Source organism: Pseudomonas sp. W5-01 (assembly GCF_046540435.1).
In the GTDB taxonomy this organism is placed as follows: Bacteria; Pseudomonadota; Gammaproteobacteria; order Pseudomonadales; family Pseudomonadaceae; genus Aquipseudomonas; species Aquipseudomonas graminis_B.
The window spans coordinates 57672-173014 of record NZ_JAXCIP010000006.1; the positions used below are offsets into that span (position 1 = coordinate 57672).

Genomic DNA, 115343 nt, shown 5'->3' on the forward strand with positions numbered 1-115343 from the left:
GAGTAAGCGACACGTCGTACCAAAACCCCCGGCATTGCTGGGGGTTTTGCGTTTTAAGGAATAAATTTCCGGCAGAGTGCCACTGTTGTCCAGCCCGACTACACTCGGTTGATTCTCACCCATGAATCACCGAGGCTGCCATGATTTGGATGCCGGCCATTGCTCTCTTATGCGTGCTCGCCCCCGCTGCTGTCACCGCCCAGGCATCGCTTCACGACGGGGAAAACGGGCAAGGGATGCATCAGGAGTGGCTGCCCAGCGAGGATACTGAACCCGGGAATGCACCCGGGAATGCACCCGGTATAAGTCTTCATCTGCCCACTGACTTGATCAGCGACCGATTTGCGGGTATCGATCAAAGTCGCCAACCCGAACAATTCAGCGGACTGGACGATTCGCCCTCCGCCTCGCAGGCGGCCACTCACTCCAGTGAGCGCAGCAAGCTCTGGCACGAATTTCTGCTCATCGGACTGCCCGGATTGCTGTTTCTGACGACGGTACTGGCCATCGTGGTGCGGATCAACCGTCGTCTCAGTTCGGAGATCTCCCGCCGAATCGCCCTGGAACAAGAACTGCGCAGCAGCGAGTATCACTATCGCGGGATGATCGAGAGCCTCTCGGCCATCGCGTGGGAAGCCAATACCCACGACTATTCCTACAACTATGTCTCGCCCCACGCGCAGGATTTGTTGGGGTATCCGCTGCACCAATGGCGAAGGCCCGGATTCTGGCGGAGTATCGTTCATCCGGAGGACGTCGACTACGCCCAGGCCTATTGCGACCGGGAGGTGGCGGAAGGCAACGATCACAGCGTCGATTATCGAGTCCTGAGCGCCGACGGCAGGGTGGTCTGGATTCGAGACATCGTAAGCATGATCGGCTATGGCCGAGAGCCTGTGATGCGGGGGCTGATGATCGACATCAGCGAAGCCAAGCAAACCGAAGAGGCGCTGCGTCTTTCGGAAGGGAAGTTCGCCTCGGTGTTTGCGCAGTGTCCTGACATGCTGGTCATCGCGCGTCTTTCGGACGGCTGCTTTCTGGAGGCGAATCCAGCATTTCTGGAGCAGATCGGCGTCAGCCCTGCTGAAGTCGTTGGGCGCGTGCCTGCCGAGCTGAACATCTGGGGTATTCCCGACATCGGCCACAGCCTGCTGCAACGCCTTCAGAAGGGCAGCATCCGCAATCTGGAAATGCCGTTTCGGCGCAGTGATGGTCGGCTGTTCACCGGGCTTCTGTCAGCCGAGCCTTTTGATCTGGACTCCACGGCGGCAGTGGTTCTGGTGGTGAGGGACATCACGCCACTCAAGGAGGCCCAGCAACAGCTGCAGATGTCCGAAGAGAAATTTGCCAAAGCGTTCCACTCCTCCCCTGACGGCCTGCTGATTACGCGGCAAAACGACGGGCTGCTGGTGGAGGTGAACGACGGCTTCAGCCGCATCACCGGCTATCACAGCTCGTTGTCGCTGGACCGCACCACCCTTGACCTGGGCATCTGGGTAGATTTGAACGAGCGACAGCAACTGCTTGAGCGACTGAGACGTGACGGTTTCGTGAAGGACTTTACCAGCCACATCCGTCGCAGGGATGGTCAGATCCGTCTGTGCGAGATTTCCGCGCGACCGCTTCTGATTGCCGGTGAAGACTGCATGCTCACCATCGCGCGCGACATCACCGACCGCCACCAGATGCAGGAAAAGCTGCAACTGGCCGCAACGGTATTCGAGAGCACAGCGGAAGGCGTACTGATCACCGACACCCGGCAGCGAATCAATGCCGTGAACCGCGCCTTCAGCGAGATCACTGGCTACAGCGAACTCGAAGCGCTCGGTAACACGCCAAGCTTGTTGGCGTCCGGACTCCACGACAGCGCGTTCTACGCCGCCATGTGGTACCAACTGACGGCAGAGGGTCATTGGCAGGGCGAGATCAGCAACCGGCGCAAAAATGGCGAGATCTATCCGAGCTGGCTGACCATCAGTGCCGTGCGCAATCGCGATAAATTCATCACCCACTTCGTTGCAGTGTTCGCTGATATTTCCAGCCTGAAGCAGGCTCAGGCCCGGCTGGATTACCAGGCACACCACGACCCGCTGACCGGTCTGCCCAACCGCACGCTGTTCGAAAGCCGACTGCACGCCGCGCTGGCTCACTCCAGAGCGGCTTACAGCCTTGGCGCGGTGTTGTTTCTGGACCTGGACCGCTTCAAGCACATCAACGACAGCCTCGGCCACCCGGTCGGTGACCTGCTGCTGAAAAGCATAGCGGTACGCCTGAAGGAGAACCTGCGCGACATCGACACCGTCGCGCGACTCGGCGGTGATGAATTCATCATTCTGTTGCCCGGCCTGCAAAACCCGAGCGACGCCGAAGCGGTCGCCACCAAGCTGCTCAACAGTTTTTCGTCGCCGTTCCAGGCGGGCGAACACGAATTCTTCATGAGCACCAGCATCGGCAGCGCGCTGTTTCCCACCGATGGCGCAGATGTGGCCACGCTGATCAAGAATGCTGACGCAGCGATGTATCGCTCGAAGGCCAAGGGGCGCAACCGCGTAGAGCATTACACGCGCGATCTGACCGCTCAGGCCAGCGAGCGGATTGCCCTGGAGCACGAGCTGCGGCGCGCCATCGAGCGTAACGAGTTCACCCTGTCCTACCAGCCCAAGATCAGCTTGCTGACACAACGCCTGGTCGGGGCCGAGGCGCTGATACGCTGGTTCCACCCCACTTTCGGCCACATCCCACCCGAGCGGTTTATTCCGCTGGCAGAAGAAAACGGCATGATCCTGCAGATCGGCGAATGGGTGCTCGATACGGCCTGCCAGCAGTTGCACGAGTGGAACCAGCGCTACGACGTGTTTGGGCCCTTGTCAGTGAACCTTGCCGGTGCACAGCTGCGTCAGCCCAACCTGGTCAACAGGATCGAGCGTCTGCTGCTCCAGCACCAGTTACAGCCAGGCTGCCTGCAGCTGGAGATCACCGAGAACTTCATCATGTCGCAGACCGAAGAAGCGCTATCAGTGCTGCATCGCCTGAAGAAACTCGGCGTGCAGCTGGCGATCGACGACTTCGGCACCGGCTACTCCTCGCTCAGTTACCTCAAACGCCTGCCGCTGGACATCCTCAAGATCGATCAATCGTTTGTGCGCGGTTTGCCTGATGACCCCCACGATGCGGCGATTGTCCGCGCCATCATCGCGCTGGGCCGCAGCATGCAACTGACAGTCATCGCAGAAGGCGTCGAAACCCTCGAACAGCAGCAATTTCTGGCAGATGAAGGCTGCGAACAAATCCAGGGCTACCTCGTCAGCCTGCCCCTTCGCGCGGAGGAATTCTGCAAGACGTTTCTTCGTGCAACCGTTTCAGACGTTTCGGATAGCACAGCGCGTAAACCGTCGTTATAATCCGCGGCCTACTGAGGGCCTATAGCTCAGTTGGTTAGAGCAGGGGACTCATAATCCCTTGGTCCACGGTTCGAGTCCGTGTGGGCCCACCAAATAGAAAGCCGCGCATTGCGCGGCTTTTTTCGTTCTGGCGCGGCACCCACCGCCGGGCTCATCAAAACCTCAATCAATCACCACATGCGGCAAAAACCGGCTGCTGTCCTTGGTGATCAAACTGTCATCTTCACGAATCCCAATCCCCGAAGCCGTATCCCCCACCACCCACGATCCGATCAGCGTGTAGCTGTCGCCAAAACGAGGCAACGGCGCGAACGCCTGCAGGATGTAGGGGGCATCGTTGTAAGGGCCGTCTTCGAAAATGACCTGGTTTGTCGGGGTGCGGATTTCGATGTTGGCGCCTTCGCGGGAAAAGTACGGCTTGCGCACCCAGCCCTTCGGCACTGCGGATTGCGGGTTCTGGTCGACGAAAGACGGCAGCAGATTGGGGTGCCCTTCGTTGAATTCCCACAGCAAAGGCAGGATGCCTTTGTTCGAAATGATCGCCTTCCAGGCCGGCTCGATGAATTGCGTGTCGCACTGCGGGATGGCCTGGCCGTGGGGCTCATGGAAGACATGCTCCCAGGCATGCAGCTTGAAGATGCGCTCGATCCAGCGGCCTTCGAGATCGACGAATCGGCCGTGGGCATTCAGGCCGATGTCTTCGATGTCGATGTGGCGGGTTTCGATGCCGGCGTGCTCGGCCATTTTGCGCAGGAACTCAGTCGTGCCCCTGTCTTCGATGGAGCCTGACATGCAGGAAAAGTAGAAAGGCCCGCCCTCCCTGATCGACGCAAACGCCCGTACCAAGTCCTCCGCCATCGAGTTGAACTGCGAAGCGTGGGCTGGCAATACGCCGCGCTGGATCTGCTCTTCAAGCCAGATGAGCTGGAACGCGCCCGCTTCATACGCTGACGTAGGGGTGTCCATGTTGGCTTCCAGCAGTTTGGCCGGGTTTATGCCGTCATAGCTGAAGTCAAAACGGCCATATAGATGCGGGTGGCCTTCCTTCCACGAGGTGCGGACCAGATCGAAGAACGCCTGTGGAATGGCCAGCCGGGTCAGCAGCTCTTCACTCTCGACGACCTTTTCCACGACGTCCAGGCACATGGCATGAAGCTCCTGGGTCGGCGCTTCGATGTCGCGCGTGATCTGCGCTTCGGTGAACTGGTAATAGGCGCGCTCGTCCCAGTAGCGCTCGCCGTCGATGGTGTGAAAGTTAAACCCTTCACGCTCGGCTGTCTGGCGCCAGTCAGGACGTTCCTGGATGCTGATTCTTTTCATGGGTAACGTCCCTGTTATCCGCCGAAGCTTGAGCCGCTGCTTTTGCCACCCCAACCGCTGCGAGCAGTGGCCTGGCTGCCGAAACCGCCGCGGGAAACCGACGACGAGACGGAGGAGTTACGACCAAGGGTGCTTTTGCTGTAAGTCCCGGTCGAGCTGCTTCGCGCCTGGGTAGAGTTGCCGAAGGTTTTGCCCCGTTCGATCTGGCGCGACAGTGTGGAATACCCATATCCACCCCGCGAGTCACGCTCCTGATAGATGGGCTGGGCGTAGTAACGACCGCCACCGCCGGTGAATCCGTTAACCATGTTGCTGACCAGCATGCCCATCAGAAATCCGTTCACCCCGGAACCAAAGCCGCCACCGCCGCCACCACCGTACTGGTCGGCCTGTGCCTTCGCTGCGTCGACCTGAGACTTGGGAAGCTCCCCGGAAACTTCCAGCTGGAAACCGCCGAGCTTGGGCGTGAACTTGCCATCGGCATTCTGCTGGCAGTAATCAGGGACGAAATCTGCTTCGCAAGCCGTCTTGTCGTCGTAGGTCGGGGCTACGCGGCGATGCTCCGCCAGCGCGCTCATGTAGGCGTCCGAGCAGATGTCGACCGGGACTTTCTGATCTACGCAGGCTTGAACCGATGGATAGGTCTGCTGCGCGGAAACTTCGACGGTGTCGGATTTGCTGCACGCGCTGATCGCCAGCGGCAGGGTGCTGGCGAGGACCAGCTTGAGGGAACTACGTCTCATCGATAACTCCTTTCGATAACGGGCGATCAGGTCGACGGCGTCATGCAGGCCGAGTTGAGAAAACCGACACTGATCGAGACGCTGGCGGCATAGATGGCCGCGGCTAGCTCGCCTCGGGTAATGCGTGCGGAAAGATCCTTGAGCACCATGCTGGTGGCGGTGAAGGCCAGCAGCTGTACGACTGCTGCGATTACTGCCCAGATCACCACGTCCAGTACGCTGATGCTGTAGGTGATGACGTTGCTGGCAGGCAGAGCGAAACCGATCAGCGCACCGCCGAGGGCGACGGCCGCGGCAACATTACCCTCACGAATCAGGGCGAATTCCTTGTGCGGCGTCAGACGCGTGTAGGCCATCTGAAACAACGCGAACAACCCGCCGGCAACAATGATGTAGACCACAAAACTCAGCAACGACTGGACGCTGACGGACATACGAAGCGCTTCAAGCATTTTTTACTTCCTTTTAAATGACGGTGAAATCAGTGGACTGCAGGGTCACGCCGACCGAGGTGGTGAAGGAAACAACGCCCTCCTCGTCTTCCTCGACCGACAGCAGCAGAAACTCGCGACGATCCACCAATCCGGTGTCCCGCGCGTACAACATGCTCAAGTGCTTGATGCGGTAAGCACCGTCAGGACTGACAACCTGCTCGTCCATGGGCGTGAGCTCGGTCTGACCCTCTTCCGTGCCCCACTGACGCCCGTATTCCCAGCCGTCATGCTCGAATATCGGCAGACCGACTTTGGACGCAGGCCCCACCAGACGCTTGAGCTCCGCCTCGCTATTGATCGTGACGGCGCTGCTGTAGCCGAACAGGATGATGTCCTGGACGTCTTCAGCGGCAGGCCCGTTCATCATGACCTGCAGCCAGTAATCTTCGTCCTCGAAGTAGAAGCGCACCAGACGGACCGATTGCCCGAGGTCGACCTGCCCCACTGACCAGACCACTTCTTCGTTGGGGACCACCAGCTCAGAATGGCCGTCGAGCATCAGCTTGAGCGAGTCGTCGAGGTCCATCATCCGCCCGGTAGCCAGCCCGAACGGATTAGCCAAGGCCGAATTGCCGAGGGGATTGGAGCCGGCCGGTGGAATGGGCGACTCCAGGCCTAATGCGCGTTTGATCCAGCTCATGTTTCATCTCCTTGAATTCGCGCCGAGGCGATCTGAAAAAGTTCTGCCCTTCACTTCACGGGGCTTCGCTCAAGAAGCTGCCGTGAGTGCATTAACCAGGCCGTCACGATACCGGCAAGCGCGCCACACAGGTGTGACTCAATCGATACGCCCGGCACCGGAATGAAGCCGAAAATCAATCCGCTGTAGCCCAGCAGGGTCACCAGTGCGATCGCGAAACTCGCCAGACTGCGCTGATACCAGCCGCGGGCCAGCAAATACGCCCACAAGCCAAATATCAGGCCGCTGGCGCCCACATGGATGACAGGTCTGCCAATCACCCAAACCATCAGGCCTCCCAGCACAGTGATGAGCAGTGCAACGCGAATGTAACGCTGAAGCCCCTCGGTTGCGACCAGCCAGCTCAGCACCACAAAAGGCAGGAGATTGCTCAGCAGGTGACGGACCGAACCATGCAGAAACGGAGAAAACAGGATGCCTTGCAGTCCGGAAAACGTTCTAGGCACCAGGCCGTGGGACAGCAGGCTGTTGGCGGTCAGGGAGTTAACCATCTGCACAACGATCATCAAAGCGGCAAGGCAGAGTATCGTCCGTAGTCCGTTTCCGATATTCATCCGCACACCGCTGAAACCCGAAAAATCGAAACCGAAAAAAGGCAGCCGGATACCCGGCTGCCTTTGTTTAACGGTGCTTATTGCCCAGCGTTACCGCTCTGGCTTTGCGCTTTCAAGCGGGCCAAGACGTCCGCTGCGCCGCCTGTTTTAGCGCCGATCCCGGCATCCTGAAGACGACGCTCCAGATCGCCGCCATTGGCAGCCTCGGCCAGCTCATCGGCCGCTTCAAGTCTCGCGTCCTGTTCATCCTGACGCTGCTTGATACGTGCCAGCGAACCCACTGCGGTTTCGAGTCGGCCATTGGCACCGCCGGTCGCAGCCGCCGCGTTGATCTGTGCCTTTTGCACGCTGTCGCGGGCCTTGGCCATGTCGGTCTGCTGACGCAGGCCTTTGATCTGGCTTTCGGCTTTGATGACCTGTGCGGTCAGTTTCGCCACGTGGACGCCAAACTGATCGGCCGCCAGTTTCTCCTGATCGCGCAGAGCCGTCAGCTCGGCCACTTTCTCGGCACACTCGAGGGCAAGGGCTTCTTCACCTTTGTTCATCGCCGCGAGCGCTTTCTGCTCCCAGTTGGCGATGTTTTTGTCGTGCTCTTCGACGCGCTGGAGCGAGAGCTTGTGCTTGGCTTTGATTTGAATCAGTTGGTTGCGCGCCGCGAGCATGGAGGCATCGGCGTCACGGATTTCCTGATCGAGGATTCGCAGTGCCTGGGCATCGACGATGGCTTCACCCACCTCGGAAGCCCCACCGCGCAACGCTGTGACCATTTTTTTCCAAAGGCTCATTGATGTGTCTCCCGGTTACTGTGAATCAACTTTAAGAAAATCTTCGTAGGCGTCGGCCGCATGAATCACGTTTTCTGCCAGGGTGAGCACCTCGTGGACGACGACCGTCAACGAAGAGGCTGCGCTCAGTGCGCCAAACATGTTGTAGAAGGTTTCGCCGTTCGGCAGGGTCTCGATGCCGATCGACGACAGCGGGAACAGCTCCCGGCTGCGCAACACAGCGTCGTTAAAAGCCGCCGGGTCTTTCACCTCGGAGGCGTACACCAGCACGGAATCAACCAGGATCTGGTCGCCCGCAATGGCAATGATGATGGGCAAGCCGCCGAACTGGTTCATCACCAGGCTCAGACTTGGCTCGGCGCCTTGAATGAGGGTCAGCTCGATATCTTTGTCTTTCACAACGTCCAGCTCGGCGAACGCCGAGTGAAGTGTGTCGATCGTCCAATTGGTGTTCTCAGTCATGAATCCCTCCAGTTTGATCCGGTTACCCAAGTAGGGCTGGCGCAGCACTTTTTCGATGTCTCTCAATACTTCCGCGTTTTCGGGAAGCACGTACAGCTCTCGTTTCACGTACCCGGCAGCCGTCAGCCGAGCGCGCATCTCGCGCATGTAGTCGGTTGAAGTTTTCCGAGCCATTGAAGTTTCCCGAACATCACATGTGATAGCAACGCACCCTACGCGCAAGCATCCGGATACGCAACATCTCACATGTGATGACTTTGTGAATCAGTGCACACCGGAGGTGACGCGCAGCATTTGCCAGGCTTCGGATATATTCATCTTCTCCATGGTCTGTAACCCCATGAACTCAGCCTCCCTACCCTCCTGGCTTCGCCGCGCCCTGCGTCCGCTTCTGGATCCATACCGCCGCTATCGCCATGCGCGCTACATTCACGCCGGCCGAATCGTGGTCGGACTGCTGGTGTCGATTCTTCTGACGACAGGTTTTCATCTGCCCCACGGTGAGTGGGCGTCGGTGACCATGCTGATCGTGATTGGCGGGTTGCAGCACCACGGCAATATCGGCAAAAAATCGGTGGAGCGCGCGTACGGGACATTGATTGGCGCGGCGCTGGGCCTGGCGATGGTGGCGCAGGAAAGCTATCTGGGCATGCCGTTGCTGACGTACGTGGTTATGTCGCTGATCTGCGGCTTTTTTGCGTATCACGCCATCGGCAAGGGCGGTTACACGGCGCTGTTGTCGGCGATCACGCTGTTCATCGTGGCGGGCCACGGTGACAACCCGATCACGGACGGGTTGTGGCGAACAGTGGACATCCTGATCGGCATCGCCCTCGCCCTGGCGTTCTCGTTCGCACTCCCGCTGTACGCCGTGTATTCGTGGCGCTACAACCTGGCGAATGGATTGCGTGACTGTGCCTTGGCTTACGACCGGATCGCCAGCGGGCAATCCATGACCGCAGATGAGCATGTGAAGCTGACCGCGCGAATGGGCGCAACGCTGTTGCAGCTGCGTTCGCTGATGCCGTCGGTGTCCAAGGAAGTGAAAATTTCGATCGTTGAGTTGGACGCCATTCAGAGCCATTTCCGCATGTGCCTGAGCATCCTCGAGATTCTGTCGAATCTGCGTCCGGCAGATGCTGGCAGCACGGGCGTGACGGCGGAGCAACGGCGGATTCGTCGCATGTTGATCGGCATGGCCCGCGCGCTGCAGACCGGTGCGACCGAGCGTTTGCAGCGCCCGACCGAGAGCTTGACCGTCGGGCCCGACGTTCCAACCGCCTCTACCGAGGTGCTCGGTTATCAGCTGATGACCCGCCAGTTCACGCAGAATCTTGAAAGCCTGCAGCAACGACTGGCGAAAACTGCGCCGGCGTGGAAAATCTGAACCACGCCAGCACGGTGATCAAAAACCGGTGGAGGATCAATAAACCGGCGGAACAACCATCTCACGCGGTACTGGGGCGCGCAGGTAATTGGCGTTGTACTCGCGCTCCGGCAGCACCACTTGCGGTGTCTCGGTATCCCCGCGCGGGATCTGCTCCAGCAGGTGATGAATACAGTTCAGGCGGGCGCGTTTCTTGTCGTCGGCCTCGACGATCCACCATGGCGCGACGTCAGTGTGGGAACGGGTGAGCATTTCTTCTTTCGCGTTGGTGTAGTCCTCCCAGCGACGGCGGGACTCAAGGTCCATCGGCGAGAGCTTCCACTGTTTCAGCGGGTCATGAATGCGCATCAGAAAGCGCCGGTACTGCTCGTCGTCGGTGATGGAGAACCAGTACTTGATCAGGATGATGCCCGAGCGCACCAGCATCTTTTCGAACTCGGGGACGGTGCGGAAAAACTCTTCGTACTCCTCGTCATTGCAGAAGCCCATGACCCGCTCGACCCCGGCCCGGTTGTACCAACTGCGGTCGAACAGCACCATTTCGCCAGCGGCTGGGAGGTGCGCGACATAGCGCTGGAAGTACCACTGCGTGCGCTCGCGTTCACTTGGCGCGGTCAGTGCAGCCACGCGACAGACCCGCGGGTTGAGGCGCTGAGTGATGCGCTTGATCGCACCGCCCTTGCCTGCCGCATCCCGGCCTTCGAACAGCACGACCACCTTGAGCTTCTGGCTCACCACCCAATCCTGCAGTTTGACCAACTCGCCTTGCAGACGCAGCAGCTCGCGGAAGTACAGGCGGCGATCAATCCCTTTGGGCACCTCCTCACCCAAGTCAGCCAACAAGCCATCCAGGCGCGCGTCGTCGTACTCCATTTCCAGTTCTTCGTCGAAGCTGTCGAGGATATCGGCCTGGATGTAGCGGGCGGTTTCGGAGAAATCCAGAGTCATGACGAGGCTCCCGGCGTTGATTCAAAGGGATGGGGAGAGAATTTAGGCATGCCGGGGGTGACAGAAGAATGACAAAAGCCTTACAGCGCGGAAAAGTCCTACATGACCGACGCAGGTTCTCTGACGCCCATGCCCGATGGACGATCGACGCAGAATGCCTAGGGTTTCGCGTCGCTTTGGGATTCGAATATCACCCGCACCCCTACGGAATCTCCTAACATGCCCCGCTTGCCGAAGGAGATCCGCTTTGCCTGACACCCGCCCCCCAGCGCTCGATGACATCGATCGCAAACTGATCGCAGCGCTGCAAATCAATGCCCGGGAACCGGTCGCCAATCTGGCCCGGCAATTGGGCATCGCGCGCACGACCGTGACCTCGCGACTGGCGCGCCTGGAGAAAGCCAAAATCATCACCGGCTATGGCGTGCGTCTGGGTCAGCGGCTGGTGGATGGCGGGCTGCAGGCCTATGTCGGGATAACCGTGCAGCCTCGCTCTGGCAAGGAAGTGTTGCGGCGGCTGAGTGCGCTCGCGCAGGTGCAACAGTTGTGCGCCGTGAGTGGCGAGTTCGATTACGTCGCGTGGCTGCGCACGGACTCGCCGGAGCAGCTGGACCAGTTGCTCGATCTGATCGGGAGTGTCGATGGCGTCGAGAAGACCACCACATCGATCATCCTGAGCAGCAAGATCGATCGCGGGCAGCCATCCTGAATAGGCAACTTATAACAATGTGACGAGCGACCCCATCACTTTGACGGCATTCTCGACACAACGACGACACTCTGCGTCTTATTAACGTCCCAACTGTTATCTAGACTTGTCCACTTTCGCGCCCCAGTCGAACAAGGTCAGTCATGAAGAACAATCGCCACCCCGCCGACGGAAAAAAACCGATCACGATTTTCGGCCCGGACTTCCCGTTCGCCTTCGATGACTGGATTGAGCACCCGGCAGGCCTGGGCAGCATTCCGACGGAAAACCTCGGCAAAGAGGTGGCCATCGTCGGCGCCGGTATCGCGGGGCTGGTGGCGGCATATGAGCTGATGAAGCTGGGCCTCAAACCCGTCGTTTATGAAGCCTCCAAAATGGGCGGCCGTCTGCGCTCACAACAGTTCGAAGGCGCCGAAGGCATCATTGCCGAGCTGGGCGGCATGCGCTTCCCGGTGTCATCCACCGCTTTTTATCACTACGTCGACAAGCTCGGCCTGGAATCCAAACCCTTCCCCAACCCGCTCACGGCGGCGTCCGGCAGCACGGTGATTGACCTGGAAGGCAGCACTCACTACGCACAGAAACTGTCGGACTTGCCTGCGCTGTTTCAGGAAGTCGCCGACGCCTGGGCCGACGCGCTGGAGGACGGCTCGCAGTTCGCCGACATTCAGCAAGCCATCCGCGACCGCGACGTGCCTCGGCTCAAGGAGCTGTGGGACAAGCTGGTGCCGCTGTGGGACGACCGCACGTTCTATGATTTTGTCGCCACCTCCAAGGCCTTCGCCAAGCTGTCGTTCTATCACCGCGAAGTGTTTGGTCAGGTCGGCTTTGGCACCGGTGGCTGGGACTCGGACTTCCCGAACTCGATGCTGGAGATCTTCCGCGTGGTCATGACCAATTGCGACGATCACCAACACCTGATCGTCGGCGGCGTCGCGCAAGTCCCTATCGGCATCTGGCGCCATGCCCCTGAACGTTGCGCCCATTGGCCAGAAGGCACCAGCCTGTCGACGCTGCACCGGGGCGCCCCGCGCACGGGCGTCAAGGGCATCAGCCGCGCCGCCAACGGTCAGTTCGCGGTCACCGACAACTTGGGCGACGTCCGCCATTACGATGCGGTTCTGGCCACGTGCCAGAGCTGGCTGCTGACCACCCAGATCGAGTGCGAAGAGTCGCTGTTCTCACAGAAGATGTGGATGGCGCTGGACCGCACGCGCTACATGCAGTCGTCGAAAACCTTCGTCATGGTCGACCGGCCGTTCTGGAAGGACAAAGACCCTGAGACCGGCCGCGACCTCATGAGCATGACCCTGACGGATCGCCTGACCCGTGGCACTTATCTGTTCGACAACGGCACGTATTCCAACGGCGTCGAGAAGCCGGGGGTGATTTGCCTGTCGTACTCGTGGATGAGCGACGCACTGAAAATGCTGCCGCACCCCGTTGAAAAACGCGTCAGCCTGGCGCTCGGCGCGCTGAAAAAGATCTACCCGAAGGTCGATATCGCCGCGCGCGTCATCGGAGACCCGATCACCGTGTCGTGGGAATCCGACCCGCACTTCCTCGGAGCCTTCAAAGGCGCGCTGCCGGGCCACTATCGGTATAACCAGCGGATGTACGCGCACTTCATGCAGAAGGAAATGCCTGACGAGCAACGCGGCATTTTCATCGCCGGTGACGATGTGTCCTGGACACCCGCCTGGGTCGAAGGCGCAGTACAGACCTCGCTGAACGCGGTGTGGGGCATCATGACTCACTTCGGCGGTAAGACTCACGCCGAGAACCCGGGCCCCGGAGACGTGTTTCACGAGATCGGCCCGATCGTTTTGCCGGAATAAGGAAGCCACAAATGCGCGTCGCCCTCTACCAATGCCCGCCGCTGCCGCTGGACGTAAGCGCCAACCTCATGCGACTGGAAGCCCAAGCGATCGAGGCATCGGCGCAGGGGGCGGCGCTGCTGGTCTTGCCTGAGATGTTTCTCAGCGGCTACAACATCGGTGCCCAGGCGGCGCGGGAATTGGCGCAAGCGAGCGACGGCCCGGCTGCGCTGAAGATCGCCGAGATAGCCCAGGCGACGGGCGTCGCGATTCTGTACGGCTACTCGGAGTCAAGCGGCGACGATCAGGTTTACAACGCCGTGCAGTTGATCGACGCGCAAGGTGTTCGGCTCTGCAATTACCGTAAGACCCATCTGTATGGCGACCTGGACAACGCGATGTTCAGCGCGGGCGATGAGCACTTCCCGGTGGTGGAATTCGGCGGCTGGAGGCTCGGCTTTTTGATCTGCTACGACGTTGAGTTTCCCGAGAACACGCGGCGTCTGGCCCTGGCCGGTGCAGACCTGATTCTGGTACCGACAGCAAACATGGCGCCTTACGATTTCGTCGCGGAAGTCACCGTGCGGGCCCGCGCCTTCGAGAACCAGTGCTACCTGGTTTATGCCAATTACTGCGGCAGTGAGGACCAGATCCATTACTGCGGTTTGAGCAGCATCTGTGCGCCTGACGGTCGGCAAATCGGGCTTGCCGGTCGGGATGAGGCCCTGGTGATCGCGGACCTGGATCGTGAAGCGATGAGCGAATCGCAGGCGATCAATACGTATTTCAAGGATCGCCGGCCGGGGTTTTATGCCGGTCTGGGTAAACCGTAGGGTAATTGCCCAGCGTCGCCACTGCGCACGTCCCACACCTGAGCGCCCGTTATCCGCTAGCATGGCCGCTCAGTCAGCAAACATCACAAACGCCATGCCCAACCCCATCCGCCAGCGATCCCTCACCCTGCCCAATGGCTTGAACGTGGTGCTTGTTTCGGCACCACGCTTGAAGCGTTGCGCTGCGACATTGCGGGTGGCGGCAGGCAGTCATGATGTGTCGGCCCGCTGGCCGGGGTTGGCGCATTTTCTCGAGCACCTGTTCTTCCTCGGCACCGAGCGCTTTACGGCCGACGAAAAACTGATGGCGTTCGTGCAGCGTCATGGCGGGCAAGTGAACGCCAGCACACGCGAGCGCACCACCGACTTCTTCTTCGAACTGCCCCGCGCCGTGTTCCCCGACGGTCTTGAGAGGCTGTGCGGAATGCTCGCCCATCCACGCATGACGATTCCCGATCAGCTGCGAGAACGGGAGGTGCTGCATGCGGAATTCATCGCCTGGTCGCGGGACAATGCCTCCCGTGATCGGCTGAAACGCCTGCAGCCCTTGTCGGATTTGCATCCCCTGCGCGGGTTTCATGCAGGGAATCGCTTCAGTCTTCCGGTTCCGCGTCAGGCATTTCAGGATGCGCTGCAGGATTTCTATCGACGGTTTTATCAGGCCGGGCAGATGACGCTGAGCCTCGCAGGGCCTCAGTCGCTGGAGGAACTGGAGGAGCTGGCAACGCAGTCTGGCGCGTATTTCGCTCGAGGCAGCCGTATCGAACAGCAGCGTCCGCCTGCGCTGCTCACTGATGCACCGAAGCCAGTCGGCGAACCTGACCAGCGTCAGATGCATCTGACGTTCGCGTGCGAAGGCTTACCGCCAGGGCAGGAGCAGGCCGCGGCGTTCCTTTGTACCTGGATGAATGACGGGCAAGCGGGCGGTCTGGTGGCGGAGCTTCGTGAACGAAGATTGATTGAATCGCTGAAGGCCGAGGTGATGTATGAGTTTGCCGGCCAGGCATTAGTCGACGTCGCGTTCGTGTTGGCTGCAACGCCTCCCGACGCGTCATCGCATGTACCAGCACTGGTTTTCAACTGGCTCGCCTTCTTCAAATCCCATTACCGTCAGTTGATCGAAGAATACGCACGGCTGGAACAGCGGCGTCTGGCCGTCAGCGGTGCGCTGTCGCTGGCGCGGTATTACAGCGCTGAACCTGATGCGGCGGGTCTGTCGACAGAGGCGGTTGATGCGCTGCTCAGCCAGCTCACACCCGCAGCGCTGTTACGCACGCAAGTCGAGCCCTTGGCGTGTGGCTCATCCAGCGGTGAGTGGCGGCTGCCTGAGCCCAATCCATTTCTGAAACCCGCAACGGCATCCACTACGCCGACCTTGCCCTTGACCCAGCTGACATTCAGCGAGGCGCTGCCAGCACACGGCGAGGCGACCTTATGCCTGCGATGGACGCTCGCCGCTGCGCAACCGATGCTTGCCCGGATGCTGGAAGACAGCCTGAAACCGCTGATGGCCCAAGCCAGTCAAGCGGGGGTCACGCTGGCATTCAGTGCCTACGGCAGATTCTGGCAGCTAAAGATCTCCGGCTTGGCGGAGCCGTTGCCCATCGTGCTGGAACAGGCGCTGAGCCTGCTCGTCCAGCCGGATGCGCAAACCCTGGCGCGCTACGGTGAACCCGCTAATGATCCGGCCCTCATCCCGATACGTCAGCTGCTGAAGACCTTACCTGATCATTATTTGAACAACGCCGTCAACCAGCAGACTGACGATCTGCCGCAGGTTTGGGCAGAGGCGCTCTGGACGGGGTTTGCCACGGGCTTCACACCCTCAGCGCGAGACGTGTTGAGTCACGCCGCTCGGCGCATCCCCGGTCTCCCGGAGCTTTCAGCGCACGCAACACCTCTGGCTACGGGCACACGGTGGGAAATCGAGCCGTCGGAGTCTGCCGAAGTTGCGCTATTGATGTTCTATCCAACGCCCTCCCACTCTCTCGATGACGAAGCTAAGTGGCGACTGTTCGCACAGCTGATGCAGGCGCCTTTCTACCAGCGCCTACGGGTCGAAATGCAGTTGGGCTACGCCGTTTTCAGCGGTTTCAGACACGTCGCAGGCGCGGCCGGTCTTCTATTCGGTGTGCAATCGCCCAGTGCGAACGCGACACAGCTCGTGGCGCATATCGAGGCGTTCATCGAGGATCTGCCGACTCTCATCAACGCCGCAGACTTACCCGCGCAGGTAAAAAACCTGCAGGCGCAACTTGAAACGGCTGACATGGAACACTCACAAGCCGCCGAGCAGCTCTGGCAAGCGCATCTGGCAGGACACGGCAGCGACTACAGTGCACGCCTGCAACATTCGCTTGCACATCTTCAACACGTTGCTTTGCTCGAAGCCGCTCATCGGCTGGCACAACCAGACAGCGCCCGGCTCTGCCTCTCCAACCGCCCTGGCCCGTTCTAGCCCGCCCCGGCCGCGGGCTGCAAACAGTTGATCATTGCCTGCGGTGCAAGGATCTTTATCGGATATTTCATCATTGGCCTTCCGATAATTTTAGTAACATAGCCCCCTAAGCATTTGAACGTCTCCGCTCGCAGGAGCACTAAAGAATGTACTCACCCACCGCTGCACTAACCCAGAAGGAGTCAATTATGTGGACTAAACCTGCTTACACTGATCTGCGTATCGGCTTTGAAGTCACCATGTACTTCGCAAGCCGTTGATTGTTGCGCGGTGAGAAGCCTCGGTTCGCCGGGGCTTTTTTATTAATGCGATTCTGATTTCAGGGCCGACCTGGCCCGTCGCTACGGGGTTTACATGCACATCCAGATTCTCGGTTCCGCCGCCGGCGGTGGTTTCCCTCAGTGGAACTGCAACTGCGCCAATTGCGCTGGCTTTCGCGATGGCAGCTTGCGGGCCCACGCGCGCACCCAGTCGTCCATCGCGCTGTCGGACGACGGCGTGAACTGGATCTTGTGCAACGCCTCTCCCGACATCCGCGCCCAGCTCCAGGGGTTCGCGCCGATGCAGCCCAATCGCGGCCTGCGCGATACCGGGATCAGCGCGATCATTCTGATGGACAGCCAGATCGACCACACCACCGGTCTGCTGAGCCTGCGTGAAGGCTGCCCGCATCAGGTCTGGTGCACGGACATGGTCCACGAGGACCTGAGCACGGGTTTCCCACTGTTCAACATGCTCAAACACTGGAACGGCGGCCTGGCCTGGAATCGCATCGAGCTGGAAGGCAGCTTTGTGATTCCGGCCTGCCCGAATCTGCGCTTTACGCCATTTCCACTGCGCAGTGCGGCACCGCCCTACTCGCCTCACCGATTCGACCCACACCCGGGCGATAACATCGGCTTGATGGTCGAGGACCTGAGCACGGGCGGCAAACTGTTCTACGCGCCGGGCCTGGGCAAAGTCGATGATGCCCTCATGGAGAAAATGAGCGGCGCCGACTGCCTGTTGGTTGACGGCACAATGTGGGATGACGATGAAATGCAGCGTCGTGGCGTCGGCACCCGTACAGGCACGGAGATGGGTCATCTGGCGCAAAACGGCCCCGGCGGCATGCTCGAAGTGCTGGAAAAGCTGCCGCAACAGCGCAAGGTGCTTATCCACATCAACAACACCAACCCGATCCTCGACGAAGACTCGCCCGAGCGTGCTGAACTGGCGCGGCGGAACGTCGAAGTGGCGTTCGATGGGATGAGCATCGAGCTTTAAAACGCTAATTAGCCGACTGTGGGGCCAGGTTTACTCATGAAGGTGTCAGGTCAGCCAGCCTATCCGGCACAGGTAGATCGCACTCGTGAGCAAGCTCACTCCCACGGGATCTGCGGAAATTCTTGACGAGAACTGCCGACATGAACGATGCAACGCCGCTGTCCCCTGCTGAATTCGAACAGGCCCTGCGCGCCAAGGGCGCGTATTACCACATCTATCACCCTTTCCATGTGGCGATGTACGAAGGGCGCGCGACCCGCGAGCAGATTCAGGGCTGGGTCGCCAACCGGTTTTACTATCAGGTGAATATCCCGCTGAAGGACGCTGCGATCCTGGCCAACTGCCCGGACCGGGAAATCCGCCGCGAGTGGATTCAGCGCTTGCTCGACCATGACGGCGCACCCGGCGAAGACGGCGGCATCGAAGCCTGGTTGCGTCTGGGTCAAGCCGTGGGCCTGGATCCTGACCAGCTGCGCTCGCAGGAACTCGTTCTGCCCGGCGTACGATTTGCCGTCGATGCCTACGTCAACTTCGCCCGTCGCGCCAATTGGCAGGAAGCGGCGAGCAGTTCGCTGACCGAGCTGTTCGCGCCGCAGATCCATCAGTCGCGTTTGGACAGCTGGCCGCAGCACTACCCATGGATCGACCCGACCGGTTACGAATACTTCCGCACCCGCCTGGGTCAGGCGCGCCGCGACGTCGAGCATGGTCTGGCGATCACGCTGCAGCACTACACCACGCGGGAAGGCCAGGAGCGCATGCTGGAAATTCTGCAGTTCAAACTCGATATTTTGTGGAGCATGCTTGATGCCATGAGCATGGCCTACGAGCTGAACCGCCCGCCCTATCACAGCGTGACCGACCAACGCGTCTGGCACAAAGGAATCGCCCTATGAGCTTCAATCGTGAGCAGGTGCCCAGCTGGCGCCGCGGTTATCGTTTCCAGTTCGAGCCCGCGCAAAACGGTCACGTGCTGCTCTACCCCGAGGGCATGATCAAGCTCAACGACAGCGCAAGCGCGATTGGCGGCCTGATTGACGGTCAGCGCAGCGTCGGCGCCATCATTGCGCTGCTTGACGAAAAATTCCCTGGCGTTCCCGAGCTCGGCACTGACGTCGAGCAATTCATGGAGGTCGCCCGTGCAGAGCTCTGGATCGAATTTGCCTGACTCAGCGAACGCTCAGTCCGATGTCTACATCCCGCCCACGCCCCCGGTCGGGCTGCCGCTGTGGCTGCTCGCCGAGCTGACCTATCGCTGCCCATTGCAATGCCCGTATTGCTCCAACCCGCTGGATTTCGCCAAGCAGGGTCAGGAATTGAGCACCGAGCAGTGGTTCAAAGTCATGGCCGAAGCCCGGCAAATGGGCGCGGCGCAGATCGGCTTCTCGGGTGGCGAGCCATTGGTGCGTCAGGATCTGGCCGAGCTGATCGCCGAAGCGCGACGGCTGGGCTTCTACACCAACCTGATTACCTCCGGCATCGGCCTGACCGAGCAGAAGATTATCGACTTCAAGGAAGCCGGGCTGGACCACATCCAGATCAGTTTCCAGGCCAGCGACGAGCAAGTGAACAACATGCTCGCCGGCTCGAAAAAGGCCTTCGCGCAGAAGCTGGAAATGGCCCGCGCCGTGAAAAAGCATGGCTATCCAATGGTCCTCAACTTCGTGACCCACCGGCACAACATCGACAAGATCGACAAGATCATCGAGCTCTGCGTGGCACTGGAAGCGGATTTCGTGGAGCTGGCGACCTGTCAGTTTTACGGCTGGGCACACTTGAATCGGGTGGGCTTGCTGCCGACCAAAGACCAACTTGTGCGCGCCGAACGCATCACCAACGAGTATCGGGTCAAGCTCGCCGCTGAAAATCACCCGGTGAAGCTGATCTTCGTCACCCCCGATTACTACGAAGAGCGTCCAAAAGCCTGCATGAACGGCTGGGGCAATCTGTTCCTGACCGTGACGCCGGATGGCACTGCGCTGCCGTGCCATGGGGCGCGGCAGATGCCGATCCAGTTCCCCAATGTGCGCGATCACACGATGCAGCACATCTGGTATGAGTCGTTCGGCTTCAATCGCTTTCGCGGTTACGAGTGGATGCCAGAGCCTTGCCGCTCCTGCGACGAGAAGGAAAAAGACTTCGGGGGCTGCCGCTGCCAGGCGTTCATGCTCACCGGCGATGCGAGCAACACGGACCCGGTGTGCAGCAAGTCGCCGCAGCATCACTTGATCACCCAGGCCCGTGATGAAGCCGAGTATGCTAACCAGACTATCGAGCAACTGGCCTTCCGCAATGAACGAAACTCACGCCTCATCGCCAAGTCCTGACCTCCTTTCCGCCGCTCAGGCTGTGGCGGCAGGCACCGATTTCGCCGAACTCGCCGTGAGCCCTGCGGGGCTTTTCTGGAGTGAATTCCGCCCGCAGGATGCCGCGACGCGCGTCTGGCGCTGGCACGACGGCGCGGCCGCTTGCCTGACCCCCGAGGGTTTCAGCGTGCGCAGCCGGGTGTATGAATATGGCGGCGGTTCGTTCTGCCTGACTGACGATGCCGTGGTGTTCGTCAACGAAGCGGACCAGCAGATTTACCTCCAGTCCTTCGACTCCCAAACTCCTCACCCCCTGACCCAGGGCGACAAGCTCTTCGGAGATGTCCGTTATGCGCGTGGGCAGATTCTGGCGGTTGAGGAGGATAAGGACACTCACCGGCTGGTCGCGATCGACGTCGCCGACGGTCGCCGCCACGTACTGGCCGAAGGCGCGGATTTTTACGCCTCGCCGACCGTCAGCCCGGATGGCAATCGCCTTGTCTGGATAGAGTGGTGGCGGCCCCATCAGCCCTGGACGTCATCGCGACTGATGAGCGTCGAACGCCAGGCCGATCTCGCGTGGGGCCGGCCGCACTGTCTCGCGGGCGGGTTGGGACTGGAATCGTTGCAGCAACCCCGCTTCGATGACGCGGGCCGCTTGTATTGCCTGACTGACCGCGCCGGGTTCTGGCAGCCGTGGGTTGAGACGCCGGACGGTTTTGAAGCGCTGCCCGCCGCCGCTGCCGACCACGCTTCGGCGCCGTGGCAACTGGGCGCGTCGACCTGGGCGCCGCTGAGCGAGGGCGCGTACCTCGCCGCCTGGTTCGAGGACGGTAAAGGCCTGCTCGGCGTGCGTTCGGCACAGGGTTCAGTTGAAGATTTCAGCGGCGATTACAGCCGTTTCAGAAGCCTGGCGGTTGACGCGAACTATATCTATTGCATCGCGGCGTCGCCCGTCAGCCCTTCTGCTGTCATTGCCATCGGTCGTGCTGACAAGTGCGTTCAGGTGCTGGCCGGCGGGGTCAGCACCCTTCCCGTCGAGCGCATCAGCCAGCCGCAGACCTTGCGTTATCCAAGTGGGGCCGGCGAGGCGCACGGGTATTTCTACCCGGCCATGAATGGCGACGACAAGCCGCCGCTTGTGGTGTTTATACACGGCGGCCCGACCTCCGCCTGCTACCCCGCGCTGGACCCGCGCATTCAGTTCTGGACGCAACGGGGCTTCGCCGTCGCCGACCTCAACTATCGCGGCAGCACCGGTTACGGCCGCGCCTATCGTCAGGCGCTGTTTCTGGAATGGGGCGTTGTCGATGTCGAAGACGCTTGCGCAGTGGTTGAATACCTGGGCAATCAGGGCCTGATCGATCCGGCAAATGCGTTCATCCGGGGCGGCAGTGCAGGCGGCTATACAACGCTGTGCGCATTGGCATTCAAGGATGTGTTCCGCGCAGGGGCGAGCCTGTATGGGGTGAGCGACCCGCTGGCGCTGGCGCAAGCCACGCACAAGTTCGAAGCGGATTACCTGGACTGGCTGATCGGCGACCCCGACGTCGACATGGCGCGCTACCGGGAGCGCACGCCGCTGCTGCATGCAGACCAGATCAAAGTGCCGGTGATCTTCTTCCAGGGCGAACTCGACGCAGTCGTCGTCCCCGCCCAGACCCGCGACATGCTCAATGCGCTACTGGAAAACGGCATCCCGGCGGAAGGGCATTTCTACCCCGACGAACGCCACGGCTTCCGCAAAGCCGCCAACTTGGCCCATGCACTGGAAACCGAGTGGGCGTTTTACCGGAAGGTTATTGATGGGTGATTTGAGGTTGTTCAGCTCCCGCGGATTCCGGTAGGACGGGCTTTAGCCGGGAATTGGCCAGTGAGCTGATACGGGGACAGATTAATTTACGGTGAAGCGTTGTAAATAAATCAGTCCCCTCTTTGATCAGTCCCCTCTTTGATTGCGCGACCCCGTGATTGACTCATCCATAAACGTGCAGCGCCACGGCACCGATCAATACCAGCCCCACCCCGCAGACTTGAATGGCGCTGAGCCGCTCTTTGAAGAACAGGAAGCCAAGCACAGCGGCGATACCGCCTGACAGGGTGCTGATTAACGGTGACTACGGAAATCGATCCCACCATCGCGCCATACGAGAACGCAGAGAACCCACCCAGATTCAGCAGGCTCGCGGCTACAAGGGTTGCCCCGGTGCGTGCAGGCGGAAACTTGAGGGCGTCTTTCATTCGCAAAATCATCGGCGATAAAAATGCGAGGCCGACCAGATACCCCAGCCAGAGCATCGTGACGGGGCCCAGTGCTGGCAACGCGTAACGGCCTTGCATCCAGAAACTCGATCCGTACAACAAGGCGGCGCCCAGTGCGTAAACAATCGCTTGGCGGTTGTGCTTTTTCGCCGCGGAATCATCACCTGATGTGATGCTGGATAGAACGACTCCCAGCACGCACAAGGCAATCAACAGCAACTGCGTCATTGATATCTGCTCGCCGCTCGCCCACGACAACAACGTGGTGAAGACGCCGTACGACGTTACCAGTGGAGCCACAATTGAAGCTTTGCCGAGCGAGAACGCCTTGGATAACGCCAGGGCGCCACTCACCGTGAAAACCGAGGCGAGCACACCCAGAAGCCACGTGTGCCAGGGCGCAGAAAAAGATTTGGAGATGAAGGCCGGATAGCACAGCAAGAGTGTGCACATGATCAGAAAGCCGAGCGCCTGACCAAAATAAACCGCTCGCTTGACCCCTACCGCGCGGGCGTTGAGCCCTACCAGAAAATCTGTGCCGCCCCAGAACAGAGCGGCGAGCAATCCCAAAACAACGTCCATCCCTGAGCTTCCTGATCATAAAGTCCAACGTCGGACTCTATGTCAGCTGACCTGAGACAGGAAGCGTGGTGTTGGCCGGGGTCGGGTTACTTGCGACTGACAATGATGTAGATCGCGTGGATGATCCCCGGGATGTAGCCCAGCAGGGTCAGCAGAATGTTCAGCCAGAAGGCGCCGGCGAAGCCGACTTGCAGGAACACGCCCAGGGGTGGCAGCAGGATGGCGATGATGATGCGAATGATGTCCATGGGTGGAGCTCCTGATTAATGGCCCAATGGGGGCCGCACAGCTAATCGACCCTGGGTCGCTACAGGGGTTCCGCAGCGCCTATCATCAAGCCATGGCCTCCCCGCAGCCACATCAAGCGAAGCGGCGGACGGCGATGCACTTTTTCGGAACGCAGAAAAAAGAAAACCCCGCCTAAGCGAGGTTTTCCAGACTGTTTCCCAAGACTTCCATTTCTTCCCGCCATCCTGGCAGGCAATCCCTTACGTGTCCCTGTTATCTGTTTGCGCATCCTGCGCGACGTCCATGTGTGTAGATTAAACTTGGATCCACTGGAGCGATAGAGCCGATTGCCATCACGTCATGTAAGTAAATGCTTACATGAATTTCCGGGTGTCAGAACTGTGACGCCTCCAACAGGTACAGCGACTCGCTGCCCGCTCTAACCGAAGCCGAAAGGGACTGAATGCGTGGCAGCAGACGCGCGAAATAGAACCGCGCAGTGCCCAGCTTGCTGGCGTAGAAATCTTCCTGAGCCTCTTTACCCGATGCGGCGTTTGCCATCATCGCCCACATGTAGGCGTACGCCGTGTATCCGAACGCATGCAGATACTCGACGGACGCGGCACCGATTTCATTCGGATTGCTGCGAGCCCGGTCCAGTACCCAGTCGGTCAATTCGTCCAGTGTGGTCAGGGCTGCGGCCAACGGCTTGGTGAATTCTGCCTGCGAGCTGTCAGACGAAGCGATGAATTGACGGATTTCGTCGGAGAACAGCTTGTAATAAGCCCCTCCGCTGGCGACCACCTTACGGCCCATCAAGTCCAGTGCCTGAATGCCGTTGGTGCCTTCGTAGATCTGGGTGATGCGCACGTCACGCACCAGTTGTTCCTGGCCCCACTCGCGAATGTAGCCGTGACCGCCGAACACCTGCTGACCGTGCACGGTGGTGTCCAGGCCCATGTCGGTGAGGAAGGCCTTGGCGACTGGCGTCAGCAGCGCGACCAACGCATCGGCGCGCTGACGCACATCGGCGTCTTCGCTGTACTTGGCGGTGTCCAGCTGCATGGCCACGTACGTGGAGAATGCCCGACCGCCTTCGTTCAATGCCTTCATGGTCAGCAGCATGCGACGCACATCGGGGTGAACGATGATCCGGTCGGCAAGGGTGTCTTTGGACTGTGCGCCCGTCGGGGCACGGCTTTGCAAACGGTCGCGGGCGTACTCGATCGCGTTCTGATACGAACGCTCGCCGGACGCCAGGCCCTGAATGCCGACGCCCAGACGCTCGTAATTCATCATGGTAAACATCGCCGCGAGGCCTTTATTAGGCTCGCCGATCAGATAGCCTGCGGCTTGATCGAAATTCATCACGCAGGTGGCGGAGGCCTGAATGCCCATCTTGTGTTCAATGGAGCCGCAGAACACCGTGTTGCGCTCACCGAGGCTGCCATCGTCATTGACCATGATCTTCGGCACGAGGAACAGCGAAATACCCTTCGGCCCTGCCGGTGCGTCAGGCAGTTTGGCCAGCACGAGATGAATGATGTTCTCGGTGAGATCGTGCTCGCCGCCGGTGATAAAGATTTTCGTGCCGCTGACCTTGTAAGACCCGTCGGTCTGGGGCTCCGCCTTTGTGCGGATAATCCCGAGGTCCGTGCCGGCGTGGGCTTCGGTCAGGCACATCGAACCGGCCCATACCCCGGCGTACATGTTTGGCAGATATTTGGTCTTCAACGCCTCGCTGGCGTGGGTGTTGATCGAGACGCAGGCGCCGGACGTCAGCATCGGGTAAAGCCCGAACGCCAGGCTTGCGGAATTGACCATTTCCTCGACCTGAGCAGACACCGCTTTGGGCATGCCCATGCCGCCGAACTCCGGATTGCCACCGACGCCAACCCAGCCACCTTCAGCGTACGTTTTGTAAGCCTGAACGAAGCCTGCCGGGGTAGTGACGACGGTGTCGCTCCAGTGACAGCCTTCCTCATCAGCCGCGCGACTCAGGGGTGCAACGGACCGGCCAGTGACTTTGCCCGCTTCTTCGAGAATCGCCTCGACGGTCTCGGCGTCCACGGTTTCGGACAATTCGGGCAGCGTGGCCCAAAGTCGGGAGACTTCGAACACTTCATTGAGGACGAAGCGCATATCGCGCAAGGGCGCTTTGTAGTCAGCCATGGCAAACCTCGTTTCAGCGGCAAAGAACTCGGGGGAGGAGCGGCACAGCAGAGAAATTGCGGCGCCGATGTGTCAATGGAACGAGTGTACATGAACACCATTTGCGACACATAGGGTCAACACGTGACTATTATCAAAGATTTGGTCACACCCAGTAGACAGTCATGCTGATGCCCGCGCACAGCGGCGTGTGCGTTGGTCCTGGGGTGGAAAAGAGTCGGTTCTAGCCGGCGGCAGCCATGCGCACAGCGCCGCGCTTGCTGGTTTGCGCATGACTAATGACGCAGTTACGCCCGGCCCCTTTGGCGGCATAGAGCGCCTGATCGGCGGATTTGAGGACTTCTTCCGGGTTGCGGTGCTCCGGCAGACGCTCCGCCACGCCGATGCTGACCGTGACCGACACCGCTGAAGCCTGGGACCCCGCCCGACGCTGACGCCCTTGCAGATCATCATTCGGACGATTGTCCTGATTGCGCAGCTGAATCTGATAACTGGCAATGGTTTCGCGGATGACCTCAAGGTGCGGCATGCATTCTTCGAGGGTTTTGCCGGCAAACACGATGGCAAACTCTTCGCCACCATAACGATAGGCGCGCCCGCCGCCATTGGTGATCTTCGACAGCTTGCTCGCCACCAGACGCAGCACCTGATCGCCGACATCGTGGCCATGGGTGTCGTTGAATTTCTTGAAATGATCGACGTCGCTCATCGCCAGCACGTAATTGCGCCCCAATCGCTGCATCCGCTCATTGAGCGCGCGTCGGCCTGGCAGCCCGGTCAGCTCGTCGCGGAAAGCCATTTGATAGGCCTCGTGCGCGACCGCCGCCGCAATCATCAACATCACCTGGCTGCACATGATGTTCAGGGTGAAGGGCAGGATGAAGGTCTTCGGTAACGCCCAGAACATCCCGAGCAACCCCACCAGTTGAGCCGCATGCAGGGGCCGCGGCTTATAGAGGTACTGCGTGATGAGCACGGCGAACGCAATGAGAAAGGTCACGTAGGACAGCTGAATCAGGCTCATCCATTCACCGTGAAGCGCTGGCCAGCGGATGTCGGCGAGCCAGGCCAGCAGCCCGGCGGGAAAGCTCTGTTCGAGACCCAGGGCAACGCTGCCTACCGCGACCAGAACGGCCAACCGTGCAATCAAGTCCTGAAACAGATGGGTCCGCTCTTCCCAGGCCGCAAACAGACCAAACATGACCGGGAGCAAGAGGCAACACAGATGAAACACCACGGCGGCGTCTTCTCGGACCTTGCCGTAATCGCGGTAGTAGTCGGTCTGTGTGTCGAGGAGGAAATAGGCGATGTACACGGTGATCATCAGGAACAGCTCACGCTGTCGCTTGTACACCCCGCAGTACGCACCACCCAGCAACAGCACCAGGGTGGGCAGCACGTTGAAAAGTGAGGTGAAGAAGACGTTGAGGTCTTTCACATACGCGGCCGCCAGTCCGGCAACCAGCAAGGCCAGAGAGGGTAAAAAATGACTGAGCCGTGCGGCAGAGGGGCGCAGCAAAAGGACTATCTCCTCACCGAACGATGTGAGCGCTGATTAAATGGCATTGTGCCTGTATCGGCCGCGTCATGCATAGGATGAGAGAGAATGTGCGTGGCCCTGATACAAAAATCAGCCAGGCACAAAAAAGCCGCTTGCCCCTGGGGGCAAGCGGCTTGAGGGAAACGCTTGGGCTGACTTAGTAAGCCAGACCGAAGTGTTCTTCGTTCATGTCCATCAGGTTGCTCGCGCCCGACAGCATGGTTGCCACGTGAGTGCGAGTGCGCGGCAGGATGCGCTGGAAGTAGAAGCGCGCCGTCTGCAGCTTGGCGGTGTAAAAGGCTTCTTCGCCGGTGCCAGACGCGAGTTTCTCGGCTGCAACACGGGCCATGTCAGCCCAGAAATACGCCAGGCAGGCATAACCGGAATACATCAGGTAGTCCACCGATGCGGCGCCGACTTCTTCACGGTCTTTCATGGCCGCCATACCGACCTTCATGGTCAGCTCACCCCACTCCTTATTCAGCGCAGCGAGCGGCGCCACGAATTCGCTGATCGCTTCATTGCCTTCCTGCGACTGGCAGAACTTGTGGACGATCTTGGTGAAGCCCTTGAGCGCCTCGCCCTGAGTCATCAGCACTTTACGACCCAGCAGGTCGAGCGCCTGAATACCCGTGGTGCCTTCGTACAGCATGGCGATACGGGCGTCGCGAACGTTCTGCTCCATGCCCCACTCGGCGATGAAGCCGTGGCCGCCGTAGACCTGCACGCCGTGGTTGGCAGATTCAAAACCGACTTCGGTCATGAACGCCTTGGCGATCGGCGTCATGAAGGCCAGCAGGCCGTCAGCTTGCTTCTTGGCTTCGGCGTCGTCGCTGTACTTGGCGATGTCGACCTGCTTGGCGGTGAAGTACACCATCGCGCGAGTCCCCTCGGCGAAGGCCTTCATGGTCAGCAGCATGCGACGTACGTCAGGGTGAACGATGATCGGGTCAGCGGCTTTCTCCGGCGCTTTCGGGCCAGTCAGGGAACGCATCTGCAGACGCTCACGGGCGTATTTCAGGCCTCCCTGGAAACCGATCTCGGCGTGGGCCAGACCTTGCAGCGCCGTGCCCAGACGTGCGGTGTTCATGAACGTGAACATGCAGTTCAGGCCTTTGTTCGGCGGGCCGATCAGGAAACCGGTTGCCCCGTCGAAGTTCATCACGCAGGTGGCGTTGCCGTGAATGCCCATCTTGTGTTCGAGCGAGCCGCAGTTGACTGCGTTGCGCTCGCCGACGCTGCCATCAGCGGCCGGCACGAACTTCGGCACGATGAACAGGGAAATGCCTTTGGTGCCGGCAGGCGCATCGGGCAGGCGGGCCAGCACGATGTGGACGATGTTATCGGCCATGTCGTGTTCGCCAGCGGAAATGAAGATCTTGGTACCGGATACTTTGTACGAACCGTCAGCCTGAGGCTCGGCCTTGGTGCGCAGCATGCCCAGGTCGGTACCGCAGTGAGGTTCGGTCAGGCACATGGTGCCGGTCCACTCGCCGGAAACCAGTTTGGTCAGGTAAGCGTCCTGCTGCTCAGGGGTGCCGTGCTCGGAGATGGTGTTCATCGCACCGTGCGACAGGCCTGGGTACATGCCCCACGACCAGTTGGCTTCGCCGACCATTTCACTGACCGCCAGACCCAGCGACTCGGGCAGACCCTGACCGCCATGAGCGACGTCGTGGGCCAGGCTCGGCCAGCCGCCTTCGACGAACTGTTTGTAGGCTTCCTTGAAACCGGTCGGCGTTTTTACGCCGGACTCGCTCCAGGTACAGCCTTCGGTGTCACCCACACGGTTCAGCGGGGCCAGGACCTGCTCACAAAACTTGGCGCCTTCCTCGAGAATGGCGTCAACCATGTCAGGCGTGGCGTCCTGGCATGCTGGCAGACTCTGATAGTGCGCTTCGTAGCCGAGCAGCTCGTCACGGACGAAGCGAATATCACGCAAGGGGGCCTTGTAGTCAGGCATAGCGATAAACCTCTGCTGGTGAATCCTGGAATTGGATGACCGTGTGGTCACTGTGGGGCGTTGCCCCGGCGCCGGCATTTGGGATCACGCGGCGATCAAACAGGTGTTTGAAACATACGTTTACGCCTATACCTTGTCAAGCGACGCCCGGCACCTTTCATCACCTGACGCGGGCAAACCGCAGGCGCGCGGTTGCGACGCCAGGCGGTTGAGACCGCAGCGTTGAGTCTAGAAAACGTCGTGATAAAAAACGCGAAGGCGCCCGGAGAATGGGCACGTGAATGAGGTGTTATTCAGGAGAGGCGTAGCATCCAGCAACGTGCGCCGCAGCGCACGAAGCGAGGAGAATCAGGCGAAGGTGTCGATCAGCGTGCCGAGCATTTCATCGCTGGCTTTTTCAACTTTGACGCCTGCCTGGACTTGAATCCGGCCTTGGGTCAGTTCCACCACATTGGTGGCCATGTCGGAACGTTGCGGACGATCGACAGAGCGCAGACGCTCAAGCTGGAAATCCGAAGACTGACTGCGCCCTGACACCTCGGTCGCGGGGCTGGCCAGTTGCGTCGCAGCCTGATCGACACGGTTCTGCCCGACCTGCATGGCGCTGAGGCCCGGGTACAGCGTGTTGTTCAGTGAGATTTGCATGAGCACGATCCTCTGTTCATAGCGAACACAGCGATTAAAGCAGCAAAGCGCCTGGATTACTTCGCAAAGCGACTAGTGGCATTGCGCCTTGTTACGGGCCTCACACTCAGCGGCACCTCGCCCGCTAGTCCAGCAGTTCCAGATGCAGATGCTCGGCAATCATTTCCGCAGTTGCCTTCTTCATGAACGGCACGCGGCCCAAGCACGGCGCCGGCAGACGCTCTGCCAGCGTGGCGAGGTTCTCTTCAAGCCGTGACGTTTTGGGATCAATAATATTCGCCACCCAGCCCGCCAGTTGCAGACCGTCGTTGGCGATCGCTTCGGCTGACAGCAACGCATGGCTGATACAGCCCAGGCGCACGCCCACCACGAGAATCACCGGCAGCTTCAGCGCGATGGCCAGATCGGACAGATTGGCTTGATCGGCCAAGGGAACACGCCAGCCGCCGGCGCCTTCGATTAGCGTGAAATCAGCCTGCCTGGCGAGGATGTGCTGCATCGGCCCGAGCAGGGACTGCACAGTCAGGGCGACTCCCGCTTCCCGCGCGGCCAGATGGGGCGCGATTGCCGGCTCGAAGGCCACCGGATTGACCTCGTTGTAGGTCAGCTGGATAGAGCACTCGGCACGCAAGGCGACGGCGTCCGAGTTGCGCAACCCCTTGGGTTTAACGTCACAACCGGAAGCCACCGGCTTGCCCGCCGCCGTGCTCAACCCCGACTGCCGCGCCGCGTAAAGAAGCCCCGTGGCGATGGTGGTCTTGCCGACGTCGGTGTCGGTTCCCGTGATGAAATACGCAGCGCTCATCGTGGCGACCATCCGTTCAGATATTTCAAACTATTCCCTGCTTACTATAGCGTTCGTGTGAAAAACGCCGACTAAATGATCATTCTTTAATCAATGCCGGGTTTAGTCAGGATGGCGTACACCACCTGATACGTGGCGGGCAGGCCTTTTTCCTGACGAAACCTTTCGTACGCCTCCATCAAAGCCTGAATTCGCGCACGGCCGGTCAGGCCTCCCGGACGACCCGGATTGATGTTGTGCGCGCCCAGTGCTTTGAGTTCGTGGGTCAGGCTGCGCACGTCGGGATAGTGCAACACGTGGGGCAGGACTTCGAGGCTGCGCACGTTCAAACCACTGGCGGCGCAGAGGCGTTGATACTCTTCCCGCTCGCGGAAACGATTGACGTGGACCATGCCGTCCACCGCCTGCCAGCTGTCGCGCAGCTCAAACAGCGTCCCGACGCAGAGGCTGGCAAAAGCGAACACGCCGCCCGGTTTCAGCACCCGACCCGCTTCGCTCAGCACTGCAGAAAAATCCGGGCACCATTGCACTGCCAGGCTGGAGAACATCAGATCGACGCTCGCGTCACGCAGCGGCACGTTCTCCGCGTCGCCTGCCACATAATGCGCGGCACCCCCTGAAGGCCGTGCATAGCGCAGCATGCCTTCGGCAAGGTCGAGCGCAATGCCTTCGCTGTGCGGAAACGTCTGCGTCAGCGCGCGGCTGAAACAACCGGTGCCGCTGCCCAGATCCAGCCAGCGGGACGGTGCCAGATCAGGCAGTCGCGTCATCAGTTCGGTACCAACGGCGCGCTGCAAATCGGCCACGCTGTCGTAGCTGGTCGCCGCCCTGGAGAAGGACGCCGCCACTTGACGCTTGTCCGGCAGCGCCTGCTGCCCGGATGCCTGTTGCTGTTTCACGGCCTTCAGCACCGCGCAGTGGGAAAGATCAGTCATCACCGGACTCGTGTAAAAACGCATGAACTGCAGCGGCGACGCCGTGCGGGTTTTCCAGAATGAAGGCATGACTGGCCTGCTCAATCACGCCGACTTCGATGTCAGGCTGGAGGGTCAGCAGGTCCGCCGACGCTTCTGCCGGCACCAACGCATCCAGGCCACCGAACAGGTGCAATTGAGGGCCGCGAAACCCTTGCAGCGCTCTGCGCGTGTCCATTTGTTCCAGCAGCTTGAGGCCTTCGATCAAACCGGCGCTGGTGCCGTGGGGCGCGCAGGCTTTGAGCTGTCTCGACAGCGCGCGCGGCTCCTCGGCCCCTTGCACGCACAGCAGACTGAAGCGCTTGAGCGTTGCGTCCAGATCGGCTTTGCAACCGGCAATGAACGCATCGAAATCCGTTTGCGGCATCGCGTTGGGCCACTCGCTGCGGGCCACGAAGCAGGCGTTGCTGGCGAACGTCGCCAGTCCGCAGCAGCGCTCGCCCCGGCGCGCGGCCAGTTCGGCGGCCAGCATGCCGCCCAGCGACCAACCGCCCAGCCAGGCGTTGTCGGGCAACGTCGAATCCAGCTCATCGAGCCATTCGTCGAGGTTGTCGGTGTCCATGTCCGGCAAGGGTTCGATCACCACCCGCAAATGTTCGTCGAGCCCTCGCAGCGCTGCAGCCAGCGGTTCAAGGGGCGAGACGCCGAGGCCCCAGCCCGGCAACAGGATCAACTGATCACGCATGGCCCAGCTCCGAAGATTCGTCTACGCCCAGCAGCGGATAACACTGCTCCAGTGCCTGCAACAATAGCTGCACCTGTGCTTCGCTGTGGGCGGCAGACAATGTCACGCGTAGACGCGCGCTGCCCGCAGGCACCGTTGGTGGCCGAATGGCGGTGACCATCACGCCCCGTTCTCGCAGCAACTGCGACAGCCGCAACGCGCGCCCGCTGTCGCCAATCAGGATCGGCTGAATGGGCGTGAAACTGTCCATCAGCTCCAGGCCGAGGGCTTGAGCGCCGGCGCGAAACTGTTTGATGAGTGCCGCCAGGTGCTCACGCCGCCAGTGTTCGGTGCGCAGCAGTTCGAGGCTTTTCAGCGTCGCGCACGCCAGCGCCGGCGGCTGACTGGTGGTGTAGATGTAGGGGCGGGCAAACTGGATCAGCGTTTCGATCAGTTCTTCGCTGCCCGCAACGAACGCGCCAGCCGTGCCGAAGGATTTACCCAGCGTGCCGATCAGCACAGGGACCTCATCGATGCCGAGGCCGAAGTGCTCGACAATGCCTGCACCGTTCGCCCCCAGCGGGCCGAAGCCGTGGGCATCGTCGACCATTAGCCAGGCGTTTTTGGCTTTCGCCGCCTTGGCCAGCGCGGGCAGGTCAGCGACGTCGCCGTCCATGCTGAACACACCGTCGGTGACCACCAGCGTCTCTCCGACCGCCTTGTCCAATCGGCCGGCGAGGCTGTCGCAATTGTTGTGCAGGTAGCGGGAAAAACGCGCACCGCTGAGCAGGCCGGCGTCGAGCAACGAAGCGTGATTGAGACGATCTTCCAGCACCGTGTCGCCCTGCCCCACCAACGCGGTGACCGTTCCGAGATTGGCCATGTAGCCGTTGGAAAACAACAGCGCGCGGGGCCGTCCGGTGAACTCGGCGAGGGCTTCTTCGAGCGCGTGATGGGGCGTGCTGTGGCCAATCACCAAATGCGAAGCGCCACCGCCGACGCCCCAACGCTCGGCGCCGGCTTGCCACGCCGCGACGACCTCGGGATGACTCGCGAGCCCCATGTAATCGTTGTTGCAGAACGCCAGCAGCGGCTTGCCGTCGACAATCACTTCAGGCCCCTGCGGGCTTTGCAGCAGGGGCCGCTGACGATAAAGGTGCTCGGCACGACGGGCAGCGAGACGTGCGTTCAGATCAAAAGACATGCAGGCCTCGAGTCAAGCCACTATGGAAGCTCAAACCGCCGCGTCGTAAAACAGCTCGCTGCTTTTCTGCTCGATCAGCGCCTGCTCGATAGCGGCCTGATGCACCTCGTCCGAGTGCTCTTCGCGCGCTTCAGGCTGGATGCCCAGACGCGAGAACAGCTGCATGTCCTTGTCGGACTGCGGGTTGGCAGTGGTCAGCAGTTTGTCGCCGTAGAAGATCGAGTTGGCGCCAGCGAAGAACGCCAGGGCCTGCATCTGGTCATTCATGGCTTCGCGGCCGGCGGACAGGCGCACGTGGGACTGCGGCATCAGGATGCGCGCGACAGCCAGCATGCGGATGAAATCAAACGGATCGATATCCTCGGCGTTTTCCAGCGGCGTGCCGGCGACTTTCACCAGCATGTTGATCGGCACGGACTCCGGATGCTCCGGCAGATTGGCGAGCTGGATCAGCAGATTGGCGCGGTCGTCCAGGGATTCGCCCATGCCCAGAATGCCGCCGGAGCAGATCTTCATCCCTGAATCACGCACGTACGCCAAGGTCTGCAGACGATCGCTGTAGGTGCGGGTGGTGATGATGCTGGTGTAGAAATCCGGCGACGTGTCGAGGTTGTGGTTGTAGTAATCGAGGCCAGCGTCGGCCAGCGCCCGGGTCTGGTCCTGATCCAGCTTGCCGAGGGTCATGCAGGTTTCCAGGCCCATGGCCTTGACGCCTTTGACCATCTCCAGCACGTAGGGCATGTCTTTGGCCGACGGGTGCTTCCATGCCGCGCCCATGCAGAAACGGGTCGAACCAATGGCCTTGGCGCGTGCGGCTTCTTCCAGCACTTGCTGGACCTGCATCAGCTTTTCTTTTTCCAGACCGGTGTTGTAGTGGCCCGATTGCGGGCAGTACTTGCAGTCTTCCGGGCACGCGCCGGTTTTGATCGACAGCAGGGTCGAGACTTGCACGCGGTTGGCGTCAAAGTGAGCGCGGTGCACGGTTTGCGCCTGAAACAGCAGGTCATTGAATGGCTGTGTGAACAGCGCCTTGACCTCGGCTAGATTCCAGTCGTGACGCAGGTTGGCATTGATGCTGGCGCTCATGGGCGGCTCCTTGATGTTTTCTGGACGATGACCCGGGCGGCTTCGCCCAGCGGCAAAACCGGAAAGCCCACAGGCGCAACACGGATGTTCGGCATATTTAAGGAAGCAACATGCGCTGTCAACCATATAACGGGCACAAGGTTTACATCTGGTTAGAAAACGTACAGACGTGTTTGTTGTGCGATGAAACAACTGATTCAAGCACCCCGATCTGCGTGCCCTGTGAGCGCGAGCTCCCGTGGCTGATTGACCAGTGCGATCGCTGCGCACTGCCCATGCCGATGTCCGGCCTCACCTGCGGCGCCTGCAATCGCCACCCTCCCGCCTTTAATGAAGTCATCGCTCCGTGGCTGTACGACTTCCCGATCGACGCGCTGGTCACGCGCTTCAAGCATCAAGGGAAATGGCCACTTGGGCGACTGCTGGCGGAGCTGTTGGGCGAGACCCTGCAGCATCGCTTTAATGATGGCCTGCGCCGACCCGACTGTCTTATCCCGGTGCCACTCGCCAAAAAACGACTGCGTCAGCGCGGCTTCAATCAGGCAGCGATGTTGGCGAACTGGCTCGGTGCTCGACTGGGACTGCCTGTTGAAGAGCGCGTGATCCGCCGCGTGAAAGAAACACCTTCACAGCAGGGTCTGGATGCAAAAGCCAGAAAGCGCAATCTGGCGTCCGCGTTTGCACTGAAGGACGCCACGGCGATCATCGGCAAGCACCTCGCGCTGATTGATGACGTACTCACCACCGGCTCGACGGCCAACGCACTGGCAGAACTGTTGCTCAAAGCCGGCGCCCAATCGGTGGATGTGTATTGCCTGGCAAGAACGCCAAAACCTGGTGACTGATCGGCCGAGACGTTAAAACTTCGCAGCATTTGGGCGCGAGGCATTTTGGCTTACACTCCGGCGTCATCACTTTCAGTGCATCCGACTCTTATGTCCCTACCGCCCTCCCTCACCCAGCACATGGTTCGTCGCCCTCACCGCATCGCGCTGTTGCAGCACATTGCCGAGCAGGGTTCGATTACCCGCGCGGCGAAGAGCGCCGGGCTGAGTTACAAGGCGACATGGGACGCCATCGATGAGCTGAACAATCTGGCGCAAAAACCGCTGGTCGAGCGCAGCGTCGGCGGTCGAGGGGGTGGCGGCGCCAAATTGTCCGCCGAAGGCGAGCGCGTGCTGCGGCTTTATCAGCGCTTGCAAGCGTTGCAGACCCAACTGCTGGAAACGTCGGAGGAATCCGATGACCTCGCCTTGCTCAGCCGCCTGATGCTGCGCACCAGCGCGCGTAATCAGCTACATGGTCAGGTCAGCGGCGTCCGCTCCCAAGGCCGCAACGACATGATCATGTTGCAGCTCGCGGGCGGTTTGTCGATCGAGGCGCAGATCACCCACGACAGCACCTTGCGACTGGGGCTCGAAATCGGCACGGATGTGTTCGCCTTGATTAAGGCCGGCTGGCTGGAGCTACTGACGCCCGACCAATCTGAAACAACCGGACACAATTGCCTCACCGGTAAAATCGAGGAAATTCTCGCCGCCGATGACGGCCCGAGCGAGGTCAAAATCGTCCTCCCCAGCCATCAGATCCTTTGCGCAGTGGTCGACGCGGACCGGCTGCATGCCTTGCAGCTCAAGGCCGGCGGCGCTGTGAAGGTTCAGTTTGCGCCCTCCAATATTCTGCTCGGCACGCCGCTGTAAGCGCCGCTTGCACGAAACACCGAAGCCCGACTCGTCATCTGACCGACACAATAACGTCATCCGAACTGCATAGGGTTTTGCCCTAAACCGCAGGGAGCCCGTGATGACGCTATTAAAAGATAACCAATCCACCGACCTCGAAAACATGGTTGGCCTGACCCGACGCGGGTTCATCAGCGCGGGCGCCCTGTGCGGCGCGGCTATGTTCCTGGGCGGCAACCTGCTCAGCCGCAGCGTGATGGCCGCCAGTGTCAGCGCTGCCAACGGCACGCTGCTCGGCTTCGACAGCATCCCCTCCTCCACCGCCGACAGCATCAGTCTGCCGCCGGGTTATCGCTCCTCGGTCCTGATCAGTTGGGGCCATCCGCTGCAAACCAACGGCCCGGCGTTTGACCCCAGCGGCAAAGGCACCGCGAAGATGCAGGAACTGCAATTCGGCGACAACAATGACGGCATGAGCCTGTTCACCTTTCCCGGCGACACGCCGGAGACGGCCAGCCGCGCCCTGATGGCGATCAATAACGAATACACCAACTACCGCTACCTCTTCGATCACGGCAAAGACCCGCAGTCTGCCGAAGACGTGCACAAGGCTCAGGCCAGCGAAGGCGTTTCGGTGATTGAGGTCAAGCGCGAAGGTCAGCAGTGGGCGTTCGTGCAAGGCTCCAACTACAACCGGCGCATCCACGGCAACACGCCGATTCACCTGAGCGGCCCGGCTGCCGGCCATGAGTGGTTGAAGACCGCCGCCGACAAGACCGGCAAAAACGCACTCGGGACGTTCCAGAACTGCGCCAATGGCAAGACGCCGTGGGGCACCTACCTGACGTGCGAAGAGAACTTCACCGACTGTTTCGGCAGCAGCGATCCGGCACAGATTTTCGACGCCGCAACCAAACGCTATGGCGTCACGGCTGCCAGCAAGGAAGTGAACTGGCACCTGCACGACCCGCGCTTCGACGTCGCCAAAAACCCCAACGAACCCAATCGTCATGGCTGGGTGGTAGAGATCGACCCGTTCGACCCGAAATCCACGCCAGTCAAACGCACCGCGCTGGGCCGCTTCAAGCATGAAAACGCTGCGCTGACCGAAACCAAAGACGGCCGCGTCGTGGTGTACATGGGCGACGATGAGCGCGGCGAGTTCATCTACAAATTCATCAGCCGGGACAAGGTCGATCACAAGAACCTTAAGGCCAACCGCGACATCCTCGACCACGGCACGCTGTACGTGGCGCAGTTCGACGCGGGCGACAGCAACCCCGACCACCCGAAAGGCCAGGGCAAATGGATTGAGCTGAGCCATGGCAAAAACGGCATCGATGCGGCCAGCGGTTTTGCCAATCAGGCCGAAGTGCTGATTCATGCACGGCTGGCGGCAAGTCAGGTGAAAGCGACGCGCATGGACCGGCCCGAGTGGATCGTCGTCAGTCCCAAGGACGGCCAGGTCTATTGCACGCTGACCAACAACATCAAGCGCGGCGATGACGGGCAGCCAGTGGGCGGGCCGAATCCCCGCGCGAAAAATCAGTACGGGCAGATTCTGCGCTGGCAGGAAACAGGGTCGGACGCAGCAGCGATGGAGTTTGCGTGGGACTTGTTTGTCGTCGCTGGCAACCCGGGTGTGCATGCAGGAACGCCCCAAGGGGGATCAAGCAACATCAACCCGCAGAACATGTTCAACAGCCCGGATGGCCTGGGTTTCGACATGGCCGGGCGGCTGTGGATTCTGACGGATGGCGACTCCACCAATGCGGGCGACTTCGCGGGGATGGGCAATAACCAGATGCTGTGCGCTGACCCCGCCAGCGGCGAGATCCGTCGATTCATGGTCGGGCCGGTGGGGTGTGAAGTGACCGGCATCAGCTTCGCGCCCGACCAGAAAGCGCTGTTCGTCGGCATTCAGCACCCCGGCGAAAACGGCGGCTCGACCTTCCCCGAGCACCTGCCGAATGGCAAGCCGAGATCCTCGGTGATGGTGATCACGCGTGAGGATGGCGGCGTGATCGGCGCCTGACGCGAGCGCTTCCCCATCCCGGAAAGGGTGCAATCGGAGGGATGGGGAATCCAGTGAATCAGAGGCACCGGGCGTAACGCGCTGTGTCAGGTGTAACACGCCTGAGTTACCATGACTGGCCCGACGCGGCAGCCTGCTGCGCGCAGGAGTTAGCATGGCCCACCCGTTCGCAACACTTACACCTGACCTGGTGCTGGACGCCGTCGAGAGCATCGGCTTTGTCACCGACGCCCGTATTCTCGCCCTCAACAGCTACGAAAACCGCGTCTACCAGGTTGGCATCGATGAACAGCAGCCATTGATCGCCAAGTTCTATCGGCCTGATCGCTGGACCAACGACGCCATTCTCGAAGAACACAGCTTCACCGCTGAACTTGCCGACGTCGAAATTCCCGTCGTCGCGCCCCTCGTGCACAACGGCCAGACCCTGTTCGAGCATGCCGGCTTCCGTTTCACCCTCTTCCCCCGTCGTGGCGGCCGCGCGCCAGAGCCCGGCAATCTCGAGCAGCTCTACCGTCTTGGCCAGTTGCTGGGCCGCATCCATGCCGTAGGCGCCACGCGCCCGTTCCAGCACCGCGAAGCCCTTGGCGTGCAGAACTTCGGCCACAACTCGCTGAACTACCTGCTGGACAACAACGTGATTCCGCGCAGCCTGCTGCCGGCCTATGAGTCCGTTGCCAAGGACCTGCTCAAGCGCGTGGAAGATGTCTACGCCGCCACACCCCATCAGAACATCCGCATGCACGGCGATTGCCACCCCGGCAACATGATGACCCGCGACGACATCTTCCACATCGTCGATCTCGACGACTGCCGCATGGGCCCGGCGGTGCAGGATGTCTGGATGATGCTCGCGGGTGATCGTCAGGATTGTCTGAGTCAGTTGTCGGAATTGATGGACGGCTACAACGAGTTTCACGACTTCGATCCCCGTGAACTGGCGCTCATCGAACCGTTGCGTGCACTGCGCCTGCTGCACTACAGCGCATGGCTGGCGCGTCGTTGGGACGATCCGGCGTTCCCCCACAGCTTTTCCTGGTTCGGCACCGAACGCTATTGGGGCGATCAAGTGCTGGCGCTGCGCGAGCAGTTGTCCGCGCTGAACGAGGAACCGCTGAAGCTGTTCTGAGAACGCGAGAAAACTCTGTAGGAGCATGGCTTGTCCCGCGAACTGGCGCGAAGCGGCAGCAATCCGGACACTCGATGTACCAGACGAGGCTAAATCGTCCGGTTTACGACTGCTGCGCAGCCGATCGCGGGACAAGCCACGCTCCTACACGTCAGCCACACGTCCCACGCCTGCGCGACGTTCGGTTAACGAAAAAGATAGAACCATCACCACAACAAAAAACTTGCCGAAGGACCACTCATGCAAGCTGCCAACCCGTGTCGCGGGTACATTCTGGGCCTGAGCGCCTACATCATCTGGGGACTGTTTCCGATCTACTTCAAGGTGCTGGCCAGCGTTCCTTCACTGGAAATCATCGTCAATCGGGCGATCTGGTCGGCCATTTCCGGCTCGCTTCTCTTGCTGGTCTGGAAACACCCCGGCTGGTGGCAGGAGCTACGGGATAACCCCAAACGACTTGCCATTCTCGCCTCCAGCGGCACGCTGATCGCCGCCAACTGGCTGATCTACGTCTGGGCCGTGAACAACAACCACATGGTCGAAGCCAGCCTGGGCTACTTCATCAACCCGCTGATCAACGTGATGCTCGGCATGGTGCTGCTGCGTGAAAGACTGCGCCCCTTGCAATGGGTCGCGGTGATGCTGGCGTTGATCGGCGTGCTTCAGCAGGTCTGGCAAGTGGGCAGCCTGCCATGGGTGTCGCTCGCGCTGGCGTTCACCTTCGGCTTCTACGGCCTGATTCGTAAAAAAGCACCGGTGGCCGCACTGCCTGGCCTCGTGGTGGAGACCTGGATTCTGGTGCCGCTGGCCGTAGGCTGGTTGATGTTCAACCCGCTTGCCCACAGCGCACAGCCGGAATTCTGGACAACATCCGAGGCGCTCTGGCTGGCGGCGGCCGGTCCGGTAACACTCGTGCCGCTGGTGTGTTTCAACGCTGCAGCGAGGCATCTGCCCTACGCGACACTGGGCTTTCTGCAGTACATCGCGCCGACGCTCGTGCTCGCATTGGCGGTGGTGCTGTACGACGAGCACATGCCTTCGGCAACCTTGGTGACCTTCGCCTTCATCTGGGCCGGGCTGATCATTTACAGCGTCGACGCGTGGCGCTCGCTGCGCAAACGCGCCCAGGCCTGAGCAGGTAAGAGGGACCGCTGCAGGCCCGTCAAAAATCGGGACCTGCAGCGGTTACATCGATGACTCGTCGGTCGGCAGATGCAGTTCCACCATCAGGTCATCCGCCAGGGTTTCCAACCGCTGCTGCAGCACATCCAGTGAAAGGTCCATCGGCAATCCCAACTCGGCATGGGCGCGGAACAGCGTTTCGCTGCTCATGGGCGCGGGTTCGACGCTGGTCACCAAGTGCTCCAGGTTGACGCCTTGCTCGGTCAGCACGCGAGTGACGTCGCGCACGATCCCGGATCGATCATTGCCCACCAGGTCCATAGTGATGGGCCTCCACTCCGGCAAGGATTCCGGAAGGACTTCGGCGAACAGTACACGGATGCCTTTTACCGAGAGCCCTTCCAGCGCGCTGCGCAGGGGCTGATGCGCGTCGACCGGCGCGCTGACCCGCAGGATCCCGGCGAACTGCCCGGCCATGTGTGACATACGGCTTTCCAGCCAATTGCCACCGTGATCGGCAATGCATGCGGCGAGCTGCTCGACTACGCCTGGCTTGTCCGGTGCAGACACCGTGACGATAAGATGATCCACAAACGACTCCTTTTATGTGCAGCAACTGAGGCCTGTTTAATACCACGCCTCATGGGTTGCGAGGTGGTTGTGGGGAGTATAGGCAGGTCTGCACTGCCCGCAGCGGTGTAAGCGCGTCAGGAATTTCTGTGTACGATCCGAATAATTTTCTGGAACAATCTGATCGCTCTTTGAGAACATCTCACACCGGTGCCTGACCGACTGCCTAAATCCGGTCGATCGCTGCAAATCAAGTCTGGATTTTCACGCCGCGAACCGTCATGTAGTATCGCCTCGCGCGCACTACATAGATGTCAAATAGCTGAGCAGAGTGAGGCAAGCAATGACTGAACACGTTCAAGTCGGGGGCCTGCGGGTCGCCAATGTCCTGTTGGATTTCGTGAACAACGAAGCCATTCCCGGAACCGGCCTCGACGCCGCTTCATTCTGGGCCGGTGCCGATGCGCTCATCCACGAGCTCGCACCGAAGAACAAAGCCCTGCTCGCCAAACGCGACGAATTCCAAGCGCGTATCGACGCCTGGCATCAGTCCAATGCCGGCAACGCCCATGACGCGTCCGCCTACAAGGCGTTCCTGCTGGAAATCGGCTATCTGCTGCCAGAAGCGGCAGACTTCCAGATCACCACACAAAACGCTGACGAAGAAATTGCCCGCATGGCCGGCCCCCAGTTGGTGGTGCCGGTGATGAACGCACGTTTCGCGCTCAATGCATCGAATGCCCGCTGGGGCTCGCTGTATGACGCGCTGTACGGCACCGACGCCATCAGCGAAGCGGACGGCGCGGAAAAAGGCAAAGGCTACAACCGCGTCCGCGGCGACAAAGTCATCGCCTTCGCCCGCGCCTTTCTGGACGAAGCCGCCCCACTCGCGGCGGGCTCCCACGTTGACTCCACCGCCTACAAGCTGGTCGATGGCATGCTGATCGTCAGCCTCAAGGGCGGCAGCAACACCGGCCTGCACGACGATGCTCAGCTGATCGGCTTCCAGGGCGACGCGTCGGCGCCGACCGCGCTGCTGTTCAAGCACAACGGTCTGCACTTCGAACTCCAGATCGACGCCACGAGCCCGGTCGGCCAGACCGACCCGGCCGGTGTCAAAGACGTGCTGATGGAAGCGGCGCTGACCACCATCATGGATTGCGAAGACTCCATCGCTGCCGTCGACGCCGACGACAAGGTCGTGGTGTACCGCAACTGGCTGGGGCTGATGAAGGGCGATCTGTCCGAAGAAGTCGCCAAAGGCGGTACTAGCTTCACCCGTACCATGAACCCCGACCGCGTTTACACCTCACCCACCGGCGAACCCGTCACGCTGCATGGCCGCTCGCTGCTGTTCGTGCGCAACGTCGGTCACCTGATGACCATCGATGCGATCCTCGACAATCAGGGCAACGAAGTGCCGGAAGGCATTCTTGATGGCCTGCTGACCAGCCTCGCGGCGATTCACAACCTCAAGGGCAATACCTCCCGCGCCAACAGCCGCACGGGCTCGGTGTACATCGTCAAACCAAAGATGCACGGCCCTGAGGAAGTGGCGTTCACCAACGAGTTGTTCGGGCGTATAGAGGCGGTGCTGAACCTGCCGCGCAACACGCTGAAAGTCGGGATCATGGACGAAGAGCGTCGCACCACGATCAACCTCAAGGCCTGCATTCAGGCGGCGAGCGAGCGTGTGGTGTTCATCAACACAGGCTTCCTGGACCGCACCGGTGACGAGATTCACACGTCGATGGAAGCCGGCCCTGTCGTACGCAAGGCGCAGATGAAGGCGGAAAAGTGGATCGGCGCGTATGAAAATTCAAACGTCGATATCGGCTTGAAATGCGGCCTGCAAGGGCGCGCGCAGATCGGCAAGGGCATGTGGGCGATGCCTGACTTGATGGCCGCGATGCTTGAACAGAAAATCGCCCATCCACTGGCCGGCGCCAATACCGCGTGGGTTCCCTCGCCCACTGCCGCTGCACTGCACGCGCTGCATTACCACAAGGTCGATGTGTTCGCGCGTCAGGCCGAGCTTGCCCGGCGCGCGCCAGCCTCGGTCGACGATATCCTGGCCATTCCATTGGCGCCGAACACTGACTGGACAGCCGAGGAGATCCAGAACGAACTGGATAATAACTCCCAGGGCATTCTCGGTTATGTGGTGCGCTGGATCGATCAGGGCGTTGGCTGCTCGAAGGTGCCGGACATCAACGACATCGGCCTGATGGAGGACCGTGCCACGCTGCGCATTTCCAGCCAGCACATCGCCAACTGGCTACGCCATGGCGTGGTCAGCGAGCAGCAGGTAATGGAAAGTCTGAAGCGCATGGCACCGGTGGTGGACCGTCAGAACGCAGGTGATGCGCTGTATCGCCCCCTGGCACCGGATTTCGACAGCAACATCGCGTTTCAGGCAGCGGTTGAACTGGTGATCGAAGGCACACGGCAGCCGAACGGTTACACCGAGCCGGTGCTGCACCGTCGCCGTCGGGAGTTCAAGGCAAAACACGGGGCTTAATCAGCGCCCAGACAAAAGGCGGTGTCCACGCAAATGGACACCGCCTTTTTTATTGCCGCAACGCAGTCCAGAGACGGCATTATCAGGCCATTTCCAGCTCCCGCTTCACCAGTCGCAACAGCTGCTTGGTGTTGATCGGCTTGAGCAGGAAATCCACCACGCTCAGGTGCATGGCGTCGATGGCGTCACGTACGTTGGCGTCGCCAGACACGATAATGATCGGCAACTCCGCACGGTCCGATTCGCGCACCCTTCGAATCAGGTCCAGCCCGTCGCACGGCGCCATGCGCAGATCGGTGATCAGCAGCGCAATGGAGGGCCGGGTCTGCAGCAAGTGCATGGCGCTCGTGCCGCCGGCGGCGGTGATGCAGCTGATGTCATTGAGACTGAGAATTTCGGCCAGAACTTCCCTAGCATCCTTGTCGTCATCGACGATCAACACCCGATGTGGCGATTGGGACGCAGGCGCGAGCATTACCTCATTGAGGGCTTCGCGCTCTTCATCACTCAAAATACTGTGATCGAACATACCCGTCTCATCTTCCTGTCGACTCCAATTCTGACAGCGCAAGCGATTGATACGCTGCACATCCTGTCGGCTTCATGCCGGCCCTGGGGCCTCGCGCTAACTGCATCGCTGCGGTTTTACACCTTGGTTCGATGCGAGCCAATGCCTTTGCAGTCACCTAAGACTTACGTCCAATGGGCACTGCCCGATAAGCGGTCGACCATGGGGTCAATAAAAACAAGCGGTATCGGTCATGAGCAAAGCGGACGCTTTTACCCAGGCAGGCAAAACAGCCGTTCTGCAGAACATCCACGGCACGATGCAGTTCCTGCAAAAATTCCCGCCGTTCAACCAGATGGAAAATGCCCATCTGGCCTACCTTGTGGAACAGTGTCACCTGCGTTTCTACGCTACAGACGAGAGCATCATCAAGCCTAGCGATGGGCCAGTAGAACATTTTTACATCGTCAAGCAAGGCCGCGTCGTGGGTGAGCGCCCCCATTCCGCAAAACGCGGCACCGAGACCACGTTCGAAATAACCACGGGCGAGTGCTTTCCCCTCGCGGCACTACTCGGCGAACGCGCCACACGAACCGAGCATCTGGCGGCCGAAGACACTTTCTGTCTGCAGCTCAACAAGCAAGCCTTCATCAAGCTGTTTGCGCTCTCAAATGAGTTCCGCGACTTCGCCCTGCGCGGCGTCAGCAGCTTGCTTGACCAGGTCAATCAGCAAGTAAAGCAGAAGGCGGTGGAAACACTCGGCACGCAATACTCGCTGAACACGCGACTGGGTGAACTGGCGATGCGTCACCCGGTGACGTGCTCCCCCGACACGCCGCTGCGGGAGGCCGTGCGGCAGATGGACGAGCAGCAAGTCGGCAGTATCGTGATCGTGGACGAGGCCAAAGCGCCGCTGGGTATTTTCACGCTGCGCGATCTGCGCCAGGTCGTCGCCAACATCGACGCCGACTTCGGCGAGCCCATCGAACGCAGCATGATTCAGGCGCCGTTCTATCTGAGCCCGGACGCCAGCGCCTTCGATGCGGCCATTGCCATGACCCAGCGCCATATCGCCCACGTCTGTCTGGTGAAAGATCAGCGCTTGTGTGGCGTGGTCTCCGAGCGCGACCTGTTCTCCCTGCAGCGCGTGGATCTGGTGCATCTGGCGCGCACCATCCGCAGCGCGCCGCGTATCGATTCGCTGGCTAACCTGCGCGGCGACATCGTTCAACTGGTGGACCGAATGCTCGCCCACGGCGCCTCGTCCACCCAGATCACCCAGATCATCACGCTGCTCAACGATCACATGGTCTGCCGCGTCATCGAGCTGACGCTCGAAGAAAAAGGCGATCCTGGCATCGCTTTCAGCTGGCTGTGTTTCGGCAGCGAGGGCCGGCGCGAGCAGACGCTGTACACCGATCAGGACAACGGCATTCTGTTCGAAGCCAGGGACGCCGCCGAAGCCGCCGAGATTCGCGGACGGCTGTTGCCCATCGCCGAGCGGATCAACCAAAGCCTGGCGGTGTGCGGATTTGCCTTGTGCAAGGGCGGGATCATGGCGAGCAATCCGCAGCTGTGCCTGTCGCGGATCGAATGGGCGCGGCGATTCGGCTCGTTCATTCGCGAAGCCACGCCGGAGAACCTGCTGTCATCTTCGATCTATTTCGATCTGCGCGTGGTCTGGGGCGATGAAAGCGGCGGCGATCAATTGCGTCAGAGCATTCTTGCCCAGGTCGCAGACAACGCCTTGTTCCAGCGCATGATGGCCGACAACGCCCTGCGTCAACGCCCACCGGTGGGCCGCTTCAAGGATTTCGTGGTCGCCCGAAAAGGCAGCGAGAAGGACACCCTGGACCTTAAAACCCAAGGCCTGACGCCGTTCGTCGACGGAGCGCGCTTGCTCGCGCTGGCCAACGGCGTCGAGGCGAGCAACACGCTGGACAGGCTGCGTCAGTTGGTCGACAAAGAGGTGATCGACCCGCTGGACGGTGCGGCCTATGAAGAGGCTTATCACTTCATCCAGCAAACCCGCATGCAGCAACATCAGCAGCAGAACCGGCAAAACCTGCCCTACTCCAATCGCATCGACCCGGATGTGCTCAATCATCTGGACCGGCGCATCCTGCGTGAGTCGTTCCGGCAGGCGCAGCGGCTCCAGACCAGCCTCACCGTGCGCTACCAACTGTAAGCGACTGATCATGAATTTGTTCCGCTGGCTCAAACCACCCAAACGCGCCGTCGCCCCTGAGCTGACACCTGAACAGCAACAGCGCCTGCGCGCCTTGCCCGGCCCGGGCGTCCTGGATCAAAAGACACTGCGCCAACAACGGTGGGTCGTGGTTGATCTTGAGACCAGTGGGCTGAATCTGCAGCGGGACGACGTGCTGTCGATTGGCGCCGTGGTCATCGAAGATGGCGCGATCGATCTAGGGCAGCAGTTCGAGCGCACGCTGATGCGCACCGATCACAAACTCAGCCCGAGCGTATTGATTCACGGGCTGGGGCCCACCGCGATTGCGGGGGGCAGCGAGCCGGTAGAGGCGCTGCTGGACTTCATGGGGTTCGTGGGTGACAGCCCGCTGCTGGCGTTCCACGCGGCGTTCGACGAGCACATGTTGGGGCGGGCATTAAAGGAAAGCCTGGGCTATCGCCTGCTGCACCCTTTCATTGATGTCGCCCACATGGCGCCCTTCATTTGCCCGAACGCGAACTTGCGTCAGGCAGGCCTGGACGACTGGACGCGGTTCTTCGGGCTCCACGCCGAAGAGCGTCATCACGCCAGCGCCGATGCCCTGGTGACCGCCGAACTCGCGATGATCCTGTTCAGCCACGCCAGAAGACAGGGGATCGAAACCCCTGCACAGCTTGAGCAAGGCGTGGCGAAATGGCGACGGCAGCAACAATCGCATTCGTTTTAGCGTTCATCCTTCTGGGCCTGCCTCTGGATCCCGCCGCGCCTTACAAATCTAATGGCCGATTCGTACGTCAACCGTTCGGCTTCTTCCTACAAGGACCAATTGCCAGCATTGGGCGGCTCTGACACAATCGCGAACAATTCTCGTTAGCCCCTTTGTTCTCCTCGGTGCGCTTGTGTCGTCACTTCAAAGTCCCCAGCAGCTCGTCGGAACGCTCTATCGCGACCATCGCGGCTGGCTGCTGGGCTGGCTCCGACGCAATGTCGCTTGCCCCCACCGCGCCGAAGACCTCAGTCAAGACACGTTCATCCGCTTGCTCGGCCGCGAGCAATTGCTTGAACCCCGCGAACCCCGGGCCTTTCTGGTTTCGATCGCGAAAGGCTTGCTGTTCGACCACTTCCGTCGTGCCGCGCTGGAACAGGCGTATCTGGACGAGCTGATGCTGATTCCCGAGGGCGAACAACCTTCCCTGGAAGAGCAGCAGCTGATTCTCGAAGACCTCAAAGCCATCGACCGTCTGCTGGGCAAGCTGTCCAGCAAGGCGCGCGCCGCCTTTCTCTACAACCGCCTGGACGGCATGGCCCATGCAGAGATCGCCGCCAAACTCGGCGTCTCGGTGCCCCGCGTGCGTCAGTACCTGGCGCAGGGTTTGCGCCAGTGCTACATCGCACTCTATGGCGAGCCAACATGAGCCGTATTTCTACCCGACCTGTTTCATCCCACGTGCTGGACGCCGCCATCGCCTGGCAACTGTGCCTGGATTGCGGCCGGGGCAGCGAAGCCGAGCGTGAAGAGTTCGCCAAGTGGTACGCCGCCAGCGACGAGCACGCCCGGGCCTGGATGCAGTTGGGCATGGTCGATCAGCGTTTTGCCGGGACCACCGGCCCGGCACGTTCGGCGCTTTTGCGGTCCCGTGACGGGATGGGCTCGCGTTTGCGCAAGCTGGGACGCGGGTTTGCAGGGGTGGCGCTGGCGCTGGGATTGACGCTGTTTCTGGGTGATCGCCTGCTGCCGGTGGATTACTGGCTGGCGGATCTGCGCACCGCCACCGGCGAGCAGCGCACGATTCGCCTGTCGGATAACACCCTGATCCGCCTCAACACCCACAGTGCACTGGACGTGCGGTTCGATGACAAACAGCGGCGGGTCGTGCTTCAAGAAGGCGAGATCTTCGTGGAGACCGGGAGCCACAACGACGCGCGTCCGTTCATCGTCGAGACCCCTGAGGGGCAGATGCGCGCACTGGGCACGCAGTTCCTGGTCAAGCGGCAGGCCGACGGCACGCTGTTGAGCGTGCTGCAATCAGCCGTCGCCGTGCACCCGCAGGCTTCGAATCATGAAAAGGTGCTGAACGAGGGGCAGCAGATGTTGATTCATCGTAACAGCCTCGGGCCCATGCTCGCCCTGACGCCCGGCACCGGCGCCTGGATGCGCGGCATGCTGGTGGTCGATAACGCTCGTCTGGCAGATGTCGTTGCGGAGCTTGCCCGCTATCGTCCGGGCCATCTCGGCGTTGCGACAGACATTGCAGACCTGCGTATCACCGGCAGCTTTCCGTTGACCAACACCGACCTGGCGCTCAAGGCTCTGACGCCCACGCTGCCCGTGCAGATCGAAGCACGTACGCAGTGGTGGGTGACGGTGGTCGGCAGCGGGAAGAAGCCGGCGACTGCGCTTTAATTCGGGGTCTCTTGGGCAGGCTTGGGGCATCTGGATAACCGCAACCCCGTGGGAGTGAGCTTGCTCGCGAAGGGGCCGGTACATCCACTGGATCACCAGGGCTGAAAATTGTCTTCGCGAGCAAGCTCGCTCCCAAAGGGCCTTCGTACGCCTACTGACTAAATTCACAGATTATTTTCGCCCGGCCCTATCACTTTCCATATCTCGTTCGGCACATAGACATTGAGAACCATTTCCATCGAGGTGCCGTTCATGTCCCGCACGCTTCACACCCTTCTGCGACCGAGCCTGCTGGCTATCGCCGTCGCCATTGCCGCGCCGCTGCTCAGTGCGCCGCTGATGGCCGCTTCCCAGACTTCCAGCGTCCGTACCTACGATCTGCCGGCCGCGCCGCTGTCCACGACGCTGACGCAGATTGCCAGTCAGGCGGGCCTGGCCCTGTCGCTGGATCCGGCACTGGCAGCGGGGCGCACGTCGGCGCCGGTTCAGGGGCAGTTCGACGCGTCTGGGGCGATGGGCCAGGCGCTGCGCGGCACCGGCTTGCAACTGAACCTGACCACGGCAGGGACCTACACGCTGGTGGCTGCGCCTGAAGGCGCGATGGCATTGCCGGCCACCAGCATTCAAGGCAGTCAGGAAAGCTTCGAAAGCGCATGGGGCCCGGCGCAGGGATACGCCGCGAGTCGCACCGCAGCCGGCAGCAAAACCGACACCGCGCTGGTTGAAGCGCCGCGCTCGATCTCGGTCGCGACCCGTCAGCAGATGCAGGATCGGGCGGTGCAGAACATCGACGACGCCGTTCGCTACATGCCAGGCGTGGTTGCCAGCAGTTACGGCAGCGACAGCCGGTCCGAATGGCTGAAAGTCCGCGGCTTTGAACCCACCCAATTCCTCGACGGCCTGCCACTGCCGAAAGGGGCATACGTGATGCCGAAAATGGAGACCTGGGATCTGGAGCGCATTGCCCTCCTGCGTGGCCCGGCGTCTTCGGTTTATGGTCAGACCCCGCCAGGCGGCATGCTTGATATGGTCAGTCGTCGCCCCGAAGCCGACGCCAGCCACGAGGTGCAGGTTCAGGCCGGCACTTACAACCGCAAGCAGATCAGCTTCGACAGCACCGGCAAGATCGACGATGCCGACAATTTCGAGTACCGCGTCAGCGGCGTCGTGCGTGACAGCGGCACCTCGGTGGACCACATCGATGACAAGCGCTACAACATCGCGCCGAGCCTGACCTGGAACATCGACCCGGACACCAAACTGACCTTTCTCAGCCAGTTCAATCGTGACGATACCGGGATCACCAGCCAGTTCCTGCCGATTCAGGGCACCAAATACCCATCGGCCGTGGGCCGCGTGAAATATCACGAAAACCTGGGCGATCCGGACTGGGAGTTTTACGACAAGACTTACTACGCGCTGGGCTATGCCTTCGAGCATCGTCTCAACGATGTCTGGCAGTTCAAGCAGAACGTCCGCTATACCAAAAGCGACCTGTCCTTTCAGGGAATCACGGCAGGCGGCTATTTCGGCTCGGTGTCAGACGATGGCACCGTTGCTCGCGGCGCCAACGTCGTCAACGAGGACATTTCCCAGTTCGCGCTGGACAACAACCTGCAAGCCGACTTCGACACGGGCGAACTCAAGCACACCCTGTTGCTCGGGCTCGACTATCAGCGACTGAATCACAACTACAAATGGCAGTACGGCAACGCGCCGACCAGCAACATCGCCAAGCCGATTTACGGGCAGGACTTCAGCAACATCGATTACACCGCGTATCAGGATTACAACCAGAAAACCCGGGACGTCGGCGTTTATATTCAGGACCAACTGGCCCTGGATAACTGGCGTCTGACCCTGGGCGGGCGCCAGGATCTGCTTAAAACCGAATCGAAGTTTTACAACACCAATCAGTCCGACGACCGAACCGACAGCGCGTTCACCGGCAACGCCGCCCTCAGCTACGTCTTCGACTCCGGATTCACGCCTTACATTTCCTACGCCGAGTCGTTCCAGGCCGAGCAAGGCGGCGCCAACGGCGTGGCATTCCAGCCGGGGACGGGCAAGCAGTACGAAGTGGGCCTCAAATACCAGCCGCCTGGCAGCAACATCCTCTTCACCGCCGCGGCCTATGACCTGACCCGTCGTGACATCGTGCTCAGCGACATCCTGGGCGTGCAGCGACCCTTGGGCGAAGCGAAGGTGCGCGGCTTCGAGCTGGAAGCGGTAGGCGATGTCACTGACAACCTGAAAGTGACGGCGTCCTACACCTACGCCAACAGCAAGATGACCAAAGTCACCGACCCGCTGGACAAGAATCGTCCGCTGCCACTCACGCCTGAAAATCAGGCGGCGATCTGGGGTGATTACACCTGGCACAACGGGGTGCTCGACGGTTTCGGCCTGGGCTTTGGCGCACGGTACATTGGCGAGACCGACAATATTGCGATCGGCAGTTACGGCTTTGTCGCCGATTCCAACTACGGGCACAGCAATGCCTACACCGTCTACGACGCTGCCGTGCATTACGACCTCGGCCGCATGAACAACGCCCTCAAGGGCGTGAGCGTGTCGGTCAATGCCAACAACGTCTTCGACAAGGAATACATTTCCACCTGCGACGGCTTCTATTGCTACTACGGCGACCGTCGTACCGTGCTCGCGAGCGTAGACTACAAATGGTAATCGTTTAAACTCTCATTACCCGAAACAAGGGCCGCTCCCACACAGCGGCCTTTGTCGCTTTCGCTGACTCCGGATTTCCACATGAAAAGCCAAACCATTCGCCGCTGGTCTTTCATCCACACGTGGACCAGCCTGATCTGCACGGCATTCCTGCTGATGCTGGCGATCACTGGCTTGCCGCTGATCTTCAGTCACGAGATCGCTCACCTGACGGGCGATGCACCGGAATTCAAGGAAATGCCCGCCGGCACGCCGCATCTGGACCTCGAGCAACTGGTTCGCTCAGCCGAGGCCCATCGCCCCGGCGACGTGATGCAGTATTTCGGCTGGGATGATGATGACCCCAACGGCGTCTACGCCATCATGGGTAAAACCGCCGGCGGCGACCCCAATGAATCCCACAGTTTCATGCTCGACGCCCGCACCGGCGAAGCGATGGAAACGCCGAGCGCCAACGGCGGTTTCATGATGATCATGCTGCGCCTGCACGTGGACATGTATGCAGGGCTCCCGGGCAAGCTGCTGCTGGCATTCATGGGACTGCTGTTTGTCATGGCGATCGTGTCCGGCGTCGTGTTGTACGCGCCCTTTATGCGTCGGCTGGATTTCGCCACGGTGCGGCCGAACAAATCCACGCGGGTACGCTGGCTTGATCTGCACAACCTGATCGGGGTTGTCACGCTGACCTGGGCCATGGTCGTGGGCCTGACCGGTGTGCTCAACGCCTGCGCCGATTTAGTGATCGCCCAGTGGCGCACCGACGCGCTGATGACCATGATCGCGCCCTACAAGGACGCCCCACCCCTGGCCGAACGCGCACCGGCAACCCGATTGATCGACATCTCCAAAGCCACTGTCCCCGGCGCCGAGCCGAGCTTCATTGCCTTTCCCGGCTCCCGTTTTTCCAGCGAGCATCACTACGCCGTGTTCATGAAAGGTGACACGCACCTGACGTCTCACCTGCTCACCCCCGTACTGATTGACGCCCAGGACTTGCACGTGACCGCGACGCTGGGACGCCCGTGGTACATGGACGCCCTGCTGCTGTCGCAACCGCTGCACTTCGGCGACTACGGCGGCATGCCGATGAAAATCCTCTGGGCCGCGCTGGACGTCTTGACCATCATCGTCCTCGGCAGTGGCTTGTACCTGTGGTGGGTCCGTCGTCGCGCCACAGTCGCTGCGGCAAAAGCAGTCGCCGTAGAGGCGGAAGTGGCATGACCCGACACAAAAAGCACCCCGCGTTCTGGAAGACCTTCGGCACGCCCGGCTGGATCGCCCTGCTGACCGCAGTCGGCCTGTTCGCCGCGCTGCTGGGCGACGGTGCGTGGGATGTACTCGCCTGGGTCGGCATGGCCATTCCAACCTGGTACAGCTGCAAAGGATTGATGGCGCGCAAGCGGGTTTGATTCACCGAAGCCCCGCTTTTACAAGATTTACATCGAACCGTTCCCAATGAACCGGCTTGCTTTGACGATGGCAGAGGCGCGCGCATCCGCAGTAAAGCACCGCATCCTGCCTGGCGTCCCTTGGTTATAAGTCGAACAAGTCCGTAAGAAACTTCCCTCGCAACAACACTAAGCGTCCTACACGCTCCGACTCCCAGGCTGGCCTCCCCTGCGAGTCACCCTCCCGATAATCGATATTCCGCCCTGGCAGGGCATCCACACTATCCATCGGGAAGACCCACAATGGCGCTCGACGCATTTTTGAAGATTGAAGGCATTGCTGGCGAAGCACTGGATGAGCAGTGCAAAGACTGGATTGAAATCACCGGATATTCGTTCGGCACCTACCAGAGCGCGTCCGTCACAGCCAGCACGGCTGGCGGCGCGACTTCCGGGCGCACCACGCTCAGCAACCTGACGCTGACCAAGATGCTCGACAAGTCGAGCTGCAAACTGATGGCAGCCAACTGCGCCGGAGAGCACTTCAAGGAAGTGAAGCTTTCCGTACACCGTGCAGGGGGCGACAAAATGAAGTTCTACGAGATCATTCTCGAAGAAGTGATCATTGCCGAATACAACCAACTCGCCAACGACGGCATTCCCACCGAACTCATCCAGCTCAACTACGGCCGTATCCGCTCGACCTACACCCTGCAAAAAAGAAACGACGGGAGCGCGGCCGGCAGCGTAACGGGCGGATGGGACAGGATCGGCAATAAGCAATATTGCTGAGCGAGGGATATGTCATGGACTTCGAACGTACCCAACATGTCGGCCATTACGGTGTCGTGTTTACGCTTATTCACTTCACCGTGCAGCCGGACGATGCCGCATCGTTGAGAACGATCAACCTACCGGAAATAACCAGGAGCCATTTTGAGGTCACCCGGTTGATTGAGGAAACCTACGAGCGAATGCTTGCACAGGGGCGGCCTTGCCGGATGGTGCTTGCGGTGTCTAATCGCCTGAGCCGGAATACTGCCGATCTATTAAATGATCAACGAGTGAGAGTGGGTGGCGCCATATCCTCGCTGAGCGGCAAAGCTGTTACAGAGGTGTTCGGTCCGATAGTGGGAGGGATGGCGGGCATGTTCTCAGGAGGGAAGGCCAAACAAGGAATTCCGACCTACCACGTCGGTGATGTAATAGTCAGTATCGACGCTCAAGTCGCGGGAGGTATTGGCCCTCAGAGGTCCTCGTCAGCATTGCTGCTTAAAAACAACGGTGATGGCTAGATGGCGTTTTATATCTCGTTAATCATCGTCGCGGCTGCCATCTGGAGCGCCTGTCGAGTCACAAGACGCTGGCGCTATCAGTGGGTGCTTGGCCTCGCCATAATCGTCTTTTGGTTTACTTACGTTGTCCCTTGGGTCGTGAGAGCGGAAGCGATTGAAGATGAGCAGTTTCTTGATTATGAAATATTGCTCGAAGGCCTGCTCTACGTAGGGTTGGGATTACTGGGCGACAACTGGTGGCGTGACGACGAGCCAAAGTAGCGAACCGCATTGCCTCACCAGACGACTGGCTTGCCCCCCGCTCCTCAAGCGAGGGACAAGCATTTTCCGCCATTCCAGTCATCATACGACCGTCGGCAATTTACAAAGCCAGCCAGCCTGCGTTCTGCCCCCTCAATTCACGGCCCCCTAGGCACTCGATCGCCAAAAACCCAGCCCCGCCGGTGGCAATCCAGTTACATATAGAAATACAATGGCAATTTATGGGTATTCCCATTGACAACAAAACGTGCTTTTGACTAAATCGAGTCATACGACGACGTATAACGATCGCCGCCTAATAAAAACAATACCCAGAGTGGACTCGATGAAAATCAAAGGCATCCGTTGGTGGATGGTCGCGCTGATAACCGGCGGCCTGATCGTCAACTATCTCGCGCGCAATACCCTCTCCGTCGCCGCTCCCACCATGATGAGCGAGCTGAACATCTCCACCGAACAGTACTCGCACGTCGTCATCGCGTGGCAGATGGGCTATGCCTTCATGCAGCCGGTTGCCGGTTACGTGATCGACGCCATCGGCACCAAAATCGGCTTTGCAGTGTTCGCCATCGCCTGGTCTGTGGCGTGCGCATCGGCGGCTATGGCCACCGGCTGGCAGAGTCTGGCGTTCCTGCGCAGCTTGCTGGGCATCACTGAAGCGGCGGGGTTTCCTGCAGCGATCAAAGCAACCACCGAATGGTTTCCGGCCAAAGAGCGCTCGGTTGCCATCGGCTGGTTCAACATCGGTTCGTCGATCGGTGCCTTGCTGGCCCCTCCCCTCGTGGTCTGGGCGATTCTGCACAGCGGCTGGCAGATCGCGTTCATCATCGTCGGCGGGCTGGGCCTGCTGTGGAGCGCGGGCTGGTTATTCTTCTACAAACACCCGCGCAATCAGCGTCTGCTGGGTGACGAGGAGCGCGATTATATTCTTGCCGGTCAGGAGTCCCACCTGAAGGACGCGCCGACCAAGCACGCCAGCTGGAAGAAGATCGTCGGCACCCGCAATTTCTACGCAATCGCGTCAGCCCGCATGCTGTCAGAGCCGGCCTGGCAGACGTTCAACGCCTGGATTCCGCTGTACCTGATGACCGAGCGTCACATGAACATCAAGGAAATCGCGATGTTTGCCTGGCTGCCGTTTCTCGCAGCTGACATCGGCTGCGTGCTGGGCGGTTACCTGAGCCCGTTTTTCTACAAGCATTTCAACGTGTCCCTGCTCACGTCGCGCAAGATGGTGATGGTGCTGGGCTCGCTGTGCATGATCGGCCCTGGCTGCATCGGTCTGGTGGACAGCCCTTATGTCGCCATCGCGCTGCTGTGCGCCGGAGGTTTCGCGCACCAGACGCTGTCGGGCGCCCTGTACGCAATCACGTCGGACTCCTTCGGCAAGAACGAAGTGGGTACGGCAACAGGCCTCGGTGGCATGTTCGGGTTTCTCGGCGCGGCGTTGTTCACGCTGGTGCTCGGGATCATGGTGACTAAAGTCGGCTACAGCCCGCTGTTTGTGGCGCTGGCCGCCTTCGATCTTATCGCCGCCACAATCATCTGGTTTGTCGCCAAGCCGCTGCTGACCGGCACACCTGCGGCGCAATCCGGCAGACCATCGGCTGATTCGGCCGATGGGGTCCCGACGGTCTGACATCAATGTCCGGGCCGTCGCAAATCGGCCCGGCAATGCTTCAGGATATTGCGCAGCGTCCTGGCCCTGACTAGTCTGGAGGCCCAGGCCGATCAGAGGAATGTCCATGTCTGCGCCCAGCATGACGCTGTATTACAACGCCGCTTCGCCCTTCGCTCGCAAGGTGCTGATCTTGCTTCATGAGACCGGACAGGCGAGCCGGGTCAGTCTCAAGGCCGTTGCCCTCACCCCCGTGAGCCCCGACGTTGAACTCTGCCGCGGCAATCCGTGCGGAAAAATTCCGGCGCTGTGCCTGGCCGACGACAACGTGATCCATGACAGCCGGGTGATTCTCGAATACCTGGATCAACAACATGTCGGCAACCCCCTCATTCCCAAGGAAGGGTCGGCGCGCTGGCGGCGATTGACGCTTGCGTCACTGGCCGATGCCCTGCTGGACGCTGCACTGCTCATCCGCTACGAGACCTTTCTGCGGCCCGAGGAAAAACATTGGTCGGAATGGCTCGACGCCCAGCAGCAGAAAATCGATCGCACGCTGGCCTATTTCGAAGCCGAAGCCGTCACCGAATTGAGTACGCATTTCGACGTAGCGTCGATCAGCGTGGCATGCGCGGTGGGCTATCTGGATTTCCGCCAGCCCAATCTGGGCTGGCGCAGCAGCTACCCACGATTGGCGAACTGGTATTACGAAGTCAGTCAGCGGCCATCGATGGTAGAGACTCAGCCGCCTGTGTAGAAATCGGTCACGCAGCAATGAGTAGGCTTTAGATAAACGCTAACCTGCAGGTAGGTGGGCGCAAAAATCGCATACTAAAAGGCCGGATAACTCCGGCCTTTTTGCTTCGTCTTTAGCAGCGTTTCGCGGCTTTCAACAATGCATTACAGTTCTGCGGCTGCGCTGCTTCCTTCTGCGTCTGGGCAGACTGAACGGTGCCCTGTACAGGACCCGAGCAAATAGCATCCGAGTTCACTACGACTACAGAGGTAAAGTAACAATTGTAAATTCCCTTATCGCTCTTTACCTGAAAACGCACCGACTCCAAGGAAGCCGATTTTGACAAAATAGTGATTTTGTCGCTGCTGGTGTTCAGGGCAAAGGCGGCCTTTTCCTGCAAGTCCGAGTCACTCTGCGTACGTTGCGCAATGGAGCCACAACCAGAAATGCTGACGGCAACGACAGCGGTGATTACAAGTTTTTCAAACGTGATGCACTTCATGCTTTAGGGTCCATTCCATTAGTTTGCGTGTAATACAGGCCAGCGCTACCAGCCGACCGCCATCATGACATTTTTAAGCGTCGCGACTCGGCGTTTTGGCCTCTGAGTGAGTGAAGACCTCGGTTCCCCATAATGCTCAAGGTGGCCCGCGCGAGGTCGTAGCGCTTCATCTTGTTTCGTTCAGTCGTGACTTATTCCAATAAGTAGGCCATCAAATCGGATCATATGCCGCATGCCTGAAGCGTCCCGCGCAATCGCTCGGGGACGCAATCAAAACGGCCATCAGCACTCAGGCTTATCGGCCGTATAACGACGCGCCGGGTTAACCGCCGCGCCGAATTCACGCAGGGCCTTGGCGCCGATCAGCAACGGATAGTTGAAATGGCTGCGGTCGACGAGGTTGACCTCCACGGTGCGTTTCACGTTGCCCAGGCACAGCTCAAGATCGACAACCGGGCGCTTGGTGGGATCGGCCGGCTCTTCGTCATCGTCGCCTTCGGAACGGCCCTTGATCCGGCTGATGCGCGACACCTTGTGCTCGTAGACTTTGCTGTCGGCGTCCTTGGTCGCCAGACGGAAACGCACCCAGTCATCGCCATCGCGCTTGAACAGTTCGATGTCCTTGGCCGACAGCGATGCGGTCAACGCGCCGGTGTCCATCTTGGCTTTGAATGTCTCGCCGATCTCCGAGACCTGAATGTATTCGTAACGACCGTACAACGTCGGTTCGGCAGCCATGACAGGCAACGCCAGCAAAGACATAAGCGCCAGAAGGGATTTCACGGATCTGATTCCTCGTGATGAATGGGCGGGGCGTGTGCCCGGTTTAGACCGTCACTCTGCCGATGGTTCGCGGCAGGCTTCGCGCTCAGGGCCAAGCGAGCCAAGCATAGGGAGCCTACTGACAAAGGCGTGAAACATTCGTCGGTATCGCCAGGATTTTGCGCCAACCGCCCGGCCTGCTTATCATTGCGCGCCACCCTGTCGACCGCGAGTGCCTTATGCGTCACCTGCTCACCGGAATTGCCGTCACGCTGCTGCTTCTGCTCAATACGCTGGTGCTGATCGGCCCACTGATGGTCTTTGCGCTGCTCAAGTTGGTGTTCCAGAGCGAGATGCGCGACAACTGCTCGGTGGCAGTGATGTGGATCGCCGAGACCTGGTGTGAAATCAACAAGCTGATTTTCAAAATCTGCCTGCCAACCCAGTGGGAAATCCGCGGCGACCAAGGCCTGCGTGGCGATACCTCCTACCTGGTCATCGGTAACCATCAGTCGTGGGTAGACATCCCGGCGCTGGTGCAGGCGTTGAATCGACGTACACCCTTCTTCAAATTCTTCCTAAAGAAAGAACTGATCTGGGTGCCGTTTTTGGGGCTGGCATGGTGGGCACTCGATTACCCGTTCATGAAGCGCTACACGAAGGCGTTTCTGGCCAGGCATCCCGAGCTCAAGGGCAAGGATCTGGAAATCACCCGCGAGGCATGCGAGCTGTTCAAACGTCAGCCCGTGACCGTGGTGAATTACCTGGAAGGCACACGCGTCACCCCGGCCAAGAAAGCCCAACAGGCTTCGCCCTATCGTTACTTGCTAAAGCCCAAGGCAGGCGGCGTCGCATTCGTGCTGGCAGCGATGGGTGAGCAGCTGGACGCGGTGCTTGATGTGACGGTCGTTTATCCAAGCGAGCGCATCCCGGGGTTCTGGGACTTGCTATCAGGACGAGTGCCACGGGTGATTGTCGACATCAAGACCCGCGAACTCGACCCTGCGCTGTGGCAGGGCGATTACGAGAATGACCCGGTGTTCCGCGTGTATGTGCAGGACTGGGTCAACCGGCTGTGGCAAGAGAAGGATGCGCGGATCGCCGAGTTACGCGGCGCGATTGCTTAGCACATCCGTAGCAGCAGGCGCCCCGATTGCCGGGGCGCTGCAACTACATTACTTGGCGCCCCAGACGCCACTCAACGCCTGCAACGCTGAACCGCCCGCGCCTTGCTGACCGAGGTACTGCAGAATCACCGGCACGAACTGGCTGACCATGCTGCTGTTCATGCCCAGGGCGCTGAACGCCTTGTTCACGTCGCCCATGCTCTGCACATTACCCAGCGCGCTGTCCAAGGCAGAGTTGCTGCTCCCGGAATTACCCAACAATCCACCCAGACCACTCAGGCTGCCGAGGGCCGAGTTGCCGGCCAGTTGATCAAGGCCTGGCACTGATTTGCTCAGTTGCGAATAGTCGTTGCCGGCGAGCTTGTTCTTGGCCAGCCCCAACAAGGCGCCGGTCCCGCCCACCGCTTGCTCCGGCGTGACGTTCAACCGCGTGCCCAGCGTGTTCAATAGCCCGGCTGCCTCGGGCGCGGCGGTTGCCTTTTGCTGACCGCCGGTTGCATTGGAAACGGCATTGGCCGCGTCATTCAGATTGAAAGCGAAGACCGGCGTGACTGCGAGCGCCATCAGGCTCGCCAGCGCAGCACCACGTACATTTCTCAGTGAAACTTTCATCGCAACAACCTCGTTTGCCAGGAGACCGGCCATGACCGGGTAAACACGCGTTGGACCGCCCCTCGAAGGGAAGTTCCACCCAGGGCCTCAGGGTTTGCTGACATAGAACAAGCGCTGCGGCTCGAAGGTCCGCGCCAGCCGTTGATCCGCAGCCGTCGAGCCCGCCTGCAAGAGCCGGTGGCGAATGAACGCCTTATCGAAATGCTCACCGTTGTGAAGCTTCTCGCGCAGGCTGATCAAGCGCGTACCGCCCTGATGATCGGCACCGCGATATAGCGGTTCACTGAAGAGGCGCACATGAGGGTCGGCGCTACCTCCGGTGGATTTCACCTGAACCTGGGTGATGATCGCGAAACCGGACAGCCAGGGGGACCACAGCCGGGAAACGTCGGCAGCGAAACACTCACCCGGGGTGAAGTCAGCCTCGCAGTCCGCCAGCTCGCGGTAGGTTGGTGCGACGCGCACATGTTGACGGTAAGCCGCGCGGTATCCGGCCTCGCAGACTGGCGGCTCCACCCCGGCCCAAATACACGCGTTGGGGTTTTCAAAGAACATTTCCGACGATACCCAGCCCGATGTAACAGGCACCAGGTGAGCGCTGGTCAGCGTGGCAGGCAAGACAATGAGCGGCGTTGCGACGAGGAAATGAATCGAGGTTCTGACCCACCAGACAAACATGCATGACTCACCAGCTGAAAACGGGCAGGACAAATAGCACGGAGAAAACGCCGCTGAAACAAGCAGGAATGGAATTCAAACGCTCCCCAACCATTTTCAGAAACGCCCTACAAATGCCGGACTAGAGGCCTACGTCAGGCATAAAAAAAGCGACCCAAAGGTCGCCTTTTGAGAGCGTCAGAGAATCATGCGGCGCTGAACAGTTTGTGCGGGTCGATGACGAATTTCTTCGGCACACCGGCATCGAACTCGCCGTAACCGCGCGGCGCGTCGTCGAGGCTGATGACTTCCACGCCAACCACGTCGGCAATGTTGATGCGGTCCCACATGATCGCCTGCATCAGTTGACGGTTGTACTTCATGACCGGCGTCTGGCCGGTGTGGAAGCTGTGGGATTTTGCCCAGCCCAGACCGAAACGAATGCTCAGTGCGCCGACCTTGGCGGCAGCGTCCACGGCGCCCGGGTCTTCCGTCACGTAAAGGCCGGGAATGCCGATCTTGCCGGCGACGCGAACCACGCCCATCAGCGAGTTGAGTACGGTGGCCGGTGCCTCGGCCTTGGCGCCCGCGTGCCCATGGCCACGTGCTTCGAAGCCTACGGCATCGACGGCGCAGTCCACTTCAGGCTCGCCCAGCAGATCGGCGATCTGCTCGTGCAGCGGGGTGTCTTTGGAGAGGTCGGCGATCTCGAAACCCTGGGCCTTGGCGTGCGCCAGACGCACCGGATTGACGTCACCGACAATGACGACTGCCGCGCCAAGCAAGCGCGCTGAAGCGGCGGCGGCAAGCCCCACGGGACCGGCGCCGGCGATGTACACCGAGCTGCCCGGACCAACACCGGCAGTCACCGCGCCGTGGTAGCCGGTGGGCAGGATGTCGGAGAGGCAGGTCAGGTCGCGAATCTTCGACATCGCCTTGTCGCGATCAGGAAGTTTGAGCAGATTGAAGTCGGCATAGGGCACGAGCACATATTCGGCCTGGCCGCCGGTCCAGTCGCCCATGTCGACATAACCGTAGGCACCACCGGCGCGGGCCGGGTTGACGGTCAGGCAGACGCCGGTGTGTTGCTCTTTGCAGGAGCGGCAACGGCCGCAGGCGACGTTGAAGGGCACGGACACCAGGTCACCGATCTTCAGGTTTTCGACGTCGCTGCCTTTCTCGACCACCTCACCAGTGATTTCGTGACCCAGTACCAGGCCGACCTGGGCAGTCGTTCGGCCACGCACCATGTGTTGATCGGAGCCACAAATGTTGGTGGAAACCACGCGCAAGATCACCCCGTGCTCGATCTTCTTGCCGCGCGGGTCCTGCATCTTGGGATAGTCGATTTTCTGTACTTCGACCTTGCCCGCGCCGAGATACACCACACCACGGTTACCAGACATACATGTCACCTCTCTATTTGTTATTGATTGGGTGAATCAGTGAGCTTCAAGCCGCAAGCTTCAAGCAGCAAGCAAAAGCGCTGCTGCCACTACACGGGCCCGAAACGTGTTGCGAGTGACGCCGCTTTTACTCTTGCGGCTTGAAGCTTGAAGCTTGCAACTAGCCCCTACAGCACCACCGTCCTGTTGGCATTGAGAAACACACGTCGCTCGATGTGATAACCCACCGCTCGCGCCAGGGTCAGGCCTTCGATGTCGCGGCCCTTGGCGATCAGGTCTTCAGGATAGTGACTGTGGTCGACCACTTCGACGCCCTGGGCGATGATCGGCCCTTCGTCGAGGTCGTTGTTGATGTAATGCGCCGTCGCGCCGACCAGTTTCACGCCCTTGTTGTAGGCCTGGTGATACGGCTTGGCGCCTTTGAAGCCCGGCAGCAGCGAGTGATGAATGTTGATCGCCTTGCCATCGAGCTTGCGGCACAGCTCCGGCGACAGCACTTGCATGTAGCGGGCAAGCACCACCAGTTCGGCGCCGGTGTCTTCGATCACCTTCATCACCCTGGCTTCCTGCGCCGGTTTGTCATTGGGGTCGAGGGGGAAATGGTAGTAGGGAATGTCGTGCCAGCGCGCCAGCGGTTCGAGGTCCGGGTGATTGGAAACGACGGCGACCACGTCCATGGACAGCTGATTGATGCGCTGTCGGTAGAGCAGATCGTTGAGACAGTGATCGGCTTTGGACACCATGATCACCACTTTCGGGCGGTAGTTCGGGGCGGTGAGTTCGAAGATCATGCCGAAGGATTCGCCGCGCTCGGCGAGGCCTGCACGGAAAGACGCTTCGTCAAACCCGTCCGGTTGACGGAATTCGACGCGGATGAAGAATCGGCTGGACAGCCGGTCATCGAACGAATGGTGCTCGGTGACGTAACAGCCCTGCTCGAAGAGATAACGCGTCACCGCGTCCACCGTGCCCAGCACGCTGGGGCAGTCGGCGGTCAGAATCCAGGTATCGGGGGCGCGGCTCATAGGTATTCCTTGATCGTGTGGTCAATCCGGGATCAGGCAGCGACGCTCAAACCATACTCCGCACTCGCATCCTGCAGCCACATCCACCAGTAATCGGCAAAGCTTCGGCGGATGACCAGTTCCCAGGCCTCTTCGCCGGTACGGCGGATCACCAGTTGCGATTTGGCGAATACCGTGCCGATGGCCTTGCCGACCGGGAAATTGTTCGGGTGCACGTCGTAGCTGGTGGATTTCATTAGCACTTCGCGGACCTTCGGGCCGGTCAGTTCCAGCAGCGATTGCCCGCCGCTGACGTTGACGACAGCGATGTGTATACCGGCGAGCGCTTCGCGCAGCTTCTGCTCGACGGCGAACTCTTCACCGGTCGGGACGATCAGCAGCCACTCATCCGGGCCAAGCCACTGGATCGAGCTATCGCCGCTTGAGACCAGCGCCAGCGCGCCCGGCAGTTCCATGCCCAGCGCCTTGTGCACGCCGGCCGCGAACGCCGGATCGTGCCCATTGCCACGGATGGTCAGGTGGCCGAGCAGTTTTTTCTCCCGCAGCACGACGCCCGGATTGCTGCGGCCTTTGCCGATCAGGCTCTGAAGGTCAGCATGAAACAGCGGCGACTCGGCTTTGGCGTCGGTCGCTGGCCGCTGTTGGTAAACGTTGGCTGTGGTCATAGAGCACCTGTGTTGAATTCTGTTGTTTCAGTGAACACGTTCCCGTAGGAGTGAGCTTGCTCGCGATCGCGGTGTATCAGTCACCAGATGTATGCCTGATCTCACGCCATCGCGAGCAAGCTCACTCCCACAGGGATATAAGCAAGCCAAGACTTACTCCACGTTCTGTTGATCACCCTTCGGATCGAAGAACACCGAGGACACAATCTCCGCCTCGATCACCGACCCATCCGCCAAGGGCGCAAACACCCGCTCGCCCATGCGCTTCAGCCCGCCCTTCACCACACCCATGGCAAATGAGTAACCCAGCGAGTTCGCCGCATAACTCGACGTCACGTGGCCCACCATCTTCATCGGAATCGACTGCTTCGGATCGAACACCAGTTGCGCGCCTTCCGGCAGCCACTGGGTCGGATCAATCGGCTTCAGGCCGACGAGTTGCTTGCGATCTTCCCGCACGCAATCCTCACGGTTCATGCCGCGCTGGCCGATCCACGAGAACGGCTTGGTGCGGCCGACACACCAGCCCATGTTCAGATCGTCCGGGGTCATCGAACCGTCGGTGTCCTGGCCGACGATGATGAAGCCCTTTTCGGCGCGCAGGACGTGCATGGTTTCAGTGCCGTACGGGGTCAGGTTGTACTGTTTGCCGGCTTCGGCGATTTTTTCCAGAACGCCCATGGCGTAGTCGGCCTGGATGTTCACTTCGTAGGAAAGCTCACCGGTAAACGAAATCCGGAACACTCGCGCCGGCACACCGGCCACCAGCCCCTCTTTCCAGGTCATGAACGGAAACGCTTCACGGCCCAGGTCGATGTCGGTCACTTCGCTGAGCAGCTTGCGGCTGTTCGGCCCGGACAGGGTCAGGGTCGCGTAGTGATCGGTGACGGAGGTGAAGTACACCTTCAGGTCCGGCCATTCGGTCTGTTGATAGATTTCCAGCCACTGCAGCACGCGTGCGGCGCCACCGGTCGTGGTGGTCATGATGAAGTGGTTATCGGCGATGCAGGCGGTCACGCCATCGTCGAAGACCATGCCGTCTTCCTTGCACATCAGGCCGTAACGGGCCTTGCCCACGTCCAGTTTGGTCCAGGCGTTGGTGTAGATCCGGTTCAGAAATTCCCGCGCATCCGGGCCTTGAATGTCGATCTTGCCTAGCGTCGATGCGTCCAGCAGACCGACGCTGTCGCGCACAGCCTTGCATTCGCGGCGCACGGCGGCGTGGATGTCTTCACCGGCTTTCGGGAAATACCACGGACGTTTCCACTGACCGACGTCTTCGAATTCAGCGCCGTTCTTGACGTGCCAGGCGTGCAGCGCGGTGAAGCGCACAGGCTCGAAGACGTGACCGCAGTGACGGCCTGCGATGGCGCCGAAGGTCACCGGCGTGTAGTTCGGGCGGAACATGGTGGTGCCCATTTCCGGGATCGACACGTTCAGCGAACGGGCGGCAATCGCCAGGCCGTTGACGTTGCCGAGCTTGCCCTGGTCGGTACCGAAACCCAGCGCGGTGTAGCGTTTGACGTGCTCGACGGACTCGAAACCCTCGCGGGTCGCCAGCTCGATGGCCGCTGCAGTGACGTCGTTCTGCAGGTCGACGAATTGCTTCGGCGCACGGGCGGTGCCCTTCTCGTGCGGGACTTGAAACAGCGCCAGAGTCGGTTCTTCCACGCGGCTCAGCGCTTTGGGCAGTACGCCTTCGACCGGTTTGAAGCCGGCTTCACTGGCGGCACGAACACCGCCTTCAAAACCGTCGGCCAGCGAGTCGCCGAGCGCGTAAACGCCGTTCACACCGCCGACGCAGACGCGTTTCTGCGGCGCTTCGCCCGGCACGAAACCGAGGATGTCCTCGCGCCAGACCGGCTTGCCACCGAGGTGCGAAGCCAGGTGAACGATCGGGCTGTAACCCCCGGAGCTGGCGACCAGATCGCAGTCGAGCCATTCACCGGGGCTGGCGACCTTGTGGGCTTTGACGTCGATGGCGGCCACGCGGGCGGCACTGACGCGCTTGCTGCCACGGGCTTCCACCACGGCGCTGCCGGTCAGGATCCGAATGCCTTTGGCGCGGGCCTCTTCCACCAACGCACCGCGCGGGTTGTGACGCGCATCGGCGACGGCCACCACGTGCAGGCCAGCATCGAGCCAGTCCAGCGCCACGCGATAGGCGTAATCGTTGTTGGTCGACAGCACCAGTTTCTTGCCCGGCGCCACACCATAGCGGCGCACGTAAGTGGAGACCGCGCCGGCCAGCATGTTGCCCGGTACATCGTTGTTGCCGTAAACCAGCGGACGCTCGTGGGTGCCGCTCGCCAGCACCACGCGCTGGGCGCGAACCCGGTGCATGCGCTGACGTACCTGGCCGATTGGCGCGCGGTCGCCGAGGTGATCAGTCAGCCGCTCGTGAATGGTCAGGAAATTGTGGTCGTGATAGCCGTTCACCGTGGCGCGCGGCAGCAGGGTGACGTTGGGCAGGCCTTTGAGTTCGGCCACCACCGTCGCCACCCAGTCCGCCGCCGGTTTGCCGTCCAGACTTTCGCGGCTGTCCAACAGGCTGCCGCCAAATTCTTCCTGTTCGTCCGCCAGGATGACCCGAGCACCGCTGCGCGCAGCCGCCAGTGCAGCGGCCAGACCTGCAGGGCCGGCGCCGACCACCAGCACGTCGCAGTGCTGGTTCATGTTGTCGTAGGTGTCCGGATCCAGCTCGGTCGGCGAACGCCCGAGGCCCGCTGCCTTGCGGATGTACTTCTCGTAAGTCATCCAGAACGACTGCGGGTACATGAAGGTTTTGTAGTAGAAACCCGGCGGCATCAGCTTGCCGCCGACCTTGCCGAGAATGCCCATCATGTCGGTGTTCACGCTCGGCCAGCCATTGGTGCTGGTCGCGACAAGGCCCGAGTAAAGCGCCTGTTGCGTGGCGCGCACGTTGGGAATCTGCGTGGCTTCGGTGGCGCCGATCTGCAGCACGGCATTCGGCTCTTCGGAACCTGCCGCAAAGATGCCGCGGGGCCGCGAGTACTTGAAGCTCCGGCCGATGATGTCGACACCGTTGGCGAGCAAGGCGGCGGCCAGGGTGTCGCCTTCAAAACCCTGGTAGGTCTGGCCGTTGAAGTTGAAATTGAGAACCTTGCTGCGATCGATGCGGCCGCCGTTGGGCAGGCGATTGGACTGGCTCATACCTGTTCTCCCTTTCTGATCGCGGGCGCGGGATTGACGAACTGCGGCTGTGTGCCGATCGGATAGGTTTCGAGAATCTCGTAGGTCACGGTGTCACGCGTGGTGTTGAAGTACTGCCGGCAACCCGCCGCGTGAATCCACAACTCGTGGTGCAAACCGCGCGGGTTGTCGCGGAAAAACATGTAGTCGCCCCACTCTTCGTCGGTGCAGGCCGCCGGGTCCAGCGGACGCGGGATGTGGGCCTGACCGGAGACGTGGAATTCCTCTTCGGAGCGCAGTTCGCCACAGTGAGGACAGAAGATATGCAACATGGGAAAGTCCTCTGTTAGTGGGCTACGGCTGCAGCGCCGTGTTCATCAATCAATGCGCCGTTATGGAACCGGTCGATTGAGAAGGGTTTGGCCAGCGGGTGCATTTCGCCCTTAGCCAGGCTTGCAGCAAACACGTTGCCCGAGCCCGGCGTCGCCTTGAAGCCACCCGTGCCCCAACCGCAGTTGAAGAACATGTTCGGCACAGGCGTCTTGGAAATGATCGGGCAGGCGTCCGGCGTGGTGTCGACGATGCCGCCCCACTGGCGGTTCATGCGCACCCGCGACAGCACCGGGAACATCTCGACGATGGCCTGAATGGTGTGCTCGATCACCGGGTACGAGCCGCGCTGGCCGTAGCCGATCCAGCTGTCGATGCCGGCACCGATCACCAGATCGCCCTTGTCGGACTGGCTGATATAACCGTGTACGGCGTTGGACATGATCACGCTGTCGATGATGGGTTTGATCGGCTCCGATACGAGCGCTTGCAGCGGATGGGATTCCACCGGCAGACGGAAACCGGCGAGCTTGGCCATATGGCCGGAGTTGCCGGCCGTCACCACGCCGACGCGCTTGGCGCCGATGAAGCCTTTGTTGGTTTCAACGCCGATGCACACGCCGTTTTCTTTGCGGAAGCCGGTCACTTCGGTCTGTTGAATCAGGTCCACGCCCAACGCATCCGCGGCGCGGGCATAGCCCCAGGCCACGGCGTCATGACGCGCCACACCGCCGCGACGTTGCACGGTGGCGCCGATGATCGGGTAACGGGTGTTTTTCGAGCAGTCGAGGTACGGAATTTCTTCAGCCACTTGCTTGCCGTTGAGCAGCTCGCCATCGACGCCGTTCAAGCGGTTGGCGCTGACGCGGCGCTCGGAATCACGCATGTCCTGCAGGGTGTGGCACAGGTTGTACACGCCGCGCTGGGAGAACATGACGTTGTAATTGATGTCTTGGGAAAGGCCTTCCCACAGTTTCATCGCGTGTTCGTACAAGTGCGCGGATTCGTCCCACAGGTAGTTGGAACGCACGATGGTGGTGTTACGCGCGGTATTGCCGCCGCCCAACCAGCCTTTTTCGACCACGGCCACATTGGTGATGCCGTGTTCTTTGGCCAGGTAGTACGCCGTCGCCAGACCGTGCCCGCCGCCGCCGACAATCACGACGTCGTAGACCTTTTTCGGGGTCGGCGTGCGCCACATGCGCTGCCAGTTTTCGTGGTGGCTGAGGGAGTGTTTGAAGAGGCCGAAGCCCGAGTAATGCTGCATGGTGCGACTCCTGACTCAGCGGTAAACCGGGAAATCGGCGCACAGCGCGGAGACCTGCTCGGCAACGTTGGCCTCGACATCGGCGTCGCCGAGGTTGTCGAGGATGTCGCAGATCCAGCCGGCCAGCGTGATGCACTGAGTAACTTTGAAACCGCGCGTGGTCACGGCGGGAGTGCCGATGCGCAGGCCCGACGTCACGAACGGCGATTGCGGATCGTTCGGCACGGCGTTCTTGTTGACGGTGATGTGCGAGCGACCCAATGCTGCGTCAGCGTCCTTCCCGGTCAGGCCCTGACGGATCAGGCTGACGAGGAACAGGTGGTTATCGGTCCCGCCCGAAACAACGTCGTAACCGCGATCAATGAACACCTGCGCCATGGCCTGGGCGTTGTCGATCACTTGCTGTTGATAGGCTTTGAAACCGGGCTCCATGGCTTCTTTGAAGCAGATGGCCTTGCCGGCAATCACGTGCATCAATGGGCCACCCTGGGCACCCGGAAACACAGCGGAGTTGAGCTTTTTCTCAATCTCTTCGTTGGCTTTGGCCAGGATCAAACCGCCACGTGGACCGCGCAGGGTTTTGTGGGTGGTGGTGGTGACCACATCGGCGTACGGCAGCGGGTTCGGGTACAAACCGGCAGCGACCAGACCGGCGACGTGGGCCATGTCGACGAACAGCAGCGCGCCCACTTTGTCGGCGATCTGGCGGAAGCGCGGGAAATCCAGGGTTTTGGAGTAGGCCGAGAAACCGGCAACGATCATCTTCGGTTTGTGCTCGACGGCCAGTCGCTCGACTTCGTCGTAATCGATCAGGCCAGTGGCAACGTCGATGCCGTATTGAACGGCGTTGTACAGCTTGCCCGAGGACGACACTTTGGCGCCGTGGGTCAGGTGACCGCCATGGGCCAGACTCATGCCCAGCAAGGTGTCACCCGCTTGCAGCAGCGCCAGGTAAACCGCGCTGTTGGCCGACGAACCGGAATGCGGCTGGACGTTGGCGTAATCGGCGCCGAACAGGAGCTTGGCGCGATCGATCGCCAGTTGCTCGACCTTATCGACGTGCTCGCAGCCGCCGTAATAACGTTTGCCGGGATAACCCTCGGCGTATTTGTTGGTCAGGCCGCTGCCCTGAGCCTGCATCACGCGCTTGCTGGTGTAGTTCTCCGAGGCGATCAGCTCGATGTGGTCTTCCTGACGCTGCTCCTCGGCACTGATCGCGGCCAACAGTGCATCGTCATAACCCTGAATCTGGTCTTGCTTGCTGAACATCGCGGTTCTCCCAGCGGCGGCGCGGCGCCTGAATGATCGACAGGGCCTTGAACTGCCCTTTGGCCACGATGGTATGGCTGACGCTGACAGCCCAGATGCCTACGCACGCCACACAAAGGCGCGTTTACGACATGGGTTAGGCAGGAGCATTGGTTGCGCAGGATAGGTAATGCTCCTGCGAGGATGCGCAGTGCACGTGAAAGCCCCGGCTGAGCCGGGAAGTCTTGGTCGAACGATTTCACAGTTAGAAGCGGTTGTTGACTAGAAGCGGTTGCGCGACCGGGTGTTCAAATTTTCAACTTCAAGCCCACTCGACATCCGACGAACGGCCACAATACCTGTCATTTCTGACAGTAGACGCGCCTTACCCGCAGGCCTAAAGTCAAATTGCAGCTCAGGCGTAAGTCGTTGAATCGCGGCAAAGCTTCACGATAGCTATGAAGCAAACTAGATAAAGCACGGCTGGCTCATATTAGCCGTGCCCCAATCAACAACAGCACTCTGCGCCAAAATGCTTTCGAAAACTATCCCCTGACGCATACCTGTATCTGGGCATCACCACACTGTAAGAAGGATAACCACCATGGCTAATATCCCTGCGAAAATTTATGTAAATGATGTGTATAAAGGCGAAGCACCTTTGCAAGACTGGACCTTTGCGGCGCTCAGCCAAGGTGATCTCCTGACAGTTTCCTTTCTGAGCCCCGACGTGTACACGGTAATACGAAAAGGGTTGGCGCATATAGAAGGTGATAGCTCCATCACAACACAGTACTTCGTGTACTTGACTTCATCTCCTCAAGTTATTGCTCATCCGTAAAAGGCTGCGTGAGCCGAGCCGCCCTCCTGGCTCACTAGGCAATAAGAAACATAGTTAAAATTGGGCAACCTTCTGCGAACAAGCCCACTGCGATTACAATTACCACTCCTTAACTAAAGCAGTGAAATTATTAGCATTAAGTGACGGTCGTCGCAGACAAGCTCATCGTAGAATTTTGCATCTTGCGAACTCTCTCGCTTACTGTCGGGGGAGAGTTTTTCAGCTAATCAGGCCGGTTTTACAGACAACAACCCATCCGCCCGGAACATCCAGCGAATCATCAGCGCTCTAAAACACATCAGCCCAATGGGCACGGGGACTGTCAAAACTGACAGTATTCAAATAGCGATGACGGGCTTACTTTTGGGTAAACGGAATGCCAGCTACTCAATCAAGGGAATGATCATGGGCACAATCGCAAGGTCGCATACGCTAACTCCCCAGTTGTGGAAAAGCCTGAGGGGGAAACACGTCAGTCGGCAGGGGCCTGCTACTGAGCCGTTGCTCTTTCTGACTCAAGGCGTGTTTCATACGGTGGATATAGAAGGCTCGGTCAAGCTGAGGATTATTCGCGAACTGAACTCAGCTGAGGCGCTGATTGCCGTCTACGTCGAGGATTCGGACGAAGTTCTTTCGGCCACAGTCGCAGTGGGCGATGCCAGGCTTTATGCGACCCCCCCAAGACATCGTTCATCAGGACGGCGGGTACTATTCGGTCATTCTCAAGATCATTTCCTATCCGGACGCAGAAGTGGTCGCCGATATCTACTTATGGGAACTACCAACCATAGCGGCACCGCTGTCCATCGAATCCGACCTTGCGCTGTATCTTCCAAAAGGCTCGACTTTTTACGTAAGTCCCTCTGAAGAAGACATTGTGATGGACAGAACGTTGAGACTGTCTGCAGACCGCCAAGTATCGGTGAACATCCGTACTGTTGAGGGACGTAGTTACTCGAAAACAGTCACGGAAGCCGAAGCAACTCGATGTGCCGCGCCCGGTGATTACTATGCAGAGAACAGTTCCAATAAACTGTCGGTCATCTATGGCATCACCACACATCCCGAATTACCCTCATCGCCGATCCTCAAGCATATGCCGCTGCCGGATGTGCCGAGGTCCCGCCATGACCTCGGCAAATGAGTGACGACATGCCGTATTTAGGCGTAATCCATCCGCATCCCGGAACATGTGCGCCGAATGTCGCAATCAGACCGTTTTGGCAACGCTCGGCAATACTTCTGCGGCACCGCAAATTCACTCACGTTGCGCCCAGCGGCACTACCAGCGGCGGCATTACCTGTCATTTCTGACAGTAGACGTGCTTGGCGCATCGGCCTACGTTGGAAGTGCATCGATTTGGGATGACCCGCTTCAAAGCTGAAAATTACTGCTTGATCCACTAAGTTAAGTCTGAACAAAGCGCCAAACTTATTAACGCATGTAAATTTGATATTCATCTAAGCTCAAAAGGACTGACGACATGACTGACCCAAACAACGATAAAAAACAGTATATAGAGCTAACAGCGGGCCCCCTCTCGATCAATGAGGGCTTGTTTTATGTTTATCCTGGCGACTGGTACTCATGGATAGACCCTGAAGGTGGCGGAGGCGGAGAACAAGTAGTTTTATACAGAGTTTTCACCTACATCCCGTCAACAGGGGAAGTCGCTGTAGCCTATAACGCCACTACACCCGGAGGCCAAAAAAAGACAACCGAAAAACCAGAGGTTGATCGCATCACTGACGGCTTTTACTTTCAGGTTCAGGCCGAGGACTACATTCACATCGACTTTACGACCAAATATAAAGTCTACAATAAAACAGTTATTTTTGATGAACGCACAGACACGGCAGTCGTCAGGCTTCTCGTTGAGACCGTGGAGGATCCGGCCAAATCGTGACCGTCACTTCGCCACCCTCACAGGATCGACGAGTCACCGATTAATTGTAGACGCTTGCAAACCCTGAGCTCTCCCCTGCTACTGCAAGGGAGAGTTTGATAATTGAATCAGAGCAACTTCGCAGGCAGCAGTCCATCCGCCCTGAACATCCCGCGAATACCGCGTACAGCCTGACGGATGCGGTCCTGATTCTCGATAAGCGCAAAGCGCACATGGTCGTCGCCATATTCACCAAAACCGACGCCAGGCGACACGCAGACTTTGGCTACGGCCAGCAGTTTCTTCGCGAACTCAAGTGACCCGAGGTGCGCATAAGCCTCGGGAATCTTGGCCCAGACGTACATCGACGCTTTCGGGTTTTCGACCATCCAGCCCAGTTCGTGCAGGCCTTTGACCAGCACGTTACGACGCTGGCGGTACTGCTCGGCGATGTCGAGCACGCACTGTTGATCGCCTTCCAGCGCAGCGATGGCGGCGACTTGCAGCGGCGTGAACGTGCCGTAATCGTGGTAGCTCTTGATCCGCGCCAGTGCATTGACCAGCTCGGGATTGCCGACCATGAAGCCGATGCGCCAGCCGGCCATGTTGTAGCTCTTGGACAGGGTGAAAAACTCCACCGCAATGTCCTTGGCGCCTGGGACCTGCATGATCGACGGGGCTTTCCAGCCGTCATAAACGATGTCGGCGTAGGCCAGGTCGTGAACCACCAGCACGTCGTACTGTTTGGCAAGGGCAACGACGCGCTCGAAAAAATCCAGCTCGACGCATTGAGCGGTCGGATTGGATGGGAAACCCAGAATCATCATCTTCGGTTTGGGGATCGAGCCGCGAATGGCTTTCTCCAGCTCGGCGAAGAAGTCCACGCCCGGCACCAGCGGCACGGAGCGCACCTGGGCGCCGGCGATCACGGCGCCGTAGATGTGAATCGGATAACTGGGGTTCGGCACCAGGACGGTGTCGCCCTGATCCAGCGTGGCGAGCATCAAGTGCGCCAGGCCTTCCTTGGAGCCGATGGTGACGATGGCTTCATCTTCTGGGTCGATGTCGACGTCGTAGCGTTTTTTATACCAGCTGGAAATCGCCCGACGTAGACGCGGGATGCCACGCGAAGTCGAGTAGCCGTGAGTGTCTTCACGTTGGGCGACGGTGACCAGTTTCTCGACGATGTGCGGCGGCGTTGCCCCGTCGGGGTTGCCCATGCTCAGGTCGATGATGTCCTCACCACGACGACGCGCAGCCATTTTCAGCTCGGCGGTGATGTTGAACACGTAAGGGGGGAGTCGATCGATGCGCGCAAAGCGGCGCGGCGAACCTTGGTCTGCCATGGAAACCTCTGAAGACGTAAGCGCCCGGAACCGTCCGAGCGACGCTGGCCACTGCGGTGGCCTGAGGCGGAAGATACGGGCGGTGACGGCGGTTTGTCTAGAGCGACACCGAGAAACTGATGGTGCTCACACAGGCCTCTTCCCGGCTGAAGCCGGTCCCACTAACACACCGAGTTCGACAGTAGGACCGGCTTTAGCCGGGAAGGCGTCGGAGGTCAGAACATAAAGCCCAGGGCGCACACGCTGCGTAAATGTCCTCCAAACCACCGTCATTCGATGATCTGCCGCAGCCCGAAGAGCAGCAAAAAATGCACCGGATAAATCAGGTACGCCCACCGCCGCATCGGCCACACCCCGAATGCCGGGCGCCCGCGAACAATCGCTAACCCCAACAGCGGTGCCAGCAGACAGGCCGTCAGGGCGCCGATGGAAATCGGGTCGCCCCACAGCATGCCATCGATGATTTTCGGCCACTCGTTGCTCAACAAGCAGACAATCCCCGGCACAATCGCCAGCCATAACGAGGTCCGCAACACGAGCACAAACGCCAGCGGCAGCAACACCCCATACATGCCGAACATCAACTGCGGTCCAAACAGCGCACCGATAACCAGGGCAGCGATCCCCAGCAGCCGCGCAGGCCATGACCGACTCATCCCGCCCTGCGCAACCAGCAAACCCAGCGCCAGCGTCGGCGATACATTGAGCGTCGTGACCTCACCGGCCATGTAAATCCGATAGGGCAGCTCCGCGATCACAGAAAACACGGCCAGCCAGGCCAGATATTTCCACTTGATCGACGAATCCACTTCGCGCCGGCCAGTGCGCACGACGTTGACCGCGATCGCCAGGCAGAACCAAGGGAATGCCAGGCGCCCCGGTACGTACAGCCAATTGGCGTGCCAGCCGACATAGCGCAGGTGGTCCATCACCATGCTCAGCATCGCCAGCCACTTGAGCAGGTCCAGCGCGCGATCACGCGCGGGTAAGGTCACTGATTTCGTTTCGGTCATATTGCTTCGCTGCCTGGCTGAATTTTCCGACGCAAGAATGCATGACCAAACCGATCAACTTTGGTTACAGTCGCAGGCTTCGATTACAGGGAACCGGCCATGTCAGACCAAAGCCAGCAGTTTGCCAGCGACAACTATTCGGGAATCTGCCCGGAGGCGTGGGCGGCCATGGATCAAGCCAATCACGGGCACCAGCGTGCCTATGGCGACGACCAGTGGACAGCGCGCGCGGCCGATCAATTCCGTCAGTTGTTCGAAACAGACTGCGAGGTGTTCTTCGCCTTCAACGGCACAGCGGCCAACTCCCTGGCGCTGTCATCCCTCTGCCAGAGTTACCACAGCGTCATCTGCTCGGAAACGGCTCACGTCGAAACCGACGAATGCGGCGCGCCGGAGTTCTTCTCCAACGGCTCCAAACTGCTGACCGCACGCAGCGAGAACGGCAAGCTGACACCCGCGTCCATTCGTGAAGTCGCGCTCAAACGCGCCGACATCCATTATCCGAAACCCCGAGTGGTCACGCTGACCCAAGCCACGGAAGTGGGCAGCGTGTATCAGCCGCAAGAGCTCAAGGCCATCAGCGAGACCTGCAAGGAGCTGGGCCTGAACCTGCACATGGACGGCGCCCGCTTCGCCAATGCCTGCGCGTTCCTGGGTTGCTCGCCTGCGGAGCTGACCTGGAAAGCCGGCGTTGATGTGCTGTGCTTCGGCGGTACCAAAAACGGCATGGCAGTGGGCGAGGCGATCCTGTTCTTCAATCACAAGCTCGCCGAAGACTTCGACTACCGCTGCAAACAGGCCGGGCAACTCGCCTCGAAGATGCGTTTTCTGTCGGCACCGTGGGTAGGTTTGCTGGAAAACGACGCCTGGCTCAAGCACGCACGACACGCGAATAGCTGCGCGCAGTTGCTTGCGGATCTGGTCAAGGATATTCCCGGGGTGGAATTGATGTTCCCCGTGCAGGCCAACGGCGTTTTCCTGCAATTATCGGAAGCGGCCATTGCTGCGCTGACCGCACGAGGCTGGCGCTTCTACACCTTCATCGGCGTCGGTGGCGCGCGCTTCATGTGTTCGTGGGACACCGAAGAAGCCCGCGTAAGGGAGCTGGCAGCGGATATCCGGCTGGTGATGGGAAGCTGAAAACAGCTGGCCCGTCACCGGCAGGTCGCAGCCCATCAGCAGTCAGCGGATGGGCTGCACCGGCGCCTCACCCCTGAGCAATCACCTTCTCGATCACCTCGACCGTCGCGCTGACCTTGTCTTCATAACGGCTCAGCGCTTCGGCGTGTTGTTGCTTGAGTTCGATCTGCTTTGAACACAGGTTCAACGCCGCCAGCACCAGCAAGCGGTCGCCGATCAGCGTCGGGTAACTGCGCTTGGTTTCGAACAGTGCCGATTTCAGCATCGACACAGCGTCCATCAAAGTCTGCTCTTGGCCGGCAGGTGCCTTGATCGTGTAGTCGTTGCCAAGAATGGAAATAACCTTGGCGCCGTCCTGATCGGTGATCATGCGTCAACCGCGCTGACGCTGGTGGCGCGATCGACCAACGCCTGAATACGCGCAGCCGTTGCACCCTGTTTCTCTTCCTGCTCCATCAGGCTCAACTGCAGACTGTCGTTGTCATCCCTGGCTTGTTTCAACTCTTCGGCGAGTTGTGCGTTCGTGTTCTGCAGCTCCTGATTGTGCTGTACCAGGTCACTGACGAGCTTTTCCAACTGGCTTAGGGATGCTTCCAACATTTTGATATCTCAGGCAAATTTCAAAGGGCGCGTACGATAAAGAAAAGTCACTTTAGCTACCAGTGAAATCAGGGCATTCATGCCACTACACCGACCAACAAGCATCTCTACAACTCTATTCCGCAAACGCATAGCGGCCCTGATTGACTCCATTTTTGCGATCTTGTTCCTGCTGCTCGTCAGGTCATCGACTGCGACATAACCGCGCAGCGCAGAGCAACGGGATCAAGTCCCCGTAAAGACGACCGATAAGCCGTGCATCTCTGTCCCTTCTCACTTTCGCCTCGCATGGATCGCGGCCTCTCTGGAACCGTAATGTCCCTACGTAATTTGAATATAGCGCCCCGCGCTTTTCTCGGATTTGCCGTCATCGGCCTCCTGATGCTGATTCTGGGCGTGTTCGCTCTCTCGCAAATGAACAAAATCAACAACGCCAACGTCGCCATGGCCACCAAAAGCATGCCGAGCATCAAGGCGCTGGATAAATTGACGGAAGGCAGCATCCGCCTGCGTGTTCTGTCCTATCGCCTGATGCTGAACCGCGACCCCGACACGCTGCAGAAAACCACTGAATTGTTTGCCATGCGCAACAAGCAGATCGACGACGCCCGGACAATCTACGCCAAGATGATTTCCGCGCCCGAAGAGCAGTCGGCCTACGACCAGTACGTCAAGTTGCTCAACGACTACCGCCAGCTTGAAAGCCGTATGAAGACGCTGAGTCAGGCCAACGACATGACCGAGCTGACCCGTTTGCTCAGCGCCGATCTGCAGACCAACTCAGACCAGATGAACGTGGTGCTCGCCAAGCTGATTGAGATGAATACCCAACAGGTCAATGAAGCCAGTGCGACGGCCACTCAACAGTATTCGAGCGCGTTCACGATGGTCGTCACGCTGCTGATCATTGCCACTGTGCTGACCGTGTTGTTCGCCTGGTTGCTCACCAACAGCATCACCCGACCTATCGCTTCGGCACTGAACGCCGCTGAAGACATTGCCGAAGGCGATCTGACGCGCACCATCAACGTGGACGGAACGGACGAAGCAGGCCGTTTGCTGGCCGCGATGCTGAAGATGCAGTCCAAGCTGCGCGACACCCTGCAGCGTATTTCCGGTTCGGCAACCCAGCTCGCTTCGGCCGCCGAAGAGCTGAACGCTGTCACCGACGAAAGCGCGCTCGGCCTCTCCAAGCAAAACGACGAAATCGAACAGGCCGCCACTGCGGTCAACCAAATGACCAGCGCCGTGGAAGAAGTCGCACGCAACGCTGTGAGCACCTCGGAAGCGTCGAAGAACGCTACGACGTCCGCCAGCGATGGCCGTGATCTGGTGCAGGAAACCGTCACCGCCATCGAACGCATGAGCACTGATGTGCAGAGCACCTCCACGTTGATCGGTAACCTGGCGGACGAATCCCGTGACATCGGCAAAGTGCTGGATGTGATCCGCGGTCTGGCGGACCAGACCAACCTGTTGGCCCTCAATGCCGCCATTGAAGCGGCCCGTGCGGGTGAAGCGGGTCGCGGGTTTGCGGTAGTGGCCGATGAAGTCCGCGCCCTCGCCCACCGCACTCAGCAGTCGACCAGCGAAATCGAGCGCATGATCGGCAGCATCCAGGGCGGTACCGAGCAGGCTGTGAACTCCATGCGCAGCAGCACTGAACGCGCCGAGTCCACCCTGAACATCGCCAAAGGCGCAGGCCTTGCGCTGGACACTATCAACAGCGCCGTTGTGGAAATCAATGAACGCAACCTGGTGATCGCCAGCGCGGCGGAAGAGCAGGCCCAGGTCGCTCGGGAAGTGGACCGCAACCTGGTCAACATCCGCGACCTGTCGACTCAATCTGCGACAGGTGCCAACCAGACCAGCGCAGCGAGCAACGAGCTGTCGCGCCTGGCCGTGGATTTGAACGGGATGGTTGCGCGCTTCAAGGTTTAACCGACGTTAAAGCGCCGACTCCACACCGAGTCGGCTCTTTAGGCCGCGGAGAGCGTTTGAGGACGGCGTCAGGCCTCAATACTCAATCCGGACATCCCCCTTCGGCACGCTGCAGCACGCCAGGATGTAGCCTTCGTCCACGTCGTCATCGGTGATGCCGCCGTTGTGTTCCATCTCGACCTCCCCGCTTAGCTTCATCACCTTGCACGTACCGCAGATGCCCATGCCGCATGCCTTGGGAATCATCAGGCCAAGCTTGGCAGCCGCCGCATGGACGGTTTCGCCCGGCGCGACGCGGATACTCTTGCCGGTGTCGGTGAATTCAACCTGATTCAATTCAGCGACATCGAGATCCGGCGCATCGGCGGCCTGTTCGGCATGCTCCACGGCGTCGGCGCGGGCTTCCGGTGGCGTCGCGCCAAAGGATTCTTCGTGGTACTGCGCCATGTTGAAACCGTTGGCTTCAAGCAACCGCTTGACCGCACTCATGTACGGCGTCGGCCCGCAGCAGAACACCTCCCGCTCCATGAAATCCGGGGCCATCAGTTCGAGCATCTTCTGGTTCAGATAACCGCGATAACCTGCCCACGGCTCACCCAACCCGTGCTTTTCACAGACGATGTGCAGGGCGAAATTATTGATTCGCGACGCCATCTGCTCCAACTCGCGGTGGTAGATGATGTCTTTTGGCGAGCGCGAACTGTGCACGAAGACCATGTCGACGTTGGCGTTGGTGTCGTAGTACCAGCGTGCCATGGACATGACCGGCGTGATGCCGACGCCGCCGCTGAGGTAGAGGATTTTCGGGTTCGGGAAGTCGATGGCGTTGAACAGCCCCACCGGCCCGTGCACCGCCAGCTCCTGGCCTTCGTGCAGCGTGTCGTGCAGCCAGTTTGACACCTTGCCGCCGGGCACACGCTTGATGGTGATAGAAAAGCTATAGGGCACCGAAGGCGAACTGGAGATGGTGTACGAGCGCATGATTGGCACGCCGTCGATTTCCAGCTCCAGGGTGACGAACTGGCCGGGCTTGAAGAAGAACAGAATCGGCTGGTCGGCCATGAAGCAGAACGTGCGCACGTCCCAGGTTTCCTGGATCACTTTGACGACCCGCACCAGATGGCGGCCGTTGGCCCACGTCTGGGTGTTGACCGGGCAGAGGAAACTCTGGGACATACACACTCTCCACGGCCGACGGTCGGCCTCTCATGGTGGCGATTCTGCGTAACGCGCGAGCCGCCTATTTACCTATCAGCGACATTCACATACTTATGGCGACCAGCCCCGGTCTATAGGGGCCGGGCCGTCGGAAACGGATTCGGCCATGTCGCCCATGGATAAGGTTCAGGTCGCGCCCGGCTCCACACTCGCCATCAATTCATTACAGATTCTTTATCCATCGGCCTGGGCGTCAGAAATCACTGCCGCCTCGCGCGCTTCGCTACACACCCACCGTATCAGCCACATTCGTAGACTGCGCAAAGCGCGGCCTGAGGACTTGAAAGATGGACGTCACCGCAACTCTGAGCTTGGGCGATCCGCTGGAACCTGCGCGCAAGGCGACTGCCGAGATGCTGCACACCCGCGAGCGCACTTACTCGCTGCCGCAGCCTTTCTACAGCGATGAGCGGCTGTTTGAAATCGACATGCAGGAAATCTTTCAGAAAGAGTGGCTGATCGCAGGCATGAGCTGTGAAGTGCCGGCCAAAGGTAACTTCCTCACCCTGCAGATCGGCAAGAACCCGATCCTGGTCGTGCGCGGACCGGACGGCTCGATCAATGCGTTCCACAACGTCTGCCGCCACCGCGGTTCTCGCCTGTGCACCAAGGAAAAAGGCAAGGTCGCCAAGCTGGTTTGTCCATACCACCAGTGGACGTACGAACTCGACGGTCGCCTGCTGTACGCGGGCACCGAGATGGGTGCGGACTTCGACATGAAGGCGTTCGGCCTCAAGCCTGTGCACTGCAAAGTGGCGGGCGGTTACATTTTCATCAGCATGGCCAGCAACCCTCCCGCCATCGACGCGTTTCTGCAGACGCTGAATCACTACATGGAGCCGTACGATATGGAGAACACCAAGGTGGCGGTGCAAACCACCCTGGTCGAAAAAGCCAACTGGAAGCTGGTGCTGGAGAACAACCGCGAGTGCTACCACTGCAATGCGTCGCACCCCGAACTGCTAAACACCTTGCTGGAGTGGGACGACGTCACCGACCCGCGCGCCGACCAGGCCTTCAAGGACCACGTTGCAGCCTCCGCCGCCGCCTGGGAGGCCGAAAAAATCCCGTTCGCCCACGCCAGCTTTGGCCTGCGCAACCGCATCGTGCGCATGCCGCTGCTCAAAGGCACTGTTTCGATGACGATGGATGGCAAGCAAGGCAGCAAAAAGCTAATGGGGCGCATCCAGAACCCTGACCTGGGCTCGATGCGCATCCTGCACCTTCCCCACTCGTGGAACCACTGCATGGGCGACCACGTGATTGTGTTCACCGTGTGGCCGGTCAGCGCACAGGAAACCCTGGTCACCACCAAGTGGCTCGTCCACAAGGATGCTGTCGAGGGCGTGGACTACGATGTCGCTCGCCTGCGTGAAGTCTGGGACGCCACCAACGACCAGGACCGCCGTCTGGCCGAAGAAAACCAGCGCGGGATCAACTCCGTCGCTTACCAGCCGGGGCCGTATTCGAAAACGTACGAGTTCGGCGTGGTGAACTTCATCGACTGGTACAGCGCCAAATTGCTGGAAAACATGGGCGCCGAGCCTGCTTCTTATCTGAAGGGGGTGGCGGTAAATCACGAGTAGGTTCTTACCTGGCGGGTTTGAGCTGACACCTTCGCGGGCAACCGCACTTCTACAGACATTCGAGCTGTAGGAGCGCGCTTGCCCGCGCTGCGTTTTGGGTGTCTGTGCGGAAGTTTTGAATAAAGGCACAGGAGGTCGTTCGCAGCTTTTTCGACTTATCAGCCACTGCCTCCTACAAAAAAACCTGAGTTAAATCATAGAGTTATTCAGACCGACCTACGACATCACTGAAGCGGCCTACAGGAAGAACAGAAGTTTCACCTCAGCAATCGATGTGAATGACGATCAACGCCTGTTATCAGTACAGCACTCGTAGCAAATGATGGGGCTTTTTAAGCGCTCATCGACAGTGTGCTCCCTGAGGTACCTATGCGGATGATCGATTTTATCACCGAGACACTGAGGGCCAGGAAAAGACTGTTCATAAGCGCCACCGCACTTACCGTTCTATTGAAGCTGTCCACTCTAGCGCCAGCCCTATTGCTGGGAAAGATTATTGATAACCTCTCTGTCGTAGAAGATGTCACTTCACTTACCCTCAGCGATTTACTGGTTGTTCTTTGTGGCGCTGTGCTGCTGCAGTCCGTGTTGCACCCGCTTCAGACTTATCAACTGGTGAAGCTCGTGCAGACAACTCTGGCAGATCTCTCTACCGAATGGTCCGAAAAAATACTGGGCAAGGAGTTTGAGCAATTTTCCTCCCTTCGGATTGGCGGCCTCATCAAATCCGTGGAACGAGGAATAACTGCCCACGAGAAGTTTCTGATTTTTTTCATCACATCAGGGTTCCCGCTGCTGATTGAACTGGCTTTGATCGCGATCATCTTTGCCTACTTGGGCGGCGCACTGATGTTCACCACCCTGCTGGGTGTTTCTGTCGGCTACATCTTGCTCTACCACCAGCTGATCTGCTGGCGGCGTCCTTATCTGGTTGCCGTCAATGATGAAGAGGACAGGGTGTCGTCCAAGCTATTCGAAACCCTGCAGGCAGGCAAAATCCTGAAGCTCGAGCAGGCTTGCGGCCTCGCCATGAAACCGCTTCGCCAGAGCTACACAGAGTACGCACACGCGGCAACACGAGTGGCAAGTACCGGCGCTGTTCTCAGTTCGATCAAAGTTTTGTACATCGGGCTGTCCACGGCCGGGCTGCTTGCTTGGGGCGTCAGTGACCAGGCTTCCCTATCTCCACGCTTGTCTGTTGGGGAGCTGGTCGCCGTATTTTCGCTGGCGGGCATGTTTCTCAGTAATTGCAGCGCTTTGGCAGAGGCCTATCGGGCACTGGATCAATTTTCGGTAGACAGACAGAGGCTTCTGCAAATCTTGTCACTGGAGGATCTTGTAGAGTTACCGCAAGAACCTTTACCTGAACCTTTATCAAGACTGGAATTGGTCGCAGTTGCTCAGGTAACGAACTGTAAGCTGCATTTCACGCCTGACCAATCCGTTGCGATCATCGGGCCCAGTGGTGCCGGCAAAAGCACGCTTTTAGACACGATGGCCGGAACGCTGAAAACACTCCGGCACGCCCTTTCCATAAATGGCAGGACATTACGAGGGTGCGACATTCAGACTTATCTGGATCGGGTTCGCTACTGTCCTCAAGACCCAGTGTTTCTTGAAGGCACATTCAAACACTCTGTGCTCTTTGATCAACCCATGTCAGACCACCTCCCCCGAATCCTTGACGATCTTGGCGTGGCACACCTGGCCGCCTACCGATCAATAGCTGAAGGCGCAGTAAACATTTCCGGAGGCGAAGCAAAGCGACTTTCACTGCTCCGGCTGATAAATCGCCCTGGAGATTTCAACTTGTTCGACGAGCCAACATCGGCTCTGGATCAGGAGACCGCCCAGGGTGTGTGGAGCACTCTGTTCGAGCACTTCCATAAAAGGGGGCTGGTGTGCGCTACCCACGACATGACTGCGCTGTCCCGTTTCGATCGTGTGATTGTGTTGAAAAACGGCGAGGTCATTGCAGACGGCCCCTGGAGCGAATTGCAAAACGACGGGGTCGTTGCACAGGCGCTGGCGTAGATACGAGTTTGCTGAACCGAACGGCGAGGCTCCTTACCTCCGTGCCGATTGAGGAAATTTACAAAGCCTCGGGTTTGAACATTTGGAGGTATTGGCGCGATTCAGTCCCGCTTCGTCGTTATTCAGCGCGAGCCGTTGATCATTTTTTGAGCATATCGTTCAAACCGCCTGATTCAGGGGCCTAACCCTGACCGCGAACATGTTATCCACAGAACCACCAACAGCCTATGTGCGTAAGTCTCCCCATCGCTGTGGAAAAGCGTGCAATGGGCGTGATAATAACGGTCAGAGACGCAAACAGACGCGCTAGAGCTGTTATTGGTTAAAATTTGACCTCCGCTCCAGAGGCCACGGAATACAGGGGCTACAGCGGATCACAAACATCTTATCCACACGCCCGCACACAGAGAATGTGGGTAAGAACAAGGACCGCGAGGCCTGGCGTGTGGAAAAAACCTATAAGAATCCGCGGGATAGAGCGATCAAAAATTGACCACCTGCTTGAAAGCCATAGAAAACAAGGTCTGTAGCAATGTCCGAACAGTTTATCCACAGGCGGGTCAACAGCGATTGTGGGTATATGCACATGGACGTTTGGGCCGGTACGTTTGGGAAGCGTCTGACATCAAAGCCCCGGACGGCTCGGTACACTCAGCGCAAATCAACCGGCGGCAAGGAGCACACTCATGCACCACTGGACACCGTTCTCACGCAAAGTCGTCATCGAGGCGAACAACAGGCTATCCAAACGTAAGCAAGGAGCCTCGTTCGCTCTGCCCAAAGAATTATTGGGCATTATCAGCTTTAAACCTAAGACTACGGAAGAAATCAGGGAAGCATTCCGATCGGCCTCCCGCAGGCTCCGGCAGGAGTGATTTCACATGATCGAAGAGCGCTACAACTACATCTTCAGCGAGTTAGTGAACGATGAGGACGACGTACTCGGCCAACTGGCGTACTCGGTGTATAAACGGGAAAAAATCGAGTATATCCACGCGTTCAAAGAGAAAAACGGTACTGATCTGCTAGATTGCGATCTGGTCGCGTTCCACGACATCAGCAACAGCAGCTCGCAAATTGAAGCCTATCGAACCCAAGCGACCCGGCTGGCGACAAACTTCCTGGAGTCCTCACTGAGCACCGAAACGGAAGAGTTGGCAGCGTTTTACTCTTCAAGAGCCGCCAACGACATCCGCATGGCGCGGCCAGGGTTCTGGAAGGGGGCTGCGCAGAGCCTCGTTGGCTCGGGCTTGTTCACTTTACTTGTTGGGTGCCTCGTTTTCTTTGCATGGAGTTTGAAACAGGGACCACGTCAGGTCATTGAGCAGGTTTTCGACGTTGTGATTGTAGATGCAGATTCCAGAAGTCGAAAAATGCAGCCCGATACGCCTCAGTCGTGAACACCGAAAGGCGCCATTGTGACGCCTTTCGGTGTTCAACGAACCACCCCCTCTTCCACCAACAATTTCAAAATCGCCGCAGCCCCCTCCTGAGCAGTCACCCCTTTGAGCACCTGCCCACCGCCTCCGCTCGCTTTCGCCGTTGCGGCCTTCATGCGATCAGCGCCGCTCTTGGCTTTTATGACCTTCAGGCGCTTTGGCCGTGGCTTGGCGGGCGTTAACTCAGCCCCAGTGAACACTTCGTCGATGACTACTTCAATCTCTTCCACATCCAGCAAACCGCGCTGCGCCGGGCCGTAAGCGCTTTGCCGGGGTTTGGGTGCCGAGTTATCCACAGTCGCCAGAAATGGCAACCGGACTTTCAACCGGCGGCGCTGACCTCGGGGGAGCGCCTGCAGCACCTGAGCGCTGCCGTTGCTCATGGACTCGACCTCCGCCAAGCCCACCACCAGCGGCCAGCCGAGCCTTTCAGCCAGCAAATACGGAAGCATGCCGGACCCTTCGCCCGTCTCGGCCTGGCTACCGGTCAGCACCAACTGCACGCCCGACTCGCGAATGTAATCCGTAAGCCCTGGCACCGAGTCCGCGCCTGGCGGCTGAGCCAGCACGTGAAGCTCGTCCACGCCCATGCCCAGGTAGCCACGTAATGCAGGTTCTTCGGCGTCACCCGCGTGCAGTACGTGCAAGTTATCCCCAGCCAGTTGCAAACCCAGCTCTACGGCACGGGCATCCTGCTCAGCCCGACGCGGCCGTCCTGACGTCGGGTGCGCGCCAACGGAGACGAGGCTGATCACGTGCAGCGCACCTTTATCCACAGAGACACCCATTTCAGGCTGCATCGCGCTTCTCCCCGTTCCGGTAGGCGTCGACCGCCTTAATCAGCGCTTCGAGAATGGCAGAGCTCTCGCCGATCACTGACAGATCGGCGCGCTTGATCATGTCGCAGGTGGGGTCGAGATTGATGGCCACCACCTTGTCGCAGGCGCCAATGCCCTGTAGATGCTGGATCGCACCGGAGATCCCGACCGCCACGTATACCCGGGCGGTGACCCAGGTACCGGACGCACCGACCTGACGATCCCGGGTCATGAAGCCATCGTCAACGGCCACTCGGGATGCGCCTTCGGTGGCGCCCAGCGCGACGGCGGTACGGTGAAACAATGACCAATCCTTGATCCCGTTGCCACCCGAAAATATGAACTCAGCTTCGGACATGGGGATAAGTGCAGGATCGACCGCCACGGCACCGAGGTCCTCGATGCGCGGCAAGCTGCGTGCAACAGCTGTGGATAACTCCACGGGCAGTGCTTCGTGCCGTGTTTCACTCACGGGCTCGGCACATTCCGCTTGAGCAAGAATCAACCGGGACACGGGACGCGACAGATCCTCGGCACCAGCGCCTGCACGACCGATGCACCGTTCACCAGCGACTTGCCACACTCGTGTCGACGGTCGCTCACCCAGACTGGCCGCAAAACGGCGTCCCAACTCTCCCCCGCCGTTTCTGCTGTCGGGCAGCAACCAGTGATGGGGGTCGAACTGGTTATCTACAGCTCGCAAACCTTGCACACGCTGCTCGGGGGAATAACCAGTGAACGCGCTGCCCTCCAGTATCAACAGACGATCGACGCCTGCAGTGTCGAATGCCGTCTCTTTGTGCTCGCCAAAAATCACCGCCAGGACGGCGCCCTCGTTGCCAGCCAGACCATGGGCCAAGCCCAGCAAGTCGCGGTCATGGCTGCTCAGACGGCCGCCGACCATGTCGGGAACGACAGCGATGTAGAAAGAGGGCTCGGCAATCTGGTGCAGCGGCAATTGCACGTCCACCGATGCCGAACGCTTGACCGCTCCACCCTGTTGCGCACCGCTTCGATCAATGCGTTTGACGCCGTTGGGACCGATAAAACCGATGCCATGCACGTTTTTACGCAGCACACCGTTGGGCCCCATCCAGCTGGCTTGAGCCGGTTGCATGGCCGCGTGCAGCGGATGCAACCGGTTACGTGCGATCCATTCGGCACGTGGGTCACGGCGGATAATGTCGCTCATCAATGCGCCTCCGCAAGTTCACGTCGGGCCGCTGCCGGTTTTGCAGGCGCGGTTTCTTCAAGCAGTGCTTCAGCTACCAGCTCGGCGATGTCCTTGATCATCGGCCGTGGCTCGACCACGCCTTCAAGCATCGCGGTGCACTGTGGACAACCCACAGCCACCAGCTCGGCGCCCGTCTCGCGGATGTCATCCATGCGCATGTCCGGGATACGTTGTTTGCCAGGAATGTCGGTGATCGGCGCGCCACCGCCGCCGCCGCAGCAGCGTGAGCGGAATCCGGACCGGACCATTTCCTTGACCTCAATGCCCAGCGCACGCAGCACATCGCGCGGCGCCTGGTACTCGCCGTTGTAACGGCCGAGGTAGCACGGATCGTGATAGGTGACGCTGGCGCCTTTGTGCTGACCCAGATTCAACGCGCCGTTGACTATCAGCTCGGCCAGATACGTGCTGTGGTGCTGTACGACGTAGTGACCCCCGAACGCACCGTATTCGTTTTTCAGCACATGAAAGCTGTGGGGGTCGCAGGTGACGATGCGCTTGAAGTCGTACTGCGCCAGCGTCTGGATGTTGCGTCTGGCGAGCGTCTGGAACGTTGCTTCATCGCCCAGACGACGAGCCACATCGCCGCTGTCGCGTTCCTCCAGCCCCAGCACGGCGAAGTCGACCTTGGCCGCTTTCAGCACTTTGACGAAGGCGCGCAAGGTGCGCTGATTGCGCATGTCGAACGCGCCATCGCCGACCCAGAACAGCACGTCCACGGTTTTCTTGTGGCTCATGGCGTCAAGGTTCAGGTCAGCCGCCCAGTTCATGCGTCCGCCCGGCGCGAAGCCACCTGGGTTGTCCGTTGCGATGAGGTTCTCCAAGACCTCGGCGCCTTTGTTGGGGGTGGCGCCTTTTTCGAGGGTCAGATGCCGGCGCATGTCGACGATGGCGTCAACGTGCTCGATCATCATTGGGCATTCTTCCACGCAGGCCCGGCAGGTCGTGCACGACCACAGGGTGTCGGCGTCGACCAGCCCGTTGACGATGGGTTGATGGGGGTTGCCGCCATGTTCGCCGATAGGCTTGCCTTGGCCGTCGAGGGACGGATAAGGGCTGCCGGCGAAGTTTGCATCGGTGCCGCCCGCCAGGCCGACGACCATGTCCTGAATCAGTTTTTTCGGGTTCAGCGGCTGGCCGGCAGCGAAGGCCGGGCACGCCGCTTCGCACTTGCCGCACTGCACGCACGCATCGAAACCGAGCAGCTGATTCCAGGTGAAGTCCTTGGGTTTCTCCACGCCCAGCGGCGCGGTTTTGTCCATCAGATCAAGGGGTTTCAGCCCCGTCGAGCGGCCACCGCCAAAACGCCCGGGACGGCGATGCCAGGCCAGGTGCAGCGCGCCAGCGAAGGCGTGTTTCATGGGGCCGCCCCAAGTCATGCCGAGGAACAATTCGCAGACGCCCCACAGCACGCCAATCCCAAGAATGATCGCCAGCAACCAGCCACCGAAGTTCGCTGGCAGCACGCCCGCGACGGGCAACGTGACGATAAAGAACGAGCCCGAGAACGCCAGCAGGCTTTTCGGCAGGCGCATCCACGGGCCTTTCGACAACCGACTCGGCGGGTTGCGACGACGCAGGTACATGAAGACTGCGCCCACGAACATCACGGCCGACATCAGCAACAGCGCGTAGCCGAGGACCCGGTTATGCCAGCCAAACCCGTGAACCAGAATCGCAAGCACGATCGACGCAACCGCCCCGCCCGCCGTAGCCACGTGGGTATTGGCGATGTATTTGTCCCGGGCGACGACGTGGTGCAGATCGACCATGTAGCGCTTGGGCATGGCCAGCAACCCGCCGAGCAGATCGACCTTAGCGGCACGCCCGTTGCGCCACAGGCTCACCCGCCGCAGCGCGCCAAGGACCGCAAGGCCCAGGGCAGCGAAGAGCAGGATGGGAAGAAGGGTGTTTAGCATGTGGAGCTCCCAAAGACTCAGGGTCTTGCAGGTCGGGATGCCTTACTCGATTCCTGTAGGAGTGAGCTTGCTCGCGAAGCCGGACTGACATTCAACATGGATGTCGACAGACCCGCCGCTTTCGCGAGCAAGCTCACTCCTACAGGGTTGTGTGCCGGCCGCTAGAAATCCTTGCACAGCCTGAGTGCGTCATAGATCGCCGCATGGGTATTGCGTTGAGCCACACAGTCGCCAATACGGAACAGCAGATACCCTTCACCCGGCTGACTCAACGACGGCTGCGGCTGAATCGCGAACAGGGCGTCGATGTCGATCTGGCCTTTGTTGCGCGAACCTTCCTTCATCCCGTAATAGAGCCCCTCGTCAGGACGAACGCCGTTCTCGACCACCACCTGATCGACCACCCGCTCCTCTTTGGCGCCGGTGTATTCGTTCTCCAGCACCGCGACCAGCTTGTCCCCTTCGCGGTAGACCTTCTCCAGCATCATGTCGCCGGTCATGATCACTTCCTTCGGGTACATGCTGCGGTAGTAAGTCGGGAACGACGTACCACCGATGGCCACGCCCGGCTTGATGTCATCGGTGACGATCTCGACCTGGCAGCCTTTGTCCGCCAGAAAGTCCGCCGTGGACATCCCGGTGAACTCGCAAATGGTGTCGTAGACCAGCACGTTCTTGCCCGGCGCGACTTTGCCGTCGAGGATGTCCCAGCTGCTGACCACCAAGCCTTCAGCGGCGCCCCAATGCTCGTTCTGCTCAATGAACGGATGACCGCCCACGGCCAGCACCACCATGTCCGGACGCAGGTCCATGATGGTCGCGATGTCCGCCGCCGTGCCCAGACGCAGATCGACTTTCAAGCGCGTTAGCTCCAGCTGAAACCAACGCGTGATGCCGGCGATCTGATCGCGCTGCGGTGCTTTCGACGCCGTGGTGATCTGTCCGCCGATGGCGTCTTTCTTCTCGAACAAGGTCACGTCGTGACCACGCTCAGCCGAGACGCGCGCCGCTTCCATCCCCGCAGGGCCCGCACCCACGATCACCACTTTGCGTTTCACGCCGGTGGTTTTTTCGATGATGTGCGGCACGCCCATGTATTCGCGGGACGTCGCGGCGTTCTGGATGCACAGCACGTCCAAACCCTGGTACTGGCGGTCGATGCAGTAGTTGGCCCCCACGCACTGACGAATCTGATCGACCTGCCCCATTTTGATCTTGGTGATCAGGTGCGGGTCGGCGATGTGCGCGCGTGTCATGCCGACCATGTCGACGTAACCGCCTTCGAGGATGCGCGTCGCCTGATTCGGGTCCTTGATGTTCTGCGCGTGGAGCACAGGCGCCTTGACCACTTCCTTGATGCCGGCCGCCAGATGCAGAAATGGCTCCGGTGGATAACTCATGTTCGGGATGACGTTGGCCAGGGTGTTGTGGGTATCACATCCTGATCCGACGACACCGAGGAAGTCGATCATGCCGGTCTGGTCGTAGTACTTGGCGATCTCCTTCATGTCCTCGTGGCTGAGGCCGTCCGGGTGAAATTCGTCGCCGCATATCCGCAGGCCGACGCAGAAGTCAGGGCCGACTTCCTTGCGCACAGCCTTGATCACTTCCAGGCCGAACCGCATGCGATTTTCGAAGCTGCCGCCCCACTCGTCAGTACGCTTGTTGACCCGAGGGCTCCAGAACTGATCGATCATGTGTTGATGCACTGCCGACAGCTCGACGCCGTCCAGGCCACCGGCCTTGGCGCGCGCCGCCGCGCTGGCGTAGTTGCCGATCACCCGCCAGATCTCTTCCGGCTCGATGGTCTTGCAGGTCGCACGGTGTACCGGCTCGCGGATGCCCGAAGGCGACAGCAGCGTTGGCCAATGATCGCCGTCCCAACGGGAGCGACGGCCCATGTGGGTAATCTGGATCATGATCTTGGCGCCGTGCTTGTGCATGGCGTCGGCGAGGTTCTGGAAGTGCGGAATGATCTTGTCAGTCGCCAGATTGACCGATTTCCACCAGCCTTGCGGGCTGTCGATGGCCACGCTGGACGAGCCGCCGCAAATGGCCAGACCGATGCCGCCCTTGGCTTTCTCCTCGTAGTACTTCACGTACCGGTCGGTGGTCATGCCGCCGTCGGTGGCGTAGACCTCGGCGTGCGCGGTACTCAATACGCGGTTGCGTATGGTCAATTTACCGATCTGAATCGGTTGAAACATCGCTTCGAAAGCCATGACGGAAACCTCGACTTACAACGGCTTGACGACAAACAGGCCGTCGTCGTGGCCTTCTTCGGATCCGCCGTAAACCTGCTCGGCCACGGTGCGGATTTTGCTGCCGCTGGCTTCCAGGACCTGGTCCATGGCGCCGGCAAACCAGCCGGTGAACATGTAATCGACCTTGCGCCCCACTTTGCCGTAGACGTAAACGAAGGCCGAGTGCTCGAGCTTGACGCTGGCGGTGCCTTTTTCCAGATCGATGTCCTGAATCTTGAACAGCCCCCAACCGCGCTGGGAGAGACGATTCATGTAGTGCTCGAACACCGCGACGCCTTCGATGCCGTGGCATTCAGCTTCTTTCTCGCACCAGTGCCAGGCGGACTTGTAGCCGGCCTTGTAAAGGATTTCTGCATACGCCTCGGCGCCCAGTACTTCTTCGATGCCCATGTGGTTGTTGACGAAGAAATGGCGCGGCACGTACAGCATCGGCAGAGCGTCGGAGGTCCAGACACCGGTCTCGCTGTCGACTTCGATTGGCAATTGCGGGGCGATCTTGGCCATGGAAACTTAACTCCGGAAAATTCGAGTGGGTGCCCTCTCCGCGAGGGGAGAGGGAAAATTCAGTGCTCGGCGCGTGGGGCTGGCGGCTTATTCGCCCCAGACGTCACCCAGGATGCGTACCCAGTTTTCGCCCATGATCTTGCGCACCACGCGCTCGGAGTGGCCGCGTTTGAGCAGGGTTTCGGTGAGGTTCGGGAATTCGCCGACGGTACGGATGCCCAGCGGGTTGATGATCTTGCCGAAGTTGGTCAGGCGGCGGGCGTAGCCTTTGTCGTGGGTCAGGTATTCGAAAAATTCCTGGCCGTGACCCTGGGTGAAGTCAGTGCCGATGCCGATGGCGTCTTCGCCGACGATGTTCATCACGTACTCGATGGCTTCGGCATAATCGTCGATGGTCGAATCGATGCCCTTGGCCAGAAACGGCGCGAACATGGTCACGCCGACAAAGCCGCCGTGATCGGCAATGAACTTCAGCTCGGCGTCGGATTTGTTGCGGGGGTGTTCTTTGAGGCCCGAAGGCAGGCAGTGGGAGTAAGTCACTGGCTTCTTCGACTCGAGGATGACTTCCTCGGACGTCTTCGAGCCCACATGGGAGAGGTCACACATGACGCCGACACGGTTCATTTCCGCGACGATTTCACGACCGAAGCCCGACAGGCCGCCGTCGCGCTCGTAGCAGCCGGTGCCCACCAGATTCTGGGTGTTGTAGCACATCTGCACAATGCCCACGCCCAACTGCTTGAAGATCTCGACGTAGCCGATCTGGTCTTCGTAAGCATGGGCATTCTGGAAGCCGAACAGGATGCCGGTCTTACCCAGTTCCTTGGCCTTGCGGATGTCAGCCGTGTTGCGCACCTGGATGACCAGGTCGCTGTTTTCACGGATCAGTTTCTGGCTGGACGCGATGCTGTTGACGGTCTGCTGAAAACCTTCCCACACCGAAACTGTGCAGTTGGCCATGGTCAGGCCGCCTTTGCGCATGTCTTCGAACAGCTCACGGTTCCATTTGGCAATGATCAACCCGTCAATGACGATGCTGTCGGCGTGTAATTCGGCTGGGCTCATCAGGCGGTCCCCTGTAGTTCTTTAATGGCCGGAAGGTCTGCCGGCGCTTTGGGGTCAGCATATGCCTGAGGGTCGAAGGAGCCGGGTGCAAAAACGACAGGGGAATTGCCGAAAGCGTCAAGAAACGACAAAGGGGGGTGATGGGGCCTTGGTATCTGGTTTGTGAACTTTCAGGCGGCGCAACAGTGAAGGAAGAAGCTGCAGTGGCGCTCGTGAACTGGACGCCGTGACGGAGGGGTGCGCGGAGCACAGGATAAAGTCCAATGGACGTGCTCAGAACTTTCACCTGATTACCGTTCGTAAAAATACATCCATACACGGAAGAGGCACATCGCAAGGAAGAAAATCAGGTTCAAAAGAACGGGAACAACGATCAGCTTTTTCAGCTTCTTCGGAAACGCTGCTATTTGCTCGGCGTCGGCGAGACCGCGCTTTAACAGCGAGTTGGGAAACATAAGGATATACGCTACCAGACCAATCTTCTGGACGTCCCCTGTCCACTCCCAACTGCCGAACCCTAAATGGCTGCGCGATAAAATGGAGCATCGAGAAAGGTGCACATCCACTTCGTCTTCCACTTTGTAGGCAATTCGGGCCATCACCAACAAATTAAGAATTCCTAGCCCCATTATCAACATAGCTACGAGGCCAGGTGCTAGATCATTCATTTCGGCTCCAGAATCAATGCCAGTCATTACTAAATGGTTCCTGAACCAGTGTTCCCTGGCGCATGGGCCTACCTACGCGATGGATGGATATCATAGCGATACAGATAAAATCCGAAAGCGACCATCGTAAACGCAGTAAAGTAACTCAGACTCCAAGCATTCACAATTAAACGTCCAAGACTCGACGGAAATCCCCGGACTTGCCCCTCATCAATAAGTTTCTTCCTGGCGTAAAGCCTGGGGATCAACAGTATAGTGAAAACTGCTCCTACCCTTATGACATCACCCATGAAGCCTAACCCAACAAACGCCGCCTTATGATCAGCGACAACGGTGCATCTGGAGAGCAGCCTGTCGATTCTCCGCCGTGCCACGCAGGTCGTAATGACGAGAGTGATTAGAATGAGGAACATAAGCTCCAAGACGCAAGTGGCAATCAGACCCGGATCCATTGTTTTCATTCCAAAAGGCCTTCGGCAACATGCATATCCACTGGCTGAGATCAGTTACGGACTAGATGATTTCATCCATATGCTCAAAATAACCAGCGCAAGCATAAGTAAAGCCAGCGCTATCCATTGAATAACAATCATCGCCTTCAGCCTTGACGGAAAAGTGTTGACTTGCTCTTCATCGACGATGGTTTTATTTCCAAAGACTTTAGGGAAAGTCAAAAGCCCCCCCAGCAACCCCCACCCTGATAATGTCGCCCATGATTCCCAAGCCGCCTAATGTTTCCTTGTTATCCACTATCACAGAACACCTGGACAGCAACTTGTCAATTTTGTCACGAGCGTAGACAGTTACAGCCACAAGGGATAGAAGGTTAATGAACAGGAGCGGTAGGACAATAAGCCCAAATATTCCAGGATCGACATCTTTCATTCGTGAATGACCCCATATAGCGTTTTTCCAGTTCCCTCACCTATATCACCTATTTTCGTCCCCCCAATGCCGCTCCCGTGGGCACTATACAGGGCAGGGCTCCTGGGCCTGTGGTGATGGATTCGGTACTGCGCAGACTATAAAGCGCTTTGAAACATGGACATGCCCAAACACAAGGACGCCGTGTCTAGCCGTCCGACTCAGCTACCGGGCTTGATGTCATAGATATATCCCCACAACCTGAATAACATTAGAGCCATCGCTACTACAACAGCAACGACCCAAGGGATAACAATCAAATATCTCAATTTTTTTGGAAAGGCAGTCACCTGACTTAAGTCGATGAACCCCCTTCTTAAGTAGAGTTTTGGAAACATAAAAATTGTACCGATCACGCCCACCCTTACAATGTCGCCCATTATGCCCAACCCTCCGAACGTCAGTTTATGGTCTACAACCACAGAGCAGTCAGATAGCAGGACATCTATCTTATCCCTAACGCAGCACGTTACGACTACGATCGCAGCAAGGTCCAACAATAACGGGATCATAATAATTAAGGCGATGAGGCCCGGTTCAATGCTCGCCATCACTCAATAGCCTCATAAAGGTAATCCCCGATATTTTCCCCAGCCCCACTCCCTGCCTCGCCGCCCGCCCATCCCATTGCTGCGCCTGTGATTACACCGCACGCCAACGCTCCTGGCCCGGTTGTCAGACCTAACACTGTTACGCACAACAAAGTCGCCGCAACTGTACTTACTGAGCCCAGAAGAGCTGCCCCACTCATGCTACCAACCAACTTTCCGCCCTCAACATACTTAGCCTTCGTACACTCTTCCTCTCGCCCTTTAGAGCAAGCCGTTTTAATCTCGATCGCCGTCGAAGCTGTATCCAGCACAATCCCCACATAAGTACCTTTCTTGATCAGCCTCGACGCCCGCGCGACGCCATCCAGCTTCTCGGCATAATTCCGGATCTCGCCCGTGTGCAGGTAGCTTTTAGTCGAGATACCAAGCATCTGTTTGATCGACCCGGTGTTACGCAGACCGGTGCCAAACTTGAGAAACCCTTTCAGCAACCTATCAAGCTGATCAAAGAGCTGGCGGCGTTTGGTGTAGAACAGGTTTCGCTCGATTACCGTACCCGATGCCAGGTACTGCTTATGCAAGACGTCGATGCTTTCAAGCGTTTTTTTCACCTGGTCCAGATGTTTCTCCCAACCGTCAAGCGCCATATCTACACCGATGGTGGTAGTGCTGATGAGCCGAGTCAGGAACTCGTGGTTGGCGACGATAAAGTCGTCGCCTCCGACATCGTTGTCCACTAGCGTTTGATGAGTGACGGCAGCCAGGCGCATAAGCTCCGCTTCTTCAGCCGTACAGGCGGCCGTTGAATCATCGCCGATGATGACGAGTTCGCCGGCAACCACGACGTTGTTGCGGATATGCGCATTGAGTACATCAAACTTCTCCGCGAGGCGCCGCCCCAGCGGCAAGCTCGCTTTGATGGCCTGATACGTCTGCATACGCTCATTAACGAAACTGAAGGGCTGGGACATGAACACCCCTCACGCGTAAATCGTGTTTTTGATACGGTCCCAGCCACCCGTTACGTTGCCGCCTCCCCCACCATCGCTACGACGCTGCTGAACGTAGTTGGTTTTTATGCGCCCGTAATCGAGCTGCACCACTTCGCGGGGCACGCCGTCGCTCGCGCTTTGGGCATAGTCAGCAATGATCACTTCCTCGAGGACGATCTCATAATATTTGAGCTTGTCGCCACCGGCACGATGTACCGCGATGGTCACCTTCGAAAAGTGCTGACCTGCACAGCTTGCCTGAAGCAGCTTTGCACTGGCGGCGTCGAGGAATTTAGAGAAGTTGAAGGTGGTAACGGTGGTTCGGCCTGACGAAGCACCGCCCGCCGAACTGGCGGTCGCCGATGCGCTTTGATGGGTGCCGAAGTTATAGCCCAGGATTTCGATCCAGTTCTTGTGCTGGTCGTCGAGGCTCTCACCTTAGATGCCGTCGAATTGGATAAATGCGTCGAGCGCCATGAGTTCTCTCCCTGAGTTGCTTGATCGGTATCATTTGCGAGCGCCGGTTATCAGCGCGGATTGGATCCTACATGAAGAAAACCGTCGCGCGAACCCTCAAAGGAAGTTTCAGAATTTTCTGCAGGACGGTTCTCTTTTTCAACGAAAACTCAACGCGGCTGCTCGACCTAGAGCATTGGCGATCCCAAACCCTGCGAGCAAATACGACCGCAAAATGGTCAAAACCGTCAGTAAGCGATAACCGCTAACGGCGTACAAAGGCGTCCCGCATTTGATACCTGTTCATTGCCTCGCGCTTGGGCGAGAATCCAATCCATCTCTGACTCGGAAAGCCCCAATGAAAACCATGTTTCTGGCTCTGGCTCTATTCGCGACAGGCGCACACGCTGCATCCAATCCGGCCGCGAACCCTTGTGACGGCGTTGAAGAAGATCAGCAGACGCTTGAGTGCTCGGTGTACAGCCGCGACACGGCGGAGAAGCTGCTCACAGAGAATGTGCAGAACGTGCTTGAGCGTGTGCAGACGCAGTTCGGGGCGAACAAGGCCCAGGCCGAGGAATTCGCCACCAAACTCAAGGCCGCCCAGGATGCCTGGAAAAAACTGCGCGACGCGGACTGCGCAGTGGAAGTGTTCCCGGCCAAGCCTGGCACCAAAGAGTTCAACATCGACCAGAACGATTGCCTGACCCGCGCCAGCGACGAGCGATCGGAATATCTGGACACCGTCGCGCAGTCCGAGTGATCCCGAATGCGCTACCCTGACGCCCTTCCCGAGCTCAAGGCATGCACATGAACATCTGCGGCGTAGAAATCAAAGGCAGCGAGGCCATCTTCGCTGTCGCCACTCGCGCGTCCGGCGCGCTCGAACACGTTCCACTCCCAACCAAGAATATCGCGCTCGAAGACGACGATGAAGCCGTCAACGTGAAAGCGTTCGCCCGCCAGATCGAGGCATTCGTGCGTGATAACGGGATTGGTCATATCGCGATCAAAAAACGCAGCAAGAAAGGCGAGTTCGCCGGCGGTCCGACGACATTCAAGATCGAAACCATCTTTCAACTGCTGGAAGACTGCGACGTCATTCTGCTGTCGCCTCAGACGATTAATGCTCAGATGAAGAAGCACAGCTTTGAGCTGCCGACAGCGCTGAACAAATATCAGCATGAGGCTTACAAGGCGGCGTGCTCGGCGTTGATGAAGACTAAGTAAGCAATACGCTTACTTGGGTTCTCTTCGTTGCAGCAGCCACTCGCCGAGCGCCTTGTCTTCCAAGGCGTACGCGCCGCGACTGGATTTCCACACCAGCTCTTTATCACGGAGCGCATCGATCGCCGCCTGAATGGTCTGAGTGCCCGGCACCACTTCGCTGCCCAGCGCTTCCAGCGCCTTGCCCACTGCAAGTAACGTTGCATCGGCGAAGGGTGCGAACGGCTGGTTATCGCGCGCACGGTCAGCCATCACTTCCAGCACTGCGCGCTGCGGCAAAGTCAGGGCGTTATAAGCGCTTTCGAACTCTTCCCACACGCCAGCGCGCAGCAACCGGGCGCTGTCATGCAGCAGTTGGCCAAGATTCTCAGCGTCTCCGAGCTCAAGTGCTACATCGCCGATGATTGCACGCAGCATTTCGGGGCGGCGCCCCACCAGCTCGAATGCGGAGTCAATATCGGCCGCGGAAAACTGATTGGTGAGTGCCAGATGGCTGTTGAGATGGGCCGTGTAGGCCTTGGTGAAGTCTTTGCCCAACAGCGGAAACGGCGTGATGCTCGATCCATAAAAAGGCTGGTTTTTGTTCAGCACCAGATGGGCCAGCTTGTCTCGGTTCGAGCCCGTCAACACTAGCCGCAAGGCGCCGTTGCCTTGCTCATGACCTTGATTCAGTTCGTCCCGTGCGGCCTTCAACGCAAACATTGCGTTGACCCCGGCCTCACTGGTCAAGGCATGCTGAGCTTCATCGATGATCAGCACGATCATCTTCTGCGACGCACTGTGCAACAGCTGCAAGGCCTGCGTTAACGTCGAGCCCGCTGGCAATTGCGGCGTGGTGAAGTCCCACGACAGCGTGCGCAGGAAATTGAGTTTGTCGACCCCGGCTGATTTGGCGAGCTTGCGAATGCCCTTTTCGTACGGCACCAGGGCAACGGCGATGGCCGCACTGATCAGCTCTGCCGGGTCCTGTTCACGATCAGCCCAGAGGTCGACATACACTGGCAGCCAGCCTTCGCTCAGACACTGCGGAACCAGGTCTTCGCGCAGGAAGGTGCTCTTGCCAGTGCGACGCGGCGCCGCGAGAAACAATCCTGATGAATAATCGTGCAGTCCTTCGCCGGTTAAACCTTCTGCGACAGTAGCTGCGAGGCCAGTGCGCTTGAACACAAAACCAGTGCGTTTGGTCATGATTTATACCCAATTATTGATCGGACTATAATTTATAGTCGCGAGTATAATTGACAATAATCAGGAGTCAAACAGCCTTCACCTCACGCGTACGCCCTCGGTCCTCCCTCGGGCACACCACAAATCTCCCCCTGTAACTGCGGGTGAAATACGATGGCGATTCAAACCCGCACGCAATACTGACTTCCAGCACGCTCATGTCGCTCTGACGCAGCAGTTGCCTCGCTTTTTCCAGCCGCAGGCCGAGGTAGAAGTTGCTCGGCGTATCGTTCAGGTGCAGACGAAAGAGCCTCTCCAGCTGACGCCGCGTCACCTGAATCCCTTCCGCCAGTTCCAGCGTGCTCAGCGGCGGCTCGGTGTTCTGCTCCATGACACCAATCACCTGAACCAGTTTCTTGTTATTGATGCCGTAGCGCGTGGCAATCTGCATGCGCTGGTGGTCTTTGCGCTGACGTATGCGCCCGAGAACGAACTGCTCGGAGACCTTGATCGCCATGTCAGCTCCGTGGGCCTGCCCGATGAGGTCGAGCATCATGTCGATGGAGGCCGTGCCGCCAGCCGACGTAATGCGGCGCCGATCGATCTCGAACAATTCCTGTGTTGCTTGCAGCCGGGGATAGGTTTCCTTGAAGGCGTCCAGCGCTTCCCAGTGCAGAGTCAAACGATAGCCCTCCAACAGACCGGCCTGGGCGAGGACGAAACTGCCGGTGTCGATGGCCCCGAGAGTCACGCCTTCCAGGTCCAGGCGGCGGAGCCAGTGTTCCAGCGTCCCGGTATAAAACTTCAGCGGATCAACGCTGCCCATCACCCACAGCGTTGCGCCTTTTTTCAGTGGCTCCAGTGCGGCATCGGCGTTCACCGACATGCCGTTGCTGGCAATCACCGGACCGCCGTCGGCGCTCAGAATGTGCCAGCGAAACAGCTCGCCACCAAAGCGATTGGCGACGCGCAGCGGCTCCAGCGCCGACACGAAACCCATCATCGAAAAGCCGGGCATGAGCAGAAAGTAGAAATCCTGGGACATCGTTGGCGCGTTCCTTGGGATTTGAGCCTATGGGCGATTTGCGCGAGGCGGGGTCAAAAACGATTGCGCTTCCCGGACCCGCTCATCAAATACACCTCTTTACCGATCGGCAGCAACCGCACAGGTCGCTGCTGTGCAAGACCTTGTCGCCGCTGTGCGTTTTGACGGGCTCGCCGCTGCGTAGCTTTGCACCTCAAAAGCGGGCCCCAAACGTCCGCGTCACTGTCTGGCCTGCAAGGAACCTTACCCATGAATCACGACGTCATCATCACCTGCGCACTGACCGGTGCTGGCGACACGACCGGGAAAAGCCACCTGGTCCCGATCACGCCCAAGCAGATTGCCGCTGCCGCAGTCGAGGCCGCGAAGGCCGGGGCGACCGTCGTGCACTGCCATGTTCGCGACCCCGAGACCGGCAAGTTCAGCCGTGACGTCGAGCTGTACCGCGAAACCATGGACCGCATCCGTGAAGCCGACATCGACATCATCGTCAACCTGACGGCAGGCATGGGCGGCGATCTGGAAATCGGCCCGGGCGAACGTCCGACCGATTTCGGCCCCGGCACCGATCTGGTCGGGCCGCTGACCCGGCTCGCGCACGTCGAAGCGCTGCTGCCGGAAATCTGCACACTGGATTGCGGCACCCTCAACTTCGGCGATGGCGACACCATTTATGTGTCCACACCCGCGCAACTGCGGGCGGGGGCCAAGCGTATTCAAGAGCTGGGGGTGAAAGCCGAGCTGGAGATTTTTGACACCGGCCACCTGTGGTTTGCCAAGCAGATGATGAAAGAAGGCTTGCTCGACAACCCCCTGTTTCAGCTGTGCATGGGCATTCCATGGGGCGCGCCGGCGGACACCACCACGATGAAAGCCATGGTCGACAACTTGCCTGCTGACGCAGTGTGGGCCGCTTTTGGTATCGGGCGCATGCAAATGCCGATGGCTGCGCAGGCGGTATTGCTCGGCGGCAACGTGCGGGTCGGTCTGGAGGACAACATCTGGCTCGACAAAGGCGTGCTCGCCAGCAACGGCGCGCTGGTCGAGCGCGCCAGCGAGATTCTCAGCCGCCTGGGCGCCCGGGTTCTGACCCCGGCCGAGGGCCGCGTGAAGATGGGGCTGAAAAAGCGGTTTTGATCCCCACACAAATCCTACCGCGCACGAGTGAGCTTGCTCGCGATAACGGTGTGTCAGTCACACATCGGGGCAGATAAGTAGCTATCGCGAGCAAGCTCACTCCCACAAAGGCTTCGACACTTTCTCGAGTAACCGACATGACCTTCATCACCACCATCAAAACCTTCGCGGCCTTGGGCAGCGGTGTCATTGGCAGCGGTTGGGTGGCGCGCGCGCTGGCTCATGGCCTGGACGTCGTGGCCTGGGACCCGGCGCCGGGAGCCGAAGCAGCGCTGCGAAAACGCGTCGCCAACGCCTGGCCAGCGCTTGAGCAAAAGGGCCTGGCATCGGGCGCCTCCCAGGAACGTCTACGCTTCGTCGACACCATCGAAGAGTGTGTTCGCGACGCCGACTTCATTCAGGAAAGCGCCCCAGAGCGCCTTGACCTCAAGCTGGATCTGCACAGCAAGATCAGCGCGGCGGCCAAGCCTGACGCGATCATCGCTTCCAGCACCTCCGGCTTGCTACCGTCGGAGTTTTACGAAAGCGCCACGCACCCGGAACGCTGCGTGGTGGGGCATCCGTTTAACCCGGTTTATCTGCTACCGCTGGTGGAAGTGGTCGGCGGCAAGAACACTGCACCGGAAGCGGTGCAGGCAGCGATTCAGGTCTACGAATCACTGGGCATGCGACCGCTGCATGTGCGTAAAGAGGTCCCCGGTTTTATTGCGGATCGCTTGCTCGAGGCGCTGTGGCGTGAGGCCCTGCATTTGGTGAATGACGGGGTGGCGACCACCGGCGAAATTGATGACGCGATTCGTTTCGGCGCCGGCTTGCGCTGGTCATTCATGGGCACCTTTCTGACTTATACCCTGGCCGGTGGCGATGCGGGCATGCGTCACTTCATGGCGCAGTTCGGTCCGGCGTTGCAGTTGCCGTGGACCTATCTTCCGGCACCGGAGCTGACCGACAAGCTGATTGACGACGTGGTCGATGGCACCTCCGATCAGCTGGGTAGCCACAGCATTGCGGCGCTGGAGCGGTATCGCGATGACTGCCTGCTGGCGGTGCTTGAGGCGGTGAAAACCACCAAGGCCAGGCATGGAATGGCGTTTGAGGATTGATACGCCATGCGCCCCATCGTCTGAACTGACGCTTTCGCGAGCAAGGTCACTCCTACAGGGGATCGGGAAATACTGTTCTGATGAGCACCCGAAATGTTGCGGTGTGGCGCTTGCCGTCTTCCCGGCTAAAGCCGGTCCTACATTCGTTCACGCAAAACCTGTGGGAGTGAGCTTGCTCACGAATAGGCCCATTCAGCTCACCACGATTTCAGCCCTGGAACTCCTATGCCTGCGCTCATCACTTACAAAACCCCAGTCCTCGCCGATTGGGTCGACTACAACGGCCACCTGCGCGATGCCTTCTATTTGCTGATTTTCAGCTTCGCCACAGACGCTTTCATGGACCGCATCGGCCTCGCCAGGGATGACCGGGATGCAAGCGGCCACTCGCTGTTCACGCTCGAGGCGCACATCAACTTCCTGCACCAGGTGAAGCTCGGCGAGTCGGTGGAAGTGCGTACGCAAATCGTCGGACACGATGGCAAGCGGGTGCAGATCTATCACGGGCTGTACAAGGCAGACGGGGATGTCGAGCTGGCAGCGAGCGAGCAAATGCTGCTGCATGTGGATCTGGCCGCCGGACCGAAGTCGGCGCCGTTCCGTGAGGCTTCGCTGCAGGCCTTGCGCCTGCTCTCAGAAGCTCAACACGATCAGCCTGAGCCAAAGTATGTCGGGCGGATCATCGCCCTGCCCGGCCGGCAAAACACCGTGTAGAAGCGCAGATCACGGCCACAAAAAAGCCCGCATCGCTGCGGGCTTCTTCATTTCAGCAAATTGATCAGAAAACGATCAGTTCACTTTGGCGTTCAGCTCGCCTTTGGCGTAACGTTCAAACATCTTCTCCAGGGAGATCGGCTTGATCTTGGAGGCGTTGCCGGCGGTGCCGAAGGCTTCGTAACGGGCGATGCACACGTCGCGCATGGCCGAAACGGTTTTCGCCAGGTACTTGCGTGGGTCGAACTCGCTCGGGTTTTTCGCCATGAACTCGCGGATGGCACCGGTCGACGCCAGACGCAGGTCGGTGTCGATGTTGACCTTGCGCACGCCGTGCTTGATGCCTTCAACGATTTCTTCGACCGGCACGCCGTAGGTTTCTTTAATGTCGCCGCCGTACTGGTTGATGATTTTCAGCCATTCCTGCGGAACGGAAGAGGAACCGTGCATTACCAAGTGGGTGTTCGGAATGCGCTTGTGGATCTCTTTAATGCGCTCGATCGCCAAGATGTCGCCGGTAGGCGGCTTGGTGAACTTGTACGCGCCGTGGCTGGTGCCAATGGCGATGGCCAAGGCGTCGACCTGAGTTCGTTTAACGAAATCAGCTGCTTCTTCCGGATCGGTCAGCATCTGGCTGTGATCCAGCATGCCTTCTGCGCCGACGCCGTCTTCTTCACCGGCCATGCCGGTTTCCAGCGAACCCAGAACACCCAGCTCACCCTCAACCGACACACCGCAGGCGTGAGCCATGGCGACGGTTTCCTGGGTGACGCGTACGTTGTAGTCGTAGTCCGCAGGGCTTTTGCCGTCTTCGCGCAGAGAGCCGTCCATCATCACCGAGCTGAAGCCCAGCTGGATGGAGCGTTGGCAGATAGCAGGGCTGGTGCCGTGGTCCTGGTGCATGACCACCGGGATGTGCGGGAACTCTTCGATTGCCGCCAGGATCAGGTGGCGCAGGAACGGGGCGCCAGCGTATTTGCGCGCACCGGCGGAAGCCTGAACGATCACCGGAGAATCGGTCTTGTCGGCCGCTTCCATAATGGCGCGCATTTGTTCCAGGTTATTCACGTTGAATGCAGGGACGCCGTAACCGAATTCGGCTGCGTGGTCCAACATCTGGCGCATGCTGATAAGTGCCATTGTCTGTCTCTCTCCCGGTGGGGTCGTTAATCGTGCGTGCCGTATTGGCGGCTATTCAAATTATAGGGGTCGATTGCTCAGTCATCGCCCCGGTACAGCCTCGTTCGAACTGCACGGCCCTTTACGGCGCCTTGCAGCCACGACCGATCAAATCGTTGGTAGCGTCCCAGTAGACCAGGCCTTCGCTGCCTTTGTTGTCAAACGCCAGCACGCCGTTACTGTAGAGCGCGCCGGAAACTCCGGGCGACGCTTGCAGACGGAATACCTGCTCGCTCTGATTGAGGCGCACATCCACCTCCTTCTTCGCGGCATCGGCGTACTTCCAGAAAATCTCGGCTTTGCTGTCGCAGACCCAATGGGTCCAGGGGGCTGCCGGTTCCGAAGCCTTCATGCTGGCGCAACCGCTCAGCAGAATCAGTGTCGCAAGGGCTGACAAGCCTTTCATTACTACTCCTGAATCCCCTGCATCGCGTGACGTATGTCGATCATGGCAGGGGCAATGCTGTTCCTGTATTCCGGCGCACCGTCAGCTGAGCATCAGTGGTCAACTGAGCATCAGTGACAGGGGACTGGTCCCACGGCAGGCATGAATTCGTATTTTTCCCAGACTTCAGGCCCGCCACGCTTGTAAACGATCGGTACGGTTTCCGCCTGCCAGCCCGCCTGATAGCAGCTGACCTGAAGCAATCCCGGCGCCGCGCTGGACGCCGTTTCCGCTTCAGGCTTGCTTGCGCAGCCGACCAGCAAACCCGCCATGATCAACAGCGGTAATGGCTTGACCATTTCACTCCCCTTCACCTTGGCCGGTCAGGCCTTGGCGCGTTGTTCCAGAACTTCCACGGCAGGCAGAACCTTGCCCTCGACGAACTCGAGGAACGCGCCGCCGCCTGTAGAGATATAGGAGATTTTGTCGCCTACACCGTATTTGTCGATGGCGGCCAAGGTGTCGCCCCCGCCGGCGATAGAAAACGCAGAACTCTCAGCGATTGCGTGAGCCAGCGTCTTGGTGCCTTCGCCGAACTGATCGAACTCAAAAACGCCGACCGGGCCGTTCCAGAGAATAGTCTTGGAAGATTTCAGCAATTCGGCGAAGTGCGCAGCTGTTTGAGGACCGATGTCGAGGATCATGTCGTCCTCGGCCACATCGGCGATCAGCTTGACGGTGGCTTCGGCATCGGCGGCGAATTGCTTGGCAACCACCACGTCGACCGGCAACGGCACGCTGACCTTGGCGGCGATGGCTTTGGCAGTCTCAAGCAGGTCCGGCTCGTACAAGGATTTGCCTACCGGATGACCTGCGGCAGCGAGGAAGGTATTGGCGATGCCACCGCCGACAATCAGCTGATTGCACTTCTCGCTGAGGCTGTTGAGCACGTCCAGTTTGGTGGAAACCTTGGATCCGGCAACGATGGCGGCCATTGGCTGGGCCGGATTGCCCAGAGCCTTGCCCAGTGCGTCGAGCTCGGCAGCCAGCAAAGGGCCTGCGGCAGCAACTTTGGCGAACTTGGCCGCGCCGTGGGTCGAGCCCTCTGCACGGTGGGCGGTGCCGAAGGCGTCCATCACGAACACATCACACAAAGCGGCGTACTTCTGCGCCAGCTCGTCAGCGTTCTTCTTTTCGCCCGTGTTGAAGCGCACGTTCTCGAACAGCACGATATCTCCCGCCTTGACGTCGACACCGTCCAAGTATTCCGCCACCAGTGGCACTTCACGCCCGAGCGCCTTGCTCAGGTAGTCAGCGACCGGCTTGAGGCTGTTCTCGGCGGAAAACTCACCCTCGGTGGGGCGACCCAGGTGCGAGCAGACCATGACGGCTGCGCCTTTCTCCAGCGCCAGCTTGATGGTGGGCAACGACGCGAGAATGCGTGCATCGCTGGTCACCACGCCGTCTTTGACCGGAACGTTGAGGTCTTCGCGGATCAGTACACGCTTACCTTGCAGATCGAGGTCGGTCATCTTCAACACGGTCATGAGGCATTCCCTGTTTTTACTATTGTTTATGGATGGTGTGCAGGTAGTGATCGGCGACGTCCAGCATGCGATTGGCAAACCCCCACTCGTTGTCGAACCAGGCCAGGATGTTCACCAGCCGAGGGCCCGAGACCCGCGTCTGGCTGGCATCGATGATGGCCGAGTGCGGGTCGTGGTTGAAATCGCAACTGGCATGGGGCAATTCGGTATACGCCAGCAGCCCCTTCAGCGGGCCGCGGGTAGCGGCCTCGCGCAGGATACGGTTGACCTCGACAGCATCGGTATCACGAGCGACCTGCAGCGTGATGTCCAGGCACGAGACGTTCACCGTCGGCACACGAACTGCTTTGGCCTGAATTCGGCCGGCAAGTTCCGGAAGCAACCGCTCGATGCCGCGCGCCAGACCAGTGGACACCGGGATGATCGACTGAAAGGCCGAGCGCGTACGGCGCAAGTCTTCATGATGATAGGCGTCGATGACCGGCTGATCGTTCATCGCAGAGTGAATCGTGGTGATGGTCACGTATTCGAGGCCCAGCTCGCGGTTCAGCAGGTCGAGTAATGGCACGCTGCAATTGGTGGTGCACGACGCGGCAGACACCAGTTGCTCATCGCCCGTCAGGGTTTCCTGATTGATGCCGTAGACGATGGTGGCGTCGACGTCGGCTTCGCTGGCCATGGGCTGGGAAAAAAGCACTCGCGGCGCGCGGGCCGAAAGAAAGCGCTCGCCATCGGCGCGCGTGTTGTAGACGCCGGAGCATTCGAGCACCAGATCCACGTCGAGTGAGTCCCAGTCGATGCCTTCCGGCGTCGCGCTGCGAAACACTTTGATGACGTGATCGTTGATGTGCAGAAAATCGCCTTCGACCCGCACTTCGCCGGGGAACCGGCCGTGCGTGGAGTCAAAGCGCGTGAGGTATTCGAGACTGGCCATGTCGGCCAGGTCGTTGATTGCCACCACTTCAAAGCCCGCCTTCGCACCTCGCTCGCACAGCGCGCGCAGCACGCAGCGGCCGATACGACCGTAACCATTGAGGGCGACTTTATATGGGCGAGGCTGAGGCATGGGGTTCTCAAAATCTTGAGTGGTACAGAGAACCTGCAAGCGCGTGGCTCACCCCTCGATCTGCCAGGCTCAGGCAGCAGATCTCAGGACAAGGCACGCGCCTGCAAGGGCAACGCGGTGGTGCTTAGTCTTCCAGCAGCTCTTCAGCCGTGGAAAGGACGTTCTCCAGCGTGAAGCCGAACTCTTCGAACAGCAGGTTGGCAGGCGCCGACTCGCCGAAGGTGGTCATGCCGATCACTCGACCTTCCAGGCCCACGTATTTGTACCAGTAGTCAGCGTGAGCAGCTTCGATGGCGATGCGCGCGCTGACTTCCAGCGGCAGGACCGACTGCTTGTACTCGGCGCTCTGGGTCTCGAAAACGCTGGTGCATGGCATGGAAACCACACGGACGTTCTTGCCGTCTGCGGTCAGCTTGTCGTATGCCTGAACAGCCAGGCCGACTTCGGAACCGGTGGCGATCAGGATCAGATCCGGTTCGCCGCTGCAGTCGCGCAGTACGTAGCCACCGCGGTTGATGTTTTCCAGCTGCTCGGCATCACGCGCCTGATGTTGCAGGTTCTGACGGGAGAAGATCAGCGCCGATGGGCCGTCATCACGTTCAATCGCGTGTTTCCAGGCGATGGCGGATTCAACGGCATCAGCCGGGCGCCAGCAATCCAGGTTCGGCGTGGTGCGCAGGCTGGTCAGTTGCTCGATCGGCTGGTGAGTCGGGCCGTCTTCGCCCAGACCGATGGAGTCGTGGGTGAACACATAGATGATGCGTTTCTTCATCAGCGAGGACATGCGCACGGCGTTGCGGGCGTATTCCATGAAGATCAGGAAGGTCGCGCCGTATGGCACGAAACCGCCGTGCAGGGCGATCCCGTTCATGATCGCGCCCATGCCGAACTCACGAACACCGTAGTGCAGGTAGTTGCCGGTGGCGTCTTCGCCGGTGATGCTGCGGCAGCCTTTCCAGATGGTCAGGTTGGAACCTGCCAGGTCAGCAGAACCGCCGAGGAATTCGGGCAGCAGCGGACCGAAGGCGCTCAAGGCATTCTGGCTGGCCTTGCGGCTGGCGATGGTTTCGCCCTTGGCGTTGACTTCAGCCACGTACGCGGCGGATTTTTCGGCGAAGTCAGCAGGCAGCTCACCGCTCATGCGGCGGATCAGCTCGTTGGCTTCGGTCGGGAAGGCAGCGGAGTAGGCAGCGAAACGCTGGTCCCATTCGGCTTCGACAGCCAGGCCTTTTTCCTTGCCGTTCCACTCGCTGTAAATGTCGGCCGGGATTTCGAATGGGCCGTGGGTCCACTTCAGCGCGGCGCGGGTCAGGGCGATTTCGTCAGTGCCCAGCGGAGCGCCGTGGCAGTCTTCCTTGCCCTGCTTGTTCGGCGAACCGAAACCGATGGTGGTCTTGCAGCAGATCAGCGTCGGCTTGTCGCTCTTGTGAGCGGTGTCGATGGCGGTTTTGATCTCGTCGGCGTCATGGCCGTCCACGTTGCGGATGACCAGCCAGCCGTAGGATTCGAAGCGCTTCGGGGTGTCGTCGGTGAACCAGCCCTCGACTTCGCCGTCGATGGAAATCCCGTTGTCGTCGTAGAACGCGACCAGCTTGTTCAGGCGCAGGGTACCGGCCAGCGAAGCCACTTCGTGGGAGATGCCTTCCATCATGCAGCCATCACCCATGAACACGTAGGTGTGGTGGTCGACGATGTTGTGGCCTGGACGGTTGAAATGGGCGGCGAGGGTCTTCTCGGCAACCGCGAAACCGACGGCGTTGGCGAAACCCTGACCCAGTGGGCCGGTGGTGGTTTCAACGCCCGGGGTGTAGCCGTATTCCGGGTGGCCCGGTGTGCGGCTGTGCAGCTGACGGAAGTTTTTCAGGTCTTCGATGGACAGGTCGTAACCGGTCAGGTGCAGCAGCGAGTAGATCAGCATCGAGCCGTGGCCGTTGGACAGGATGAACCGGTCGCGGTCGGCAAACATCGGATTGGCTGGGTTATGCTTCAGATAATCGCGCCAAAGCACTTCAGCGATATCCGCCATGCCCATCGGGGCACCCGGGTGGCCGCTATTGGCCTTTTGCACGGCATCCATGCTGAGGGCACGAATGGCATTGGCTCGCTCACGACGGCTTGGCATCGCTGATCTCCTGGGGCAGATGAAAGAGGTACCGGAAAAAGGCGGCCATTTTCCCTCAGGCACCCTCCGGGGGCAATGACAGATCACACACCATCGGTGTTTTCCTCTGCCGCTGGCGTGTTTTCGTACACCGCACCCAATGCCCGACGGCAAACGGCAGAATCACGGCGCCGGGGTGCCGCCACTGATCGACCAATATCAAAACTTTTTGATATTGCCCTTGCGACAGCCCCGGTCGATAACTAGACTGCCTGCCTTATGAATCTTCGCGTGCCTGCCATTAGCCATGATGAATGCGACGAGCTGGCTGCCCTGTGCAAAGCCGGCGGCGATCCGCTGCGGCTGAACGTCTTGCGCGCGCTGTCGAACGATTCCTTCGGCGTGCTGGAGCTGGCGCAGATTTTCGCCATTGGCCAGTCCGGCATGAGCCATCACCTCAAGGTACTGGCCCAGGCTGACTTGGTAGCGACGCGGCGTGAACGCAACGCGATCTTCTATCGACGCGCCCTGCCCCACACCGAACACACCGGCGGGAAGCTGCACGCGGCGATGCTTGAAGAAGCCGACAATCTGCGCCTGCCCGATGATGTACAGACCCGGATCGGGCTGGTGCATCGGCAGCGGGCCAACGCCAGTCAGGACTTCTTCGCACGCACTGCCGAGAAATTTCGGGCCCAGCAGGACCTGATCGCAGGACTGCCGCAATACCGCGACAGCCTGCTGTCGTTGCTGGATAAGCTGAGCTTTCCCGCCGACGCCACGGCGATAGAAGTAGGGCCCGGGGATGGCGGTTTTCTGCCGGATCTGGCGCGGCGTTTTCGGCACGTTACGGGGCTGGACAACAGCCCGGAAATGCTCGATCTGGCGCGCAAGATCTGCACGCAAAAGGCGCTGGTTAACGTCGAGCTGAAACTGGCCGATGCACTGACCAACGCTAATATCTCCGGCAACTGCGTGGTGTTGAATATGGTGTTGCACCATTTCGCCGCGCCCGCCGAAGCGCTCAAACATTTGGCCAACCTGTTGCAACCGGGCGGTAGCCTGCTGGTGACAGAGTTGTGCAGTCATGACCAGAGCTGGGCCAAGGAGGCCTGTGGCGATCTCTGGTTAGGCTTCGAACAGGAAGATCTGGCCCGTTGGGCCACCGCTGCGGGGCTGGTCCCCGGGGAAAGCCTGTACATAGGCTTACGTAATGGTTTCCAGATCCAGGTCCGCCATTTTCAGCGACCGGCTGGCAACACTCACCATCGGTACTAATCAGGAAAACCGTCGAGATGAGCGAATACTCCCTTTTCACCTCCGAGTCCGTGTCTGAAGGACATCCGGACAAAATCGCCGACCAGATCTCCGATGCGGTGCTGGACGCCATCATTGCCCAGGACAAGCAGGCTCGCGTCGCCGTGGAAACCCTGGTCAAGACCGGTGTGGCCATTGTTGCCGGCGAAGTCACCACCACCGCGTGGGTCGACCTGGAGCAGATCGTTCGTGACGTGATCTGCGAGATCGGCTACACCAGCTCCAACGTCGGTTTTGACGGTGCGACCTGCAGCGTGATGAACATCATCGGCAAGCAGTCCCCTGACATCAACCAAGGTGTCGACCGCGCGAAACCTGAAGATCAGGGCGCTGGCGACCAGGGCCTGATGTTCGGCTACGCCAGCAACGAGACCGCCGAGCTGATGCCTGCGCCGATCGCGTTCTCGCACCAGCTGGTGCACCGCCAGGCCGAAGCCCGTAAGTCCGGCCTGCTGCCATGGTTGCGCCCGGACGCTAAATCCCAGGTCACGTGCCGCTATGAAAACGGCATCGTGGTGGGCATCGACGCCGTTGTTCTGTCGACCCAGCACAACCCGGAAGTGTCCTACAAAGATCTGCGCGAAGGCGTGATGGAGCTGATCGTCAAGCACGTGCTGCCGGCCGAACTGCTGCACAAAGACACCCAGTTCCACATCAACCCGACTGGCCAATTCATCATCGGCGGCCCCGTGGGCGACTGCGGTCTGACCGGTCGCAAGATCATCGTCGACAGCTACGGCGGCATGGCCCGTCACGGCGGCGGCGCGTTCTCCGGTAAAGATCCATCCAAGGTTGACCGTTCGGCTGCGTACGCTGGCCGGTACGTTGCCAAGAACATCGTCGCCGCCGGCCTGGCCGAGCGCTGCGAAATTCAGGTTTCCTACGCCATCGGCGTTGCACAGCCTACGTCGATCTCGCTGAACACCTTCGGCACCGGCAAGATCAGCGACGACAAGATCGTCCAGCTCGTCCGCGAGCACTTCGACCTGCGTCCATACGCGATCACCACCATGCTCGACCTGCTGCACCCGATGTACCAGGAAACCGCAGCCTACGGCCACTTCGGCCGCACGCCGCAAACCAAGACCGTGGGCGACGACACGTTCACCACGTTCACCTGGGAAAAAACCGACCGCGCCGACGCATTGCGCGCCGCTGCCGGTTTGTAATACCTGCTGGGTGCATTGCGCCTAGCGGCACCCGGTAAGAGAAAAGCCCCTGGCGATGGAAGTCGTCAGGGGCTTTTTTTGCTTATTGCCCGGTTAATTAGAGTCAAACGAATAACTGGCCACAGGATTTACCGGTATTGGCCTAAACCAATTAGCGATGAGTGTTATCGCGACCGGCGATAACGACCTTCAACCCTTTGATTCACTTGTCATTTCATTCAAGTACACCTCATCTGCAATTTCGGTCGATCTCTGCACTTGCCTCTACGCTGGATTAGTAACTGCGAATCTCGCAATTCATCCAGCGTAAAAGGAACTCGATCATGGACGACACCCTCACATCTGCCACTTATGCCAAACTTTTTCCCGAACAAGTCGCCGACAGATGTTCATCCGATGCACTCGAAGCCAACAACGGCCCCATTGCCTACCTGCACGCGTTGTACCAGTTGGCGTTGAGTGTTGAAGCGAATGGCTATACCGAAAGCAAGATCACACTCGCCGTGAGGAGACCGGATATCGGTGAACGAGTGCTCGATCAAGGCAGCCTCGATACGCCGATTTGGGCATTGACGCTGGTCATCGAAGCCATGACGCGTCAGGCCAAAGCTCACGTGGGAGAAGCAAAAGACCTGGAAGAGGAAATTGCGCAGGCGCAATACCCTGTTCAATTGCCGTTTCACTCTCCGCTTGAGCAGATCAAGGCAGAACTGCATGGAAAACGCACCTCGCTGTTCGACTTGCTCCAGCAATGCCAACACAGCTTCCCTAATTTCACGCATGACAGCTTGCGAACCAGCGAACTCAGGAGTGCCATGCGCAAGGGGACCGGGTTCAGCCCCGCACTGCAATCACTGCTGCTGGATGCCAGCCCTTCAAGCGGCGACGGATTTCTAACCCAGCGATTTGGTGTCCCAGGCACGTTATCCGAAGGTTTAGAGGCACTGACCAGCGTCGAACTGCTGGGGCAAAAAACAGGGCTCAAACCGGACCGCATTCTGGAAATGCTAGCCACCTCTGGCGTGCCCGATGAAGGCAAGGAAGCCTTCACCACCGTCAAACAATCACAAGCTTATGTACCTGCGGCCGAGAACAAGGCACCTGTTGGAGGCCACCTTTTCGGCGCAGTGTTTATCAACAACGCATCTGCTCCAGCGTTGTCGCTGGAAGACACCATGGGCGGGGCAGGGATCCGATTGCGCATCAAGGGCGCGACTACGGATCACTTCGGCCGAATCCACAAAATCATTCATCTGCAACACGCTCTGAAACTCACTTTTTCCGACGTTGATCTTCTGGTCATGGCGGCACTGCGCTCGGAAGGACAGACCAAGGATTTCCATCTCACCGCCGATACCTTGAGAGCGTTAGGGGTATTTCTTCACATGCGGGATGAATACGGCATCACGGCCGAGCAGTTCGCAGCACTGATCAACGCAGTTACGCCCTATGCCGTGGATGACAACAAGCCGTTTCTTGACCGGCTCCTTGACAGCCCTGCTGCCAGCCAGGCAGCACCAATAGCTAGCGGGTTAATGATCGATGGGACGGCGTTTGAATTACTGGCATCTGCAACTGGCGACACAGCGGCAACGAACGTTGTCATCGCAGGCCTGTGCCGCGCATTTGCGCTTGAAGAACAACAGGCCAATCTCTACGTGGCGCAAATCACGACGGCGCTGCGCCTCAAGAAGCCTGCGCTGTCGCTTACCTTAGTTTCTGCCCTGTACCGCTTGGCGTGGCTGCCACGCCTGCTACGTGTTGGCCCGATTGAAGGCGCGCGCCTGATCGCCTTGATCAGCAACGTCAACACCCAGGTTTTCAGTCAGCTGGCGGGCACACCGACTATTGGTGGCGATGAAGTTAAGCCTGACATTCTTGATGTTCTGATGGGCCTAGTGAATCTGGAGAAATGGCTACGCCAGCACAAGATCAGAGCCACTACGCTATCGAATTGGCTGACGCAACTTCCAACCGTAATCCCTGAAGAACTCAAGCCGCTGTACAAAATCGACGGCCGCCTTCAGAGCACCCTGGAGGGCGCCGTTCCGCGCCTGAAGGTTTCGCTCATCACCGAGCCGCAGATTGTCCAGGCCGTAGGTCCAGGCATTACGCCGGCATCTGGCACATGGCTTGGCATACTGGCCGCGTATATCGATGAACGAGGTTTAATCAAAGGGCTTCCTGCTGGTGATTTCAAGGAAGGGCTGGCACAGGAGCTCAAAGGAAAACTCAAGAACACTGGCTCCTCGGTGCAAACCGAGGTCAACACCGCAGAGATCGCCGAGGGGCTCTTGCAGCTACTGACCAATGCGTCGATCGCACAAGAAGATGTGGTCAAACATGTCGTGGGGACAGCTTTCGGTTCGGGTGGCGGCGAATCTGCGCTGACGCCTGGACACGCACTGGAGCTACTGCGCTGGATAAACAAAACTGGCTTTGATGTGCTGAACGATATTTTGACGGCAGAAAGCGCTGCAGTAACACCCAATATCAGTAGCGTGGAGGGGTTGGACTTCCTGATGTGGACTGAACTGGAGCGTCATGCCCAAGTGGTCAGGCAATTGCAACTCAGCGCAACGGGACTTAGAGCCCTGAGTGATCACCCTGAGTGGTTTGACCTCAAGGGCAACAAGAAAGCGCAGGATAAAATAAACAAACACCGCACAGGCTTGAGCCTCGATCTTTGCTATCAGGCAAGCCAGTATTGTGCCTGGGTAAAACAATGCGAACGATGTGGTATGGATGAAAAAGTCGCGCAGGTTTTTTTGATCAACTCATCCCTGCTCAGTAAAGCAGACATCGCCAAACGTCTAAGTGCTCTTATTGGATGGTCAGAAAGCGAAACAATGCTCGCACTCACTTATGCGGATGCCTGCAAAAGCCAACGTCCCAAAACTGTACCCAGCAAACCTTTTCAAGATTTCTTGGACTCTTTGACGAAATCAGAGCAGGCTCAATATCAACGATCAAATTGGCGCGATTGGACATCCTTTGGTGAACTTGTATCCCAATATCTATGGAACAGAGGGCCATCGAGCGACAAAGTTACACAGTCTATCTATGAAAAATTTGTAATATTTGTAAGTGAAAACCCTGGACCGCTAAAAGTCAGTAAAGACCTCATACTGCCAAAGGCCTTGCCGAAGGTGTGGGAGCAGATAACGCCTCACAAGGCTAAAGATAGGGAATTGTCCTTCGTAGAGTACGAGCCGGAAACACCCGAGTCGCAAACGGAGACGGATCCAACGATTACAATTACCGACATTGGCCTTACCGTCAGGTTAAAAAATCTTTGCCAATTGACCGAACTGTCATGCCAAAGCTTGTTGGACCTGAACGCACTTGATCATAGCTCTCCATTTAGCGCATACCGCAGCAGCGAACTGCTGCTGGTGGGTAGCGACAAGGAAATGAATGAGCCGGAACCACACCTTCAAGAACAATGGCGCGACGCCCTGGCCGCTTTTTTAGTAGGCCACTGGGCCCCATCCAGTAGCGCACTGCAGCAATTCATTCCATCCGTCGAGGCGCTTTCGACCTATTTACTCACCGACGTTCTGGTGAGTTCAGCGGTCAAGACACACGCCGCCACACAGGCAACGGCAAGTCTGCAGCACTATCTTCATAACGTTTTTGCACGGCTAGAACCGGGCTACCTCGGCGCGAGAATACCGGAAGAGCAGGCCACGGCCTGGCGGCAATACATGGGCGCGTTCAGTTCATGGAGGGTATGGCAAACACAGCTTAACCACCCTGCCAACCTGATCTATTACGCCAATCGCCCAGACAAAAGCGAAGCCTTCAAAACACTGGAAAATGAACTTAACCAAGGAAAGCTGGATACAAGCCTGCTGCAAACATCCATCACTGGCTACCTAACAAAATTTGAGAAGAACAGCAACTTACAAGTAGTGAGCGGCTACCTTGACGGCACTCAGCCCCAAAACGATACCTACCATTTCATCGGTAAGACTAACGCCTCACCCATCGAGTATTACTGGCGCTCAGTTGATATGGGGTTGCGTGACAGCGAGGAGCGGTTGAGCCCGTTGGCCTGGACGGAATGGGAAAAAATCACGGTAAGTGCGAGCGGCCAAATCGCCCAAAGCAGCAATCTACCGCCCGCTGCAGTGGTGGCCACCACTACAACTACGGCCCCGGTAACACCCGCAAGCGAAGTTTCTCTTCCATTGGCACGTACCTGTGATGCCATCCGCCCAGTCATGATAGAAGGCCGCCCCTATGTGTTCTGGGTAGAATGGAGCTCAGTTGAATTGCCAGACGTCGCTGAGAAAAACAGACTGTCTAGATTCAAAAAACTCAGCGTGCAATATATCTACAAACAGAGCGATGGCTTCTGGTCGCCGCCAAACGAAATTTTGTACCTGGATGGCACAAAAAATGGAGAGGCACCGACGAAAGGGCAAGATACTTTTCTAAAAGATGATAAATACGTGCCAGGTTTAATCGCGGTAGTCAACACGGAAGGTGCTCGTGCCGACGATCCATGGCTGACCGTCATGCTTTATAACTG

Annotated in this window: 101 protein-coding genes, 1 tRNA gene and 3 pseudogenes (2 of these 105 cut by a window edge); 50 read left to right on the plus strand and 55 right to left on the minus strand. The window is 59.4% G+C overall.

Annotated features, from left to right (window positions below; genetic code table 11):
* From rpoD to SLW75_RS19525, 3 genes and pseudogenes are all read left to right on the plus strand, one after another.
* A protein-coding gene (gene rpoD / locus SLW75_RS19515) for an RNA polymerase sigma factor RpoD (RefSeq protein WP_065991324.1) crosses the window boundary here: on the plus strand, positions 1-6 show its end. The gene continues 1839 nt to the left of window position 1, outside the view; only the last 6 of its 1845 coding nucleotides appear in the window; the start codon falls outside the window, past its left edge; the stop codon is at positions 4-6.
* Between the two features lie 452 nt (positions 7-458).
* Positions 459-3401 (plus strand): annotated as a pseudogene (locus tag SLW75_RS19520) (EAL domain-containing protein); the annotation flags it as partial.
* Positions 3402-3416: 15 nt separating this feature from the next.
* Positions 3417-3493 (plus strand) — tRNA-Ile (locus SLW75_RS19525).
* Positions 3494-3563: 70 nt separating this feature from the next.
* Here the strand turns inward: SLW75_RS19525 and SLW75_RS19530 are convergent.
* The 7 genes from SLW75_RS19530 to SLW75_RS19560 form a co-directional block, all read right to left on the minus strand.
* Entirely contained in the window at positions 3564-4721 is a 1158-nt protein-coding gene (locus SLW75_RS19530; protein WP_410935209.1) for a glutathionylspermidine synthase family protein, read from the minus strand.
* Positions 4722-4735: 14 nt separating this feature from the next.
* Positions 4736-5464, minus strand: coding sequence for a DUF1190 domain-containing protein (locus SLW75_RS19535; protein WP_410935210.1), 729 nt, complete (start codon positions 5462-5464; stop codon positions 4736-4738).
* A 26-nt stretch (positions 5465-5490) separates the two neighbouring features.
* Entirely contained in the window at positions 5491-5916 is a 426-nt protein-coding gene (locus SLW75_RS19540) for a DUF350 domain-containing protein (RefSeq protein ID WP_065991321.1), read from the minus strand.
* A gap of 13 nt (positions 5917-5929) precedes the next feature.
* Positions 5930-6598: a DUF2491 family protein gene (locus SLW75_RS19545; protein ID WP_065991320.1), complete on the minus strand. Its 669-nt coding sequence runs from the start codon at positions 6596-6598 to the stop codon at positions 5930-5932.
* A gap of 50 nt (positions 6599-6648) precedes the next feature.
* On the minus strand, positions 6649-7212 hold the full coding sequence (locus SLW75_RS19550) for a rhomboid family intramembrane serine protease (RefSeq protein ID WP_192134912.1): 564 nt from the start codon (positions 7210-7212) through the stop codon (positions 6649-6651).
* 77 nt (positions 7213-7289) lie between these two features.
* Entirely contained in the window at positions 7290-7997 is a 708-nt protein-coding gene (locus SLW75_RS19555) for a PspA/IM30 family protein (protein WP_065991318.1), read from the minus strand.
* A gap of 15 nt (positions 7998-8012) precedes the next feature.
* Positions 8013-8633 (minus strand): YjfI family protein, encoded by a 621-nt coding sequence (locus SLW75_RS19560; RefSeq protein WP_410935211.1) that lies wholly within the window; start codon positions 8631-8633, stop codon positions 8013-8015.
* A gap of 166 nt (positions 8634-8799) precedes the next feature.
* Between SLW75_RS19560 and SLW75_RS19565 the strand changes: the two genes are divergently transcribed.
* Positions 8800-9846, plus strand: a complete 1047-nt coding sequence (locus SLW75_RS19565; protein ID WP_065991316.1) for an FUSC family protein — start codon at positions 8800-8802, stop codon at positions 9844-9846.
* 36 nt (positions 9847-9882) lie between these two features.
* Here SLW75_RS19565 and ppk2 read toward each other — a convergent pair whose 3' ends face one another.
* Complete coding sequence (ppk2, locus tag SLW75_RS19570; protein WP_074886916.1) at positions 9883-10794, minus strand: polyphosphate kinase 2; 912 nt, start codon at positions 10792-10794, stop codon at positions 9883-9885.
* A gap of 247 nt (positions 10795-11041) precedes the next feature.
* On the opposite strand from ppk2, the gene SLW75_RS19575 reads away from it, so the two are divergent.
* The 10 genes from SLW75_RS19575 (at position 11042) to SLW75_RS19620 (ending at position 21996) form a co-directional block, all read left to right on the plus strand.
* Positions 11042-11503 carry an Lrp/AsnC family transcriptional regulator gene (locus tag SLW75_RS19575; protein ID WP_065991314.1) on the plus strand — a complete coding sequence of 154 codons (462 nt, stop codon included), beginning with the start codon at positions 11042-11044 and terminating at the stop codon, positions 11501-11503.
* 143 nt (positions 11504-11646) lie between these two features.
* Complete coding sequence (locus SLW75_RS19580; protein ID WP_065991313.1) at positions 11647-13341, plus strand: flavin monoamine oxidase family protein; 1695 nt, start codon at positions 11647-11649, stop codon at positions 13339-13341.
* Between the two features lie 11 nt (positions 13342-13352).
* Complete coding sequence (locus SLW75_RS19585; RefSeq protein ID WP_410935212.1) at positions 13353-14153, plus strand: carbon-nitrogen hydrolase family protein; 801 nt, start codon at positions 13353-13355, stop codon at positions 14151-14153.
* 94 nt (positions 14154-14247) lie between these two features.
* Complete coding sequence (pqqF, locus tag SLW75_RS19590) at positions 14248-16611, plus strand: pyrroloquinoline quinone biosynthesis protein PqqF (RefSeq protein ID WP_410935213.1); 2364 nt, start codon at positions 14248-14250, stop codon at positions 16609-16611.
* Positions 16612-16799: 188 nt separating this feature from the next.
* Positions 16800-16871 (plus strand): pyrroloquinoline quinone precursor peptide PqqA, encoded by a 72-nt coding sequence (gene pqqA, locus SLW75_RS19595; protein WP_008365141.1) that lies wholly within the window; start codon positions 16800-16802, stop codon positions 16869-16871.
* A 94-nt stretch (positions 16872-16965) separates the two neighbouring features.
* Entirely contained in the window at positions 16966-17877 is a 912-nt protein-coding gene (gene pqqB / locus SLW75_RS19600; RefSeq protein ID WP_065991311.1) for a pyrroloquinoline quinone biosynthesis protein PqqB, read from the plus strand.
* A 140-nt stretch (positions 17878-18017) separates the two neighbouring features.
* Entirely contained in the window at positions 18018-18773 is a 756-nt protein-coding gene (gene pqqC, locus SLW75_RS19605; RefSeq protein WP_065991310.1) for a pyrroloquinoline-quinone synthase PqqC, read from the plus strand.
* Positions 18770-19045 carry a pyrroloquinoline quinone biosynthesis peptide chaperone PqqD gene (gene pqqD, locus SLW75_RS19610; RefSeq protein ID WP_065991309.1) on the plus strand — a complete coding sequence of 92 codons (276 nt, stop codon included), beginning with the start codon at positions 18770-18772 and terminating at the stop codon, positions 19043-19045. Before pqqC ends, pqqD begins: the two co-directional genes overlap by 4 nt.
* A complete protein-coding gene (gene pqqE, locus SLW75_RS19615) occupies positions 19017-20204 on the plus strand; it encodes a pyrroloquinoline quinone biosynthesis protein PqqE (protein WP_410935214.1) in 1188 nt (395 codons plus the stop codon). Before pqqD ends, pqqE begins: the two co-directional genes overlap by 29 nt.
* Positions 20170-21996, plus strand: a complete 1827-nt coding sequence (locus tag SLW75_RS19620) for a S9 family peptidase (protein WP_410935215.1) — start codon at positions 20170-20172, stop codon at positions 21994-21996. The genes pqqE and SLW75_RS19620 overlap by 35 nt, the downstream gene beginning before the upstream one ends.
* A 163-nt stretch (positions 21997-22159) precedes the next feature.
* On the opposite strand, the pseudogene SLW75_RS19625 reads toward SLW75_RS19620, so the two are convergent.
* The 11 genes and pseudogenes from SLW75_RS19625 to bioB all read right to left on the minus strand — a co-directional run bounded on the left by SLW75_RS19625 (position 22160) and on the right by bioB (position 34308).
* Positions 22160-23027, minus strand: a pseudogene (locus SLW75_RS19625) (DMT family transporter).
* A gap of 86 nt (positions 23028-23113) precedes the next feature.
* Positions 23114-23275: a YqaE/Pmp3 family membrane protein gene (locus tag SLW75_RS19630; protein ID WP_037019089.1), complete on the minus strand. Its 162-nt coding sequence runs from the start codon at positions 23273-23275 to the stop codon at positions 23114-23116.
* Between the two features lie 373 nt (positions 23276-23648).
* Entirely contained in the window at positions 23649-25427 is a 1779-nt protein-coding gene (locus SLW75_RS19635; RefSeq protein WP_410935216.1) for an acyl-CoA dehydrogenase C-terminal domain-containing protein, read from the minus strand.
* A gap of 223 nt (positions 25428-25650) precedes the next feature.
* Positions 25651-26946: a GGDEF domain-containing protein gene (locus tag SLW75_RS19640; protein ID WP_410935217.1), complete on the minus strand. Its 1296-nt coding sequence runs from the start codon at positions 26944-26946 to the stop codon at positions 25651-25653.
* A 178-nt stretch (positions 26947-27124) separates the two neighbouring features.
* Positions 27125-28930: a phenylacyl-CoA dehydrogenase gene (locus tag SLW75_RS19645; RefSeq protein ID WP_192134928.1), complete on the minus strand. Its 1806-nt coding sequence runs from the start codon at positions 28928-28930 to the stop codon at positions 27125-27127.
* 348 nt (positions 28931-29278) lie between these two features.
* Positions 29279-29575, minus strand: coding sequence for a pyrroloquinoline quinone biosynthesis protein PqqE (locus tag SLW75_RS19650; protein WP_065991303.1), 297 nt, complete (start codon positions 29573-29575; stop codon positions 29279-29281).
* Between the two features lie 124 nt (positions 29576-29699).
* Positions 29700-30380, minus strand: a complete 681-nt coding sequence (gene bioD / locus SLW75_RS19655) for a dethiobiotin synthase (RefSeq protein WP_410935218.1) — start codon at positions 30378-30380, stop codon at positions 29700-29702.
* An 86-nt stretch (positions 30381-30466) separates the two neighbouring features.
* Complete coding sequence (gene bioC / locus SLW75_RS19660) at positions 30467-31315, minus strand: malonyl-ACP O-methyltransferase BioC (RefSeq protein ID WP_410935219.1); 849 nt, start codon at positions 31313-31315, stop codon at positions 30467-30469.
* The gene (locus SLW75_RS19665; RefSeq protein WP_410935220.1) at positions 31308-32039 is read right to left on the minus strand and encodes an alpha/beta fold hydrolase; all 732 of its coding nucleotides are present in this window, start codon (positions 32037-32039) and stop codon (positions 31308-31310) included. Before SLW75_RS19665 ends, bioC begins: the two co-directional genes overlap by 8 nt.
* On the minus strand, positions 32032-33222 hold the full coding sequence (bioF, locus tag SLW75_RS19670; protein ID WP_410935221.1) for an 8-amino-7-oxononanoate synthase: 1191 nt from the start codon (positions 33220-33222) through the stop codon (positions 32032-32034). The genes SLW75_RS19665 and bioF overlap by 8 nt, the downstream gene beginning before the upstream one ends.
* Positions 33223-33252: 30 nt before the next feature.
* On the minus strand, positions 33253-34308 hold the full coding sequence (bioB, locus tag SLW75_RS19675) for a biotin synthase BioB (RefSeq protein ID WP_065991300.1): 1056 nt from the start codon (positions 34306-34308) through the stop codon (positions 33253-33255).
* 110 nt (positions 34309-34418) lie between these two features.
* On the opposite strand from bioB, the gene SLW75_RS19680 reads away from it, so the two are divergent.
* The 5 genes from SLW75_RS19680 to rarD all read left to right on the plus strand — a co-directional run bounded on the left by SLW75_RS19680 (position 34419) and on the right by rarD (position 40288).
* Entirely contained in the window at positions 34419-35153 is a 735-nt protein-coding gene (locus SLW75_RS19680) for a phosphoribosyltransferase family protein (protein ID WP_410935222.1), read from the plus strand.
* Positions 35154-35243: 90 nt separating this feature from the next.
* Complete coding sequence (locus SLW75_RS19685) at positions 35244-36008, plus strand: TOBE domain-containing protein (RefSeq protein ID WP_410935223.1); 765 nt, start codon at positions 35244-35246, stop codon at positions 36006-36008.
* A 103-nt stretch (positions 36009-36111) separates the two neighbouring features.
* The gene (locus SLW75_RS19690) at positions 36112-38025 is read left to right on the plus strand and encodes a PhoX family protein (protein ID WP_410935224.1); all 1914 of its coding nucleotides are present in this window, start codon (positions 36112-36114) and stop codon (positions 38023-38025) included.
* A gap of 154 nt (positions 38026-38179) precedes the next feature.
* Complete coding sequence (locus SLW75_RS19695) at positions 38180-39154, plus strand: serine/threonine protein kinase (RefSeq protein WP_065991296.1); 975 nt, start codon at positions 38180-38182, stop codon at positions 39152-39154.
* Positions 39155-39394: 240 nt separating this feature from the next.
* Positions 39395-40288, plus strand: coding sequence for an EamA family transporter RarD (gene rarD, locus SLW75_RS19700; protein ID WP_410935225.1), 894 nt, complete (start codon positions 39395-39397; stop codon positions 40286-40288).
* Positions 40289-40339: 51 nt separating this feature from the next.
* Here rarD and SLW75_RS19705 read toward each other — a convergent pair whose 3' ends face one another.
* Positions 40340-40867, minus strand: coding sequence for a glycine cleavage system protein R (locus tag SLW75_RS19705; protein ID WP_065991294.1), 528 nt, complete (start codon positions 40865-40867; stop codon positions 40340-40342).
* Between the two features lie 322 nt (positions 40868-41189).
* On the opposite strand from SLW75_RS19705, the gene SLW75_RS19710 reads away from it, so the two are divergent.
* Positions 41190-43367 (plus strand): malate synthase G, encoded by a 2178-nt coding sequence (locus SLW75_RS19710; protein ID WP_410935226.1) that lies wholly within the window; start codon positions 41190-41192, stop codon positions 43365-43367.
* Positions 43368-43449: 82 nt separating this feature from the next.
* On the opposite strand, the gene SLW75_RS19715 is transcribed toward SLW75_RS19710, so the two are convergent.
* Positions 43450-43896, minus strand: a complete 447-nt coding sequence (locus SLW75_RS19715) for a response regulator (protein WP_065991292.1) — start codon at positions 43894-43896, stop codon at positions 43450-43452.
* 232 nt (positions 43897-44128) lie between these two features.
* On the opposite strand from SLW75_RS19715, the gene SLW75_RS19720 reads away from it, so the two are divergent.
* The 12 genes from SLW75_RS19720 to SLW75_RS19775 all read left to right on the plus strand — a co-directional run bounded on the left by SLW75_RS19720 (position 44129) and on the right by SLW75_RS19775 (position 56477).
* Complete coding sequence (locus SLW75_RS19720) at positions 44129-46063, plus strand: putative nucleotidyltransferase substrate binding domain-containing protein (RefSeq protein WP_410935227.1); 1935 nt, start codon at positions 44129-44131, stop codon at positions 46061-46063.
* A gap of 10 nt (positions 46064-46073) precedes the next feature.
* Positions 46074-46793, plus strand: a complete 720-nt coding sequence (locus SLW75_RS19725; protein ID WP_410935228.1) for a PolC-type DNA polymerase III — start codon at positions 46074-46076, stop codon at positions 46791-46793.
* Between the two features lie 172 nt (positions 46794-46965).
* Positions 46966-47481, plus strand: a complete 516-nt coding sequence (locus tag SLW75_RS19730; protein WP_410935229.1) for an RNA polymerase sigma factor — start codon at positions 46966-46968, stop codon at positions 47479-47481.
* Entirely contained in the window at positions 47478-48470 is a 993-nt protein-coding gene (locus SLW75_RS19735) for a FecR family protein (protein ID WP_410935230.1), read from the plus strand. The genes SLW75_RS19730 and SLW75_RS19735 overlap by 4 nt, the downstream gene beginning before the upstream one ends.
* A gap of 252 nt (positions 48471-48722) precedes the next feature.
* A complete protein-coding gene (locus tag SLW75_RS19740) occupies positions 48723-51158 on the plus strand; it encodes a TonB-dependent siderophore receptor (protein ID WP_410935231.1) in 2436 nt (811 codons plus the stop codon).
* An 81-nt stretch (positions 51159-51239) separates the two neighbouring features.
* On the plus strand, positions 51240-52379 hold the full coding sequence (locus SLW75_RS19745) for a PepSY-associated TM helix domain-containing protein (protein ID WP_410935232.1): 1140 nt from the start codon (positions 51240-51242) through the stop codon (positions 52377-52379).
* Positions 52376-52567, plus strand: a complete 192-nt coding sequence (locus SLW75_RS19750; RefSeq protein ID WP_410929926.1) for a hypothetical protein — start codon at positions 52376-52378, stop codon at positions 52565-52567. The genes SLW75_RS19745 and SLW75_RS19750 overlap by 4 nt, the downstream gene beginning before the upstream one ends.
* A gap of 282 nt (positions 52568-52849) precedes the next feature.
* Positions 52850-53338 (plus strand): Hcp family type VI secretion system effector, encoded by a 489-nt coding sequence (locus SLW75_RS19755; protein WP_065991284.1) that lies wholly within the window; start codon positions 52850-52852, stop codon positions 53336-53338.
* Positions 53339-53352: 14 nt separating this feature from the next.
* On the plus strand, positions 53353-53841 hold the full coding sequence (locus tag SLW75_RS19760) for a hypothetical protein (RefSeq protein ID WP_410935233.1): 489 nt from the start codon (positions 53353-53355) through the stop codon (positions 53839-53841).
* Complete coding sequence (locus SLW75_RS19765) at positions 53842-54102, plus strand: hypothetical protein (RefSeq protein ID WP_410935234.1); 261 nt, start codon at positions 53842-53844, stop codon at positions 54100-54102.
* Between the two features lie 325 nt (positions 54103-54427).
* Positions 54428-55741, plus strand: a complete 1314-nt coding sequence (locus SLW75_RS19770) for an MFS transporter (RefSeq protein WP_410935235.1) — start codon at positions 54428-54430, stop codon at positions 55739-55741.
* A gap of 106 nt (positions 55742-55847) precedes the next feature.
* Positions 55848-56477, plus strand: a complete 630-nt coding sequence (locus tag SLW75_RS19775; RefSeq protein ID WP_065991280.1) for a glutathione S-transferase family protein — start codon at positions 55848-55850, stop codon at positions 56475-56477.
* A 112-nt stretch (positions 56478-56589) separates the two neighbouring features.
* Here the strand turns inward: SLW75_RS19775 and SLW75_RS19780 are convergent, their stop codons facing one another.
* A complete protein-coding gene (locus SLW75_RS19780; protein ID WP_065991279.1) occupies positions 56590-56958 on the minus strand; it encodes a hypothetical protein in 369 nt (122 codons plus the stop codon).
* Between the two features lie 282 nt (positions 56959-57240).
* Entirely contained in the window at positions 57241-57741 is a 501-nt protein-coding gene (locus SLW75_RS19785; protein WP_065991278.1) for an ATP-dependent zinc protease, read from the minus strand.
* Positions 57742-57959: 218 nt separating this feature from the next.
* Between SLW75_RS19785 and SLW75_RS19790 the strand changes: the two genes are divergently transcribed.
* The gene (locus SLW75_RS19790) at positions 57960-58847 is read left to right on the plus strand and encodes an acyltransferase (RefSeq protein ID WP_410935236.1); all 888 of its coding nucleotides are present in this window, start codon (positions 57960-57962) and stop codon (positions 58845-58847) included.
* Positions 58848-58895: 48 nt separating this feature from the next.
* On the opposite strand, the gene SLW75_RS19795 is transcribed toward SLW75_RS19790, so the two are convergent.
* From SLW75_RS19795 to glyA, 9 genes are all read right to left on the minus strand, one after another.
* Positions 58896-59459, minus strand: a complete 564-nt coding sequence (locus tag SLW75_RS19795; RefSeq protein ID WP_410935237.1) for a DUF2780 domain-containing protein — start codon at positions 59457-59459, stop codon at positions 58896-58898.
* A gap of 87 nt (positions 59460-59546) precedes the next feature.
* A complete protein-coding gene (locus SLW75_RS19800) occupies positions 59547-60137 on the minus strand; it encodes a DUF1190 domain-containing protein (protein ID WP_410935238.1) in 591 nt (196 codons plus the stop codon).
* Positions 60138-60322: 185 nt separating this feature from the next.
* Positions 60323-61522, minus strand: a complete 1200-nt coding sequence (gene fdhA, locus SLW75_RS19805) for a formaldehyde dehydrogenase, glutathione-independent (protein WP_065991275.1) — start codon at positions 61520-61522, stop codon at positions 60323-60325.
* Between the two features lie 167 nt (positions 61523-61689).
* Positions 61690-62547 carry a formyltetrahydrofolate deformylase gene (purU, locus tag SLW75_RS19810; protein ID WP_065991274.1) on the minus strand — a complete coding sequence of 286 codons (858 nt, stop codon included), beginning with the start codon at positions 62545-62547 and terminating at the stop codon, positions 61690-61692.
* A gap of 32 nt (positions 62548-62579) precedes the next feature.
* The gene (locus SLW75_RS19815; protein ID WP_410935239.1) at positions 62580-63212 is read right to left on the minus strand and encodes a sarcosine oxidase subunit gamma; all 633 of its coding nucleotides are present in this window, start codon (positions 63210-63212) and stop codon (positions 62580-62582) included.
* A 153-nt stretch (positions 63213-63365) separates the two neighbouring features.
* On the minus strand, positions 63366-66386 hold the full coding sequence (locus tag SLW75_RS19820) for a sarcosine oxidase subunit alpha (protein ID WP_410935240.1): 3021 nt from the start codon (positions 66384-66386) through the stop codon (positions 63366-63368).
* A complete protein-coding gene (locus SLW75_RS19825; protein WP_065991271.1) occupies positions 66383-66697 on the minus strand; it encodes a sarcosine oxidase subunit delta in 315 nt (104 codons plus the stop codon). The genes SLW75_RS19820 and SLW75_RS19825 overlap by 4 nt, the downstream gene beginning before the upstream one ends.
* A gap of 14 nt (positions 66698-66711) precedes the next feature.
* On the minus strand, positions 66712-67962 hold the full coding sequence (locus SLW75_RS19830; RefSeq protein WP_065991270.1) for a sarcosine oxidase subunit beta family protein: 1251 nt from the start codon (positions 67960-67962) through the stop codon (positions 66712-66714).
* Positions 67963-67977: 15 nt separating this feature from the next.
* Positions 67978-69231, minus strand: coding sequence for a serine hydroxymethyltransferase (gene glyA, locus SLW75_RS19835; protein ID WP_065991269.1), 1254 nt, complete (start codon positions 69229-69231; stop codon positions 67978-67980).
* A 583-nt stretch (positions 69232-69814) separates the two neighbouring features.
* Here glyA and SLW75_RS19840 point away from each other — a divergent pair.
* The 3 genes from SLW75_RS19840 (at position 69815) to SLW75_RS19850 (ending at position 71958) form a co-directional block, all read left to right on the plus strand.
* Complete coding sequence (locus SLW75_RS19840) at positions 69815-70051, plus strand: hypothetical protein (protein WP_410935241.1); 237 nt, start codon at positions 69815-69817, stop codon at positions 70049-70051.
* 667 nt (positions 70052-70718) lie between these two features.
* On the plus strand, positions 70719-71195 hold the full coding sequence (locus tag SLW75_RS19845) for a hypothetical protein (protein WP_410935242.1): 477 nt from the start codon (positions 70719-70721) through the stop codon (positions 71193-71195).
* Positions 71196-71535: 340 nt separating this feature from the next.
* Positions 71536-71958 (plus strand): hypothetical protein, encoded by a 423-nt coding sequence (locus tag SLW75_RS19850; protein WP_410935243.1) that lies wholly within the window; start codon positions 71536-71538, stop codon positions 71956-71958.
* 107 nt (positions 71959-72065) lie between these two features.
* On the opposite strand, the gene alaC is transcribed toward SLW75_RS19850, so the two are convergent.
* On the minus strand, positions 72066-73283 hold the full coding sequence (alaC, locus tag SLW75_RS19855) for a pyridoxal phosphate-dependent aminotransferase (RefSeq protein ID WP_410935244.1): 1218 nt from the start codon (positions 73281-73283) through the stop codon (positions 72066-72068).
* Between the two features lie 269 nt (positions 73284-73552).
* Positions 73553-74296: a TraX family protein gene (locus tag SLW75_RS19860; protein WP_410935245.1), complete on the minus strand. Its 744-nt coding sequence runs from the start codon at positions 74294-74296 to the stop codon at positions 73553-73555.
* A gap of 99 nt (positions 74297-74395) precedes the next feature.
* On the opposite strand from SLW75_RS19860, the gene SLW75_RS19865 reads away from it, so the two are divergent.
* Positions 74396-75436: a low specificity L-threonine aldolase gene (locus SLW75_RS19865; protein WP_410935246.1), complete on the plus strand. Its 1041-nt coding sequence runs from the start codon at positions 74396-74398 to the stop codon at positions 75434-75436.
* 67 nt (positions 75437-75503) lie between these two features.
* Here the strand turns inward: SLW75_RS19865 and SLW75_RS19870 are convergent, their stop codons facing one another.
* Positions 75504-75806 (minus strand): cell division protein ZapA, encoded by a 303-nt coding sequence (locus SLW75_RS19870; protein ID WP_065991262.1) that lies wholly within the window; start codon positions 75804-75806, stop codon positions 75504-75506.
* A complete protein-coding gene (locus SLW75_RS19875; protein ID WP_065991261.1) occupies positions 75803-76036 on the minus strand; it encodes a hypothetical protein in 234 nt (77 codons plus the stop codon). The genes SLW75_RS19870 and SLW75_RS19875 overlap by 4 nt, the downstream gene beginning before the upstream one ends.
* A gap of 315 nt (positions 76037-76351) precedes the next feature.
* Here SLW75_RS19875 and SLW75_RS19880 point away from each other — a divergent pair, with 315 nt between their 5' ends.
* Complete coding sequence (locus tag SLW75_RS19880; RefSeq protein WP_410935247.1) at positions 76352-77977, plus strand: methyl-accepting chemotaxis protein; 1626 nt, start codon at positions 76352-76354, stop codon at positions 77975-77977.
* Positions 77978-78052: 75 nt separating this feature from the next.
* Here SLW75_RS19880 and gbcB read toward each other — a convergent pair whose 3' ends face one another.
* Entirely contained in the window at positions 78053-79153 is a 1101-nt protein-coding gene (gene gbcB / locus SLW75_RS19885) for a glycine-betaine demethylase subunit GbcB (RefSeq protein ID WP_410935248.1), read from the minus strand.
* A gap of 329 nt (positions 79154-79482) precedes the next feature.
* On the opposite strand from gbcB, the gene gbcA reads away from it, so the two are divergent.
* The 4 genes from gbcA to SLW75_RS19905 all read left to right on the plus strand — a co-directional run bounded on the left by gbcA (position 79483) and on the right by SLW75_RS19905 (position 84215).
* Positions 79483-80781, plus strand: a complete 1299-nt coding sequence (gbcA, locus tag SLW75_RS19890; protein ID WP_410930432.1) for a glycine-betaine demethylase subunit GbcA — start codon at positions 79483-79485, stop codon at positions 80779-80781.
* A 375-nt stretch (positions 80782-81156) separates the two neighbouring features.
* Positions 81157-82815 carry an ATP-binding cassette domain-containing protein gene (locus SLW75_RS19895; RefSeq protein WP_410935249.1) on the plus strand — a complete coding sequence of 553 codons (1659 nt, stop codon included), beginning with the start codon at positions 81157-81159 and terminating at the stop codon, positions 82813-82815.
* Between the two features lie 686 nt (positions 82816-83501).
* Positions 83502-83690: a hypothetical protein gene (locus SLW75_RS19900; RefSeq protein ID WP_065991257.1), complete on the plus strand. Its 189-nt coding sequence runs from the start codon at positions 83502-83504 to the stop codon at positions 83688-83690.
* 6 nt (positions 83691-83696) lie between these two features.
* The gene (locus SLW75_RS19905) at positions 83697-84215 is read left to right on the plus strand and encodes a hypothetical protein (protein ID WP_410935250.1); all 519 of its coding nucleotides are present in this window, start codon (positions 83697-83699) and stop codon (positions 84213-84215) included.
* Positions 84216-84250: 35 nt separating this feature from the next.
* Here the strand turns inward: SLW75_RS19905 and SLW75_RS19910 are convergent, their stop codons facing one another.
* From SLW75_RS19910 to SLW75_RS19955, 10 genes and pseudogenes are all read right to left on the minus strand, one after another.
* Entirely contained in the window at positions 84251-85054 is an 804-nt protein-coding gene (locus SLW75_RS19910; protein ID WP_410930430.1) for an electron transfer flavoprotein subunit beta, read from the minus strand.
* On the minus strand, positions 85044-86264 hold the full coding sequence (locus SLW75_RS19915) for an electron transfer flavoprotein subunit alpha/FixB family protein (RefSeq protein ID WP_410935251.1): 1221 nt from the start codon (positions 86262-86264) through the stop codon (positions 85044-85046). Before SLW75_RS19915 ends, SLW75_RS19910 begins: the two co-directional genes overlap by 11 nt.
* A complete protein-coding gene (gene dgcB, locus SLW75_RS19920) occupies positions 86264-88225 on the minus strand; it encodes a dimethylglycine demethylation protein DgcB (protein WP_410935252.1) in 1962 nt (653 codons plus the stop codon). The genes SLW75_RS19915 and dgcB overlap by 1 nt, the downstream gene beginning before the upstream one ends.
* A gap of 161 nt (positions 88226-88386) precedes the next feature.
* Entirely contained in the window at positions 88387-90447 is a 2061-nt protein-coding gene (dgcA, locus tag SLW75_RS19925; RefSeq protein WP_410935253.1) for a dimethylglycine demethylation protein DgcA, read from the minus strand.
* A 15-nt stretch (positions 90448-90462) separates the two neighbouring features.
* The gene (locus SLW75_RS19930; RefSeq protein WP_065991251.1) at positions 90463-90993 is read right to left on the minus strand and encodes a 4-vinyl reductase; all 531 of its coding nucleotides are present in this window, start codon (positions 90991-90993) and stop codon (positions 90463-90465) included.
* An 87-nt stretch (positions 90994-91080) separates the two neighbouring features.
* Complete coding sequence (locus SLW75_RS19935; protein WP_074886739.1) at positions 91081-92058, minus strand: dipeptidase; 978 nt, start codon at positions 92056-92058, stop codon at positions 91081-91083.
* Positions 92059-92348: 290 nt separating this feature from the next.
* Positions 92349-92753 carry a hypothetical protein gene (locus SLW75_RS19940; RefSeq protein WP_410935254.1) on the minus strand — a complete coding sequence of 135 codons (405 nt, stop codon included), beginning with the start codon at positions 92751-92753 and terminating at the stop codon, positions 92349-92351.
* 1058 nt (positions 92754-93811) lie between these two features.
* A complete protein-coding gene (locus SLW75_RS19945; RefSeq protein WP_410935255.1) occupies positions 93812-94201 on the minus strand; it encodes a hypothetical protein in 390 nt (129 codons plus the stop codon).
* The gene (locus SLW75_RS19950; RefSeq protein ID WP_410935256.1) at positions 94201-95172 is read right to left on the minus strand and encodes a hypothetical protein; all 972 of its coding nucleotides are present in this window, start codon (positions 95170-95172) and stop codon (positions 94201-94203) included. Before SLW75_RS19950 ends, SLW75_RS19945 begins: the two co-directional genes overlap by 1 nt.
* Before the next feature lie 9 nt (positions 95173-95181).
* Positions 95182-95670: pseudogene (locus tag SLW75_RS19955) on the minus strand (Hcp family type VI secretion system effector).
* A 337-nt stretch (positions 95671-96007) separates the two neighbouring features.
* Between SLW75_RS19955 and SLW75_RS19960 the strand changes: the two are divergent.
* Together SLW75_RS19960 and SLW75_RS19965 are read left to right on the plus strand one after the other, a co-directional pair.
* Entirely contained in the window at positions 96008-96412 is a 405-nt protein-coding gene (locus tag SLW75_RS19960) for a lysozyme inhibitor LprI family protein (protein WP_410930423.1), read from the plus strand.
* Positions 96413-96459: 47 nt separating this feature from the next.
* Positions 96460-96879, plus strand: a complete 420-nt coding sequence (locus SLW75_RS19965; RefSeq protein WP_410935357.1) for a DUF3010 family protein — start codon at positions 96460-96462, stop codon at positions 96877-96879.
* A 9-nt stretch (positions 96880-96888) separates the two neighbouring features.
* Here SLW75_RS19965 and SLW75_RS19970 read toward each other — a convergent pair whose 3' ends face one another.
* A complete protein-coding gene (locus tag SLW75_RS19970; protein ID WP_065991247.1) occupies positions 96889-98064 on the minus strand; it encodes a hypothetical protein in 1176 nt (391 codons plus the stop codon).
* Positions 98065-98131: 67 nt separating this feature from the next.
* Positions 98132-99088: a GlxA family transcriptional regulator gene (locus SLW75_RS19975; protein WP_410935257.1), complete on the minus strand. Its 957-nt coding sequence runs from the start codon at positions 99086-99088 to the stop codon at positions 98132-98134.
* A gap of 249 nt (positions 99089-99337) precedes the next feature.
* Between SLW75_RS19975 and SLW75_RS19980 the strand changes: the two genes are divergently transcribed.
* From SLW75_RS19980 to SLW75_RS19990, 3 genes are all read left to right on the plus strand, one after another.
* Complete coding sequence (locus SLW75_RS19980) at positions 99338-100225, plus strand: 3-keto-5-aminohexanoate cleavage protein (protein WP_065991245.1); 888 nt, start codon at positions 99338-99340, stop codon at positions 100223-100225.
* A gap of 137 nt (positions 100226-100362) precedes the next feature.
* Positions 100363-101328, plus strand: a complete 966-nt coding sequence (locus tag SLW75_RS19985; RefSeq protein WP_065991244.1) for an L-carnitine dehydrogenase — start codon at positions 100363-100365, stop codon at positions 101326-101328.
* Positions 101329-101553: 225 nt separating this feature from the next.
* Positions 101554-102042 carry a thioesterase family protein gene (locus SLW75_RS19990; protein ID WP_410935258.1) on the plus strand — a complete coding sequence of 163 codons (489 nt, stop codon included), beginning with the start codon at positions 101554-101556 and terminating at the stop codon, positions 102040-102042.
* Positions 102043-102117: 75 nt separating this feature from the next.
* On the opposite strand, the gene fba is transcribed toward SLW75_RS19990, so the two are convergent.
* The 6 genes from fba to tkt all read right to left on the minus strand — a co-directional run bounded on the left by fba (position 102118) and on the right by tkt (position 108341).
* Positions 102118-103182: a class II fructose-bisphosphate aldolase gene (fba, locus tag SLW75_RS19995; protein ID WP_065991242.1), complete on the minus strand. Its 1065-nt coding sequence runs from the start codon at positions 103180-103182 to the stop codon at positions 102118-102120.
* A gap of 121 nt (positions 103183-103303) precedes the next feature.
* A complete protein-coding gene (locus SLW75_RS20000; protein WP_410935259.1) occupies positions 103304-103627 on the minus strand; it encodes an MliC family protein in 324 nt (107 codons plus the stop codon).
* Between the two features lie 110 nt (positions 103628-103737).
* Positions 103738-103965, minus strand: coding sequence for a hypothetical protein (locus SLW75_RS20005; protein ID WP_065991240.1), 228 nt, complete (start codon positions 103963-103965; stop codon positions 103738-103740).
* A gap of 24 nt (positions 103966-103989) precedes the next feature.
* Positions 103990-105153, minus strand: a complete 1164-nt coding sequence (locus SLW75_RS20010) for a phosphoglycerate kinase (RefSeq protein ID WP_410935260.1) — start codon at positions 105151-105153, stop codon at positions 103990-103992.
* 19 nt (positions 105154-105172) lie between these two features.
* Positions 105173-106219: an erythrose-4-phosphate dehydrogenase gene (gene epd / locus SLW75_RS20015; protein ID WP_065991238.1), complete on the minus strand. Its 1047-nt coding sequence runs from the start codon at positions 106217-106219 to the stop codon at positions 105173-105175.
* 124 nt (positions 106220-106343) lie between these two features.
* The gene (gene tkt, locus SLW75_RS20020; RefSeq protein ID WP_410935261.1) at positions 106344-108341 is read right to left on the minus strand and encodes a transketolase; all 1998 of its coding nucleotides are present in this window, start codon (positions 108339-108341) and stop codon (positions 106344-106346) included.
* Between the two features lie 258 nt (positions 108342-108599).
* Here tkt and SLW75_RS20025 point away from each other — a divergent pair, with 258 nt between their 5' ends.
* From SLW75_RS20025 to SLW75_RS20035, 3 genes are all read left to right on the plus strand, one after another.
* The gene (locus SLW75_RS20025; protein WP_410935262.1) at positions 108600-109598 is read left to right on the plus strand and encodes an ArsR/SmtB family transcription factor; all 999 of its coding nucleotides are present in this window, start codon (positions 108600-108602) and stop codon (positions 109596-109598) included.
* Between the two features lie 17 nt (positions 109599-109615).
* Positions 109616-110806 (plus strand): methionine adenosyltransferase, encoded by a 1191-nt coding sequence (gene metK, locus SLW75_RS20030; protein ID WP_065991235.1) that lies wholly within the window; start codon positions 109616-109618, stop codon positions 110804-110806.
* A gap of 323 nt (positions 110807-111129) precedes the next feature.
* Positions 111130-115343, plus strand: the 5' portion of a protein-coding gene (locus SLW75_RS20035; protein WP_410935263.1) for a Tc toxin subunit A. 2509 nt of this gene lie beyond the right edge of the window; the window shows 4214 of its 6723 coding nt (coding positions 1-4214); its start codon is at positions 111130-111132; its stop codon lies off the right edge, out of view.

Bases quoted from the DNA above. Each gene is read 5' to 3' on its own strand.
- SLW75_RS19530 (WP_410935209.1), bottom strand. From the start codon at position 4,721: ATGAAAAGAATCAGCATCCAGGAACGTCCTGACTGGCGCCAGACAGCC.
- SLW75_RS19535 (WP_410935210.1), bottom strand. From the start codon at position 5,464: ATGAGACGTAGTTCCCTCAAGCTGGTCCTCGCCAGCACCCTGCCGCTG.
- SLW75_RS19540 (WP_065991321.1), bottom strand. From the start codon at position 5,916: ATGCTTGAAGCGCTTCGTATGTCCGTCAGCGTCCAGTCGTTGCTGAGT.
- SLW75_RS19545 (WP_065991320.1), bottom strand. From the start codon at position 6,598: ATGAGCTGGATCAAACGCGCATTAGGCCTGGAGTCGCCCATTCCACCG.
- SLW75_RS19550 (WP_192134912.1), bottom strand. From the start codon at position 7,212: ATGAATATCGGAAACGGACTACGGACGATACTCTGCCTTGCCGCTTTG.
- SLW75_RS19555 (WP_065991318.1), bottom strand. From the start codon at position 7,997: ATGAGCCTTTGGAAAAAAATGGTCACAGCGTTGCGCGGTGGGGCTTCC.
- SLW75_RS19560 (WP_410935211.1), bottom strand. From the start codon at position 8,633: ATGGCTCGGAAAACTTCAACCGACTACATGCGCGAGATGCGCGCTCGG.
- SLW75_RS19565 (WP_065991316.1), top strand. From the start codon at position 8,800: ATGAACTCAGCCTCCCTACCCTCCTGGCTTCGCCGCGCCCTGCGTCCG.
- ppk2 (WP_074886916.1), bottom strand. From the start codon at position 10,794: ATGACTCTGGATTTCTCCGAAACCGCCCGCTACATCCAGGCCGATATC.
- SLW75_RS19580 (WP_065991313.1), top strand. From the start codon at position 11,647: ATGAAGAACAATCGCCACCCCGCCGACGGAAAAAAACCGATCACGATT.
- SLW75_RS19585 (WP_410935212.1), top strand. From the start codon at position 13,353: ATGCGCGTCGCCCTCTACCAATGCCCGCCGCTGCCGCTGGACGTAAGC.
- pqqF (WP_410935213.1), top strand. From the start codon at position 14,248: ATGCCCAACCCCATCCGCCAGCGATCCCTCACCCTGCCCAATGGCTTG.
- pqqB (WP_065991311.1), top strand. From the start codon at position 16,966: ATGCACATCCAGATTCTCGGTTCCGCCGCCGGCGGTGGTTTCCCTCAG.
- pqqC (WP_065991310.1), top strand. From the start codon at position 18,018: ATGAACGATGCAACGCCGCTGTCCCCTGCTGAATTCGAACAGGCCCTG.
- pqqD (WP_065991309.1), top strand. From the start codon at position 18,770: ATGAGCTTCAATCGTGAGCAGGTGCCCAGCTGGCGCCGCGGTTATCGT.
- SLW75_RS19620 (WP_410935215.1), top strand. From the start codon at position 20,170: ATGAACGAAACTCACGCCTCATCGCCAAGTCCTGACCTCCTTTCCGCC.
- SLW75_RS19630 (WP_037019089.1), bottom strand. From the start codon at position 23,275: ATGGACATCATTCGCATCATCATCGCCATCCTGCTGCCACCCCTGGGC.
- SLW75_RS19635 (WP_410935216.1), bottom strand. From the start codon at position 25,427: ATGGCTGACTACAAAGCGCCCTTGCGCGATATGCGCTTCGTCCTCAAT.
- SLW75_RS19645 (WP_192134928.1), bottom strand. From the start codon at position 28,930: ATGCCTGACTACAAGGCCCCCTTGCGTGATATTCGCTTCGTCCGTGAC.
- SLW75_RS19650 (WP_065991303.1), bottom strand. From the start codon at position 29,575: ATGCAAATCTCACTGAACAACACGCTGTACCCGGGCCTCAGCGCCATG.
- bioD (WP_410935218.1), bottom strand. From the start codon at position 30,380: ATGAGCGCTGCGTATTTCATCACGGGAACCGACACCGACGTCGGCAAG.
- bioC (WP_410935219.1), bottom strand. From the start codon at position 31,315: ATGACTGATCTTTCCCACTGCGCGGTGCTGAAGGCCGTGAAACAGCAA.
- SLW75_RS19665 (WP_410935220.1), bottom strand. From the start codon at position 32,039: ATGCGTGATCAGTTGATCCTGTTGCCGGGCTGGGGCCTCGGCGTCTCG.
- bioF (WP_410935221.1), bottom strand. From the start codon at position 33,222: ATGTCTTTTGATCTGAACGCACGTCTCGCTGCCCGTCGTGCCGAGCAC.
- bioB (WP_065991300.1), bottom strand. From the start codon at position 34,308: ATGAGCGCCAGCATCAATGCCAACCTGCGTCACGACTGGAATCTAGCC.
- SLW75_RS19680 (WP_410935222.1), top strand. From the start codon at position 34,419: ATGCGCTGTCAACCATATAACGGGCACAAGGTTTACATCTGGTTAGAA.
- SLW75_RS19685 (WP_410935223.1), top strand. From the start codon at position 35,244: ATGTCCCTACCGCCCTCCCTCACCCAGCACATGGTTCGTCGCCCTCAC.
- SLW75_RS19690 (WP_410935224.1), top strand. From the start codon at position 36,112: ATGACGCTATTAAAAGATAACCAATCCACCGACCTCGAAAACATGGTT.
- SLW75_RS19695 (WP_065991296.1), top strand. From the start codon at position 38,180: ATGGCCCACCCGTTCGCAACACTTACACCTGACCTGGTGCTGGACGCC.
- rarD (WP_410935225.1), top strand. From the start codon at position 39,395: ATGCAAGCTGCCAACCCGTGTCGCGGGTACATTCTGGGCCTGAGCGCC.
- SLW75_RS19710 (WP_410935226.1), top strand. From the start codon at position 41,190: ATGACTGAACACGTTCAAGTCGGGGGCCTGCGGGTCGCCAATGTCCTG.
- SLW75_RS19715 (WP_065991292.1), bottom strand. From the start codon at position 43,896: ATGTTCGATCACAGTATTTTGAGTGATGAAGAGCGCGAAGCCCTCAAT.
- SLW75_RS19720 (WP_410935227.1), top strand. From the start codon at position 44,129: ATGAGCAAAGCGGACGCTTTTACCCAGGCAGGCAAAACAGCCGTTCTG.
- SLW75_RS19725 (WP_410935228.1), top strand. From the start codon at position 46,074: ATGAATTTGTTCCGCTGGCTCAAACCACCCAAACGCGCCGTCGCCCCT.
- SLW75_RS19735 (WP_410935230.1), top strand. From the start codon at position 47,478: ATGAGCCGTATTTCTACCCGACCTGTTTCATCCCACGTGCTGGACGCC.
- SLW75_RS19740 (WP_410935231.1), top strand. From the start codon at position 48,723: ATGTCCCGCACGCTTCACACCCTTCTGCGACCGAGCCTGCTGGCTATC.
- SLW75_RS19745 (WP_410935232.1), top strand. From the start codon at position 51,240: ATGAAAAGCCAAACCATTCGCCGCTGGTCTTTCATCCACACGTGGACC.
- SLW75_RS19750 (WP_410929926.1), top strand. From the start codon at position 52,376: ATGACCCGACACAAAAAGCACCCCGCGTTCTGGAAGACCTTCGGCACG.
- SLW75_RS19755 (WP_065991284.1), top strand. From the start codon at position 52,850: ATGGCGCTCGACGCATTTTTGAAGATTGAAGGCATTGCTGGCGAAGCA.
- SLW75_RS19760 (WP_410935233.1), top strand. From the start codon at position 53,353: ATGGACTTCGAACGTACCCAACATGTCGGCCATTACGGTGTCGTGTTT.
- SLW75_RS19765 (WP_410935234.1), top strand. From the start codon at position 53,842: ATGGCGTTTTATATCTCGTTAATCATCGTCGCGGCTGCCATCTGGAGC.
- SLW75_RS19770 (WP_410935235.1), top strand. From the start codon at position 54,428: ATGAAAATCAAAGGCATCCGTTGGTGGATGGTCGCGCTGATAACCGGC.
- SLW75_RS19775 (WP_065991280.1), top strand. From the start codon at position 55,848: ATGTCTGCGCCCAGCATGACGCTGTATTACAACGCCGCTTCGCCCTTC.
- SLW75_RS19780 (WP_065991279.1), bottom strand. From the start codon at position 56,958: ATGAAGTGCATCACGTTTGAAAAACTTGTAATCACCGCTGTCGTTGCC.
- SLW75_RS19790 (WP_410935236.1), top strand. From the start codon at position 57,960: ATGCGTCACCTGCTCACCGGAATTGCCGTCACGCTGCTGCTTCTGCTC.
- SLW75_RS19795 (WP_410935237.1), bottom strand. From the start codon at position 59,459: ATGAAAGTTTCACTGAGAAATGTACGTGGTGCTGCGCTGGCGAGCCTG.
- SLW75_RS19800 (WP_410935238.1), bottom strand. From the start codon at position 60,137: ATGTTTGTCTGGTGGGTCAGAACCTCGATTCATTTCCTCGTCGCAACG.
- fdhA (WP_065991275.1), bottom strand. From the start codon at position 61,522: ATGTCTGGTAACCGTGGTGTGGTGTATCTCGGCGCGGGCAAGGTCGAA.
- purU (WP_065991274.1), bottom strand. From the start codon at position 62,547: ATGAGCCGCGCCCCCGATACCTGGATTCTGACCGCCGACTGCCCCAGC.
- SLW75_RS19815 (WP_410935239.1), bottom strand. From the start codon at position 63,212: ATGACCACAGCCAACGTTTACCAACAGCGGCCAGCGACCGACGCCAAA.
- SLW75_RS19820 (WP_410935240.1), bottom strand. From the start codon at position 66,386: ATGAGCCAGTCCAATCGCCTGCCCAACGGCGGCCGCATCGATCGCAGC.
- SLW75_RS19825 (WP_065991271.1), bottom strand. From the start codon at position 66,697: ATGTTGCATATCTTCTGTCCTCACTGTGGCGAACTGCGCTCCGAAGAG.
- SLW75_RS19830 (WP_065991270.1), bottom strand. From the start codon at position 67,962: ATGCAGCATTACTCGGGCTTCGGCCTCTTCAAACACTCCCTCAGCCAC.
- glyA (WP_065991269.1), bottom strand. From the start codon at position 69,231: ATGTTCAGCAAGCAAGACCAGATTCAGGGTTATGACGATGCACTGTTG.
- SLW75_RS19840 (WP_410935241.1), top strand. From the start codon at position 69,815: ATGGCTAATATCCCTGCGAAAATTTATGTAAATGATGTGTATAAAGGC.
- SLW75_RS19845 (WP_410935242.1), top strand. From the start codon at position 70,719: ATGCGACCCCCCCAAGACATCGTTCATCAGGACGGCGGGTACTATTCG.
- SLW75_RS19850 (WP_410935243.1), top strand. From the start codon at position 71,536: ATGACTGACCCAAACAACGATAAAAAACAGTATATAGAGCTAACAGCG.
- alaC (WP_410935244.1), bottom strand. From the start codon at position 73,283: ATGGCAGACCAAGGTTCGCCGCGCCGCTTTGCGCGCATCGATCGACTC.
- SLW75_RS19860 (WP_410935245.1), bottom strand. From the start codon at position 74,296: ATGACCGAAACGAAATCAGTGACCTTACCCGCGCGTGATCGCGCGCTG.
- SLW75_RS19865 (WP_410935246.1), top strand. From the start codon at position 74,396: ATGTCAGACCAAAGCCAGCAGTTTGCCAGCGACAACTATTCGGGAATC.
- SLW75_RS19870 (WP_065991262.1), bottom strand. From the start codon at position 75,806: ATGATCACCGATCAGGACGGCGCCAAGGTTATTTCCATTCTTGGCAAC.
- SLW75_RS19875 (WP_065991261.1), bottom strand. From the start codon at position 76,036: ATGTTGGAAGCATCCCTAAGCCAGTTGGAAAAGCTCGTCAGTGACCTG.
- SLW75_RS19880 (WP_410935247.1), top strand. From the start codon at position 76,352: ATGTCCCTACGTAATTTGAATATAGCGCCCCGCGCTTTTCTCGGATTT.
- gbcB (WP_410935248.1), bottom strand. From the start codon at position 79,153: ATGTCCCAGAGTTTCCTCTGCCCGGTCAACACCCAGACGTGGGCCAAC.
- gbcA (WP_410930432.1), top strand. From the start codon at position 79,483: ATGGACGTCACCGCAACTCTGAGCTTGGGCGATCCGCTGGAACCTGCG.
- SLW75_RS19895 (WP_410935249.1), top strand. From the start codon at position 81,157: ATGATCGATTTTATCACCGAGACACTGAGGGCCAGGAAAAGACTGTTC.
- SLW75_RS19900 (WP_065991257.1), top strand. From the start codon at position 83,502: ATGCACCACTGGACACCGTTCTCACGCAAAGTCGTCATCGAGGCGAAC.
- SLW75_RS19905 (WP_410935250.1), top strand. From the start codon at position 83,697: ATGATCGAAGAGCGCTACAACTACATCTTCAGCGAGTTAGTGAACGAT.
- SLW75_RS19910 (WP_410930430.1), bottom strand. From the start codon at position 85,054: ATGCAGCCTGAAATGGGTGTCTCTGTGGATAAAGGTGCGCTGCACGTG.
- SLW75_RS19915 (WP_410935251.1), bottom strand. From the start codon at position 86,264: ATGAGCGACATTATCCGCCGTGACCCACGTGCCGAATGGATCGCACGT.
- dgcB (WP_410935252.1), bottom strand. From the start codon at position 88,225: ATGCTAAACACCCTTCTTCCCATCCTGCTCTTCGCTGCCCTGGGCCTT.
- dgcA (WP_410935253.1), bottom strand. From the start codon at position 90,447: ATGGCTTTCGAAGCGATGTTTCAACCGATTCAGATCGGTAAATTGACC.
- SLW75_RS19930 (WP_065991251.1), bottom strand. From the start codon at position 90,993: ATGGCCAAGATCGCCCCGCAATTGCCAATCGAAGTCGACAGCGAGACC.
- SLW75_RS19935 (WP_074886739.1), bottom strand. From the start codon at position 92,058: ATGAGCCCAGCCGAATTACACGCCGACAGCATCGTCATTGACGGGTTG.
- SLW75_RS19940 (WP_410935254.1), bottom strand. From the start codon at position 92,753: ATGACTGGCATTGATTCTGGAGCCGAAATGAATGATCTAGCACCTGGC.
- SLW75_RS19945 (WP_410935255.1), bottom strand. From the start codon at position 94,201: ATGGCGAGCATTGAACCGGGCCTCATCGCCTTAATTATTATGATCCCG.
- SLW75_RS19950 (WP_410935256.1), bottom strand. From the start codon at position 95,172: ATGTCCCAGCCCTTCAGTTTCGTTAATGAGCGTATGCAGACGTATCAG.
- SLW75_RS19960 (WP_410930423.1), top strand. From the start codon at position 96,008: ATGAAAACCATGTTTCTGGCTCTGGCTCTATTCGCGACAGGCGCACAC.
- SLW75_RS19965 (WP_410935357.1), top strand. From the start codon at position 96,460: ATGAACATCTGCGGCGTAGAAATCAAAGGCAGCGAGGCCATCTTCGCT.
- SLW75_RS19970 (WP_065991247.1), bottom strand. From the start codon at position 98,064: ATGACCAAACGCACTGGTTTTGTGTTCAAGCGCACTGGCCTCGCAGCT.
- SLW75_RS19975 (WP_410935257.1), bottom strand. From the start codon at position 99,088: ATGTCCCAGGATTTCTACTTTCTGCTCATGCCCGGCTTTTCGATGATG.
- SLW75_RS19980 (WP_065991245.1), top strand. From the start codon at position 99,338: ATGAATCACGACGTCATCATCACCTGCGCACTGACCGGTGCTGGCGAC.
- SLW75_RS19985 (WP_065991244.1), top strand. From the start codon at position 100,363: ATGACCTTCATCACCACCATCAAAACCTTCGCGGCCTTGGGCAGCGGT.
- SLW75_RS19990 (WP_410935258.1), top strand. From the start codon at position 101,554: ATGCCTGCGCTCATCACTTACAAAACCCCAGTCCTCGCCGATTGGGTC.
- fba (WP_065991242.1), bottom strand. From the start codon at position 103,182: ATGGCACTTATCAGCATGCGCCAGATGTTGGACCACGCAGCCGAATTC.
- SLW75_RS20000 (WP_410935259.1), bottom strand. From the start codon at position 103,627: ATGAAAGGCTTGTCAGCCCTTGCGACACTGATTCTGCTGAGCGGTTGC.
- SLW75_RS20005 (WP_065991240.1), bottom strand. From the start codon at position 103,965: ATGGTCAAGCCATTACCGCTGTTGATCATGGCGGGTTTGCTGGTCGGC.
- SLW75_RS20010 (WP_410935260.1), bottom strand. From the start codon at position 105,153: ATGACCGTGTTGAAGATGACCGACCTCGATCTGCAAGGTAAGCGTGTA.
- epd (WP_065991238.1), bottom strand. From the start codon at position 106,219: ATGCCTCAGCCTCGCCCATATAAAGTCGCCCTCAATGGTTACGGTCGT.
- tkt (WP_410935261.1), bottom strand. From the start codon at position 108,341: ATGCCAAGCCGTCGTGAGCGAGCCAATGCCATTCGTGCCCTCAGCATG.
- SLW75_RS20025 (WP_410935262.1), top strand. From the start codon at position 108,600: ATGAATCTTCGCGTGCCTGCCATTAGCCATGATGAATGCGACGAGCTG.
- metK (WP_065991235.1), top strand. From the start codon at position 109,616: ATGAGCGAATACTCCCTTTTCACCTCCGAGTCCGTGTCTGAAGGACAT.